We start from the raw sequence: 115,343 nt of genomic DNA, 5'->3' as shown, positions 1-115,343 counted from the left end.
ATCGTTGGGTCCGATAAGCGGATTGTCACCCAAGAGGTTTATATGATCTTTAATCAACATAATATCGCCGCGTCTGTAGTTGGAGTTCAGGCCGCCGCTTGCGTTGCTTACAAAAAGAGTATTGGCTCCGTTCTCTCTTAAAACACGAATTGGAAATACAATCTGCTGCATGGTGTATCCCTCGTAAAAGTGAAATCTACCCTGCATGGCAACCACTTCCTTACCACCAAGATGACCAAAGAGAAGTTTTCCTGCGTGACTTTCTACGGTAGAGACAGGAAAGTGAGGTATTTCGTCGTATGGAATCTCTGTTTCGATATCCATCTCGTCAGCCAGCTGACCCAATCCGGTACCTAAAATCAGCATATACTCCGGCTGCATTTTAGTAACAGATTGAATGTGCTGCAGTGCTTCGTTACGATTCTTACGAAATGTTTCTACTGATTCCATATTAACTTGATGATTTGGTATGCAATTTTTTAGGTAAAAAGATAAGAATAATACTCTGCTTCAACAGTATTAATGAGCCGGCAGTTTAGTTAAATAAGATGATACAGTTAATCCAGTTCATCCAGAATATCATCCAGAGATTGGGGTACTTTGGAAGCTGAATCACCTTCATCAGATTCGTCAAACTCAAATTTTTTCTTTTCGTTTGATGATTTTTTCCGGGCTTCCATCTCTTCCAGTTCCGGTTCTTTAGGAAGACGAAATAGCGATGCTTCATCTTTACTGAACTGACTGAGTGAATCTGAAGCAATATCTAAATAGGATTTTATTCCACTGATAATCTCTTCGCGTCTGTCTAGCAGTCTTAAGATGCTTTGTCGAATCTGTTGCCTCTGCTGATGAGCTTCCCGAACAATCGAATCGGCCTCCATCTCTGCTTTTTCTATAATATTGCGAGACTCTTTTTTGGCTCCTGTTAACTTTTGTTCAGCACTGTCTTTAGCTGTTTGAAGTGTTTCATGGAGAGCTTCTTCCACACGCTCATAGTGTTTCAGCTTGTCATCCATTTTATCAATCTGATTTTCAAGTTCCCGCATTTTTCCAACCATATGCTCCCACTCGCTCGCAATAAGATTCAAGTATGCGTGAACTTCGGCGGTGTCATAACCCCGTAGTGATTTTTCGAACTGCTGCTGTTTGATTTCCAGGGCGGTGAGCTTCATTGGTTTTGATCCCATAGTTTGGTTTGGATGTACAGGTTATAATTATCAGACTCAAGAGTATGCGAAACAGATATAATCAAAGAAAATAACGATTACTGATTTAACATGTTTTTCAGTTTACCGCTATCTGTTCGGTTTTCATTCTCATTTTTCTTTTCATCATCAATTTCTATCTCAATCGCACTTTTACGTTCCGCCTTTTTTTCTTCCTTATTATTGGATTTGGAAGGCAAAGGATCATCACCGGAAACGATGGCTTCCAGATTTTGAAGTCGCCTGTCGGTTTTCTCCTTAAACTCCCTGAGTGCAGCTAAAAATTCCTTGTTATCCGCTACGCTACCGCTGGATTTTCGCTTTATTGCAGCTTTAATAATACTGCCAAGGGTTGCTATGAAAACAATGGAAATTACACTCCCAAAAATAATACTTAAAATTACTACTTCTTCACCCATGTCTAATCACCTTTTTCTTTAGCTAAATTAGAAACTTTACGTTCGTTCTCTTTTTTGATCTGTTCATCCCTATCTATTTCAATCCGATCCAGAGGATCAGAAGTCTTTGATTTGAATTCGTTAGGGTCACTGGCGGCAATAGCCTCAAGATTTTCTATACGTTTTTTCATTTGATGAACTAACGTTCGAACCTCGTCCAAGTCTTCTGCTGTTTTTGACGATTTATCCTGCCACTTTAATTTATTTTTTTGATAGTCTACAATATACCCGCCGATAATTGCCGCAAGCGCAACTAAAATCCAACCAAAAGCTCCCATAATTAAATCAATTTTTTATTTAAAATAATAAATCCCTGACAGGAAGTGGTATTATAACGGAATGATTTTTTAATAGTTGCGTTCTCCAAAGATTGCCGTGCCAACACGAACCATGGTAGATCCCTCCTGAATTGCAACTTCCAGGTCGTTGGTCATACCCATCGACAGGTGTTTTAAATCTACTGATCCTTCACTGAGATGTATATGTTCGTCGCGTAGTTTCTTTAAAAGTTTGAATTCAGGCCGAACTATATCCAAATCATCCGTAAACGTAGCCATTCCCATCAGCCCTCTAACTTTCGTGTACTTTAGATTCTGAGCGTATTTAAGCATTCCTTCCAGTTGCTCCGGATCACATCCACTTTTCTGATCTTCATCACTGATATTTACCTGGATTAGTACATTAATTACACGATTAATTTCTGAAGCTCTTTTTTCTACTTCCTTAAGAGCTTTCATTTTGTGAATGGATTGGATCCAGTTCACTCTTTCAACCATGTACTTAATCTTGTTGGTTTGAAGATTGCCGATAAAATGCCAGACGGCCGCAGGATTTTTAACAGACTCCATTCTGTCCTGCAATGCTTTCGCCCTATTTTCGCCAAAGTGGTAATGACCTTGTTCTATCAGTTTAAGAACATCTTCATCCGGCTTGGTTTTACTTACGGCGACCAGCATAATTTCGTCAGGATCTCTACCTGAATCCTTGCAAGCTTTTCTAATTCTTTCCTGAACCTGATTGTAACGTGAATTAATATCGCTGCTCATAAATATCAGTTATTAATTATCTAAAAATTTTCCTCTTTATACTGATAAGTAAGATAAGCTTGAAAACATTTCAAAAAGTAATTGAAAACACAAATAAAACTGAATTTAGTTTTTTAATGGTTTAAAAATAATCGTATTTTGTAAGCCTGTGATAAAGATTATGATACATCAGCAAATATCTTACATAAAGGGTATAGCGGGTTCTTTCCTTCCGGTAGAGACAAAAGCACATCAAATAAACGGAGGCTCTAAGACTTGAACACTCAAGTTCGCCATATAACAGACTTTATGCATCAATGGGCTCCCCCCGGCATAAAGATGAGTTATGATAATGTTGGACTTTTAGTAGGTGATCCCTCCACATCTGTATCGAGAGTATTAGTTTGTCTTGATGTTACAGAAGATGTTGTTGATGAGGCACTGGAAAAAAAATGTGAACTTATTGTTTCGCACCATCCCCTCATTTTTAAAGAAATTTCGAGAATCAACCCTACAGATGAACAGGGCCGGATTATTTACAAGATGATTCGCAATAATATTGCCCTTATGTCAGCTCACACAAATCTGGACGCAGCACTTGATGGGGTTTCATTTGTACTAGCCAATAACCTGGGTCTCGACAATCTCCAGTTTCTGGACAAGAATTATAACATAAGCCGGAAAATATCGCTGGTAACCAGTACAGACGACACAAAAGCTGTATTGAAACTCCTTAACTATTTCTCAGCCGAAGAGGCTCACTTTTTTAGCGTGGATAACCGCAAAGAGGGGCAATACTGTTTTGAAGCAACGATAGATCAACAGAATGTAAGTCAGTTACGCGGGGCTTTGGAACAGGAAGGATTGCTTAAGAAAGGTAGCTTCCAGGAGATGGAGCTTACAACACCATCCAACAATTTTGGAATGGGAGTTATGGGCGATTATCCCGAAGAGGGAATTGCCATGGACGAATTTCTACACTTGATCTGCCGGGCACTTGATGTGCCATCCGTTCGATTTTCCGGTAAATCTGATCGAATTAAAAAAGTTGCTGTTTGTGGCGGAGCCGGAGTATTTCTGAAGAAAAAAGCGATAAAAGCCGGAGCAGACGCTTTTGTAACTGCAGATATTAAGTATCACGACTATTTTACTGAAAGGCAGGATTTCCTGCTTGTGGATGCCGGTCACTACGAAAGTGAATTTCCTGTAGTGGAAGCCATCCGAAAAGAACTTTCTGAAGCTTTTGAACACCTATCCGTAGATGCAACCGAAACGGTAACCAATCCCATGAAGGTCTACGTAACCGATTTTGAAAATAAAAACATCTAAACTTCTCTATATAAAGCCATGCAAGAGGTACTTCAACAATTAGCCAATTTACAGTACATCGACAGTCGAATCGACGAAATCAGACAACTTCGCGGCGATCTCCCTGAAGAAATTCTTGATATTGAAACGAATATTAATCGATACAATGCTCGTATCAATCAGCTTGAAGAGGAAGCCGACAGCCTTAAATCTGAAAAGAAAAAGCTGGAAGTAGGTATTGAAGAGTCTCTGGAAAAGACCAAGAAATATGAAGAGCAGCAGCTTTCCGTTCGTAACAATCGAGAGTATGATGCTTTAACCAAAGAGATTGAAGCACAGAAAACGTTTGTTGAAAATGCTGAATCGAGGCTGGAAGAGATCTCAAAAAGACAGGAAGAAGTAGAAGCTGAGCTCGAATCGAACAAAGAGAAGCTGGAAGAGACAGAAGAGCTCCATGCAGAAAAAAAAGTGAATCTGGACAAGGTTGTAGCAAGCACAAAAGAGGAAGAGGAAAAGCTTCTGGATAAACGCGACGAACTGGAAGAGGAATTGGATAGTCGCTATGTGAGAAGCTATAATCGCTTGAGAGACGGACTTGCAAACGGAATGGCCGTTGTTGCAATGGACAGGGGAGCCGCTCACGGAATGGCTTTACCACCGCAAACACAGGTTGAAGTTCGCAGAAAGAATAAAATTATCATTGACGAGAATAGCGGTCGCATTGTTGTAGACCCCTCCTTCTTTGAAGAAGCAAAAAAACAGCTTAAAGTTTAGATAAAAATTCGTTAAGCATCTTATTATTGATGGTTATACGTTTATAGCTACTCTAAACGTTACCAATACATCGATTTAAGTGAAGATTTCCGGACAATCGCTTCCCGACTTGTCGGGATGAGGAAAGTCCGAACACCAACGAGAACCGTGCTTCCTAACAGGAAGGTCTCTTTAACAGAGGACAGCCAGTGCCACAGAAAACAGACAGCCTCGATTCGTTGAGGTGATGGTGAAAAGGCGAGGTAAGAGCTCACCGCCCCCGACGGTAACGCCGGGGGGCAGGGTAAACCTCACGGGGTGCAAGTTCACGCAGGCTGTGCGCCTCTCGTCGCTATACAGCCGGGTAGAACGCTTGAGCTTTGGAGTGATTCAAAGCCTAGATAAATGATTGTCGTTCCGATTTATCGGGAAACAGAATTCGGCTTACAGGAAATCTTTACGAACTTTAAAGGCTATTGGAGTATTATCCGGTAGCCTTTTTTGTTATTGGAGTGAAAAAAGAAGATTTTGGAGCAGAAATCAATGGGTAATAAAATCCAGTATCTTAGGTTATAGACCTAGAATAATCAATACTAAATAATAAACATACTACATGAAATTTTTTAAAAGTATAAGTATCGCACTGATCGTAATCCTATTTGGAGCGGGTACACTGTTTGCGCAAGTGCAGCAACAGGAGCAACAACAACAGCAGCAGCAACAGATGCCTGACCTTCCATCAAATGATGATGTTAGTGATGATGAAATTGAAATGGTTGCAAGTGCAATTAATGAATTGGGCCCAATTCAAACTGAAGCTCAAGAGAAAATGCAGGAAGCCGTTGAAGGTGAAGACATCACGTTCGAACGTTTTCAGCAGATGATGATGGCCATGCAGAATCCACAAATGGCAGATCAGGTAAACGTTACTGACGAAGAGATGGCAACACTTCAAACACTGCAGCCAACTCTTATGGAAATTCAGTCAGAAGCTGACAAAAAAATGGTTGAAAAGATTGAGTCGAGTGGATTGACGGTTGAACGATATCAAAATATCGTGATGGCTGCTCAACAGGATGAAGAGCTTAGAGCTCGTGTTGAAGCTCTTCTTGAAGATGGAGAAGAAGGATAACTGATCTGAGTCATTTCAGAATTTAAACAGAAAAGGCTGTTGCTTATCGCAACAGCCTTTTTTTATGCTCAATTTCTAAAGATTCGTATTAAAGGTTTACGCTGTACGAACCTTTAATTTTACGATCCAGCTCACGGCGCACATCTTTCTGTTTGATATCTTCCCGCTTATCATATTGTTTTTTACCGCGAGCCAGACCCATTAAAACTTTTGCATAACCGCCTTTAAAGTAGAGCTTAAGGGGAACAAGAGTAAAGCCTTTCTGGTGCATACTCTTATCTATTTCTCTGATTTCCCTTTTCTTGAAGAGTAATTTTCTCTCCCGTCGCTCATCGTGATTGCTGTATGAACCGAACTTATACGGTTTTATATACATATTCTTCAGCCAAATCTCCCCATTCTTAAAATAGGCAAACGCTTCATTCAGGCTTGCCTTGCCATCCCGAATTGATTTTACTTCAGTCCCCTTTAAAACGATACCGGCTTCGTACGTTTCATCTACATGGTAGTCGTGACGGGCCTTACGATTCTCAATTTTTGGAGGAGCGTTTTTTTTGGATTCTTTTTTAGCCAAAGGTCTCTTCTGTTTTAAATATTAAAACGATCTCTTTACTGATAAAGGTATCAGCTAAACGGCTTGATACCAAAGATTATAGATTAAATCAGTAATCAAAACCGACTTCCCGAAGAGCCTCGAGCACCTCAGGTTCCGGTTCGCGGTTTGGTATGGTTGAATAGATATCCATAATCTGAATAATCTGATCGCGCGCCATTTGATTATCAGGATTGAGCTTGAGTACCTCCACAAACTGAAGCAGCGCGTTATTCATGCGAGTCCGCATTTCCGTTTGATCAAACGTACTCATACTGTGAAGCCCGTAATTAAGGTGTGTCTTCTCCAGCAAGAAACGGGTATCCGGATTCTGAGGATCTTCTTGTCGAAGCAGACTCAATGCATCTTCATATCTGTTTTGATCAATCAGCTGATCAACCTGTTCAGAAAGAGTTAAATCAGGATCGATTTCAATATTTTCTTCTTCGCTGCTGCATGAGAGAAGTGTTGCCAGAAGTAAAAGTGTAATTAATTTTTTTAGCATTGTATTGTATTGATAGGTTCTTTAGTTGACAAAATAAATGGGTGTAGGACTGATGCAAAGGAGAAAGATGACCATACTGATCCATCCCAGGCGTCTTCTGCCGGGTGAAAGCGGTTGCTCATAAATAACCGGCGGATGCTCGATCTTAACAAGATAAACGAGAAAGAAACTCCATACTACCCAGATTAATGAACCGGACTGCTCAAAGCTTCCGACCCAAAAATAGAGATACGCGATAGAACTTATGATGGATAATGCCCAAATCGGAGCAATCCAGTTATGTTCTTTATAAAACCCTTTTCGAAATAAAAATAGCAGAGCAGCTGCCCAAATGAGAAGCGAGGAATATCCATAACCGGGAAACCACTCATCAATGGTAAGGAACAGGAAAGGGATTGCCTCGATCCCTCCAAGAGCAGTGATAAATCCAAAACTTATACGCGCTACGGTCTGATGCTTTTTATACCCAATAAGTGAGTAGAGAATATGACCGCCGTCCAACTGACCAACTGGAGTCAGGTTCAAAGCAGTGAAAAAGAGTCCAAGCCAGCCGGCAAAGAGAAACGGGTAGTGGTACATCTCATACATTGGAGGCACATTGTCGAAGAATGAAGCCAGGAAAGTGAAGAGAATAGTATCACCTATTAAAATTGTAGCGGCTTCCTCAGACTGAGGCTCTGGCGCTTCATCCGGATAAGTACCGGTTTCCTGCACATGAGCAATGACCTCTTCATGGCCGGCAAAGTTTTCGACAAAAGTAGCGTCGGGTAACGTTGCAAATCCATAGATCAAGATAATCAGTGAAACAACAAAACCGGCAATAGGCCCGGAGATACCGATATCAAATAGTTTTTTGGTGTCTCGGATCTTCTCTTCGATTTTGATAACAGCCCCCATCGTGCCAATGCCCAGCGGTATTGGAATAAAATAGGGCAGTGTAACTTTTACGTTATGATAAACGGCTGCAAAGTAATGGCCAAATTCATGGGTGCCTAAAAAGGCCAGAAGAAGTGCTGCAAAAAGAGCGCCCTGCGGCCACATCTCCCAGTAGGATTCTACATTTGCCGTATGGCCAACCCAAAATATTCCCACAAACGTAACACACAGGAATGTTACCACAAATAGCAGAAAGTGCTTGGTCATTGTCCACGGAGAAGGATTATTCTTCTTAACCGGTTCAAAGTCTGAATTTTCTTCTTGAGAAAAGTTGTACTGGGGAAATGACAAATTATAGCCCTTTAAGTGATTTTGTTTCTTCTACGATTAAAGTTGAGAACGAAGTACCGGCATCGTCATACACCGAGCCCCTCCCCGTCCGCGACACAACTCATGCCCCTGGAAGCTAATCGCTATTTTACCTTCCTTTTTATAGTCAAATGGTTTATTGGTGAACTCATCGATAAAATCGTATTGATCCATCAGTTTATACCCGTTCTCAGCCATCATTTCAAATGTTTTGGTGTTCCGACCATATCCTACAATCACACCGGGCGCAAGCGCAAAAACGTTTGCACCGTCAGTCCATTGTTCGCGGTATTGGTTGATCTGTTCTTCCCCACCGCATCTGATGAAATTAAAATTCCGGCCGGTTAATTCCTCAAGTGCATCTTTTAGTGATTTGCACCTGCGGGTTTGCACGTGATCTCCCGAAGCATAGAGGTCTACCACATTCTCGGTTTGTCCTTCTATTGCGGGTGGAAAAACAATGCACTCATTTTTATCAGCAAATGTAAAGATTGTATCCAGGTGCATGGATGAGCGCTGTTTAGGAATATCAACGGCAAGTACGTGCTCCACGCCTGATTTTATCAGTTTTTCAGCAACACTCATCAAACCGCTGAATGAGGTTCGCTCACTCATTCCAATCAGAACAATCTTTTCCGATGCTACAAGTACGTCGCCGCCTTCAATAGATTGCTGGCCGGTAATGTTAATTGTTTTGTTTTTTATTTCACTGAAAAGCGGGTGATGTTTCACAATCATATTCATCAGCAGAAATTCCCGGGCGCGCGCTTTCTTAGCGGCTCGCGATAAAATAATATGATTTCCCACCACTGCTGATAGATCCCGCGTGAACAGAAGATTGGGTGCAGGGTTAAGATTGAATGCGCGATTTGGCGGTATCGAGCCCTCCACAACAAACTGAAGGAGTTTTTCAGCGGGGAGTTCTTTTAGATCAGACTGAACGGTATGAATATTTTCAAACGGAAGTTCTTTAATCATCAATTCGATAAACTCTTCCCGCACAGACTCATCCTGAAAACACTCTAGCGCCAGATCCAGTATTTCAATCACTTCGCCATCTTCAGGCATAGCTGCCTTGAAAATTTTGAGCATATCCAGATGCTCCTCTTTTGCATCACTCTCAAAGATGATATCGTCAAAAAGCAGTTCATCTTTATTTTCCGGATTGACGAGAGAAACTTCGTGTCCGGGTGTGTGAACGATTACTTTTTTTAGCGGATTGATTTCTGAAGGTATACCTACGTTCATGGTCTATGTTTAAGTCTAAAATTTAGTCGTGTAAGATATGAAAAATCACAGAGAGATCGTTCTGCCTCAATTTATATTTGGATGACTAAAAATTGAGTTTAAAGAACAGTATCTTTCCATGAATCATGATGCGGTTTTATCCGTTATTATGGGTGTTTTAAGAAAGTATAGCAGTTATTATGACAACAAAATCCGAAATAGAATCACTGATTTTCCTGTTGGATGATCCAGATCCGGAAGTGCAGAGCAGTGTCCACAGCAGATTTAGAGAGCTTGGCGAAGATGCCGTTCCGCTGCTGGATCAGCATAAAAGTGAGACGGTTGGGGAGTCTGACAAAGAGTTCATCAACAACATTATCTACAACATTACCATCGGTTCGCTGATGGAAGAGTTTTCGGATTTGATGGAAGAGGGGATTTATAACAGCCGCCAACTGGAAAAAGCTGTTATGAAACTGTCGAAGTTTGCTACTCCCACGCTGCGGGAAGGAGACTACTCCCGTAAGCTGGATAAACTGGCACAGCAGATCAGCTCGGATATTGCATATACGCCATCCCTGCGGGAAAAAATGCATATTATGTTGCAATATGTATTTCGTGAACTGAGGTTTCGGGGCGACGCGGCTAATTACCATATTCCTGAAAACTCTTTAATGGATCGTGTGATTGACAGGCGGAAAGGAATCCCTATTATGCTGGGACTGGTTGTGATCTTTCTGGCCAGGCGACTTAATCTTCCTTTTTATGGGGTGAATATGCCCATCCACTTTTTAATTCTTTATGAAACACCAAATGAAGGTGTTCTCATAGATCCGTTCGATGGCGGTACAATTGTGAGTTACGATCAGTGCTACTACTTCCTCAAAAAAAATGGTGTGGAACCGCGGCCCGATCATCTGAAAAAAGCAGATGAAATCCAGATTCTTGCACGATGTATCCGTAACCTGATTCACAGCTACAGCAAAGCCGGGCAGGAGAGAAAAGTGAAAGATTTACGCCAACTGCTCCAGCTGGTTGAGTTGAAAGGGTGAATTATTGGAAATTGAAGTAAGGAAGTTTTTTGTAGTGTCCCCCTTTGAAGGGGGATTGAGGGGGATGATTCTCTAAGCGTAAATTCGGGTTCAAATAATGAACTTTTGAGTCAAATTGATACTCAGTTGTACATCTCCTGCAATCCCTTCAAAGAGCTATAGTCTACAAATGGAACAGAGGCGATGTAATCATAGATTTTTTTGCAGCGGAGCTGCTTGCTTGTCGTCCCGGAGCAGAGCACCAAGACGAGGGGAAAATAGACTTTTGCCCCAAATGAGTTATCAATGGTTTTTGGGAGAACCCTAAGAGAGCTTGCCTGCCGAAGCTTTAGCAAAGGCAGGCGAAGCGAACGCATGGAGGAATCTGATTGAATGTTAAAAAGTATGTGTACACACAGAAGCCTTTTCAGAGTGCTAAAAACACCCCTCCTCCCGACAAAATGCCGTCGGGATACTCCCCTCGAGGGGAAAATTTCTCAGAGTCCTCGAACTTTAACGTCCCATCAAATAGATGCCGGTCTACAACGTAAACTCGATGGTATCTTCTTCTGAAGAGAACCGGTACGGATCCAGCCGGGCCGCCATTGTGCGGAAAGACTCTGCCTCCTCTTTATCACCGGTTTGTGAATAAAGTTCTCCGGCCAGATAGAAAAGGTCGGGACTGGCCGGGTAACGGTCCAGCATTTTGGTGAGTATTGGAGCTGCCTGCTCAGTCTCTTTATCGGCAACATGAATTTTTAAGCGGAACAGATCAAATATGGGATGTGAATTTCCGGCCTTGCTAAGATAGTGCTTACAGCGAGAGTAGATATTTTTTTCGAAATAGAAGTGTACAAATAAAATCAATAATGCCGGGGGCAGATCAAGCTCATCCAGTCTGTCTTCGAGCGTGCGGAGCAGTTCTCTTTCATCGGCAATAAGCAGTGCGGAAACAATGGTTAACAACTCTCTCTGATTCCATTCGGTACGTAAAATTTCGGTTTTTACTTCATCAGTCAGGTAATCCTGTACGATATGTATCCACTCAGATTCAGGTTCGAGTGGATTTTCCGGCATGCCAAGAAGCTCAAAACGATCGGGGTGCGGGCCTTGATTTGGCATCGAAAACTCAGGTTCTCCATCCCACTTCTCGAAGTATCGCTTTCTGTTTTGCCATTTAAGATGTGGAACGAGTTTCATTCCCATCATATCCATGGTCTTGCCATTTTGATGGGAGGCAGTAGCGCGATTGGCAACGTAAATTTTTTGATCCGAATCCAATATCTGAAAGCAGAAATCTTCCATATCGAAATGGCAGAGCCGGTACTCTTCATCAAACCGAATAGCGGACTGCTTTTTTACCATAAAGCAACAGCTTTCTACCACGTCGACATCAGAAATCTCCTCATCCGGAAGGTCTGAAGCGTGATCGCCGGTGTAACAAATGGGTGCCACGAGACCTGCGTCCTCATGATCTTCAAAAACCTTTATCAGTTTGGAAATACAATCTTCATCTGGAAGCAGATCATTGTGCACTACCAGGATATTTTCACCCTTTGCAGCTTCCAGTCCCTGATTAACAGACGCGCCAAATCCGCGATTATTTGGATTTGTGATCACATTAATGTTGAGAAAATTTTCTTTTTCAAGCTGATGGAGGTATTCAAATGTGTCGTCAATACTGGCATTGTCTATAACAATCAGCTCCGTTGATGCCGGGTCAGCTATCTGATCCAAATGAATCAACGTGTTTTCCAGGAGCCCCTTTCCCCTTCCGGTAGTCGGGATGATGATACTCAGCGATATATTCTTTGGTTTTTGGGGTTCACTTTTCTCGGTTTCTTCTTTGAAAAGTTCTGACTGAGGACGGGGACGCTTTTCCAGCTGATGAAGCGAGTGTTTTAATTCCGCTGCTTCAACGTGACGCCGAAGTTTTTCAAGAGATTGAATTTTAATTCGGAAAGCCTCGTAGTGATCCGGCTCCTTTTTCAGGAGTTTGTTTACGATATCCAGGGATTTATTGGCATCTCCCTGCATCAGAAGCTGACGCGCTTTTACTAAGAAATCATCATCAGTCTGAGCTATGCTTTCGTCTGATTTAATGTTCTTCAGAAGATCTATTAAAACCTGTTGCTCTTTTTTGCCGTCTGCAATGCGTAATGCTGAAAAAAGAAACTCGCGAAGGTCGGATGCTGAAGCATGAACTGGCTGATTTTCTGAGACAACAAAGAACGGATCGGTTTGATGCCATGCATTATGCTGATGTAATCTTAAGGCAAGTTCAGCGCCGTGCAGATTTTGAAGGTGCTGATTGAAGAAGAATTCAGAATTTTTCAACACACTGCGATTCCAGATCAGACAGCTGTCTAATGGCAAATCTCCTTCAGCGGCAGCTTTAATCCACTCTTCGGGAGTTTGCGGCAAAGAATAATCCAAAATCCAGATACCCGCAGGATCGGACTTAAACTTTCGGATAGCTTCCGAGAGAAGAGATTCATTTAAACGGTCGGCCTGCAGGGGTGCCCAGATCAGTGGTGCCGTGGACTCCAGAAGCCCTTCATTCAGAGAATTTCCGCGTCCGGTGAAAGATTCATGTTCAAAAAGATAAACCCTGTCGCTGTTAGCTGTATTTAGCGTCTGATGGATGAATTGAGAGGTCTCAATATCAGCGGCATCATTAATTATAATAACCTCAATACCGGGTATGCCAAATTCGGTCGTTTTGGTAAGAAGGTCTTTAAAATGCGCCTTCCGGGCATGTGTGGTAAGTATTACTGAAAGCTGAACCTTATCTTGCATCATGAATTTGTTTTAGACAATATACAAGATGATTGGGGCGGAAAAAAAGTGAGATTAAACTGTTTTAACAGAGGAACATAAATACCTCTTTAACGATCAAAATGTTGGCATTTGTAGGTGTTTTCAGTAACCTAAGAGCGAACAAAATTATACGGTGGTTTTCATGAAAAAATTAAGTTACCTGCTGATTATATCGTTTTTTCTCATCTCGTGTAACTCTTCACAAAAGATGCTGGAACGTGGTCAATACGACCGGGCAATTGATCGAGCCACAGAAAAATTGATGAAGAAACCTAACAACTCGAAAGAGCTGAGTGTTTTAAAGGAGGCTTATGAATTGGCCAATATGTTCGACAAGGAGCGAATTGAGTTCCTGGAACTGGAAGGCCGGGAAGAGAGCTGGGTTGAAATTTATGAGCTCTATGAGCAGCTGAACTGGAGGCAGAACAAAGTTCGCAGATTGCCATCGCAAATCCGGAATGAATTTACTTTCTACAATTATGACAATGAAATTGTAGAATCAAAAATGGCCGCTGCAGAGGTGTCATATGAACGAGGAGTCGACTACCTGGAGCGCGGAGACAAAATGAGCGCAAGGCAGGCTTACAACGAATTTGAAAGGGCCGCGCAGATCTATCCGGGTTACGAAGATGTAGATCAAAAACTGTATGAAAGTCATCAACTTGGGATGAACCATGCTCTCTACTTTATTGAAAATAATTCCGGTATGGTGCTGCCTGAGTTTTTCGATGTTGAGATGAAAAAGACCACACTCAAAGATCTGAACACACACTGGTTAAACTTTGATACCTACGAAAATGAAAATATTGAGTACGACTATTTTCTGGTGCTGAATATTACGGAGATCGCTTATTCACCCGAAACCGTTGAACGAAGAATCTACTCTGAAAGTCGTGAAATTCAGGACGGGTTGAGATATGAACTGGATGAAGACGGTAATGTGAAAAAGGATTCAACCGGGACAGATATCCGGGTGCCAAATATGGTTACGGTAACTGCCGAGATCACAGAGTCGGAGCAGAAAAAAACAGCATTCGTTGCCGGTTCTCTCGATATATATGATCTGAGATCGGATCAGCTTCTGCGTACAGAATCCGCTTCGGTGGAGGCCGTATTTCAACATCGATACGGCGAGTTTAGCGGGAACAGAAAGGCACTCTCTGAAGAGACAGAGGAAATTATTGGCGGACGCGCAGTGCCTTTTCCGGGGAATGAGCAGATGCTGATGGATGCGACCGAACTGCTAAAGAACAGATCTAAAACGGTGATATCCAGAAACCGGCGCCTGCTGGAGAATTGATTTAATCAATGGTGGTTTAAGTCCCCCTTCGAAGGGGGAGACTTCTTAATAAAAACATAGTTTATCAAGAAATTATGGATTTTAGATTGATACCCTGGCTTTGCTCCGAGGCAGTTTATCTCAGTTAACAAATGATAAAAGAATATTACACACTTTTGATTCGGTGAGGCAATTATGAAGTATCGATACTTTTTTGTGCTTCTTTTACTGTTATTCTCGCTTTTTATATCGTGTGAGGACGTGGCCGATAATAGCTGCTCCGGGGTAGTTTGTGACGCCCCGATGTATGCGATCGGTTTAGATTATATGGACGCAGAGTCAGGTGAAAGCCTGATTTTTGGTGAGGATCCACCCTATTCCATTGACGATCTATCTGCAGTAAGTTTGGAAACGGACCGGGAATATTTTGTTACTGCCGACAGTTCATTTACGGATAAAAAGATTGCTCTGATATATGGATCAGTATCAGATGTTATTAAGCTTACCTTGGGAGATCTTTCAACAGACACATTGCATATTAATACCCTCTTTCGTGATGTAGGATGTTGTGGAGAAATAGTGCTGACGGACGTTCAGTTCAACGATAAGACTGTCTGCACGGATTGCGAAGCGATTCCGGTTGTGGAAATCTTAAAATAGCGTAAGTTTGAGATATGAAATTGACGCCAAAAAGTCCATCTTCGACTTGTCTTCCATAGCTTTAGCGAAGGGAGAAGGGGGAAGAGCCCCGAAAGCTTTCAGGGCGAGGGGGATGATCTGATGGTCTCAGGTTTGTCTTGAAAATTCATTATGTATCTTTGAATCCACTACTTTTCATTCCCCAGAAAAAGGTAGACACTCTTTGCAAATTCTTATCTCGAACTCACGTTAAAATAAATTTACTGAATCAGGATTAGCAGAAGCTGTGTCGGGTTCAGAAATCTGAAGCAAAGAGTCCGGCAAATCTATATCGATCAGCTCCTTGTCTTCATTTATATTTTCCGCGTTACTGCTGTCTGAAGAAGCGGTGTCTGGTTTTTCTGATGTCAGATACATGTCCATATCAAATTCAGTTTCTAACAGTAAGGGATCAATATCATCAAATTCATCGGGAGTTTCTTCCGGTTCCTCCGGTTGATAGTAAGCGATACCGCTCAGCTGAGTCATTTGCCGCAGAATCCATAAGCTTCTTTCCTGTGCAAAGGGTGAAGGCGGCTCAACTCTCATCCGTTTTGGGCTGGGAAGTACGGCTGCAAGCCGGGAAGCCATTTCAGGTGTAAGTTCCGAGGCTTTAATCCCCCAGAAATGATCAGCGGCTTTTCCGATACCGAAAATCCCGGGACCAAATTCGGCTATGTTCAGGTAGACTTCTAAAATTCTCTCCTTCGGCCAAAATAGCTCAATAAGAACCGTAATTCCGGCTTCAATGCCTTTCCTTAGGAACGATTGAGCCGGCGACAGATAAAGATTTTTGGCAACCTGCTGAGAAATCGTGCTGGCTCCGCGTGTCCGCTCCCCGCTCTGCATCTCCTCCCATGCCTCACGAATAGACTCCATGTCAAAACCATGATGATCCCAAAACAGCTGATCTTCTGAAGCAATCACGGCCCACTTCATCTGTTCAGGAATTTCATCACTGTTTACCCAGTATTCCCTGAGGTTATAGCGCTCTGCCTCGAGTTCAGACCAATTTTCCTGTAAAGTAAAACTAGTTGCAGAAGGGTTCACCCAGCGAAGTGTTATCAGGGATAACAGAAACACAAAAAACAGAGTTGCCGCAATTCCCAGCAACAGATAGAGATAAAACCTCCATTTTTTATAGAGCGGTTTATGATCTTGATCTGAATTTAGGTCCATGGGCATAGATATCCTCAAGTGTTGTCATAAATATAGCGTTTACAGTAACGCAGACAACCGGAAATAATGAGAATCAAGATCCAAAATGGATGGTAAAGCTGGATCCTTTCCCCGGTTCACTGTCAACTTCAATCCTGCCACCAAGACTTTCCACCTGATTTTTGGTAATGTAGAGCCCAATTCCCTTGGAGTTTTTATTGGAATGAAAAGTCTTATACATACCAAAAAGTTCATCGCTATGCTTTTTTAGGTCGAGCCCTATTCCGTTGTCAGAAACTGTTAGAATGGTGTCTTCCCCATTTTGACTTGCTGAAATTTCAACTTCAGGCTTACGGTCGGGATGGCTGTATTTGATAGCGTTGGAAATCAAATTTAGCAGAATACTTTCCAGGTAGGCGGGATTGTACTCTATCTCTAAATCTTCAGGAATCGACTCTTTAAACTTTACATTGTGAATCATTATTTCTGATGAGAGAATATCCTTCACATTTTGGAGGTTTTTATAAAGGTTGAGCGGCTTGAACTCCAGATTCGTATTGTACTGAGCGTCTACAATGTTATTTAAATCCTGAATGGTTTCGTTTAAACGGTCTGAGGCAGTGGCCAGATATCCCATAAAATCCTCCAGCTCCTGGTCTGAGTCAGCTTCTTCAATCAGGGAAAGGATCATGGTTATGTTACCGGCATGATTCCGAAGATTGTGAGATACGATATGTGCAAAATTCTGAAACCGGCTGTTTTGATGGCTGATGATATCAATCGTCTCTCTCAGTTCGTCCTGCTGATTTTTATTTTCTGTGATATCTTTTGTGATTCCAAACGTCCCGATAATCTCCCCTTCAGAATTATACATCGGAAACTTTGAGGTAGATGTCCATCTTACGCTTTTATCGTCAGAAAAAACCTCTTTTTCCTCTTTGTCGATAATGGGCTCGCCGGTCTTTAAAATCTCTTTTTCATCATCAAGAGCTGACTGAGCATGTTCATCTTCAAAAATATCAAAATCGGTTTTACCGATTGCTTCTCCGGGATGGTTGAGTCCAAATTTTCCGGAGCATGTTTTATTAATTCGAAGAAACCGGCTTTGCTGATCCTTAAAAAAGATGCTGTGTGGTAGATGATCCATCAATAGCTTCATCAGATAAGAATCATCTTCGAACGGTTTTTGGCTATGAAGTTTGATCTCTCCTGCTATCCGTTTGGGATTATGCAACTCTCCCGATATCTCAGCACTGCTAAACTCCCCTGCCTGACATTTAAGGGCGGTCTGAATTGAGAATGAGGATTTGTCCGGGTTCCGTAAAAGATCTTTTATTTCTTTTAAAAAAAGAGTGTAATGCTCCGGATCTATAAGGCTTTCCCAAAAGTGAAGAGGCGTGAGAAATACACTTTCAGTAAGCTCAAATTGATTCAGAAAACTCTTATCACAACTGATCTCTTGATCTTCTACATCCCAGACCCAATATGTTTGATTTATTAAATTCAATACTGGATGATTTTATATGGTAAACGTTGATAAAGTTAAGAAATTCTAATCAAATATTTTAGTTAGACGTTAAACCCTGAAAGCCATAAATAATCCGGCCCATTGTGAGGATTCCCCGGGCTGGATTTGCAAAGGTTTTTTAGTTTTTAAAAGAGATTGGACAGACGTGAAGTCGTACTCTTAAAATGGTCCTAAAATGATCCTGAACGTCAATTTTTATTCGTGATGAGAAGCTTTGGAATATCACGAAACCTTGGTCAATAAAAATTAGTGGGTCAAGATTCAGAGCAGCACGTTCAGCGATTTATTTGTCAAACAAATATAAAAGAGTAAAAAAAGTGAATATATTTATCTGTAGTGCAAAAGTTGTTAAAAGGCTCAAACTTAGAATACGCATCTCTAAGTATATCTAACTGCAACAGGTAAGAAGTCGGACAAAAACAGCACTACAAAGGCTTCGAAATAATTTAGTCAACACCTACTAACTAACTTACCATGAAGTACACACTATTCATTTTAGGCATAATAACAGGCAGTATGTTAATCATTTCGTGCAGTTCAGATCCTGAGCAGGCAACCGGAGGTACAGGTTCTGCTGAAGTATCCGAAGCAAAACTCGATTCTTTAATTAATCTCATGACACTTGATGAAAAACTAGATCTAATTCATGCCAGTTCATCCTTTACTTCAGGAGGAGTTCCCCGGCTTGATATTCCCGAGCTTGTCTTTTCTGATGGTCCGCATGGTGTGCGTCATGAGCACGGCCGCGGGTGGTATGCACTGGAAGATGCCGACGACGAAGCCACCTATCTTCCTGTCGGGATTTGCCTCGCATCTACATGGAACAAAGATCTGGGATATGATTATGGAGAAGTATTGGGAAATGAAGCCAAAGAGAGGGGTAAAAATGTGCTGCTTGGGCCGGGAATCAATATTATTCGCAGCCCTTTAAACGGGAGAAATTTTGAGTACCTCAGTGAGGATCCTTTTCTAACCGGAGTTATGGGAGTGGGTTACGTGAAAGGTTTGCAGGCACAGGGTGTGGCCGCCTGTCCCAAGCACTATACTGCCAACAATCAGGAAACGGACAGGCACAATATTGATGCTCTTATCAGTAAAAGAGCGCTTCACGAAATTTATCTCCCCGCCTTCAAAGCTGTCGTTCAGGATGGCGGAGCATGGAGTATTATGGGAGCATATAATAAAGTAAATGGGCAGTATACAACGCATCATGAATACCTTAACAGTACTGTATTAAAAGGTGACTGGGAATTTGACGGGGTTGTGGTTAGTGACTGGGCGTCGGTAAAAAACACACGTGAAGCCCTGCTGTATGGAACCGATATTGAGATGGGCACGGAACTGCTCAGAGACTTCAATAATCCTGTTTATGAAGAATTTTACCTGGCGAATCCAGCCAAAGAGATGATTGAAAACGGTGATGTTGATGAAAGCTTCGTGGATGATAAAGTGAAGCGTGTTCTTCGACTGATGTATCGGACCACAGCCCTTACCGACCACGGACCGGGAAAAAGAAATGTGACCGAACACCAGCAAAAAGCACTCGAAGTGGCTCGTGAAGGAATTGTACTGCTCAAAAACGATGGACTGCTTCCACTGGAAAAATCAGAGATTAAAACCCTGGCCGTGATTGGTCACAATGCCAACAGACTTTTTGCCGGCAGAGGAGGCAGTTCGCAGGTAAACGCCTTCTACGAAATCACTCCGCTTGAGGGAATACGAAATCTTGTGGGCGATGATGTTGAAGTGGTGTTTGCAGAAGGTTACGAACCCTATTATGATGAGAGTCTATTCAGGGGAGAAGGTGGCGATGCGGCTTCTCAGTCCAGAGAAAATCGAGAGGATGTAGAGCTCGCCCGGACGGCTAATGAAGACCTGATACAGGAAGCGGTTGCCCTTGCGGAAGAGGCGGATGCCGTTATTTTTGTAGGCGGATGGATTCACGGCCACGAAGGAATGCCCTGGGGTCAGGGAACATACGATGCTGAGGCACGTGATAAACTGAATTTGAAACTGATTTTTGGTCAGGAGGAGCTCATCCGGCAAATCAACAGCGTGAATGACCGAACGGCCGTTGTGCTGATGGGCGGCAGCAATGTTGAAATGGAAAACTGGCTGCCGGACACGCCCGCTTACCTGCACGCATGGTATCCCGGGATGGAGGGCGGAACAGCTATAGCAGAAATACTTTTCGGTGAAGTAAATCCATCCGGAAAACTGCCTATGACGTTTGCCAATTCGCATGAGGATTATCCTTCGCACTCCATCGGTGAATTCCCCGGCGACGGAACCGTCGACTATGCAGAAGATATCTACGTGGGCTATAGATACTTTGATACACAAAATAAAGACGTATTCTTTCCTTTTGGTTTTGGACTGACTTATACAACCTTTGAATTTTCAGACCTTCAGGTTTCTAAACAAGACGATAAAGTGATGGTGGAGGCAACAGTCACCAATACCGGCGACCGGGAAGGTGCCGAGGTGGTTCAGATTTATGTTCATCATAAAGATCCTTCGGTTGACAGGCCCATCCGGGAATTAAAAGGTTTTGAAAAGGTAGATCTTGAGCCCGGCGCATCGGCTACCGTAAATATCGAATTGGATGAGTCGGCCTTTATGTACTACCATCCGGAAGATCTTAAATGGGTTCTTGAATCAGGCAGTTATGAAATACAGGTGGGCAACTCCTCACGTGATATTAAAATGAGGGAAGAGGTTATTTGGTGAGAAATTTGTTGAACTGGGTTATTTTAATTCAGATAACAAATGGGATCGTGGTTGCTATTGGCTAGTGATTTAATTCCAGGTCAATCTGTCTTCCTTCTTCAAGCGCCTTTTTATCCATTTCTGTGCCCACTGCTATACCGATAGCGATCCCAATAGGTAATCCCAATCCTAAATAGGCCATGCTCCCAAGACTAATTCCAAAAATGACGCCAAGTGGAATTCCGAATGCAGCCATACCAACTGCCAACCAAGTGTTTCGATAGTGATTTTTAGTCACGAGGTTATGTTTTTTCTCTATTAGCTTAATAATGTGAGATTGAGCTACTTTTATCTGTTTGCTCAACGCTTTGTTAGATTCCGAAACCGAATTAACCGGGTCAATTTCACTGTTAATAGATTCTACAGTTCCGGGGGGTAGTTCCCTGGCTCTTAATTCCATTAAAAGCTTGTTGAGTTGAGTAAAAGAAGCATACAGCTTTCCATGTTCGTTAATGCCCGGTCTATTTTTTAGTTCTTTAATATCCATCCGTCTTCACTATCTGTTTCGTATACATATCACTACTTGACTACTAAAAGTTGTACAAAACATTATCAAATTAGTATAAAAATCTACTGCGAATCTGAAAATTTTAAAAGAGATGCCTCATATTCTGTATTGCCAACCTTAATACGCGACTTCTACTGCCCCTCTCACACCAATCAGACTGTGCTATTTTTTTCGTAAGATATCAAACCAAACAGTCGATCCAGTCGAGCGCCATATGGATTAGCAGACCAAATCCGACTAAGTGTAGTACATACGCAAAGGGATGCCAACTCTGACCGTCAGCTTTTCTCCCCACAACCAGGGGAAGAATGAACAGTAAGGCGTAGATCACGATGGCGGGTATTGTATGCAACGGATGGAATCCGATTGAGCACCGAGTGGGATCGTAGATCGGGTCAGCCAGCAAGTGGTCTGCATCAACAATCATTGTAGCAATCATTATCAGTGTTGCATTGCGCCAGCGACTATAAAAGAAAACAAGGGCGACCAGCAGGGGTATAATAAAGTGCAATGCGATATGAATCATGCTTATCTAAAATGGTGAAGTTGGTGTAGTTATTTGACGCTTATACGGCCGGACTAATGACTTAGAACGATTACAGGCTGATTTTAAACATTATTATCAAGCAATTAAAAAAGGCGAGGTATGCCCACCTTCAAGCGTACCTTGAATTATTTGGGTACCGGTCTAATATTGGTTTACACAATCTTTAAAGTTTTGGATACTGGAATGCCGGATTTCAAAGTTTGATAAACTACACAACTTTTTAAAGCAGCTCTATATAGTGTATTTAAAATCTTTTTTCCTGCATTGTTTGAACCCAATTCAACCTCCATGTTCATTTTTTGAAATCCAACAGGGACCGATTTATCAAACATTAATGTACCGCGAACATCAACGCTGGCCTCGACCGACACTCTTGTATGCTCCAATTGAATTTCCAATTTATCAGCAATCATTCGTAATGTGCTTTCAAAACAGACGGCCAAAGCGGCACTTAAAATATCTCCGGGAGTTGAGTAATCGTGATCACCCCCTACAGCTCTGTGAAGTCCGGTTTTTAATGGTAGGTTTAACTCATCATTCATAAGAACTTTAGAGTGAAATGGATCGTCCAGGTTTTCACCTTCAACGACTGCTGAATCTATTATTGATGCTTTCTGTGGATCCTCCTCATATATTTCCTTTAGTTTTTTATGTCTTTTAGCAACTTCGGATTTTACATTTCGCAGGTTAAGCTTGTTGGCTAAATGTTTTGCCGAGAACTTTATATCATCTTTTTCCATAATAAATCTATTGATAGGTTAAATATGATTAGGAATTACATCCGTGCTTGATTTAAATATTATTCAGATAGGATTAACGCATATTTGTTTTGGCAGTGCAAGAACTCTTATTACTTATCAACTAACAAAAGACGATACTTAAAACCAAGAGGAACAATGAATTGGCGAAGTTTGTACAGTTAACGGGCTGGAAGCGGTACCGCGTGCCGGTTGATTTTGAAACCCAGCAACCAATGCGAATCCGTCTTCAGGAACTGCTGTTTAAATGGACGAATCTATGGAGCAAACATTTCTTGTAACAACTGGCGGCAACCATTTTCGTAAACATCCACTATTGTTAGCGTCGGGAATGATGGGGCATCAATTATTTACTAGAACCACCTGGCTGTTATCACTTTTCCAGATGCTGTTCATGGTGTCCCTGAAAATCTCAAATTTGTCGGGTGGAATTATTCCCGGAGTCATAACAATTTCACGGTAGTAGTGAAGTGTTCTCCCATCATCAGAAGGAGTGATTTTTGCGGAATAATTGCCAAATTCGAAGTCGAGAATTACGGAATCGGGGGCTGCCTCTATGGTAAAGCCCTCAGGAATATTAAAAGTGAGCTCATCAACGTCGTGGTACGCTTGCCTGATGTATACCGGCTGCTTACGGTCTTCATCTGCGGGAACATACGTTTGGCCTCTCTCCAGCAAGTTTGGATGAAACATAAGCCTGCTTCCCAATTTATTTGCAAAGGTTTCCACGTTTAAATTTAGTATCAACTCCGCAGACGGTTTTGCCGGATCGGCATTTGCACTGTACTCTTGCATCTCATAAAGGCTGAAAGGAAGTAAATTGCGTATATAACGGTCTTGCTGAATGGTGGACTCTCTCATGAGTTGTCGAATATGTTCATGCTGTTTTCCGCCATACTCCGTTTTGATGGAGAGCGATGCCGTGCCATCGCTATTCAGTTTAACGGAGGCATTCCGTTTTTGGTAGTTTTGAGAAGGGGTTTGTTCCGGTGTTTCAACAAGTTCACCACCCGTTTCACTGAAAAGAAGGGCGTGCCGGTTGGAGTTTGAGGAGCCCAGATATCCCAGTGGAAAAGAGCTGCTCGTGGCCTCGGCCCAGATTGTTTCGCCTTCAAACTGAATGGCGATTACTGCGTGATTGAAAGGGTTATGTACAAATTCAGGATCAAATGGGAATGAAAACCCGCCGTTTCGAATAAGGGCAGGCCGCGCATCAAATCCTGCATAGCGCAACATCGCCAGCATGTAGTTAGAGAGGGCTTTACAATCACCATAAAGATTGCTTGCCGTAAATGCAGCGGTTTCAGTTTGGTATCCACCAATTCCAAGCTGGATACTAACGTACCGGGTTTTACTCTGAAGATGTGAATAAATAGCTTCGATCAGTTCCTTTGTTACACCGTGTTCAGCAATCATCCGGTCCACCGTCTGTTTTACCGCATCAGGGAGTTCATCACGGCCCTGCCAAAGATTTCCAAACCAACTTCCCAATGCCGACCAGGACTCCATATTTCCGGGATTTCCCTCCATTTCGAAATGGTTGGTCCTCATTACAACGGCCGGGAAAAGCCGAAACCATGGCGGCCCCATGACCTCTCTTTTTACGGCCGGTAAATCCGATAATTCCCAACGGTACCCTGACTTATAGTTTTCACGAAAAATGGATTCGCTGTCGTCAGGTAAATTAAATTTTCTGTACTCAAAACCGAGGGAGGCAGGATAAGAAACAATCAGCTCGCCAAACTCAAGCGCAGTCTTTTCCCTTGATATCGGGATCCATGCCGGAAGCTGAATAAATCCTGAATAGTCGATGTGGTAGCTATATTGAATCGTAAATGGATACTCGGGGTGTCTAAAATCTCCCTTTATAATCCTGGAATCTTCGGCGAGTGAAAAGCTCGATATGAGTGACTCGTCATCAAAATCCCTGTTTTTGATGGATCGTACCTCCTTGCCATCGGCGTCGTAAAGCGATCCTTTAATTTTACTTACTTCGGTAAAACTGTTGTAGGGAACACGGATTGAAGCATGAGCTAAACCGTCGGAATTGAGAATGGTAACCATTTTTTCAACGTACATACGTCCCTTACCGGGGCCATCAAGCTCAACCTTTCTGTGGTGCAGCCGAATGACTGCATCAGCATCTTCCAGCAGTTCCGGGCTGATAGATGAGACGGCGGGGTCACTATTCTGATAATTGGAAGTCTGTGCATCCGAATGAACAGGAAAGAAAAGCAAAATTATTATAAAAGCACCTGGAATAAAATGGTGTCCGTGCATCATAAAAATTCCTCGGTGGTTTAATTTCCGGATTGACCGGTTTCAGTTTCCATGAGGACTTCAGCTGAGTCATCCGTCTTTCGAAATACGATCTGCTGATTAAAAAACTCAGTCAGGAAAGCATAATAGTTTCTAAGATCGTCGTAACGGTCAGTATCAACCTCAATCTCATTATTAACGGTTACCAGCAGCATTTGAATGGTATTGCCGGATACTTCATGCACAAATGAAAATCCTGTTTTATCGGAGAATTGAGCTGAACTGTTTTCGGGTATTTCAACTATCTCATACCCTTCGGGAATAGTAAGGGTAGTTCTGACCTGTTTGTTAGTTCCATAATTAAACTCCACGGGAAAGTTTCTGTTTGGATTACTGAACGGGTTTTTTGAGATTCTGTCTTTGAAAAAGGGATTGATATAGATCATGTCGCCTGCAACTGTGGCATATTGGTCATTTACTATATCAGCATTTATGATAAGGGGTTTTGAAGAATCGTCGAGATTAAGCAGTTCAAATTCTTCAATTTCTGAACCGGGGGCATTCTCCAGATGATTCTCCTCCAGATAAGTCTGCTGATCTTCCTCTTCTGCCAGGTATCGGTGAACGATGGCATCATATCCATAATAGTTCGACCGCAGCTGGACTGAAAGTTTTCCCGTGCTATCAAGGTTAAGCACCGATGCTGTCCGAATCGAACTAAGGTTATCGGGGAGGATGTCGACAATCTTAGCATTATCCTCGCTCATTAAAAGACCGCTTCCGTTTATTGAAGATGGATTTAAGATGCCGAAGGGAATAATTTCATCAATAGGGTCGAGAAGTAAAATGGTATCATCGATCTGAAGAAGCACAATTGTGTGATTAAAAGATCGAGGTGTTGGATAGTTCCAGTCTACCTTGCCGTTCGATCTTGTACTGATAATCACCGGATCGGCTTGCAGCCCGGCGCTTCGAAGCATGCTTATCAGCAAAATAGCTTTATCGGAGGAGTTACCACTCAGATCTTCCAGGATTTTGTCAGCACGATCCGTTGTAGAAAGTCGGTATTTATTATTCCACTGAACGTTTTCTGCTACATAATTATAGATGGTGCGGGCTTTTTCCATTTCATCCTCAATGCCATCGATAACCTGTTCTGTTGACCTGCGAAGACTGCGCCTTGTTGTAATCGATTTGCCATAACTATATGAGTCCATCAGCTCATCTGCTATCTCATCCCAGTTACTCATGTAGCTCCGGTACAAACCCTCATTGTTTGTGTAGCCGGCAAGCTGGTATTTAACCTGGTTTTTATAATTGTCGAGTGATGTAACATAAGGTTCATCCCGGATTGCAGGAGCATCCTTGAGCACCGTTCGGAAAAACGTATAACTTGAACGCGAAGGTGCCAGATTATAATACCTTCTCATTCTATTTAAATACTCATCATCGTCATCTGTTTTCTCAAATGGCAGGTAGCCATAGTTATATGCGCTGTAATTCAGATAGTCGGGCACCAGTACACGGTACTCACTGTGCAGAGTTGGCGAACTGTGCTGGAACGTCCAGCCCGGCAGAGCTGCAGGATTTGAGTAAATAATCTCATATTCGTACTCTATGATAGACCCGGGCTCCAGTGCCGGAAATGTAAAAGAGGTCGTCTCCCAATTGTCGCTGTTTTCAGTAAAAATGTTATCCTTCTCTACTTCTATTTTTACAGTTTCACCATCAGCACCCCTGTTTATGGTTTGAGCCGATATGTTCCTCAACTGCTGAACTGATCGGTCATCGTAAACAGAAATTTTAATCTCGGTATAGTCAGATTGATCGGGGTTCAGAATCTTTACCCGCTTATGCCGTTTGTGGATGATCTCGATATTTTTGTCGACATAGGATTCACCGAGATCGAAAAGAATGATTGAGTGAGCGTTTTCATCATTTTCAAATGAGTTGATCTCCCACTGTTCAAGTGATACATCTCCCCACTCCTGAACATATTGAGCCGAGGCCGGCCGATTTAAAAAGCACAGAATTAGTATTAGAAATAGTAGTTTTGCGCGCATGGTAACTCCCCCGTAAAATAGCTTTGATTTTCAAAGATTATATATATTTAAAATTAAAAATGCCAAGCCGGAGTGGTCGATACGCCGGTTACGGCGATATAAAGTATTGATATTTAATACCTTGAAAATGTTAAGTTGCTTGGACTGCAGGGCTTTCAACCTTGAATTCAAACAAAAAAAGCTTGCAGATTTGCAGGAAAGAATTTGTCTGACTTCCGGCGGATGTTTGGACGCCGGTAGTATCAGCTATGGATCAAAAACCGGCCGGCCAGTAGATTTCCATGGCACGGAATAATGAATCTAAAAGAGGAAGCGTATGAATTATTGACGGTGGGTGAAGTATAGGGCTCTTGACAAATTATTTTTTAAAAGAGGTTATACGGCGCTCTGGCTGGATGATTGAACGAACGACCGGAAGCCTCCATATACCATCCGCTCAGCATCAAAAATTAATCTTTTAGGATCGGTTAATGGGGCGACTAACTCAGCCATCCTTTGGTCGTTGGGAACATTTTTGTTTGCTAAATCACGTGTCTCTTTCGAAGGAAACAAAACCCATCCAAATATAATTACTTCATGTTCTTTCAAATCCACTACTTCAGCGAAAGAACGTGTGCCTTCCAATTTTAAATCTTCTCCGACATACTCGAAGTAAGCAAGCGCACCATATTCTTTCCAAATTTCAGCTACTTTTTCAGCCACACTTTTGTATTCGTTCAAGTGAATTCGTGGAACCGGAAGTATAAATCCGTCAATATATTGTGTCATGTAACACCTCAAATCTTGTTGCTGAAGTTTATCTTAAGCCGTATAACGGCTTGGCGGTTGTTCGCCGGGGCTGGAAAGACGACCTTTGCCAATCAGTTGCTTACCGATCGCACGAACCGCTGGTTATGCTTTCCTCACTCTACGAGTTCAACTCTGAGCTTTTTCCCAAATGCCTGGGCATACTTCTCCAAAGTCGAAAGCCGTATATCTTCAGCATGGTTCTCGATTCGTGAGATGGCTGTTTTTTTCGTGTTCAATTGCTTGGCGAGTTCATCCTGGGTCAGTCCTGCTTCCTCACGGGCTTGCTTTAAAAGCACACCAATTTTAAAACTTCGAAATCCTTCGTCGTACCCCTCAGCAAATTCAGGGTCTCGTTTCTTCCTGTCACTGATATATGCTTGTAGATCACTCATTGTTTACCTCCTTTTCGAGACAGATAATCAGCCTTTCGCTGCTCTGCCAGTTTAATTTCCTTTTTCGGTGTTTTCTGTGATTTTTTGGAAAATCCATTCGTCAGGATAATAATTTCATCACCATCAACGAATCCAAGAATTCTGAAACTGTTCGATCCGATTCTTGCTCGAACCTCCCAAATATCATCTGTGCTTTTTAGTTTCTTAAAGTATTGAACCGGAACCTGATCCAGTCTTTCAACCAATTCAAGAACCCAGGTAACTTTCTGGGCATGCTTAGAACTCAGCGAGTCCAAAAACTCTTTTACGGGAACTTTGCCTGATTGGGTTTTATAGAATTTGATTTCTTTCACAGGATAAATGTTAACAATAATGTTAACTTAATCAAGCACTATTTTATTGTAAGAAGAGGAAGCATAACGGTTTGGCGGCTAAACGGCGAGGCGACCAACTTCCCTAAAGCCCCGAACCGCAAACTCGTCCGTTTGAGCCGCTGGTTATTTGACGATTAGTTTACGATAAAGAGTCCAAAATTGCTTTGGGTCTCTTTTCTGCAATCTTCAAAAGCACTTTCGCCGGACCCTGAGGCTTACGTCTTCCTTGTTCCCAATTTCGAAGAGTGCCAACACTGATTCCAAGCAGGGTAGAAAACTCCTGCTGGGTCATGTTGTACTTTTCCCGGATTGCAACAACATCAGGTTCTTCAATTGTTGAATATCTGGATGGTTCACGTTTACCTTTCCGAATGTCTCCGGCTTGCTTCACGCTTTCAAGTAATTCATTAAACATTTCATCATTCATGACAGCTGGTCCTCAACTAGTTGTTTCAGTTGCTTCAATTGATCTGCAGTGAGATCGTCCTTTTTGCTTTTCGGATACGCATAAAGCATATAAATTTGTTCATCCTCAGTGAAATAGTAATAAATCACTCGGATACCACCTCGTTTTCCACGTCCTGATCCAGACCATCTTATCTTTCGGATTCCACCGCTTCCTTTAATAATGTCACCAGACTCTGGACGGACTGACAAATGCAATTGAAGCAGGTGATATTCTTTATCACTAATAAGTTTCTGAATCAGTTTTGTGAAAATGGATGTTTCAAAAAATTCCATTTGATAACGGTATGTTTTCTACAAAAGTACGTCAATGGCGTATAATCTGCAAATGAGGAATCAAATGTGGTTTTAAGAAGATACTGAAGAGGAGATTAGGCAATTAACGGTTTGGCAAATAAGCGGCGTGTCTAAGTAATTAAATGTAAGTAACTAACCGCAAACGTGTCCGCTTGATTTGCTTTGTTAACTGGCCGGTTTTAGTAATGTATCTGAATTTCTTCTTCGTTGATTTCTATCACTGAATTTTTTCATCAAAAAGCGATTTTAATGTTTCCAGATTTTTCTCAAATAATCTAATCAGGTCACGGTTATTGATGTTTCCGGTAGAAACAGTTAACAGTTTCTTGGGACTTTCATCCAAAATATAATTATCGAGAAAATCACTATCCTTTGAAATCACAATACGATCTTCGCCACCTGCAAATCTGATGATTTCAGTGTCAGGAGTTGCATTCATTCTGGGTAGATCCAACGTATGTTTTGACTCAATTTCATGAGCTAACAAGAACTCAGAAAGACGTTTGAGTAGATGAGCATCAACAAGAACTCTCACTGGACAACTTTTTGCGATTTCTTAGTTCGCGATAATTGAGCAGCATATTCAAGACAGGCCAACAGATCTTCTCTCTCCAAATCCGGATAATCAGCCAATAATTCATCAATACTCATATCCGAAGCTAATAAATCCAGCATGGTGTCAACCGGGTAACGTAATCCACGGATTGTCGGTTTGCCGTGACAAATATCCGGCTTTTTTGTAATTCTATTTAATAAATTTTGGCTCATAATTCATTTGATTGATTGTGAAAATGTACACAATCACTAAACGATCAACAACTATTGAAGGTATATCACTATTTTTTGTGGATTAGGACAATTAACGGTTTGGTAATTCTGTTGCGGGGCGATCAAATATAAAGTCGAGCAACCAACGTGAACCCGTTAGCAGGAATTGCTTGTGTGTGCCCGGCATGGGTGCCTTTGGCTTACAGGAATGTAAGTCAATAATCTTGAGGGTGAAAGTCCCTTATGGGCAGGGGTGACGCCTTGAACCATTAGTAAGTCGCAAGGGCGTTGCGGGTAACCGCAAGTCTGAAGGAAGCGAAACTGCAAACTCCGGTCCTGACGAACAGGAATCGTATAAGAGGCGTAGTGAGCTGGATGAGTCCCGAGCAGTCGGGATGATGTCCAGAACACCGAAAGGTGATAGCTCGCTGCGTAGATACGGCAGGCATCGGAGGAAAGAAGGCACTCTTACCCGGGGAGATCCTGGCTGCATGTAGAGCCAGGAAGTCAGCCAAGGCCATAGTATTCCGGCATTGCCGGAAGAAGGGCTGAACATCAATCTTCCTGAAATTGAGTCGGGAGTAGTTGCTACGTTACGGATAGTTTTCCAGTAGCACTATAGCCCGGTACGAAAGTAAGGGATAGTTTCAACCGGTGAAAAGAGCGGTTGAGGTGATGGTTGGTGAACCGCCGTATACGCGAATCCTCGGTACGTACGGTGGTGTGAGAGGCGCACCGTGGGCTTATTGCCTACGGCCGTCTACTCGATTATACTGCATGTATTAGTTTATAGAGCAAAATCTTCAGGATGGATAGCGATGCTAGGAAATTCACGGAGAATCTTTTTGTCAAATGTTACTAATGGCACATTTAAATCGTCAGCTAATGCTACAAATTCACAATCATACGCCGAACATGAAGAATCTGAAACAAGACTCATAACCTGTGTTGAGTTTACGTCGAATTCATTGGTATCCATTAGTTGTTCGGCTTCTTCTGTTGCTTGCAATACAACCGAGAATTCTAAAATATCCTTCCTTAGATATATCGATAATACATTTCTAAATTCAGATCGCCAGAGAAGAGGGGCAACCCAATCATCATCTTTCTTAAGTACCTTATAAACCCATTCATCCATATCGTTTGGCACCCACATGCTGGCAATTACATTAGTATCGACGACAATCATGGACGCCCTTGATCAATTGCTTGTTGAATTTCATCCATAGAGAGAGAGCCTTTTGCCTTTTGTTTAAGTTTTTTTGCACGAGTTATAACTTGATCAGGATCTCGACGATTACTTTGTACTAACTTTTTCAAATAAACAATCACTTCGCTGTTAATACTTCGGTGATGTAGATCGGCCTGTTTTTTAATTTTCGCATACACCTCATCGGGAATATCCCGGATTGTAATATTTGTAGCCATGACAAATGAATTTAATTTAGTTTCATAATGAAACTATGAAGAAAAGACGATTATTACAACTAAAAGCAGTATAACGCGTCTCGCAGCGTTTGGCTGCGTGGCGACCAGTGCAAGAATATAAGCAACTAATACGCCTACACGGTCAGTCAGTGAAACGCTTGTGTGTGCCCGGCATGGGTGCCTTTGGCTTACAGGAATGTAAGTCATTAATCTTGAGGGTGAAAGTCCCTTATGGGCAGGGGTGACGCCTTGAACCATTAGCAAGTCGCAAGGGCGTTGCGGGTAACCGCAAGTCTGAAGGAAGCGAAACTGCAAACTCTGGTCCTGACGAACAGGAACCGTATAAGAGGCGTAGTGAGCTGGATGAGCAAGCACATCATTGTGATGTCCAGAACACCGAAAGGTGATAGCTCGCTGCGTAGATACGGCAGGCATCGGAAGAAAGAAGGCACTCTTACCCGGGGAGATCCCACGCCTGTGGTGTGGGAAGTCAGCCGACGTCATAGTAGTCCCAACTGGCTGGTTGGGATGAAGGACTGAATGTTACCAGGCATCCGATGGAGGCCAGAGTTCGGGCTCGCCAAGGATAGATTTCCTTGAGTCCGGATAGCTGCCACTAAACGATGCCGCCTGAATAAACCAACGATGATAGAACACGTAATCCAACAGCGGAATCTGAACAAAGCCTACCAAAAGGTGTGCGCTAATAAAGGAGCAGGCGGGGTGGACGGGATGGAAATATCCCAGTTGAAAGCCCACCTGCAGACGAACGGCGAGGCCTTGGTAGAGCATATCCGCAATGGGAGTTATCAGCCCAGCCCAATCAAAGGCGTGGAAATACCCAAGTCCAACGGCAAGACACGGATGCTCGGCATCCCGACGCTGACTGACCGGGTTATCCAGCAAGCCCTGCATCAGGTGCTTGAGCCTGTATTTGAGCCGACCTTCCAACAGCACAGTTACGGATTCCGCCCCAATCGCAACGCCCATCAGGCCGTGCAACAAGCCCAACGGAACATCAACGAAGGCTATCAGCATGTGATAGACATTGATCTGAAGTCATTCTTCGATCAGGTTGACCATGCTATACTGCTGGAGTTGATCCACCGGAAGGTACACTGCCGGTTGACGATGAAGCTGTTGCGAAAGTTCCTGCGCGCCCCGATGCAAATCAAAGGAAGGCTGCACAAACGCAGAAAGGGAGTGCCGCAAGGCTCTCCTCTAAGTCCGCTGCTGTCCAACATCCTGCTCAATGAACTTGACAGGGAGCTGGAAAAGCGCGGACATCGCTATGTGCGGTATGCCGACGATTTCAGCATCTACGTGCGCAGCAAACAAGCCGCCCGACGGGTGGGTAACAGCATCTACCTGTTTCTCAGGGATGTGCTGCACCTGCCGATAAACCGGGAGAAAAGCGGGATTCGCCGCCCCTCAACATTCGACTTACTGGGCTACCATTTTGTCCCGGTATTCAAGAAAGGGGTCAGAGGTCAATATCAACTGGTGGTGAGTGCGAAGAGCAGGAAAGCCTTCAAGCGAAAGCTTAAAGAGCTGACCCGCAAAACCACTCCCATGAGTTTTGACCGAACGAATCCGACGGATCAACCGACTGGTACGAGGCTGGCTGAACTACTTCAAACTGGCCAACATCCACGGCAAATTACAAGCACTGGATAGTTGGCTGAGAAAACGGCTGAGGTACTGCATATGGCACCACTGGAAGAAACCTGAACGCAAACGGAAGAACCTGATGCGATTGGGTGTAAACCCGGAAGATGCCTATGCATGGAGTCGGACACGGATGGGAGGCTGGCGAGTAGCTCAAAGCCCCATCCTGAAAACGACCATCACCTTAGCCAGACTGAAGAAACGGGGCTATATCGCTATGTTGGAACTCTATCACCAGATCAGGTCAACGTAACAAACCGCCGTATACGCGACCCGTACGTACGGTGGTGTGAGAGGCGCACCGTGGGCATATTGCTCACGGCCGTCTACTCGATTATATGGCCTTTAATCGTTCATATTCGGCTTTTGGGAATTCATGATTTACCCAAGCTTCAAGATATTTTTCTTGCCATAATTTTGTTCTAAATGCTTGAGTATGTGAAGCACTTGTTTACGAAATTCTTCAATCGTAGTATGAAATTTGAATTATGGTTTTATACCGATTCTGCTTTTTAGTAGGCCAATTTTTGTACCATTGGACATCTGCCATTAATTTATCATCCTTTTCAATTTTAATTACAAGTCTGTGTTCACCTGGCTCATCGACAAAACTGACTTCCACTTGTTTTATGCCTTTACTGAGTTTTAGTGCTGCCTCAGTAAGTTCCCGTAAAGAATTATGAAGATACGATACAGATATTTCAATTAAATCATCAGAAGTCTGAAGTGTGAATTTCACCATCCATTTCCTAAAAGTAGATAATCAATTTTCATGTCTAAGTACTTTTGAGGCCACATAACGGTTCAGCGGCTAACGGCGAGGCGATGACAACTATCTCAAAGCCTTCAAAGCGCAAACTCGTCCGATTGAGCCGCTTGTTAACGTAACCCCACACTTGATTTAGGAGGATCTTGTCGAACATGCCACACGGTTTGAATATAAATCGTATTCTCGTCTTTACGTATCCTATAAATAACCCGATAGTTTCCGAATATCAGTTCACGAAGGTTCGGTTCATTATACTCAGGTACAATGCGGCCTGATTCCGGCTGTTCAATCAGTTGATCGGTTTTCTCAATCATTTTTAATGCCCACTTTTCAGCGGTGACAACATCATCCTGAGCAATGTAGTCGACAAACTTGTTGAGTTTGTGCAATGCCTGATTAGTCCAGACTATTTCCACTTGGCCAAATTCTCTTTAATTCGTTTTTTAGCTTCCTCATGCGAAACGACTTCACCTCTTGCAATTTGTCGTTCTGCTTCGATCAACTCTTCCATCAGATCAAGCTTATCAACCATTCGCTGATACTCCGATACATCCACTAAAACAGCTGCACTTTTGCCGTGCTGTGTTAAAACAATGGATCGTTTCTGTTTCTTGATCCGGTCTATGAAATCAGCCGCATGTTTTCGGAATTCGGAAAGTGGCTGGATATCCTGGTCTATTTCAATTCGGGCTGTGGCCATAATAATCAAGTGTTTTCTTTAAACGTATTTATAATGTACAAAATTAATACGTAATGAGATAACGAAAAGAATGAGCGGACTGTATTTGAGAAGGGTACGTTAACGGTTTGGCGGCTAACCGGCGTGCGGCCGAATGTAAATTTAGAAATAAAATGTACTACAGAAATTGACTAACCCAAAACAAGCAGTCAATGGCGAGGCACGTCCGAGTTAATGCGCTGGTTATATGGCGCACTTGATGATGTTATTAAGGATTATTTATTCGATTGTAATTCATATTTTCCTGCCACTGAGTTCCAATCATAGTATATTTCTTTGCCCATCATGCCCACATCCTTCCAAATAAAAAATCCATCTTCGGTATACTGTACATTGGTATAAATAATTGTCGAAACATTGCCCATAGCAAACTTAGAAGATTCAAAATCTATCGTTTGTATTAAATTTCCAGTCGGTTGATTAAAAATTTTCAGCTCTGACATTTTAACTCTTTCTGAACCATTCTCTTTTAGAATAAACTCCAACGAAATAATGATTTCTGTCAGAAAAAATCTGCAGGATTGGAATATTTTTAAACCTATTATTTTCTGAAGTATCGCTTAACGAAGAAATGAATTGAAGTTTCAAATCTAATTTCTCATCGGATTTTAGGGAAATCCACTTACCGTTTGTCAAATCATGAGTGAAATTAAATTCTAACTTCGCGATTGGATTTTCATAAGATCTTAAAGTAAAAATAGATCGTTCCTTTTTAACGTATTCAAATAATGTAATTCGATTAGATTCTTTGTGTAAAATTCCATCTAAGTAGATCGGATCATTTTCCTAGTATATTTATATACACCAATGACGTTATAATTTTTCTTGTCAGTTTCGCCAAAGTATCCATCCTCTATTTGTATGGACAATGTTATTGATTTATCATCAATCTTTCCTTTGAAATTATAGCATTCATACCATCCAACATTTGCCTGTTGAAAAAATAAGCTGGTAAGCCAGAAGAGAGTTATGAATACTTTCATTGATGACAGCTAAATTTTTAGTTTTAATTCAAGCCATATAACGGCCCAGCGCATAATGGGCGCTGGTGGTTCATTTCTTTGGAAGTAGCAGAAATACTGGCTTAACTGACAAGGAATCCATTCGGGCGTGAGGGCCAGCGTCCCATTGATGTCGCTTGTTCTGCCATTGAGAATTACAAACCTGACAAACAGCGGTGAATCGCTTCTCAAATGTCATCGACTCCTTTGCCCGTTTCACCTTGGCCTTCAGCAGACACAGCAACAAACGAGATTATTGGATTTGGCTGAGATTGACGCAATGCGCTCACTTCTAATGTATAACCGCCTGAAACCCACCAGCAACAGTTCTTTTGCCACTCTCACCATACTCGACCATGAGTGTTTTTTCTCTCATTTTCGGTTTTAACGGAATCTGTGCTAACCAATCCTCTCTTTAGCAATATCCCTTCAATAACTTGGCTTGGATTCATTTCTTTTGTCGTACTGCCACCACATCATAGACTCCGTATTGGTTTCCATAAACGCCACCAAGTTTCTAGGTCAGGCTATTTGTTTACGCATATTACAAATGGTAATTATCTATGTTTTAACACTTAGTAATTTCAGGTTCTTTTAGAATCACACAACTAGTAGCAATTACAAATAATAAAACTATAAAAATAAGATTTTCAAGTTTCATCAACAGTGTTGTATAACGGCTTAGCGTGTAAGCGGCGAGCCTTGAGGTTAAAACTCATTGGTTTTGAACCCTAACCGAGCTGCGCTTGACGCCTTGTTATGTGTACTTTATATTAATGACGTTTTCAAATTTACTTTGTATGTCATTGATAGTTTTTTCAAAACGTTTCTTGAAATCCACCATCATTACTACATCTAAACCAATATCCTCCTCGTATTTTCCAGGATAGAATTCCATAGATAATGTTTTCATACTTTTTATGTTTAGCATCATCAAAGTTATTGTGAAATTTGTGTCGTGAAAAAGCTTGATTGCCCTCCATAGTTCTGAGCATATTTCATCTAATTTATCCAACAAATGTCTCTGTTCTTGTCCAAATATTATTCTGCTTCTATTTTTAATGAATACCATTCATCAAGTTGTTTTTGCAGGTCTTTAAATCTATTCGAAAAAGCATAAAAAATCAGAAGCTCTTTCTTGATACTTGAGTTTGCGGCACCTTTTTTCTCTGCCTTTGAATTCATGAATTGAAACGAAAGGATTTCCGTACTTGATTAATACGATCTCGTAATTTGTAGGCTGTTGATATTATATTTTTAGAAAGCTCAAATTTTGTTTTCCCCTTTAGTTCAACTCCAGGTTCTAAATCCATAGATTGAAAGTACTGTTGCTAATATTAGTATAATAGTATTAAGAATATTCAGTAGAACATCTATTGTGTCTTTATTCTCAATCAAAAAGTTTACGGTATAGTGAAGGAATATGATCATAAGGTTTTGGTTGGACACATAACGACCCAGCGCATAACGGGCGCGGAGATTATAAGTTAATTAACGGCTAAAATTTCAAAACAATCAACACTGGATTTCGAAAAGCTGTCGTCTCCAACTTAAAGCGCATTGTTATGCAAAATTTCGGCTTTTCAAATTGATTTTTGCTTCAAACGCTTAATAGCGCCACCTCCCCATTTATACTCCATATCTGGATATTAAGGTAGGTTCCTTCCAAAACCACATCGACTTGATAGTAACAAATAGAGGTGATAACGACCGAGTCGTCATTTTTCATGATGATCTCTGCGAAATGAAAAAAATCCGGTACGAGTATGGCCATATGAAAGCGCGGATTATTAACCGACATATAAACATTGATTCTATCGATTTAACTGTACGGGTATTTTTTCCTTGCATTACCAGTATCTACCTGGATATAATCTGCTTGAAGTTCAAAAGTATGATCTTTGTTAAACCTATAGTATGACCAGGAATACCAAAGGACTGGAAAGCCCTCAACGGGAAAAAAATATAATAAACATGAACGATAGAAATGAATACCATTCTTCAATACCCACAAAGTAATTCAAACCAATAAATAATGTCAGCAATAAGACTAAAGCACGCTGGAATATTCCTTTAAAACCAAAAATGGGAGGCTGTAAAATCATCTTCAATATCGATTTACCAGTGCTTAAACCGAATGTAGAAATTTTTGAACCTTCTTATTTCCTCTTGTTAGGTGTGTGCAGGTAGATGCCGCTTGTCGTAGAGATAATGAGTTAGAAAGGAATGAAATTGTAATTTTCAGCATCATTGCTAAAGCTCTTTTTTTAAAAACTGCTTTGCATTATTTCCAATAACAAGCATAAACGCATTGCTTTATCGAACGCTGCTAAAATAAATTCGTGTTAATCTGCCAAATTTCATGTCGTATACAATATTAAAAATTACGCCATCAATTTTATTCATTAAAAAAAGTCTGGACTTCACCGTATTCTAAAAGTGTATATAAAATAGTAAAGAGACAGAGCGGATTCAAAGTACTAACTGCAATAAATTAAAGGATACTCTTCTTTTGGAAAAATTTTCCAAAACCCTGGTGCAATAATGAGAATATTTCTTTTCGTTACTAGCATGGCTACAATTTCAAAAATTACCAAAATTAATACTATCAAGTAAAGTTGTCTAGCGGTTGATAACTTATATTGATCTATTTCTTTATAAAGCATAACGGTTTGGCGGCTAAGCGGCGAGGCGATGAATTTCTAAAGTCCCGAACCGCAAAATCGACCGTTTGAGCCGCTTTGTTATGCGGTGTCTTTATTTTTTATGGGATACTTTTTTAAAAATATTTTTGCAACTTGCGATTATTGAAGATAAATAGGATTGATCTATATCTGTAAGTTGAACCAATGATCTTCATTCATTTCATCAGGAGTAACATAGATACTTAATGTTCCACGTCCTTTTCTAATTCAATTTTGAAAATTCAGATTTGGTTCAATGAAATTAGAATTCTGCTACTCCACTAAGTGTTTGATCAAGTTCCTTGACAGAGATTAAGCCAACTTTCTATTTTCAGAAAGATGTATTAAGGGACCATTTATGTAAACATCTGCTCCACTTTCGCTACACACAATGCAGATATACTAAGCCAGTTACTATCCCAAAAATCATCGGCATTTGGAAACTGCCTTCCATGAATCCATACGTCGCAATTGATTCATTTTCCAATATCTGGCTCACCGAACTTATCTATACCAAATTTTAGCATATGTATTAATTTGGGGTAGAACGCATAACGACCCACGTTTTAAACAGCACGGGGGTTATGATTTCTTTGAAATGACAAAAATTAATTCCTGACAAACAAGTATCCGATCGCAACCCGTCCCGCGTCCTGACTTAAAACGCATTGTTAGGTAAACCGGACATTTTTAAATTGGCACAATGTAATGCGGTCAAATTTGACCAGTGACCGAATAAAATAAAGTAGTAATAACAGAATTATACTCACTAAATATTTGAACTTTTTGTTCTCTTTATTCTTACTCATCAAATAAGATAATCGAGCCAAGATTGAATTAAAAGAACAAATAGATAATGTTCAAAAAGGAGTATTCGTAAATTTTAAACCGATCCCGTTTTAGAAAAATTGCAATAATATTTAAATATCGAAAGTAGCGATGAATGCAAGAATATTTTAGAAGTATAAAGGGAAGTGGTTTTGAAAATACCTCCATGTTTCGAATTTGAAAGGTTACCTAACATGTATTTATTCAGTTTAAGCTTAGCGCTTAAACTGGTTACATAATAGTTGAAAGCTTCTAATTCAGCAATTAGAAATACAATTTGGTTAAATAAATGTCTCGCCGGTTAAATAAAAGGGTTAAATAATGGGGTTAAATAATAATTTTTATCTTTTTTTGTAAGGGAAACAGATTTTTACACTCATACAAATAAAAGATATGGGTGAATATAAATTATTAGACAGGATTAAAAGAGAAGTCAGAAGACGAAATTATAGCTACAGCACGGAAAAATCATATTGCCAGTGGGTAGTTCGATATGTCCGATATCACAACCTTACTCATCCCCGCGATTTGGGAAACCGCGATATTGTCAGATATCTGAACTACCTTGCTAATGACTGCAATCTGGCCGCATCAACACAAAATCAGGCACTTTCAGCCCTTATCTTTCTCTATGAACATGTGCTGCAAATTCCCGTAGGAGAACTGAAAAATCTGAAGCGGGCAAAAAAACCGAAGAGACTTCCCGTGGTTCTTTCAAAGGAACAAGCCCTTGCCGTTATCAATGAACTGGACGGCGTAAACCAAATGGTTTTGGAGCTTATTTATGGAGCCGGTTTACGTGTATCTGAGGCACTTGGCCTTAGAATTCAGGATGTTGATTTTGACTATCGCCAAATCACCGTTTGGAATGGTAAAGGCAGGAAAGACCGTATTACGATGCTGCCTGATCGGGTGATCCCAAAACTGGAAAATCATATTGAAAAAGTGAGACTCCTTCACCGGACAGATTTGAACAAGGGATATGGAAAAACTATTCTTCCAAATGCACTGTCAAAGAAGTATCCCGGGGCTGAAAATAAATTTATATGGCAGTACCTTTTTCCGGCCAAATACAGAAGAAGAGATCCTCGCACGGGTGTTAGGCATCGATACCACATATCGGCAAGAAATATCCGTCGTGAGTTGAATCGCGTTTCAAAGAAGCTGGATATTCCCAAACGCGTAACCCCACATACATTTCGTCATTCATTTGCCACGCATCTACTCCAGGGTGGCTATGATATCCGAACTGTGCAAGATCTTTTAGGTCATAAAAGCCTCAAAACAACCTCAATATACCTGCACGTTTTGAATCGCGGAGGTCATGGGGTCAAAAGTCCGCTGGACGAAAACTGAGCAATATGTTATATAGTTCAGTTTTTTTGATGGGAAAATCAGGGTCAACCTATTTACTCAACCTTTTTTAAAAGAGCGAAAGATCCCTCCGGCCTTGATTGGTGGAGGATTCGCATGGTTTGCATCAAAGTGCGGGAGACATCACAATATCGGCTCCCCTGGGAGCAATCGATGTTGTGTAACCGCGCGGGCAAACCAGGCCCGGAAGCAATCACCGCCCGGGAGTTTTTGATTCCTTTTGGCGGCCCAAAAGGAATATGGGGAACAATTTAATCTGCGGATGTATTTTATATCATTTTTAATGATTCCAAGATTATATGGATAATGTCAGCCCCTTGCCCCTCCTTTTCTAAGGAGGGGAGGATTTTTTGCATTAATCACCATATCAATTCTTACGCCTCAATCACGCTTTGGAATCGGCGCATCCCAGTGCGGCATCTCTGCAGAGGCATCACCCGTCATCAGGTAGGTATCAAACCACTCGAGCATCCGATGATTATAATCGAACTTGGAGGAGGAACGGGAATTTCCGTGTCCCTCACCGGGATACCAAACCAGGCGGACAGGTACATCCGGCTTGCGCACTTTCAGGTGCCGATAGAGCTCCAGGGACTGTGCCGGATGCACGCGGGTATCATTGGCGCCGTGCATAATTAAAGTTGGAGTCTCCGCGCGATCCACCCAATAGATCGGGCTTCGTTTCAGGTAGTCCATCCATTTTGCATCAGATTCCCACATACGCTCGCGGGAGTGAACCAGGTAGAGTTCGTTCGGAATGTCGCTGGTTCCCCATTTTGAGAGGTTGTTGCTGATTCCCACAAACATCACGGATGCGGCAAAGCGATCGCTGTAGTAGGTACTCATCCACCCGGATGCATATCCGCCGTAGGATCCACCGGTTACACCGATCCGGTCTTCATCGGCAATACCCTGATCAATCAGGTAATCCACGCCGTCAACCACATCGTCAAACTCCTTGCCGGCTAAATCAGACTGACTGCTGTAAGCAAATTCAACGCCGCGTCCTGTACTTCCCCGATAGTTCGGGTAAAAAACGGCATATCCCTTGGCGGTGCCCATCTGTCCCGGGTTTGAGTAACCGGTCAGCCACCCGTTGCTGTAGTGTGCTTCAGGACCGCCGTGAACTACGGTGATAACGGGAACGCGGTTTCCATCTTCATAGCCGAGCGGATACATCAATATCCCCTCAATTTCAAACTCACCGTCGCGGGCAGTGTAGCGGATCACTTCCTGGTTGCCCAGCTCAATATCTTCGAGCCACGGATTGTGGTTGGTGGCTTTCTGAGGCTGTGCATTTCTCGCACGGCTCAACGTATACACTTCATTAGGGTGCGCAGGTGAACTGGCTACGAATGAGATCATCCCATTGGATGCTCGTGAAAATGATGAAATGGCGTGTGCATCAGCATTGAATAGTAACTGCTTGTTGGATCCGTTCGGACGAATGGTGCCTAACATGGTATTTGTACCCTGACTGGCCAGGAAGTGGATTTCGTTGTTGGATGTCCACTCAATCTGCTCATATTTTCCCTCAAAACCTTCATCGATGTTTTCAGGGGTTCCGCCTTCGGCAGATACAATTTTAAGACGGCCGTCGGTCGGGTCGTTGATATCGTATGCGGTACGCAAAGCCAGCTGTTCGCCGTTCGGACTCCAGTCGAACTCACCCAGCTTACCTTCGTTGTTTACCTCAGCTATGATATCACGGGTACGGTAGTCGACGATAAATACCTGCTGCTTCATATAGTAATCGTCCACTTCAGGTGTCGGTGCGGCAGATACCGCCAGTTTGCTTCCGTCCGGGCTCCACTCTACCATGTAAATGGATCCGTCTACATTCAGTTGATGCGGTTCATGATCTTCTACAGTTACATTGGTGATATATGCCTTTCGGTTGGTTTGATTCTCTTCGTACACATCGGCCGTGTATGGCAGCGGAGAGTCAGACTCTTCGGGAGCATTAAACGCGGTAAATGCCACGTGATTTCCATCGTGATGCCAGGTGTAGGAGACAATATTTCGTTCAAAATTGAACAGCTTAACCGCTTCTCCTCCATCCAGTGGCAGCTCATACAGTGCACGTCCGTTGTCTCCGTCACGGCTGGTCAGAAATGTGATACTGTTATGATTTGGCCTGAACTGAACCGAGGCTACAGAACCTGACGAATAGTATGGTTTGGTTGATCCGTCAGAAATATTCAGCACATAGAGGTGATTACTGTTGCCGGCGTTCTCCTCATAGGGATCGGCCGGTACGCTCACGGTATATGCAACGGTACTTCCGTCATCAGAAATTACGGTGCTTGTTACATTCTGAATTTTGGCAACATGCTCGGGCGTTAATCCCTGGGCGTGTAAAACAGAAAATGACAGTAGAAATGTAAACCCAATCAACAGGCTGAAAACTCTCGCCATTTTTGATCGACTGGGAGTGGGTAATGATACTCTCAACTTCATAGCTTTATTTTTTTTGTTATGGTTTAACGAATACATAATTAAAATATAACGAAAATGAGCAAGAGCTAAATACAGGGAATGAAAATGTGTTTTACTCATTTTTGGCAAAAGGGTTTTGTATTTTCAAAGTATCAGAAAACGTAATTCAATGTTTATCAAAACTACCTGAAAACCAGTTAACAACATGAAAAAAAGTACACTTGCAGTTCTATTCGTCGCGCTCTTTACGGCTTGTCAAACATCAAATCAAACCGTAGACTATTCAAACAACACTCTCTATTCAACACTCTGGATTCAGACAGCCGCGGAGTATGAGGCGCTAACCTATCAGGCGTATAATACGGCCGAATCAATACTGCCGGTTGCTGTTGAAGATTCATCCTGGACGGCCTCTCTGGAACAGGAAGACCCCTATTTCGATAAACCGCCGGCCATTATTCTGGACCTGGATGAGACCGCTCTCGACAACTCTTTTTACGAAGCGAGGGTCATACTCGATAAGTCGGGTTTTGACAATGTGACCTGGAACAACTGGGTTCGCGAAGCGGATGCCGAAGCGATAAAGGGAGCTGTGGAGCTTACGAATGGTGCACATGAAATGGGTATAGCCGTTTTTTATATCACCAACCGGGATGCGGAGGTTCAGGCCTACACGGAGCAAAATTTAGTTGAGTTGGGTTTTCCCGTGGATGAAGGCTCGGTGATGAGTAACGGCGGTCAGCCCGATTGGACCTCGGCGAAAATAAATCGTCGCAAAAAAATATCGGAAAACTACAGGGTCTTGATGCTTTTCGGAGATGACCTGAATGATTTTGTGCCGGCACGGGGAATTTCTATTGATGAGCGAAAAGCGCTGACTGAGCAATATTCGGACCACTGGGGGGTTAAGTGGTTTGTGCTGCCCAATCCAAATTACGGCTCCTGGGAGCGGGCTCTTGTATACGGGTGATGAACAGTCGGAAGAGGAGATGCAGCAAAGCCGGCTCAATCTTTTAAGGGATAAGCGCAACTAAAGCCTGACCGCTCTTCATGCAAGATTTAACAATTTGTTGATTAGCCTTTTAGCCGTGGAGTTCGTTTTTTAAGTGTTGAAAGATTTGGTAAGCCATTTTATTTATATCATTAACCAATAAATCCATCGATTCATGAGTAAGAAAGGACTTAGTCGTTTAGAATTTTTGAAAGCCGGAGCGCTATCAACAGCCGCGCTGGGAACAGGCGCACTCGGCCGGACATTTCAAAAACCGGATACCAAAAAGTCATCCTTCGGTGATGCAAAAAATGTAATCTTTCTGGTGGTTGATGGGATGAGTGCCGGAACCATGGCGCTTGCCGATCTGGTAAAACAGCGTCAATACGGAGAGAAAACGAACTGGATTAAGCTTTATGAGTCTGATCGTGAATACCATCGCGGATTGATGGACATGGCGTCGCTTAACTCGGTAGTGACCGGCTCGGCTGCCGCGGCATCCTCCTGGGGTTCGGGTCACCGCATCAATAACGGAGCTGTGAACGTGGGGCCAAATGGTGAGGAGTACAAAACGATTTGTGAGATTTTCCGGGACGCTGATAAAGCTACGGGCCTGGTTACCACTGCTCGAATTACCCATGCCACCCCATCCGGATTTGGAATTAATATGCCTTCGCGCGGTATGGAAGATGAAATTGCCGAGCAGTATGCGGAGCGGGGTTATGATCTGTTGATGGGTGGCGGAGCGCGTCACTTTTCTTCCGACAGTCGAGATGATGGAAAAGATCTCTATTCGGTTTTTGAACAAAACGGATATACCGTAGCCAGAAATAAGAGTGAGATGAATCGAGCCACCCGAAACAGTAAGTTGCTGGGGCTGTTTTACGATTCTCACCTGCCCTACATGGTGGATCACAACACGCTTGCCGGGTTGCAGGAGAAAGTCCCAACGGTTGCTGAGATGACGAAAATTGCGCTGGACAGGCTGAACAGAAATGAAAATGGGTTTATTCTGCAGATTGAGGGCGGCCGGGTGGATCATGCTGCACACGGTAATGATCCTGCGGGACTGATTTACGATCAGATCGCATTTGATGACGCCATCAAAGAGGTGATGGACTTTACCGATGGCCGTGATGATACGCTGGTTATTTTAACCACAGATCACGGAAACGCCAATCCGGGATTGAGCGGACTGGGCTCAGGCTACGGTGACTCCCCTGCCATGCTGGATACCATTCAGGATTATCGTCACAGTTTTGAGTGGATGTACAATGAGATGGGATATCACTGGTCTGACGATTCACTGGATGGAGTTACAGTAAAATCCATTATGGATCATGTGGAGTACGCAATGAATACAAAAATTTCCCGGGAAGAGGGACTGATGCTGAAGCAGTCATTCCAGGGGAATTTCCGGTCACCATTCAAAAATCGCCAGCAGCCGGCTGGAGTGCTATCCGGAGTCCTGGCTAACTACAATGGAATCAATTTTATTAGCACCAGTCACACGGCCGATTATGTTGAGATTGCCGCATGGGGTCCCGGAAGTGATCGAATTCCAACGTTTGTCAGAAACACCGCACTGTTTGATCTGATGGTGGATATGGCCGATGTGAGAGCCTACGCAGAAGGATAAGTTGAGCATTCTTGCCTCGTCCGACGGCTCCCCGCCGTCAGACGAATTTTTTCGGTTCGTGGTACATAGTTCGGGATACGGTTTACGTTATACCCCGGGTCGCTGACCCGGGGAGTTGGATAGAATTTAACACTGGTTAATTGCAGTTGAATTGGTGAGATTGAATAGTCTGAGCGGTTAAAAACGATTTTTTGAGTGTTTGATCAGGCGCTCTGTTGAACATTATGTCCGGTAGATTTTGATAAACATTTAACGTGAGCTCGAGATAAAATCTGAGCTAAAAGTCATTAAACATCAGTTGTTTATAGAAATTGGTTATATAGTATCTACTGAAACACGAAAAAACAGAGATTATTCAGTGCCTTCCGTGTTTCCGTGGCTATCTAGTACTTAAAAACTGGTATAAGTCTATTCTATGTAGAAGACATATCGAACTCACGTTAACATTCATCCCTCATTATCGGATCCACTCATTCACCAGAATTGACATCCCAATCCAATCCTGAGCAGCACCGCCTCATTTCTACCCTTCATTTCAAACCACGCTCTCTGTTCGGCGGTGGTTTTTGGGCTTCCTGTTACCCCGGGTTACGCTGCGCTTCACCCGGGGCTAAGATCTGGCGCTCTTTCAGAGCTGATAGGCAATTATAATAAATCCTATATCTTGCAGCGCTGAATATCAAAAACCTCCCCTCTTGAGAGGGGATTGAGGGGTGTGTTTAAATAGGAATTGGTATAAATCTCAAATTCAAAATTGATTACTCCAAGGCATTTTTTTCGGGCGAATTAATATCCTAAACCAACATTGAGTTTCACCGCCTCATGTCTACCCTTCATTTCAAACAACGCCCTCTATTCGGCGGTGATTTTTGTGCTGCCTTTACCCCGGGTTTCGCTATGCTTCACCCGAGGCTATGATCGGCCGCTCTTTCAGAGCTGATAAGCAATAATAACAAATCGTATATCTTATAGAGCTGTAAAAGAACACCTCCCCTCTTGAGAGGGGATTGAGGGGTGTGTTCAAATAGGAATTGGTATAAATCTCAAATTCAAAATTGATTACTCCAAGGCATTTTTTTCGGGCGAATTAATATCCTAAACCAACATTGAGTTTCACCGCCTCATATCTACCCTTCATTTCAAACAACGCCCTCTATTCGGCGGTGATTTTTGCGCTGCCTTTTACCCCGGGTTTCGCTATGCTTCACCCGAGGCTAGGATCTGGCGCTCTTTCAGAGCTGAGAGCCGAAACTGTCTAGTCTTCTGTTTTTTAGGGTGGTAGGAGTGTTTTCCATATTGAGACTGCCTGTTCCCAACAACATTCATGTTTCTATAGCCAAAGAGCTGAATCAATAATATTGAGCTCTGTAAGAGCGAGCAGATAGTAGCCCCAAGCGTCAGCTTGGGGTGTGAGTTAGGTTCCCAGTTCCGCCGAATAGAGTGCAGAATTTAGAACTCCAACCAGAGTAGAGGCGTTGCAACTACAGCAAATAAACACTGTCAGCCCCAAAAGGTCGCTGGCCTATTCAGATTTTAAATTTTTTAAACTCTGTTTAAAAATCAGATATCCCTGCCAGGCAAAAGCTGAAGAAAACAACTCTGTTAAAGCAGTAAATGTTGGTTAGAAATCAATCTCGATTGCCATGGTAGAAATGAACGGAAGAAAGCAACTCCAAAAATCATCAGTCAATTTATCTAGTTTCTCATCTCATCTTTAGTTAGAACCGGCATAATTCAGGGGTTCAGGCGGTTTCCAGTTCAGGAGTAATATCGGGCTCGGCCTCCTTATCCGCTTCCAAAAGATTCAGCAGTAACGTCATCGAACCTCTGATACCGTAGTACTCTTTAGTTGAAAAAATAGCACCGGTAAATGAAAGCAAGATATACGCATAACCCAGATGCACGTCAAAAGATCCAAATGATGATGTATTAAACAAATACAAATTAATTAGATACATAGAGCCGAGCATAAAGAACATCATCCCAAATGCCATAGAACCCAAGTAGGCTTTTTTTGCTCTCTGAAGGAGTTCTGTAGCAAAGTCGCCGAACCTCTCTTCATTCAAAAGTTTCTTGTCTCTGTATAGCAGCTCCATCAGCTTACCCTGGTTTTCTATTTCTTGCTCGAAGTACTCTTTGATTTTCTCTTTGGTTATCATAGCTGGCTCTTTTCAATTAATCTTGTTCTAATTTATTCACAAACTCTATTTCTTTACTATCGCACATTTCAGCCAAAGCAGTACTTAGCCGGTCTAAATTTTTGAAGCGTAATGTGAATGGAATTTTTAATGTGCCTGTGATTCCGGTTCGTAAATACTGTAGATTTATCCTTTTTTTGTCCAGCTCTATTTTTTTTATATGCGCCCACTTAAATGAACTTTCTAAAGGACTTTCAGAGCTGATTTTTTCATTATCTATAATTATTGCTGATAAAGGTTTCTTATTTCCAAATATTACGCTTGATCCTGCAGCCACCCCGTATATTCCTGCAAATATGTGCGTAAACCATTCAAAATCAACATCAACATACCCGCCTTTGTACCTGTAAATCGCTCCAACCAAAAGAAACAATCCGAGTAAGATCAAGAAGACATTGTAAATTTTTACATATTTATCATCACCGGTAAATCTCACGCTATCCATAATCTATTGTTCGAAGTTTACTTTTTCCATAAGGCTATATTTTTCAAAACTGAAGTGAATCACCAGCTGCATTATTCACGCATTTATCAGTTTTATATTCGGGGAAAGTTGTTCATTCTCATCCGCTTCCAAAAGATTCAGCAGTAACGTCATAGAACCCCTGATTTGATAATATTCTCTTGTTGAAATAACCATAAATGAGATACCAAGAAACATATAGGATAATCCAATCCACATAGGGGATCCGGGGACTACCAGATTTGATAGATAAAGAACGCCGATCAACACAAAACATAGAGCGACGGCAAACATAATACCGAACGATTTTTTACTGCGCTTCAAAAGAACTTGAGCAAAGTCATTAAACTTATCCTCGTTAAGCAACTGTTTATCCTTATAAAGGAAGTTTGAACTGAATCCATTTAACTCAGACTCAAAAAATCGAACTAATTTCGCTTTATCTATCATGGTATTCTTAATCTTTTTTTGTTTTCAGTCTCGACTCAAACTCTACACCTTTCATGCTGCAACGCTCCAATAACCCTCTTTCCAAAGTCCGCATCTTTTCCGAATTGTAACGAATCATCATTGGAATAATAATTTTATTCGTCAGTCCCGTCTTTAAATACTGAACTTCAATCCGGTCTTTCTGAAGCTCTACTTTCTTTAGCTTATCCCATTTCAGCGAACTGTCCCACAGTGACTTACTGGACTCTATTCCGTTTTCATTGATCATAATTTCAGAAATATTGGGATTAATATACCCTGACAAATACCCTGCACCGATAAAGAGTGCGAATGCTCCCATATAGAAACTGAAATACCAATCACCTGTCAATTGCCCCACGGCGTAATAGTAAGCATGCCCTCCAACTATAATTACACCGCAAAGAGCCATAAAAACCGAATACCAACGCAAATAAATTAAATTTGGCTGCACCCTAATTTCTGCCATAACACTCTATTTTTATTTCTTTTTGGTAAATGATGTGATAAAATTTTCACTCTTTCCATTAGAATTAAGAACCGTACCTGAATCAAATGATCCCTCCACGTGTTTCTCTTTTGAACTCTGTATCTTTCACTCAATCAAATTTTTTAAACTAAAACCGTTTGTTAAATGATACATCGTCATTCAACATTCGGTGTTCGATATTCAACATTCCCATGGCCCGTAAAGAGTTTGAAATTCCGGCGATGTTTAAATCGCCCATCATCCGCAAGGTAAAAGAAGCGAACAAAATCACCGATCCGCGCAAGAAAGACCTTGCCCCGACCAAACTGGATTTTGGGCCGGTCACATTTTTGATTCCGCGTCACTTCGGGTTTTGTTACGGAGTAGAGAACGCCATCGACATCGCCTACCGAACGGTGGAGGAGAATCCGGGCAAGAATATCTACCTGCTCAGTGAGATGATTCACAATCCAACCGTGAATGAAGATCTGCAGAAACGTGGGGTAAAGTTCCTTTTTGATACCGATGGATCAGTGAGAATTCCGATTGAGGATCTCTCAGAGGATGATGTGGTAATTGTGCCCGCTTTTGGCACTACGCTCGAAATCGGCAAAAAGTTAAAGGCAAAAGGCATCGATCCCTATCAGTATAACACCACCTGCCCGTTTGTGGAAAAGGTTTGGAAGCGGGGAAATCAGCTTGGAAAGAAAGGGTACAGCCTTGTGATACATGGAAAACATCGACATGAAGAAACCCGTGCCACATTTTCACACAGCGCCGATCACTCCCCAACGGTCGTTGTGCTGAATCCCGATGAAGCTCAGATTCTGGCCGATATCATGACTGAAAAGCGACCTATCGAAGATTTTGAAAAGTATTTTGGCCACAAGAGCACGGAGGGATTCGACCCGCTAAAAGATCTGGAGTTTTTTGGCGTGATCAATCAGACGACCATGCTCGCTACTGAAACGCAGCAGGTGATGGGGATTCTGAAGAAAGCCGCAAAAGCCCGATTCGGAGAGCAGAATGTGCTCGACCACTTTGCCGACACATCAGATACGCTCTGCTATGCCACCAACGAAAATCAGTCGGCAACGTACGCATTGGCTGATGCCAAACCGGATATCGCCATTGTGGTGGGTGGCTACAACTCATCCAATACCATGCACCTGGTGGAGATACTGGAACATCACTGCCCAACCTATCATATCCGGGATGCCGAGGAGTTTGATTCAGCCGGAGAAATACGCCACTTCAATCAGTGGGAAAAAGAGATGGTGAAGACAGCAGATTGGCTTCCAAAAGATCAAAAAGACCTGAAAATTGCGCTCACTTCCGGAGCTTCCTGTCCCGATGTGCTGGTGGATGAAGTGATGCTGAAAATTTTATCCTTGTTCGATGGTACGGAAGAAGTAGAAGATGTAATCCGCCCATTTGAAGAGAAGTTGATTACTGAACAGTAATCATTTTAACATTCGGTTTAGTCGGGAATGATGTTGAAGTAGGATACCCGCTGTGGCTGGAAACTTCTCAGCCGGATATCAAACTCATCTGTAATTTTTTCTACCCTGGGTGTTATGTATCCTGTATCATCGGCCTGCAGGTCGGCATAATCTACATATACCGCATATGGACGAATGCCCTGCACATCTGTGTATTGATGAATCGGAACATCATAACGGATCGTAATTGATGAGGGATTAAATGAAACAGCCTCACCTGATGGCAGATTACGCGTTCGAACCGGCACTCTTACCTCAGCTTCTGTAAATTCGGCCACGTCAATCTGATAATTTACTTCGTTCGTACTTAGAATAACTCCATCGGTCGGTGCCTTTAGATTAACTACTCTCTCCATACTTTTTGAAACTTCCTCAAAAGTAACCTCCTCTGTTTCCCATTGTGAAAGTTCCTGCAGTCTTGATTCAGCTCCCGTTAGTGTTATACTGTCGGGACTAATTTCGGGCTCGCCGATCAACCCATAACGATTTTGTAAATTAAGATTGATTTGCGAGACAATCGGAACTCTTTTCGTTGCTTTTTCTTCGGTTTCAATGGTTAGCATGATAGGATCAACCTGAGAAACATTAAGTTCTGAAAAAGACCCCGACATGTTCCGGATCTGTTCAAACAGATTTATCTGTCGCGACTCTGCATCTACACTTACTTTGGGAGGATTGCTGTATAGGGATATTAAATTCCATCCTTCGCCGCTAACATTTACGGATATATTTTCAGGAACATCACTGCGCAATGCCAGATTATCCGGCAGATTGGTTAATTCGACCGGAACCTGAACCGTTATATTAAATTCACGATTCATGTTTACCACAAACCAAAGACTCAGCGCCAAGACAAAAGAAACGCTGAATACAATAACCTTTTCCCGTGCAAAGAAATTATTTTCGTCAGATTCTTCCCCTTCAGCCTCTTTGGAAGTGAAGAACACTTTAAATCGGTTCGTTATGAAGTCCCGTAAATTCATAAGCTAAATATGCGGATTTAATTTAAGCTCGCACAACTATTTCTTTTACTACTTTTGATCCCACCTTGTCGTTCAGCCGTTTTACGATCGAATACCGGTTTGCATGAATTTCGTGTCGCCACACATCACTTTCAACGTTTACAAAAAGTTTATCGCCTTCAAACCTTAAGTTTTTAGTTACAGAGTTGATATTCTCACCGACTACTTCGGGCCAGAAGTGAAGCACCATACCTCTGCGAAGCTCCGTCTTCTGCGGAATTTTTTTCAAGAAATTCTTGAGTAAATGCTCTATCGATTCCGGTTTTTTTCCAAATGCCATAAGCGCCTAATATTTCGTTGAAACCTTCCCATCCTCAACAGTATACCATGCATTTTCGTCCTTATTCTCAAACATACTTACTGTAAAAGGGCGATCCGTGGCTGATGTAATAAACGTTTGTCCGCTATGTTTCGTCAGTGTCTCCGTAATCACGTCAATTTTCTGTTGATCCAGATTCCCAAACACATCATCAAGCAGCATGATCGGCAGGTCATCCAGCTGATCTGTATAGTAAAAAAGCTGAGCCATCTTCAGTGCCATAGAAAACAGGCGATGCTGCCCCTGCGATCCATACTTCCGAAGCTCACTGTCATCCAGATAAAATACAATTTCATCGCGATGCGGACCGGTAAGTGTCTGCTCACGCTCCGCCTCTTTTTCAAAATCATCTTCCAGAAGTTTTTGATATGTCTCGCGGATTACTTCAACGCTGCTCAAATCCTCACATATAGTTTGATATTCCAGGGTCGGTTCCAGCTTCAATTCCGATATCGTACGATACTGCAGAGCCAGGTATCTCTTAAACTGTTCAAGAACTTCAAATCGCTTAAATATAATGGATGCACCGGTTTCTGTCAGCTGCTCATCCCACGGTTCAAGATAGGTTTTCAGCATTGACAGTGATCCCCTAAACTCCTGAAGGAGTTTATTCCGCTGCTTTCTGATTTTTCTGAACTTCATCAGATCGCGCAAATATTTTGGCGATATCTGACTGATAAGCGAATCCAAAAAAGATCGGCGTTCGGCCGGGCCTTCGCTGGTCAGCTTCTTATCCTCAGGACTCAAAACAACAACCGGTACCATCCCGATCAGGTCCGAGAGCCGGTCAAGCGGGCTGTCGTTTACAAAAATCTTTTTACCATCGCCTTTCGAATAGCTGCAGCTCACTTTAAAGGATGCCCGGATCTCCCCTTCAAAATCACCGTTAATCATAAAATACTTCTCGTCGTGATGGGGAACATACATATCACTGGAAGCAACAAAGCTGCGACTCATGCAGAGATAGTGAATGGCATCAATCAGGTTGGTTTTACCGGACCCATTCTGTCCTGTTATCAGGTTGATGTGCGGAGCAAACCGAACTTCTGTATCTATATGATTTCTAAAATTTCGAAGCTTGAGGCGATTTATACGCATATTTTGTTCATCATCATCCATTTCATCAGATGAACAAAATACATGAAATAATGTTCACTCTCAGGGATATGTACTACTCTTTTCTCATTTCGTCGAGCGCGCTGTAAACACCATTTGTCCAGCCATATCCATCCTGATAGGCGTAATCTCCACCGGCATTCTCCCGATCCAAATCAATTACATTATATTTCTCAACCAGCTTTCCGTTTTGCTGGAACACCTGATCAACTAAACTCATCCAGCGTCCGGTTATCTCATCCGATAAGCGATTGAATCCGTAATTTTTCAGACCCACAACTGCCATCCAGTGCAGAGGTGCCCATCCGTATGGCGCATCCCATTGATGCCCGGACTCCTGCAGACTTGTCACCAAACCGCCTTTCTTTAAAAACCTTCTCTCCAGATGGGATGCGATTTTCGTTGCCTGATCTTTTGTAGCCAGCCCAAAATAGAGCGGATATACTGCGGCAAGCGTCCAGTGTTCGGTTCGTTTTTTTGTTCGAACGTTGTAATCAAAAAAGAATCCTTCCGATTTACCCCACATCAGCTCAATGATCGCCTTTTTCCGCTGATAGGCCCTTCGTTCAAATTCACGGGCTTTCTCATCTTTACCAACCTTAAAATTCCAATCCGATATTTTTTTCTCCGTGTACCACAAGAGTGTGTTTAAATCTACAGGGAGGATATCTGTTGTAGATATCGTTTTTTGGCCACTGTTTTGCGTCAGCCACCGGCTGCTGAAGCTCCAACCCGATTCACTTGCTGCGCGAATATTTCTGTAAAACTCCTTTTCGTTATTCCCATTATAGGTTTTGATTTCTGCTAAATCTCTATTCCAGGCCTCCTGCCGGGGTGTTGTCCGGTCCGACCAATAGCGATTAAGCCGGTAGTTACTTGTATGAATTTTGTCATCAGGGCCAACTCTTTTTTGAAGAGCAAACGAAACGGCATGCTTCTCCTGATTTTCATCTTTATCCATCCAGAAATTATACTCTTTTTCAGCGGCCGGAAGAACTTCACCCAGCAGATCATCCCCAAAAAGCTTTACTGCCATTTCCGCAATCGGAGTGTAAAATGGAGGCTGAGAGCGATCCGCCAGATAAACCCTGTTGCCACCGGGTATATATCCAAGCTTTTTAATGAGATGGCTGAAATTGTGCACCATATTCAGAATCATCTTTTCGTGGCCGTCAGCCCGAAGACCCTGAGCCATAAAATAGCTTTCCCAATAGTACACTTCCCTAAAATTCCCGCCGGCTACAACGTAAGGATGTGGCAATGGAATCAATGAATCAAACTCGGAAACAGCTTTATCCGGTTTTCTAAACAGTACATTCCAAAGAGAACTGATGTGCTCTCTACAGACTTTTTTCCTGTTAATATTGACAACTTGTGAATACTCTTCCGGTTTCTCAAAGTATGTGAGAACAAACGTTTTCAGATCAAAGATGGGCTCATCTTTCAGTTTTTCCCATAGCCGGAAAATTCTCTCAGGGTCATCTTTTGGTACCATATCCACAAACTGCTTGCAGTCGGAAAAAATCTTCTTTTTCTGGACAGCTTCAAATAGCTCACCCGCAAGCTGTATCTGTTTCGTCTGTGATGCCATATGTTTACCCGAATTCAATTAACGGCTCTTTGATTTGAGCTTTTACTTATCAGTGAGAAAAAGTACTGTTCAGAATTGGTTTTTTAAAGACGGACTTTCAAATTAGCAGATTTTAATCACCCACAGTGATTTACGAAAATCTTTCTCCAAATAAAAAAGGGACAGCGTTGACTGTCCCTTTTCAAATTCGATATATGAATTCAGGTTATAGCCCAAATACATCTCTTCCCAGGAAAAGTGCACTTTCGCCCAACTCCTCTTCTATTCTAAAGAGCTGATTGTATTTGGCAATCCGATCGGTTCTACTCATAGAGCCCGTCTTGATCTGGCCGGCATTGGTCGCCACTGCGATATCGGCAATGGTGGTATCCTCCGTTTCACCGGATCTGTGGGAAATCACGGCTGTATAACCGTTTTTATGAGCCATCTCAATCGCGTCGAGCGTTTCGGTTAACGTACCGATCTGATTCACCTTGACAAGAATTGAGTTTCCAATTCCTTTCTTTATTCCTTCGGCTAAACGATCTGTGTTGGTTACAAACAGGTCGTCGCCCACTAGCTGAATTTTATCACCCAAAGCATCCGTCATGGTTTTCCAGCCGTCCCAGTCATCCTCATACATTCCATCTTCGATAGAAATAATCGGGTATTTTTCGACCCACTCGGTCCAGTATTCAACCATGGCATCGGCATCACGCTTTGAACCGTCACTCCACTTAAATTCGTAGATACCTGTTTTGGTATTGTAAAATTCAGATGCGGCAGGATCAAGTGCGATTAATACATCATCTCCAGGTGTATATCCGGCTTTTTCTATGGCCTTCAGAATGACCTCTACAGCCTCTTCATTTGATTTGAGGTCAGGAGCAAAACCCCCTTCATCCCCAACGGCTGTGCTGTATCCTTTTGAAGAGAGAACCTTCTTAAGGTTATGAAATATCTCTGCTCCCATTTGAACTGCCTTGCTGTATGAGTCTGCTCCCGCCGGCATGATCATAAATTCCTGAGGATCTACATTATTATCAGCGTGTGATCCACCATTGATGATATTCATCATCGGGAGTGGCAATACTTTTGCATTTACACCGCCCAGATATCTCCAGAGAGGAAGACCGGTTGTTTCCGCTGCTGCTTTGGCCACGGCCATCGAAACTCCCAGAATAGCATTGGCTCCCAGTTTCGATTTATTCGGTGTGCCATCCAGCTGAATCATCATCTGATCAATTTCTGTCTGTAAATAGGCAGGGTACCCAATCAGTTCCTCAGCAATTTCACCATTCACATTTTCGACAGCTTTCTTCACGCTTTTACCCAGATAATAACTCTTGTCATCATCTCGCAATTCTACGGCTTCGTGCTCTCCTGTTGATGCACCTGACGGAACTGCTGCTCTTCCTATGGCTCCATTAGACAAAACCACGTCAACCTCAACTGTTGGGTTGCCACGTGAATCCAGAATTTGTCTCGCATGGATGTCTTCAATTAAACTCATAATCAATTATTTTGGTTAGTGTATAAGTACTCTAAAGTTAATGCTAAATCTCTTCATCAAGAAATATAACGATGAAACCCATCTTACTGTTCGATATTGACGGAACGTTACTACATGTAAAAAAGAATTTCCTGCATGAAATTATACATCAAATATTAACGGAGTTTGAACTCAGTGATATTTCACTAAAAAATCGCTCTTTTGCCGGCCGAACCGACAGGGATATTTTTACTGAGCTCATTGAGGAGTTCTCTCATACCCGGAATCTGTATGACTCTATTTCAGCCAGGTATATAAAATTAATGACAGAAAACCTCTCAGCGGAAGATGTGGACATGATTGAGGGAGTGCGCGACGCGATAGACTTTGCACGGCTCCACAATATCCCCGTTGGTTTATGTACGGGAAACTACCGGGAAGTAGCTTATGCAAAAGTTGGAGCGGTGGGCTTAAACGAGATCTTTGAATTTGGGGGTTTCGGCTGTGACCATCACGATAGAAACCACCTTCCCGGGCTGGCGAGTATGGAGTACAAGAAAAGATTTAATCAATCGGCTGAATCAAACCGGTTCATTGTAATAGGCGATACTCCAAATGATGTTCGCTGTGCGCGTCATTTCGGAGCAAAAGCCGTCGCAGTAACCACCGGTAGTTTCAATAAAATACAGCTCGAAAAGTATAAACCCGATCTGATTTTAGATTCTCTCCGGTCACCCAAAAATTGGCTTGATCAACTTACCAAAGCCAGCCAAATGTAAAGGTAATTTGCGGTGTGCCAAAAAATTTCTGTGGCTCAAAAAAGTCCTCCAGCACAAGTTGGCCATTCTGCCAAACATACGGGCTTTGGTTTGGACCTGTCTGTTGCTGAATAACAGGCTGCTTGGGTTGCATCATTTGTATTCCCTCTGTGAAGTAGTAGAAATAGTAGCCAAATTCAACACTGTTCAGGCGTGAAAAATTACTTCCGATATCTACACCCAGTTTAATTTCACCGGCACCGCCCCAATGCCAGTCACCTTCTCCCATTCTTGAAAAAACATCATTAACCCGTTCCGGTTGTGCAAATTGTATGAAAAGCTCCCCATTATCTTCAATAATCAGGTACTCATTACCCGTCTCCCGATAGTTGTTATCGTTCCTGTCATTAAAATATGGATATGTAAATGCCGCTACCGGACCGGCTTGTGCACTCACAAAAAATCTGTAGTTTTCCTGTACAGATTTGGGAAAAATACGTTGTCTGAAACCCGCCATTAAAGGAAAGGCTAATCCCCTTTGAAATTTATTGGGTATAATCTGCTGCCCAAAGAAAAAATCGGTAAACGTCTGTTCGCTTTCATCCCGCAAGCCTGTTATGCCCAAAGAGAACATAATTTCGGATTGTGGTCCCACCACTCTTCGATATTCGCCGCCAATACCAAATCCAAAATTGTTCATGTTGATATTTATTCCGAATCCCGACTCATACACATCGCTCAGGGTCGTAGCATCTCTTTGAGGCTTAATTACGTCCGGTTCCTCAATCTGAGCTTTTAGATCACTTGAGAGAAAAAATGAGAATAGTAGAGCAAGTAAGCCTGTTTGTAGAAGTTGTATTGATTTTTTCATATACCTGAATAGTTCTGAGTAACTTAGTTCTCTAACGCATTAATCGTTAAATCCATTGCATCTAACAACAGATTAAGGTCAATAATTTTATTGAAAGATGCTTCTTTTGTAAAACGGCATTTGATTATTGTTGTATTTAGGCTTTTATTCAGGCAGAAATTTCTCTTTTCATACTTCAATTCAATCATTTAGGTGATTATGAGCACAGTCACAAAATATTTGGCATACGGGCCAAACAAGACGCTTCGAAGAATTCCATCCAAGCTGTTTGAAGCTTTAGAACCGAAGTTTCTATACAATTATAAATCATCAGCAAACAACGATGAAATTTTTGTTGCTGTTTATGAGCAATATGAAAAACAGATCAACGCAACAACCACGTTAACCGCCATACTTGAGTGCAACGACGATCACACTCGAATTGAACTTAAAAAATCAGGCGGAAGAATGGGATTTCGTGGCAGCTCTCTCTCAGAAGAAAGAAGCATTGAGTCTGATGTGATTGATTTTATCATGGACTTTTCGAAACGATTTGGACTTTCACTGCAAGAAGAAGTTGCATCTCCCGCTTCCGAAGAAGAAGAGGAAGATTAACTATATATATAAATGAGCAGTAATTCCGAAAAAGTATGGACCGTTCTGTCCATGCTTGAATGGACCACGGATTTTTTTGAAGAGAAAGGTGTTCAAAATCCCAGGCTTAGTATTGAGTGGCTTTTAGCTGATGTACTCAATATTAACCGGCTGGATCTCTACCTGAAATTCGACCGTCCACTTTCCTCCACTGAGCTGGATCAGCTTCGTCCTTTAGTAAAGAGAAGAAGTTTACATGAACCTCTGCAGCATCTGACCGGTTCTACTGATTTTCTGAACTGTACAATTCATGTAAACAAAGATGTACTCATTCCAAGAACGGAAACGGAACAGCTGGTTGAACTGATACTCAATCAACATTCCAACGCTGACGCACTTAGTGTTCTTGATATAGGAACCGGCAGTGGATGCATTCCAATTGCCATTAAAAAAGCTCGTCCCAATTGGAACTGTACGGGAGTTGACATTTCGCCCGAGGCACTGAAATTATCATCTCACAACGCAGAGCTCAACGAAGTAGAAGTCGCATTCTTAGAAGCTGACCTGAACACGTTGGTTCAGAATAAAAAGATTATGGAACAGGAATGGGATATCATTATCTCCAATCCTCCTTATATCACCCCTCCCGAAAAAAGTGAGATGGATCCACAGGTTTTAAATTATGAACCTGAACTTGCGCTCTTCCACAATGATCCTTTGTCACTTTATCGAAAAATCTGTGAATTCGCATCGCTCTCCGGAGCCAAGCTTTTCCTGGAGTGCAATGACAAATTTGCTGTGAAAATAAAAGAGACGGCAGTCTCATTTTTTCATGATGTAGAGCTCATTCAGGACTACGATGAAAATGATCGGTTTCTAATTGCCCAAAATCCTGTTAAATAGCGCAGTATCAACTGCTTTTTTCCTTTCTTTAGACATTTTCAACTGTTAGTCACTTATATATCGCACACAATGTGGATAACTTGTGGAAAAGTTTTTATCGCCGGAAATCCAAAGTTTCCCCCAGACTAAATTTGCGTTAGGGAATTGTTAAGCGGTGTCAAGCGGAATTTGGTAATTTTTTTAAATAAACCCTAATTTATTGCGCACCAATAAATTAGGGTATTTATAAAAATGTGGATAACTTTGGGGTAACTGGGTAAATTTTTTTTGATTTCAGGGTAATAAATTCACATTTTCTGTTCAGCTATTACGGCAGTCCAATTGAACCGTGTGGATAACTGCTCAATATTTTAATACCACAAGTCCCCAGGAGGTTGTTTACGTTGAATACACTTACCGCTGAAAGTGCATGGAGTGAATGTTTAGAGATAATTCAGGATAATATCAGTTATCAGAAGTACAAATCCTGGTTTGAGCCGATCAAACCAGTCAAGCTCGAAAATGATACTCTTACAATACAGGTGCCCAGTCAATTCTGGTACGAGTGGCTGGAGGAGCACTATTATAATATGCTCCGTTCTACTATCGCAAAAATTTTAGGCGACCAAGGGAAACTGGAATATTCAGTGTTAGTGGAAAAATCTGATCGAATGGAAGACAATCGATCTGTGAGATTGCCGCAGCGGCCAAGCCCTCCAAACAATTCGCAGCAAGTCAATACTTTTTCTGACTATCATCCCGGTAAAATCGAAAACCCATTCGTTATACCTGGAATTAAAAAAGCGAATATTGAATCGAACCTAAACAGCAATTACGTTTTTGAGCGGTACATAGAGGGAGACTGCAACCGGCTGGCAAGATCCGCGGCCATGGCCATTTCCGAAAATCCAGGAAAAAATTCATTTAATCCGCTATTTGTTTATGGCGGAACCGGGCTGGGGAAAACACACCTGATTCAAAGTATCGGCAACAAGATAAAGCGGGATTTCGGAGATGAGTTTGCCGTGATGTATGTCTCTTCGGAAACATTCACCAATGAGTTTGTTCAGGCCATTCGAAACAACAGGGCGAGTGAATTCACCACGTATTACAGAAACATTGACGTACTTATTGTAGACGACATTCAGTTCTTCAGCGGAAAGGAAAAGACACAGGAGGAGTTTTTCCACATTTTTAACGCACTCCATCAGGATGGAAAACAGATTATTTTAAGCAGTGACCGAGCACCCAAAGACATCCCTGATATTGAAGACCGCCTGATTTCCCGTTTCAGCTGGGGACTAAGCGCAGATCTGCAAATTCCCGAATATGAAACCCGTTTTGCCATACTTGAGCGAAAGGCAAACGACAATGGCATTACGCTAGACCCTAACATTCTTGAATTTATCGCCCACAACTTTAAGTCCAATGTTCGCGACCTGGAAGGAGCCATCATTAAATTACTGGCCACGGCTTCGCTCAAGCATGTAGATGAAATTGATCTTACTCTGGCTAAAAATGTGCTGAAGGATATGGTGAAAAGTTCACACACGCAGATTTCCATTGAATCCATTCAGAATTATGTGTGTGAACACTTTGGTATTGACACAAACAAGGTGCGCGAGAAAACCCGAAAACAGGAAATTGTAGAAGCCCGGCAAATCGCCATGTTTCTTTCCAAGAAGTATACCAAATCGAGCCTTAAAACGATTGGATTACAGTTTGGCGGGCGAGACCATTCAACGGTGATTCACGCCATCTCTACGGTGGAAGAGCGGCTCTCTACAAGCCCGAAGCACAAGCGCATCCTCAGCGAACTGGAACAAAAAATCGAAGTGGCCAGCCTCTGATACCAAACCGCTCACTGATAATGCTCACCTGATTTTCTATTCTATATAGTTTATGCAAAACTCGCAGGACGCACCGGATGTCATCACTATTAAATCTATTCAGTTTCACGGGAAGCACGGGCATGCCGAAATCGAGAGAATCGAGGGCAATCAGTTTGAAGTGGACGTAACCGCGAAGGGTTTTTTTAAAGACTCGATCAAAAATGAGGAGTTGGACAAAACTTTCGACTACTCTCTTGCTGAAAAGACTGCTGCAGAAATTATTTACGGCCCATCCAAAAAACTAATTGAAACGCTTTGCTATCAAATCGGGGAAGAGCTATTCAAAAAAGCTGAGACTATCATTGAACTGATTGTAACCGTAAGAAAGTTAAATCCACCGGTTGATTCTCCTGCTAAGTACGCTCAAATAACCATGACATGGAAACGGTAATTGTTGCGATTGGTGCCAACCTCGGAGATAGGCTGAAAAGCTTCAAATTGGCTGCAGAGTTTTTAGCTTCACTCTCACTCAAACCAATTGTTAAGTCATCCATTTGGGAGTCGGAGCCCGTGGGACCTGCCAAATACACTTTTTATAATGGCGCTGCAAAAATCACCACCGATTTGTCTCCACCAGATCTTTTAGATGAGCTAAAAACATTTGAAAAAGAGGCCGGGCGAACTCAAACAGAACGGTGGGGCCCGAGAGTTCTGGACCTGGATATCATTCGCTATGGAAACTTGGTGATTGATAAGGATACCCTTATTATTCCACACCCGGAATATCGAAAGCGCCTTTTTGTGCTTAAGCCTATGCTGGAAATTGACCCGGATTGGGTAGACATCTCAACCGGAACTCCTATTCAGCAGATGGTAAAAAATGCACCGCGCATGGAAATTGAGAAAACAGATATTAGCTGGTAAATACCATTAGGATTTAGCAAACAACAATGCCCAATCAATTTGATTTTATCGCCATTGAAGGCGTAATAGGAGTCGGAAAAACGTCATTGGCAAAACTAATTGCCGAAAGCAGTAACGCCCGTCTGGTGCTGGAAGAGTTTGAAGAGAATCCCTTTCTTCCTCATTTTTACGAAAATCGAGAACGCTACGCATTCCAAACACAGCTTTCATTTTTGGCCAGTCGTTTCAAACAGCAGCAGCGAATGCTCAGCCGTGATCTTTTTGACGGCGGCATCGTATCTGACTACATGTTTGAAAAAGATCGCATTTTTGCGCGGCTGAATCTTGGCGAAGACGAAATGAACCTCTACGATAATATTTACAATATAATGACGGGGATTTCTGCCAGGCCGGATCTTGTTATATATCTTCAAAGCAACGTGGATCGGCTGATGAATAATATCGAGCAGCGTGGGAGGGATTACGAAAAACACATCACACCCGACTATTTACAGGAGCTCAGTGATGCGTACAATCAATTTTTTTACCACTACAATAAAGCTCCCTTGATGATTATTAACGCCTCAGAAATCGATTTTGTTAATAATCCAAGCCACTTGTCGTATATTAAAGAACAGATTTACAATCAACCGATTCGAAGCAATACACACATTCATATTATACCTGATTAATTAATGATCCGCTGGCTACTAATAGCCCTTTTTATCTACTTGATTTATAGATTGATCAAAGGGCCAAAATCAAAACAGAAAAGAAAATCATCATCTCCTTTTGATCAATTCAGACAGGGCCCATCAAAGCGAAAAGAGAGGCCCAACTTAGATCAGATCGAAGATGCGGAATTTGAAGACATAACCGAAAAAGAGAAAAAGACTGATAATTCATGAGTTTCGAAGAAAAACATAAACAAGGATATGAACTTTTACACGAAAGAGATCTTGATAAAAGCCTCGATACCGCGAGACAACTACAGAGGATGAATCCGGATGCGCCGGAAGGGTACACTCTTGAAGGCGAGGTAATGCAAAAGCTCAATCAATGGGAATCGAGCATTAAATCGTTAACGGATGCCATTGAAAGAGATGATGAAGATGGAAGGCTCTACAATCTGAGGGGATATTCATATCTCAACGATGACGATGCTGAAAATGCAAAAGAAGATTTTGAACGGGCCATCAAACTGGATAACCTGCCTGCCGCACACAGAAACATGGTTCTCTACATGGTTATGGCAGGGAAAGGAAATGAAGCTATTCCCTATCTTTTGGATAGAATCCGTAAAGAGCCCCGGGACGTGGAAAACTGGATTTTAATGGGCGACCTGATGAAAAAAGGCGGTCACGACGAGAAAGCAAAAACATACTATCAGCAGGCGTTGAAAATGGACCCTGAAAATGAGTATGTAAAAAATCTGCTTGAAGAAGAGTAGTAGAGATATCTGCTTTGCAGTTTTTTTAAAGCACCCGGTAAATCATGCAGAGTTAATAACTAAATAACTAACCGAAAAGTATTTTAAACATGAGTACTGATAAAGCCAAGATCTTTTATACAATTACTGACGAGGGACCTTTCCTTGCTACCCACTCTTTTCTGCCAATTTTAGAAGCTTTTACTAAAGCTGCCGGAGTAAACGTGGAAACCAAAGACATATCACTTGCGGGCAGAATACTTGCCAAATTTCCGGATTATTTGAAGGATGATCAAAAAGTATCGGATGCACTTGCCGAGCTTGGCGAACTGGCTAAAAAGCCGGAAGCAAATATCATCAAGCTTCCAAACATCAGTGCTTCTGTCCCTCAGCTGACTGCTGCAATCAAAGAGCTGCAAGGTAAAGGGTACGACCTTCCCGACTATCCTGAGGAGCCTAAAAACGATAAAGAAAAGAAAATTCAGGAACGCTACAACGCGGTTAAGGGAAGTGCTGTAAATCCGGTTCTGCGAGAGGGTAATTCAGACAGAAGAGCTCCAAAGCCGGTAAAAGAGTATGCCAGAAATAACCCGCACTCTATGGGTGAATGGAGCTCCGATTCTAAAACTCATGTTTCAGCCATGAGTGACAACGACTTTGCACATTCCGAAAAATCACTCACACTGGGTAGCGAAGATGAAGTGAAAATTGAGTTTGTGGATGAAAACGGAGACGTAACCGTTCTAAAAGATGGCCTATCGCTTCTTCCCGGCGAAGTGATTGACGCAGCCGCGATGAGCAAAAGTGAACTGCTGGAGTTTTTAGAAAATCAGGTTCAGGATGCCAAGGAAAAGGGCGTTCTTTTCTCACTCCATATGAAGGCAACCATGATGAAGGTTTCAGATCCTATCATCTTTGGCCATGCCGTGAGAGTCTATTTCAAGGATGTGTTTGAAAAGCATGGTAAAACACTGGACGAACTGGGTGTTGATCCCAATAACGGTTTTGGCGACCTGGAAGAAAAAATCAAGGAACTTCCTGAAGATAAACAGGCTGAGATTAAAGCTGATATTCAGAAATGTTACGAAAACGGGCCGGACCTGGCGATGGTTAATTCACACAAGGGAATAACCAATCTGCATGTACCGAGCGATGTAATTATAGATGCTTCCATGCCGGCCATGATCCGCACCTCAGGACAGATGTGGAACAAAAACGATGAAACTCAGGATACAAAAGCCGTCATTCCTGAAAGCAGCTATGCAGGAATTTATCAGGAAGTCATCGATTTCTGCAAGGAGAACGGTGCTTTTGATCCAACCACAATGGGAAGTGTACCTAATGTGGGACTGATGGCTAAAAAAGCTGAAGAATATGGATCGCATGACAAAACCTTTGAAATTTCCGGCAAAGGAAATGTTCGCGTTGTTAATAAAAACGGCAACACACTGTTAGAGCACGATGTTGAGGAAGGCGATATCTGGAGAATGTGCCAGACCAAAGACGCCGCTATTAAAGACTGGGTTGGACTTGCGGTACGAAGAGCCAGCGAAACCGGCGATCCGACAATCTTCTGGCTTGATGAAGATCGTGCTCACGACACAGAGCTGATCAAAAAAGTAAAACAGTATCTTCCCGAGTTCGATACAGACGGATTGGATATTCAAATTATGTCGCCCGTTAAGGCAATGCGATACACCCTGAAAAGAACAAAAGACGGAAAAGACACAATCTCCGTTACAGGTAACGTTCTTCGCGACTATCTTACCGATCTATTCCCGATTCTTGAGGTTGGAACCAGTGCAAAAATGCTCTCCATTGTTCCATTGATGAACGGCGGCGGACTTTTTGAAACCGGAGCAGGTGGATCCGCGCCAAAGCATATTCAGCAGTTTTTAGATGAAGGCCACTTGCGCTGGGACTCTTTGGGTGAATTTTTGGCTCTTGCAGTATCCCTGGAACATTTATCAAAAACGTTTGATAATGAGCGCGCCCTGATACTCTCTGAGGCTTTGGATGAAGCAAATACGACCTATTTGCAAAATGATAAGTCTCCATCCAGAAAAGTGAACGAACACGACAATAGAGGCAGTCACTTCTATCTGGCCACCTACTGGGCTCGTGCATTGGCTAAACAGACAAAAGACACAGATCTGGCTAATCATTTCAAATCTGTGGCCGAAAAGCTTGAAGAGAATGAGGAACAGATCAATAAAGAGTTGATTGATGCCCAGGGGCAACCTGAAGATATTGAAGGTTACTACTGGCCAAACCGGGAGATCGTTTTTGACCGAATGAGACCGAGTAAAACCTTGAATTCCATTATTGAATCTGTCTAAGGTTCTCTAAATATCATTTATTTAAAACCCGAATCACCCGATTCGGGTTTTTTTATACCTGCCAAAAAAGTGAAGTACCTCGAAGTAAATTCCTGCCTTTTTACGAAAGGCTCCTTAAATAACGTCAGTTCGAGATAAAGATGCCTCAAATGATGCAACACGTCACATTGAGCGCAATTTCGAGGGTGCTTTTTCCTCGAAATGAAGTCGAAATGTGTTTTCGACTCCGTTCCGACCAAAAAACGGTCGAAACTGCGCTCAAACTGACGATTATCGATAAAATTATATCAAACTCACGTTAAATAAGAAAAGCGCATAAAAAAAGCCGTGACTTGATGTGCTCAAATCACGGCTTAAAAATTTTTAGAACTTGAAGAGTTTATTCTTCAATATCCAAGTCTTCCTGTTCAGGAACAGCGGACTGCGTCTGAGAAGGTGCTGTAAATTCTGATGGATCAACATTCTCCATTGCAGATTGCTGAATAGTGCTTTGACCGCTATCGCCACGATCGATCGCAAAGTTTGCTAAAACACTCAAAGACAGAAACAGCGCTGCTAAGATTGATGTGGTTTTAGAAAGCAAATCTGCTGTTCTGCGGGCACCCATAGATGCGCCACCGGCCATACCGGCTGCCAGGCCACCGGACAAACCTTCTTTTTGTCCCGGCTGAAGAAGAATAACGACGATTAATAAAAAACTGATCAGTGTAATGACTGCAACAATAATTCCGTATAACATACTATGTAAAAAATTTTCTTGGTTTATAGAATCCTTAAGATAAAACTATTTACCCTTATTAAAAAGGTATTTGTAATAACGAACCACTCGAATATTATTGCCGGATAAAAGTAAAGACAAACCTATTTTGGAATGGGTTGAATAAGTTTTTCATCGTTATTTGAAGGGTCGTTAACTTTTTCACTTACACGAACAACAGACAAGTCGGTTAACAAAAATAGCTTTTTGGCTTTCTCAATAATATCAGCCGTTTCATTCTTTTCTTCTGCCTCAAGCCACTTAAAAGACAGCTCTCTATCCAGCAAAACGGGCATCGTTTCAGACATTGGATTAATCAGAACATTTGAGGGCATTGTGATAAGCTTGAAATAATCGGCTTTTTTGTTATAAATACCCGCCGCTACCATCAGTGGGTCATTTATCATACGCACAAAAAACGGGCTGCCTTTCTCCTTGTCATCTTTCCAGATATAAAAACCGCTTAATGGCACAGCACAGCTTACAAACTCTTTTTTCTGAAGTAGCTCGATTGCCTTTTCAGTATCAACCGTTGTTTCATGGGTTTGTTCATCACTCCATCGAACTCTGTTTATCGAAGGTTTAGCACCCATCTTGTGCACAATGAGGATGTGATGACCTGCAGATAAATTGTAATGCGGCTCAAATATGTTATCCCTGTTCGATTCCAGATTAAAATAATTTTCAACGGACTCCTTACCGGCAAAAAATGCGACACGTTTAGCCATAATTACACTATAAAATTTTGTATTGTTTGCTTGTCAGATTCTATTATTATAAAACAGACTAACATATAATAAGCGTTCAATCGTGAAAATCCTCTTTTTTAGCTCTTACGAAAACAGGCTGCGCTCTTTTTGGAGAATTTTAATCGTGACCGCCATTTTGCTCACCTCTATCGCAGCTATTGGGCTTTGGGGATTCAGAGGTTATGGATTTACCATCGTGTTGGCAATAGTTATGATCGGGATTCTCTGGCTTGGTTCCCGGAAAATAGATCGTCGGCCAATTTCTGAATATGGCATTAAGTTTAGTTCAGGCTGGCTGAAAGATTTTTTAGCTGGAAATGTGCTGGCCGCTTTGGCTATGGGAGGAATTGTATTGATTCATATCGCCATGGGGTGGGTTAATATCAGTTTTGAACAATTTAAAAACCCCGGAGAGGGCTTCTATTTAGGTTTGACTGTCACCCTTATTTTCATGGCAGCCGTAAGTTTTTGGGAAGAAACTTACTTTAGAGGTTACTTGATTCGTAATATTCAGGAAGGCCTTCATTTTAAAAAAACCGGAAAATCACTGGCCGTAATCGGTGCCGTCATTTTGTCCTCTTTACTCTTTGGCTTAACCCATCTCGGAAACCCGAACGCCACCTGGATATCAACTTTAAACATATCTATTGCTGGAATGGTGTTCGCTTATCCTTATATTATAACTAAGAGTTTAGCCATTCCGCTTGGAATGCACCTCTCCTGGAATTATTTTCAGGGCGCGGTTTTTGGATTACCGGTAAGCGGCAGCCAATTTGAACACATGCTGATGGTTGCTGAGACTACCGGACCCGAAACTTTTACTGGAGGAAATTTCGGCCCGGAGGCAGGAGCTGCCGGACTTTTAGGCTTGATGATTCTGCTTACGCTGAATGAAATCTACTTAACCGTGTTTTATAGTAATTAAAGTAAATGGCTGCCTGTACTATTCAAGGCTGAGCCATAAGCCGGATAAAAATTACCGGTATTTTTGAATTGAAATTTTGACTAAATAAGTGAGGATATAACGTTGTCGTTTAATCAGTTTCGACTAAGTTCCGATATTTTGAAGGGGTTGAAAGATGTTAAGATTGAAAGCCCCTCTACACTACAAAAGAAAATTTTTAAAGCAGTTCAGGAAGGCTCTGATTTAGTAATTAACACAAAAACGGATGACAGGCCCGAAGTGGGTTACCTGATCAATCTGTTAAATGAGATTGCCAAATCGGATCGCCGCCAAGGCACCAAGGGTATTATTTTAGCACCTGACAGTGAGCGTGCCAAATTTCTGGACGAATGGATCTGGGCTATCGGCTATCATGCATCCATTGAGAGTGCTTGCATTACATCTGACGGAGACCCCAAAAAACAACTCAACGCCCTTTCTGCAGGTCCCGTAGTTGTGGTTGCCACCCCCGTAGAGTTCAGTAATTTACTGGAGGAGGGAAAAATAATATTCAGAGAAGTCCAACAGCTTATTGTTGATCAGGCTGAAAAAGTTGAAAACTGGGATGCCGTCGACAATGTATCTACCCGTATCATTGGTAAGTGTCAGCGAATTTTTACGGCAGCCAAAGACAGTAAAGAGTTGAGGGAAGCAGAAAACAAACTTCTCACAGAACCTGAGTTGGTCACTCTTGCTAAAAAATCTCCTGAAAAAGAAAAAGATAAAGAGCCGGAAATCACCAAAGACCTTACACAGTACTACATCAATGTGCCGCCAAGATCCAAGATCTCTACATTGATGGCTCATCTGGATAATAATAAATCAGATACTGTTGTTATCTTCACCGCTTCGAGAAGAACTGCCGACCGTCTATACAAGATTTTAAGAAAGAGCAATCGAAGGGCTGTGAGCGTGCATCAGCAGTTGAATAAGGAAACGTTTGATGAACGGTTCAACCGATTTACTACCAATGACGTACAGCACTTGATTATTGGCGACATGACCGCCAAAGACCTTCCTTTAGAGCATGCATCACAAGTTATCAATTATGATGTGCCAGAAGATGTAAATGAGTATAAACTGCGTGCTGAACTTGTTGGAGATGGAAAAGCAACCCGTATTCTCTCACTTGTTTCAAAACAAGACAGAGGCGACATACAGGCTATTTGCAAATCGCTTGGATATGCACCAGAAGAAGTTCCGCTTCCGAAAAGTGTGAAAGACAAAATTTCCTCTGACAAAAAAGGGAAAAAGAAAAGCAGTAAACAATCCAAGCCTCGGAACGACAAACGCGCGAAGAGTAAAAAGCGCGGCAAGAGTCAAAAAGAGAGCAAGAAACATCATGGTTTACCTCGCCCTACTTTTGATCAGCTTGAAGGAGGAAGGGCCGGCAAGAAAAAAGAGGAGAAAGGTCTTGTGGGATTTTTTAAAAAGCTATTCTCCTAGTTAACTAACTCTTATGATAATTTAGAAGGTGATCAGGCTCTGCTTTGATCACCTTTTTTATTCGTCAAACATATCTTCAAAAGCTTTTTTACTGTCCGGTGCTGGTTCTGTAAAAAGGCTTACGATCCATGTTGCCAGTAATGACGCAAAAAAACCTGGAATCAGTTCATACATGAGCGCCTTAAGTTCCGGAATGAGATACCAACCAATGGTGACCAGTGTACCGGTTATTAATCCGGCAAATATTCCGGCACGAGTTGTTCCCTTCCAGTAAAGTGCTAGAATAGATGTAGGTCCAATAGAAGCCCCAAGACCGGCCCAGGCAAATAGAACAAGCCAAAAAACCAGATCCTCAGCGTAAAATCCAAAAATCAGTGCAAAAATTACTATAAAGAAGACTACAATTCTGCTGTAGAGTACCAGCTTATCTTGAGGCACTTCAACACCTCTTTTGAAGATCTTTTCATAGAGATCCCTGACCACGCTGGATGCCGCAACCAGCAGCTGCGAATCGGCTGTAGACATAATAGCGGCAAATATTGAGGCTAAAACAACCCCAAATAAAATAGGATGCAGATGAAGCTGCGCAAGCATCGGAAAAAGATTCTCTGTGTCGGCTCCGGGCAGCATTTCTACCTCGGGAAAGTATGCCCGGCCAGCAAGCCCTACAAAAACTGCTCCCCAGGCCATCAATACATTCCACGTAGTTCCAACCACGGCTACGTACTTAAACTGCTTAGGGTCATCAATAGACATGTATCGGGCCAGAATATGCGGATTACCGGGCGACCCAAGCCCAATACCCAGGAAGCCGATGGCCGCTCCAACAGACACCGCGAATGGATCCACATACATCACATCCATTAATGCCAGCGAGCTCAACAGTTCCTGAAGCCCACCAAAGTTCATGATTGCTATTACAGGTAACATCACAAGTGCAAGCATCATAAAGATTGCCTGAAACATATCCGTGAGACTGACTGCCAAAAATCCACCAACTATTGTATATACAAGAACAATACCTGCGGTTAATAAAACACCTGTATTTGTTTCAAGCCCAAACCCCGACGCGAAAGCTTTACCTCCCGCTACAAACTGAGAGGAGATATACCCGATCATAAAAACCAGGAAAATGACTACAATCGTAATTCTGAGTTTTCCGTCATGGTCGTTAAATCGCTCTGCAAAAAAGTCCGGGATGGTAATACAATTCCGGTTTTCCGTAAAATTTCTAAGCCTTCGGCCATAATAGAGAAAGAGAAAAATTTCAACGATGATATATCCGAGCACAGCCCAAATGGCTGATGGTCCCTGAGCATAGGCCATCCCAGTTACACCCAAAAGCAGCCAGGCACTTCTCCCTGATACAACAGCCGAAAGGGCTACCACAAAACGATTCATCTTACGCCCGCCAATAAAGTATTCCGAAATTCCGCGGGATGAGAATCTGGAAGCGTAAATACCAACACCGATTATCAGGATAAGATAGGCCACAAAAGCGATAACGGCACTCGAATCAAATGAAACGGAGACTAGCTGTGTTTCATCCATGTTTTTTAGATTTTCGAGTCGCCAAAAAAATGGTTCCGGTTATAATTAATACCGGCAGAATAAACATGATGACATAGAAAGAAATCACGACAGAAAAGATTAAAAATGCAATTTTAAAAAATATTTTCTGTTAGAGTGTAACATTATTTTAAGACTTCCGTAGCAGTGTGAAGATGATGTTTTGGTTAATGACAGAAAACGACTGTCTCAAAATAAAAACCCGACACTGTGATAAGTGTCGGGTTTATTTTTTTGATCAAGGGAAAATGCCCATTCCTTTATACATAAAGCCAACCTTGTTTATTGCACTAATTAACGCCGCCGTTCTCAGATCAACGTCGTGACGCTTTCGCAATTCGTTGATTTCATTATAGGCATTGACCATTGTCTCTTCCAGGCCCGAATCAACCAATTCCCGTTCACCGCCACCCTGAGCAAGTACAGCCAGTTCATCTTCCGTAAACTTTCTATCTGAGATCGTTTCAATTACGGAGAGAATTTTCTTATAGCTGTTTTCTTCAAATCTCTTGCCCATTCGGCCAAATCGAACGTGCTGAATATTTTTCAACCACTCAAAGTACGACACCGTTACACCACCGGCATTCAAATAGCTATCTGGAATGATCAGTGTATTGCGCCTTTTAATGATTTCATGAGCCTTATCAGTTGTAGGACCGTTTGCAGCCTCACCAATAATTTTTGCTTTAATATTTGGCGCATTGGATTCCGTAATCTGATTTTCGAGCGCAGCAGGAATTAGAATATCACACTCTTCTTCCAAGACGGCAATATTCGATTTTAGTTGAGATGCCTTATCATATCCGGAGATACCGCCATTATTCTCATTCTTATACGCCATGAGATCTTCAAGGTCAATCCCATTTTCGTTGTAGATGGAGGCATCATACTCAGCCACACCAATCATTTTCGCACCGGCGTCAATCATATACAATGCAGCGTGGTAACCCACATTACCTAAACCTTGAATTACAAACGTTTTCCCGTCGATACCTTTTGTTAGGCCCAATTCTTTCATGTCTTCCGCGTTACTGCAAGCCTCTTTAATACCAAAATAGACTCCTCGACCGGTTGCTTCTGTTCGCCCGCGAATACCACCCTGACCTATGGGTTTACCGGTAACACAGGCTTCCGCATTTATATCATCGCTTAACTGACGGTAGGTATCAAAAATCCAGCCCATTTCGCGCGCTCCGGATCCCAAATCAGGAGCGGGAACATCATTGCCGGCACCAATAAAGTTTTTCTTGTAGAGTTCAAATGTATATCGGCGTGTAATTCTTTCCAGCTCTGTAACTGAAAACTTTTTAGGATCAATTTTAATACCTCCTTTTGCACCACCGAACGGCACGTCTACTACCGCACATTTGTAGGTCATCAATGCAGCCAGCGCCATGGTTTCATCTTCACTTACCATAGTACTGTAACGTATACCGCCTTTGGTAGGCATTTTATGATGACTGTGCTCCACGCGGTATCCATCAATCACCCGGATTGAACCATCATCCATCTCAACCGGAAATTGGATATGAAGAATATCATTGCAGGCCTTCATCTGGTCAAGCAATCCTTTTTCGATTTTTGTGTAAGCGGCAGCCCGATCAAAAGCCTTGTTAACTTGGTCGTAAAATTTATATTCACTCATTATTTCTAATTAATCTTGTTATGGTAGTTATTTATTAACCTGTTTGAATTGTCGCAAATAAGATCTTCTCTTCCAAATCAAAGAGAGATATTGATTTAAAGACTCCGCTCAAATATAATCTTCCATTTGTCCGGTGTAAAGTTAAGATCTGCGACAGCTATTTTTTGTATATGCAATTTTTTTATGTTCGGCAGATCACTCTGAATCTTACTCAAATCAATTTCCTCACACTTTTGATTTCCGTAGAGAAGAGATAGATGGAAATCACTCTCTTTGCAAAATTCACCGCCTAAAGCTTTGTTCACTTTATTGCAAAAGGCACGAACCATCACTTCGTCATCAATTGGCAGAATAACTTTACGATACGGTTGGGGCCGACATTCAACATCATACAGATCGACCTGTAACTGACTTAGCTGTTCTGAAAGTAGATCCATCCGTTCAGCGATTTTTTCTGACGGAATAGCCGGAACGGATGATAAAGTGACGTGCGGAACAAAAGAGAGGGTTTTATACTGTTCCGATAAATTTGAAATAAATTCCGTGAAAAGGCTGGACTGTTCAGGTGCCGGCAGTAACCAAACTACCAGACCTGAAGTTTTATGTAATTGCAATTAATGTATATACAATAATTAGTTAAGCTTTTGCTTCGATATTGTTTTCCGGATGGAAACTGAACACATTGACCAAGAACAGAAATGCGATTGCTCCAATTGAAGCATATACCAGTGGAGCAAAAATCCCGATCGAAATTAAAGAAACACCAATAATAACCGCTCCAAGAATTCCTCCAACTAAATTACCAATCAAACCAATGCCGCGTTTGATCATAACCAGATCCATTACATATCCAATGAGCAGACCAATTGAAATCAACCAATAGATTGTTACACCGTTTAACTCTTCCATTCTATCAATACTTATATTTGTATTACCTTTCAGTGGCACTTAAGGTAACAAATTCTATTTTTTTTACCCATACCGGATGCACAAAAGTTTAAGCATTAAAAATGACCTCCCTGTCCGTAAAATTATCCATGTGGATATGGACGCTTTTTATGCATCTGTGGAACAGAGAGATCACCCTAATTATAAAAATAAGCCGCTGGTTGTAGGTGGATCACCACAGGGGCGTGGAGTAGTTGCAGCGGCAAGTTATGAAGCCCGAAAGTTTGGAATTCACTCAGCAATGCCGGCCTCAAGGGCCGTTAAACTCTGCCCAAACGCGATATTTGTAAAGCCAAGGTTTGATGTCTATAAAGAGGTCTCCCAACAAATCCGGGAGATATTTTTTGAGTACACCGATCTCGTTGAGCCTCTTTCCCTGGATGAAGCATATCTCGATGTAACCGAAAACTTCAAACAAAACCCTTCCGCAACGCTCATTGCGCGCGAGATCAAAAAAAGAGTGAAGCTCGAAACCGGACTGACAGCCTCGGCCGGTGTGGCCTCGAATAAGTTTCTGGCAAAAATAGCCTCCGACCTGGACAAGCCCGATGGTCTTAGCATTATCACACCTGAAGAAGCCGAGGAGTTTATCGAAAAACTGCCCATCGGTGATTTTTATGGAGTGGGTAAAGCAACGCAGAAGAAGATGTTAACCCTGGGTATCAAAACCGGTGCGGACCTGAAAACATGGGATGAGATAGAGTTGGTAAAACAGTTTGGTAAATCGGGGCACCACTACTATCGAATTGCACGCGGAATAGACAATCGGCAGGTTAAGCCCAATCGAATACGCAAATCGATCGGGAAAGAGCGTACGTTTTCAGAGGATATTTCCGATCTTGAGTGGATCGAAAATTTTCTGGATGAGCTCTCTGTTAAAATTGCGGATTCCATGAAAAAGCTCGATGCTACCGGCAAAACAATTACTCTGAAAGCCCGGTATAAAAATTTTGAAACCGTAACCCGCAGCAGCACATTGCACCACTTTACGAACGATCCTAAAGAGATCGCGAAAATATCAAAAATACTTCTACAGGAAACGGAAACCGGAGTGCGGGAAGTTCGCCTGCTGGGAATTTCTGTATCCTCGCTGAACCTGACCGAAGGCGGTGTTATTGGCGAGCAGCTGGAAATTCCATTCAGGGAGGTTCTTTAAATGGATCCTCTAACACAAGGTCTGGTCGGCGCAACCGCGGCTCAGTCCGGAGCAAAAAAAGACCAGCTCAGACCCGCGACTTTTACCGGTGCCGTATCCGCCATGATTGCTGATCTGGATTACTACATTCACATTCCTTCCGACCCGCTTTTCAATATCGAAATTCACAGGCAGTTTAGTCACTCCTTCATTTTTATTCCTGTTGGAGCCCTTATCGCATCCTTTGTTCTCTGGTGGTTTTTAAAGAGGTATCTCAGTTTCAAAGAGCTCTATTTCTACTCCATTTTAGGCTATGCAACGGCAGGTCTGCTCGACACTTTTACGAGTTACGGTACGCAACTCCTCTGGCCTTTTCTGGATACGCGTTTTGCCTGGAACCTGATCTCCGTTATTGACCCGGTCGTGACTGTCGGATTACTCTTACTTATTGGATTGGGTATTTATAAAAAAGAGAAACAGTATGCGTGGTTTGCGGGAGGCTGGCTTATCTTCTTTTTACTTTTCGGATGGTTTCAACATCAGCGGGCAACGGCATCTGTAAAAAACCTTGCCGAGTCCCGTGGACACCAGATTGAAGAGCTGGTGGTAAAACCGACGATTGCCAATCAAAGAGTCTGGCGAGCCAATTATATAGCAAACGACATCATCTATGCGGATGCGATTCGTACAGGACTGATTTCAGGAATTAAAATTTATGAAGGGCAATCAGCACCGCAAATCAATATTGAAGAGGATTTTTCTGATTTTGAAGGCACGTTGATGTACAATGATCTGCTTCGTTTCAAGAGACTCTCAGAAAACTTCCTGGTTCGTCACCCCGATTACCCTGAAGTTATTGGCGATGCCCGGTACTCCATGCTTCCAACCCGGCTCACTCCACTCTGGGGTGTTAAGACGGATACCACAAAAACAAATACACATCTTCCCTTTCTCTATTTCCGGGACGCAAGCGATGAGGTGCGAAAGGAGTTTTTAAGAATGCTGCTTGGAAGGTAAGGTAGTCCAACCACTCAGAATCCAGAGCATTAGGAAGTTTCCTCGTCACGGTGCTCTGCTCCGAGACGACAAGCAAGCAGCTCCGCTGCGAAAAAAATCTATGCATGTACCGCCTCTGATCCACTTGTAATCTGTCATTCCGACCGGAAATCCATTGATTTAATGTGGGTATTATTTCTTAGACAAATTTGCGTACACACAGTAGATTGCAAGGGGAGACTTTATACAGCTATTTAAAAAGTCACAAATCTAAAACTATTTCCCGATTTGTCTCGTCTTTAAAGTGTAACAGGAACTGAAACCGGATTCGGGGTTTGGAAAAAAAGGATCATTCACATTTATCAGAGTTTGTGCAAAACGGGCGCGAAGAGTCCTTTCAGGTGATTGCTGACCGATGGTATCCCGCAATCTACCGCTTTGCCTACAGCTATTTCGGAAACAGGGACGATGCTTCTGAAATCGCCCAAAAAACCTTGATCAAGGTTCATCAAAATATCCGGTCGCTCAAAAAGGTGGACTCTTTCAAATCCTGGATTTACCGAATTGCCAACAATCTTTGTCTGGATGAAATGAAGCGCGCCGGCAGGAGAAAGTCAGAGCCCTTAAGCCTGATTCCGAAACAGCATCAACTTTCTAAATCAACACCGGCATCAGACCTTGAAAAGAAAGAGTTGAATTTACTGATTCGGCAAGCACTGAATCAGTTACAGGAAGAAATTCGCGCCGTTGTCATCTTAAAGCAGTTTGAAGAGATGACCTTCAGCGAAATTGGTGAAGTGCTTCAGATTCCTGAAGGAACCGCCAAAACAAGAATGTATAAAGGGTTGAACCAACTCGGCTCAATCTTAAATCAATGGAATATTGAAACCGATTACCTGAACAATGATTAACGAAACTACACAACAGCAGCTGATGGATTATCTCTTTGATGAGATGAATCCAGATGAGAAAAAGGAGTTTGAGCAAAAGCTTCAAAACAGTGAAGAGCTCCGGCAGAAACTGGATGAACTGAAGGCTACACAGTCTGTCATTGGAAAATATTCTCCTGAGGTGCCTGAGCAGCACGGTTTCCAGTACCGGGATAAATCAGGTAAAAAAGAAACACCGGAAAAACCTCGTCGGACTGTCTACGTGGTTTTAGCGGCCGCCGCGGTATTACTCGTCTCAATTTTTATCGGACTTTTCAGCTCGGTTCAGTTTGGTGAGACAGAGCAGGGATATTATCTGACTCTTGGAAATCCCCCGGTTCAGGTTGAACAGGATGGTATTTCTGAGCAGGAGCTGAATCAAATCATAGCTGAGATCAGAGCTGAAAATTCACTGATGTTAAACTCTATGATGGAGCAGGTGCAACGAGAGCAGAATGAGCGATTTAACGAGTCTTTGACAACTTTGGCCGAATACTACGAAGAGCGGCGGAACAGAGATCTGATGCTTTTTACCGAAGGCCTTCTGCAGCTTGAAGAATCTACTTCAAACGAAATTGACCGGACCAACCGGGCACTAAACGGAATTATCTACGCGCTGAGTACTGAATAACCGAAATTAAACTTTATCGACATGAAACAACTCAAAACTACTTTTTTAACACTCGCATGCCTGCTAATGACCGTTGTATCGGTACAGGCACAAAATGATGCCCTGCAGAGAGAAATCAATATCGCTGAAAGCATTTTGAATGAAATATTCACTTCTGATGATCAGCCGGACTTCCCACTTTTTGGAGATCGGTTGGGACATATCACCACAGATTATATTCCCGGATATGGCGTTCATTTCAGCGTTGGCGAAAATATTTCGGCGAGTTCTATAAGAGTATCCGGAACCATTCGCGTTGAAAGCAACTCGGCCAGGGATCAAAATGGAGAAGACCGCTCTGTAACAGCGGATGCCGTGGAAGAAAAAATCCTTGAGTACATCACCGACTACGCATCTGCCATACAAAACCTGCCCGATGATGAATCTGTGAGAATTTCCTACGGACTCAGAAGCGGAGCAAACCGTGTAATCTCTGTACTCACAAATCTGGAAGAGTATACGGCAGATATCCCAAAAATGACGTTCGTTGTAAATGGAGATGATTTAAAGCGGCATCGCGAGGGACGGATTTCAGATGATCAGCTCATATCCAGGGTTCAGAAAACGGATCTTTCTGATATAGAGGAGAAAAGGGATTTAAACATTTTTGCCTCGGTTCTGGAATCGTCTCTGAACAGCGCCGGCACGGAACACCTGCGGGTAAACCAAAAGCCTCACTATGAATACCTTCCCGGGCTAGGGGTTCACTATCAGGTAAATGTCTCGATGAAGTCTTCATTTAATTTTTCCGGTCTGATGGATTGGGCAAGAGAGATTGACTCACTGGATTTTGACGATGTTGATATTCAGATTGATTTTGGAGATTTAAGTTCAGAGAGGAATAGTGATGGTACTTTTATCTTTAATATGCCCGATAGCGGCCGATTTGAATTTAATATGGACTCCCTCAACTTCAACTCTGAGCAGTTCAATGAGCGAATCGATGAAATACGGCAGCACAGTGATGAAATGAGGAAGCGGGGTGAACAGGTTCGGAGTGAAATTGAGATCCGGATGAATCAGCAAAACAGCGTTGATCTAACTGAGGATGTAGATAAAATAAAATCTGTGATTGCAGAATCCATTCGCGACTATGGCAGTACACTGAAATCCCTGCAAAATGGAGAACTGCTTCGAATTACTTTAAACTGGCGCGGACAGAATGACACAATGCCCGAGCAGACAAAAATCAGAATTTCAAAATCGGATTTGATGAATGGAAATGATCCGGTTATGGAAGATCTCAGCCGCAGATGATACGTGAGATGACCTCTCACAAAAAAGAAAGCCTCACTCGGATCAAACCGGGTGAGGCTTTTATATTCGTACCCTAGATAGTATATCCGGGTTTTCAGGCACCATCCCCCGGTCAGGCTGACCGGGATACATGGTTTTTACCCATTCAGCTTATAATCCAAAGTAATTTCACAATCCAACACTTTTGAGACCGGGCAACCTTCTTTGGCGCCGTTCGCTATTTCAGCAAATTTCTCTTCAGAAATCTCCGGGACAGAAGCATTGAGTTTCAGGTTAATTTTATTGATCGCCCAACCCCCATCTTCTTGATCTAGTGAAAGTTTTGCATCCACATTAATCTCATCAGCTGTAAAACCTGCCTTTCCAAGCTCTACACTCAAAGCCATTGCAAAACATCCCGCATGTGCCGTGGCAATCATCTCTTCGGGATTCGTGCCTTTTTTCCCGTCTTCGTTTTCAAATCTCAATTTCACAGAATAGGGCTGTTCATCAAAAGCACCGCTCTGTGTAGTTAGTGTTCCTGAACCTTCTAATCCTGATCCTTTCCAAACTGCTTTTCCCGTTCTTTTCATAGTCGTTTTATTTTTGTGAGTTGTTGTTATTCATTAGTAAAAAAATATTACCTAAAAATTCGTTCAAAAGTGAGACTAATCATATTCCAGGAAATTGTTACGAACTTATTTTGCCATTATTTATTCCTCTATTAATCATTGATTTTACACGCTTTAATGGGTTACATACTGCATATTTAATTAAATGAATTCAATTCAAATAGTAACTTTTAACCGGCCAAATCCGTAAAGCTGATTAAATCAAAATCAATTTGACGCACTATTATGGCAAAACGGAAAACAAAAAAACGAATCTGGATTACACTGGCAGTGATCACAATTTTTGGCGGAGGCTATTTCTTCTATTTGAACGCTCAGTCATCCGATAATGAGATTCAAGAAGAGCCGCACGTCATTGCAGAAATAGGAACGGTTGTTGAGAAAGCCCTGGCCGTGGGCACCATCGAGCCGGATAATGAAATTGAGGTTAAATCGAAGATCTCCGGTGTAGTAAACCAAATTTATGCTGAACCGGGTGACTTTGTGCGCAAAGGCGACCCATTGATCGAAGTACGCCCCGATCCTACACCTCTTGAGCTGGCAGAAGCTAAGCGAAGCCTGGAGCGAACAGAAATTGAAAAAGATAATCTTGCCAAAGAATTGGAGAGAATGGAAACGCTCCTTGACAGAAACCTGGTAGCTCAGCAGGAGTATGACAGAATTGCTCAGCAGTTCGAAGATGTAAAGGTTCGGGAGCAGATCAACAAAGAGCGATTGGAGCTGTTGGAGAGCGGGCGAATCATGATGGGAGATACATTGATTGAGTCTGTAATACGGGCCCCTATTGACGGTTACATTCTGGAAAAAATGGTGGATGTTGGAGAACCGGTTGTGCCGCTAACATCGTATCAGGCCGGTACAGCCCTCATGAGTATTGCCGGAATGGAGCAACTTCTTTTCAAAGGAACCGTGGATGAAATTGACGTCGGTAAAATGAAAGAGGGAATGACTGCCGAAATCAAGATTGGAGCACTGCCCGGACAAATCGTAATTGGAGAAGTTTCCCGCATTTCATTGAAGGCAAAACAGCAGGATAATGCCACTGTATTCCCAGTCGAAATTCGGATCACCGATACACAGGGTGCTGTTTTAAGAGCGGGATATTCTGCCAACGCGGACATTATCATAGAACGAGTGGAAAATGTTGTGACTATCCCGGAGCGAGTTGTGATAATGAGAGACGGAAAAACTTTTGTTGAAGTGCCCGGCGATCAGCCCGGCAGCCGGGAAGAGAAAGAGGTTGAACTTGGGTTGAGTGACGCCATTACCGTAGCCGTTCTGAATGGAATGGATGAAGGTGAAAAAGTTCTGGAGCGCCCCACAAAAACATTATCTGTCAGGTAATTAACTGTACATAACATAATTTTTGCACGGTAATCCTCAAAATAAGCTCTTAATCCCTCATGACACTTTTAAACCATATCACCGAGCTTTTTCGTAATCTGAATCAACAGAGACTGCGAAGTTTCCTGACGATTTTCGGGATTATGTGGGGTACAGCCACGCTGATTCTGCTGCTCGCTTTCGGGATGGGGTTTCGGGATCAAACCGTGCTGAATATGCGGGGCATGGGCGATCAGCTTGCAATCATGTTTCCGGGTCAGACCACGAAAGCGTTTGAAGGGTATGGCATTGGCCGGCCAATTCGCTACCGGGAAGCAGATGCAAAGCTGCTTCAGAATCAGATCTCAGACATCGACGTTGCCACTCCGGAGTATATGAGCGGGATTGAAATTTCAAACGGAGATAAACGCCGGAATTCCCAGGTTGGCGGTGTCTACCCGGTCTATCAGGATTTGAGAAATATGTTTGAAGAACCGGGCGGACGGTGGCTAAATGATCGTGATTTAGAGGAGCGAAGGCGCGTTATTTTTCTGGGAAACCGGCTGGCTGAAAATCTTTTCGGTGATGATGATCCGGTCGGTAAACAGGTTTTTGTTCGCGATACACCATTTACGGTTATTGGAGTTCTGCAGGATAAAATTCAGAACAACTCCTATTCACAAAGGGATATGGACCGTTCATTCATACCGGCCACAACCTTCTCTGCAATGATGGGAACCGATCTGATCAACAACATTCTGTATGTGCCCAAAGACCCGGCTTTTGCTAAGCAGATACAGGATCAGGTGTATGAAGTGATGGGTAGAAAACACCGGTTTGATCCCACAGACCGGGATGCACTCGGAATCTGGGATACCAACGAATTCTGGGAGTTTATTAACGTGATGTTTTTAGGCATCAATGGATTTCTGGGACTTATCGGATTTTTTACCCTTGCCGTGGGCGGTATCGGAGTTGCCAATATCATGTTTGTGGTAGTTCAGGAGCGGATGAAAGAGATAGGTATTCGTCGATCTGTGGGTGCAAAACGTCATCACATCATGGGACAGTTTTTTGTGGAAACCTTTATGATTATCGGGATGGGTGCTGCTGCCGGATATGGAATTGGCTGGCTGCTGGTTGAGGCTACACAAAACATCCCGATCAAAGAGTTTGTGGGTGCCCCCTACTTTTCACCCGAAGTTGGCCTTATCGCTTTTGCCGTACTGGGATTTGTCGGTTTTGCAGCAGGTTTGTTACCGGCCTGGCGCGCTTCCAGGCTCGATATTGTTGAATGTTTAAGGAGATAAAACCATGTGGATCGCACTTTTCAGAGAGTTTTTTAACGATTTAGGAAAACAGAAACTTCGTTCATTTCTGACAATTCTTGCCATAGCCTGGGGTACGCTTTCTGTTGTGTTGCTTTTGGCATTTGGACGCGGTTTAGGCAACAGCTTAACAGAGGGTTTGCTGGGAGCCGGAAATCAGGTAATCGTTATCTACGGTGGACAGACCAGCATGAATTATGAAGGGCTTGGAGTTGGAAGGGCAATTCGGTTTACGGAAGATGATATCGATTTAATCAATAAGGCGGTGCCGGGTATCGCTTATTCAAGTCCACAATATGGCCGGTGGGGTGCCCGTCTGCAGCATGGCGAGGAGATCACAAATACATTTATGGAGGGCGTGAACCCCGACTTTGAGATTATGCGAACGATGTATCCCGCAGCGGGCGGACGCTTCATCAATGAACGGGATGTGGATGATCAGCGCCGGGTTCTATTTTTGGGTGATGAGATCGCAAAACAGCTTTTTAAGGATGAAGACCCTATCGGCAAACAGGTAAAACTGGACAACATGCCATTTACCGTCGTGGGCGTTATGAAACCCAAAATGCAGACATCCATGAGTAACGGTCCGGATGCCAATCGGGCTATCATTCCCTACACAACATTCAGAAATGTTTATGGGAACCGAAACGTAGGATCCATTTTGGTACGCCCGGAAGATCCTTCCCTTCAAGAATCGATAAAAACTGATATTGTTTCTCTGCTGTCTTCCAAATACAAGTTTGATCCGGCTGACGAACAGGCCATTCCGATGTGGGATTTTATCGAACAGGAGGAGATGAATCAAAAAGTGGCAACCGGATTGGAGATCTTTCTTTTTACAGTCGGATTTTTCACACTGATGATTGCCGGCGTAGGCGTGGCAAATATCATGTTTGTGGTGGTGAAAGAGCGAACCAAAGAGATTGGGATAAAATTGGCTGTGGGTGCTCGTAAAATACATATCATCATCCAGTTTATCTTTGAATCGCTTTTTATCTCATTCCTGGGAGGCGGTATCGGCTTGGCCGTCTCATCAGCAATCGTTTTTGGAGTATTGGCGATGGATATGACCACCGGAGCCGGGGAGTTTCTCGGAAAACCTCAGATTTCTGAAATGGCAGTAATTATTACAGTCGGTGTTCTTGCCATCATCGGTCTGCTTGCCGGAATATTCCCTGCACTGAAAGCCTCCAAAGTAGATCCTGTTGAATCGCTTCGATATGAGTAAAATTAAGGGAGCAATGGATTTGATGTTAACATTGGCTTAACATTTATAAAACAATTTGGTTATATATTCCTGTGCAAAAGTTCACTGTCTAAAGCCGTTAATTAAACCGTTATTTGATCCCAATGAGCTCAATTTCAAAACTAATTGGAGTCTTTACGCTATTTCTGTTTCTGCCTATCACCATTTCTGCGCAATCAACAATAAACGACCTCGGCTTTAGCGGCCAGTTCTTTTTCTCGTATCAAAAAACATTCGAGAATGTTGACGTGGATAATGAGTTTTTACTAAAACGCGGTTACATAACCTTCCGCAGAGATATTTCTGATCGGGTAAAAATACGTTTTACACAAGACGTTTCAGTTGACAAGGATGGGGATGGTGAAGGAAATATTGAGCTCCGTATTAAGTATGCCCTGGTAAATATCGCCATGAATGACATGCGCCTTATTAAAAACTCCAGTATAGATCTTGGAGTTGTTGGTCGGCCCTGGATTAATTTTGAGCAGGATATTAACGATTTCAGGAGTCAGAGCTCCATGTTTCTGGACGACAACAATATTTTGAGTTCAGCGGATTATGGAGTGACTTATTCCGGACAGCTTGGAGAAGATCTTCCTGAATCGGCACAGAGCGGAATTCGATCCGAACCGGGTCGATATGGCAGTTTCAGTATCGGAATTTACAACGGAGGAGGTTATTCCGCCATTGAAAGAAATAATAACAAACTGATTGAAGGACGTCTTTCGCTTCGTCCTATGGCAGAATTATTACCCGGTTTCCAAACAAGCTTAATTGGATCAATTGGAAAAGGAAACATCCCCGAAAGTCCGGATTTTAGCATGGGTGCACTGGCTCTTTCATACGAAACCCAAAAATGGATCGGTGTTCTTCAGGGCTTTACAGGAAACAGTGATGCTGCTGGTGATTTTGTGAATCAAAATTTTGAACCTATTGACCTGAACGGATGGAGCGCCTTCAGTGAATTCAAACCATTTGATGTCCCAATAAGTGTAACCCTTCGATATGATCAGCTGAATAACCGGGAGCTTTCAGAATGGCATAACAGAAAGTTTGTGACAGGTTTGGCCTACGTCTTCTCAAACAGATCAAAAATTATTCTGGACTATGATCGCAGTTGGTACAATGAGATTGACGGATCCAGGGCCGTCGACACGTTAGAGATCATCACAGAGATTCGGTTTTAAATCGCTCAAAGTTTATCTCAGTCAAAAATTCCGCGCGCTATCTCTACTACCTATCCAGCAGCCAGGTACGCAAAATGCCTGCCCTTATAGCCATCATTTCTGATTCGATTGGATTTCTTACCGCATATAAGAATTCAGAAAATCTTCCTTGTAGGTCTTGCCAATTGGTATCGTGTGATCTCCAATTTTAATCTGATTGCCTTCCAGGTATTCTATTGCCGAAAGCCGGACTAAATATGATTTATGAACTCTTGAAAAAAGAGGAGCCGAAAGCATCTCCATTAAGCTTTTCATGGTTTGATAATATGTGATTTTCTTTTCGTGTGTATAAATGGTTACATAATCACCCATGCTTTCAGCAAAAAGAATGTCATCATACGAAAGCTGATAAATTCTTCCGTCTGCTTTAACTTTAAGCCAATTATCCTGTCCTCTATTCTTCTCCAATTTTTGTTCTGCCTTGTCAATCGCCTTCAGAAACCGCTCCATGGATATCGGTTTTAACAGGTAATCAATAACGCTCAGTTCGTAACCTTCAAGGGCATAATCAGAATATGCTGTTGTAAAAATAACTTCCGGTGGATTTGATAAACTTTTTAAGAGTTCAATACCGGTAAGATGTGGCATTTCAATATCAAGAAGCAGAAGATCTGCACTGTTTTGTTTCAGATATTCGCGGGCAGTTAAAGAAGAAGAGAAGGTCTCCGTAAGTTCAAGAGAAGATACTTTATTGACGTACGATGTAAGTATTTCTCTGGCCGCAGGTTCATCATCTATGATAACACATCGAATCATTTAGGTAAGCTCTATTTTTAATTGCACAAAGTAACGACCATCGGAATCTTTAATCTGTAAAGAGTATTTATCCGGATAGGTTAAATCAAGACGCCTTTTACTGTTTTGAATTCCAAGTCCTACACCGTTCTTCTTTGGGCTTAATTGGTCTCTTTTCTTATTTGAACACGTAAAATCTAATATCCCATTTTCAATCGAAATTTCTATTTGTATTTCAGGCCTATCCGATAAATCACTGTGAACAAATGAGTTTTCAACAAAATTGAGTAACAGCAAAGGTGCAATTTCGTAGTCATCAAAATTACCTGTTGTATGAAAAACTACATGAGCCGGATTATTCATACGAGCGGTTTGCAAATCGATATAATCCGCAATGTAATTAACCTCATCCTGCAAGTTAACTCTTTCCTTTTCTGCTTTTTCCAACGCATATCTAAGCATATCCGAAAGTTTTAGAATTAAAACAGGCGACTGGTCTGATTTCTTTATTGCTTCGCTATAAATTAGATTTAAGGAATTAAATAAGAAGTGAGGATTGATTTGTGAACGAAGTGCTTTTAATTCCGCTTTTTTTGCTTCCTCTTCAAGCTGTGCCAATTTTATCAGTTCACTTTGCTGATCTCTCCACTGTTCGGCAATAAATAGGAGCGAGGAGATCACAATGTAGATCAACCCGATACCACCCATTTCTGTCCAATCGTATGAAGCAATCAAAAAATAGTCCGGAAATAGCCATGCTCCTATTAGTTTAAAAGAAATAGGATATAGGGCTAAAATAATTATGAGTGAAAAAAAGGCAGATAAAACAGCATACTGAATCCCTCTTTTTCTAAAAAATTTCAACCCTATCCAATAGATTGTAATACCGACAATCAAAGGTATATGAAATAAAAATGTATATACAATATCGATCTTTTTGACATCTCCCTCACGTGTGAAAAAAAGAAGCAAAAGTGTGAAGGAGATCATCCAGAATAGTGAATGCTTCGCAAATTGGGATCGAAATTTTCTGAAAAATGAGATCATTTAATCTGTTTTTTGAAGAGAAATTGGATCTTCAAAAGCTTCTTCAGTTTCTCCATAACGTTCAACGAAACGTTGCAGCTCATTGGTTGAAGCCGTGATCAGCACACCATCTTCAATTTTCTCATGTTTGATCCGAACCCGATTATCCTCAATCTGTTCTTTGATCCAGCTGCTTTTAAAAAGCCTGATATTCATTTCACCATTTTGAAGCTCAATTTTTGAAAATGTGTGAACAGGAAAGTAATGATTTTCCAGTAATCCGGTAGCCCATGTGTTCAATGGAAAAAGGTCAAAATAAAGCTGTTCATTAAGTTCTATAAAGTGACCAATAAAAGCACTGATTGCATTGTCCTCTTTATCTTCATGTACAACAAGGTAGCCGTACTCCAGTTCTTGTTTTTCCTCATCAGAAATCTCTTCGTTAATGTCCTCGAAACCTTCTATTTGATTTAGTGTTTCGGGTACACTTTCCGGGCGGGCAAAAATCCATCGCTGGTCTTCATCTTCCCAGGTGCCTATAACTCCCTCCACAAATTGAGAGTTTTCAGGTTTTACAAGTGGATGGACAGATTGTAAAAAACAACCTGTGAATAGAAATAAGAATACAATAGTCAGTACCGAAAGTTTGATAGTTGTTTTCATAGCAATTGAATTTATGGATTTGAGTATGTTTCAATTACTAATTATTTGAAGAGAGCTAAAACTTATTTCGATGAACAGGTACTTTTACTCGACAAACGACTTTTATATCAATAGATCACCAGTTTTTATAAAATATTCTCTTTCAGCTATTGCTATCGATTTCGGTCGTTTCCAAACCGGCGATTTTTAGAATTTCCGATAGGGCAGGATTGAGATAGATATTATCATATTGCGTACCTAAGGCACGCTGAATGTGAGATAGATCACCTAGTCATCTACCCATATTATGTCCCTAACGGGACATTTGAGCTTAATCATTGGAATCACTTCAGTCCTTCATTTGAAGAATGTTGGAAAGTAAAATTATCCTCTTCCTTCTATTGGATTGGAATCAAATTCAGGTTCGTAGATTTGGGAAAATTCTCAAATCCAATAATGACAAAGGACAATTAAGTTGTATTGGCGATAAAAAATGTCCCGTCAGGAAAATAATTTGAGTAGAAATCAAATCGCCCTTTTCCGTATTTATTGTAAATCTAACCACATAAGGCTTTAACAAACTCAACTGGTTTAACCAACCATGTCCCGTTAGGGATATAATATGGGTAGAAATGAGAACACCCTATTAAGAGAGCGTGCCGTCAGGTACGCAACATAATTTGTAGGCCGGACTATATTACATTTCTCCGGTAATATTAGCCACACCAATTTTTCTATGCTTTGGACGTCAAAACAGACGGAATAAATTTTCTCATATTGCGTACCTACGGCACGCTGAGTTTGTGAATTGATCTTTTGTCCTACCCATGTTTTGATCCTGACGGGACAACTTCACCTCTTTAATCGATCTTGCTTGTAGTTCTATAGCTTTAAAACCGATATTGTCAAATAAGTAATTTTGGTTGACAAGGATGTCCCGTCAGGGACATAACATGGGTAGAAATACGATAGCCCTAATATCTACAGCGTGCCGTAGGTACGCAATGTAAATGCAAACAGATCGAGAATATGTTCTGTATGTCAGATCGCAATTATCTTATCATGATACGGGTAAAAAAGAAATCAGGCCTGATCACTCAAAAAGATCGGAACTCAGGTACCGATCTCCGCGATCGCAGGTAATGCAGACAATCACGCCCTCATTCAGGTTTTCGGCAACTTTCAGGGCCGCCGTCAACGCTCCGCCGCTGCTCATCCCGGCAAAAATTCCCTCCTCCTTGGCCATACGCCTTGCCATTTTGGTAGCTTCAGCCTGGCTCACATCCACGGTTTGATCTACTCTCTCAGCTTCAAATATTTTAGGTAAATACTCCGGTGACCACCGTCGAATTCCCGGGATTGAAGAACCCTCCGTAGGCTGAGTCCCCACAATCTGTATGTCGGGATTCTGAGATTTCAGATATCGCGATACTCCCATGATGGTTCCGGTGGTTCCCATGGACGAGACAAAATGTGTGATTTTCCCATCCGTATCCCGCCAGATTTCCGGACCCGTTGTCTTTTCGTGCATCCGGTAATTATCAGGATTGGCAAACTGGTTCAACTGAAAGTATCCGTGCTTTTCGGCCATCTCTTCAGCAAGTTGTCGGGAATATTCGATTGTTTTTTCAGCCGGCGTGAGAATTACCTCAGCTCCGTAGGCTTTCATCGACTTAACGCGTTCTTCGGTGGCGTTTTCCGGCATCAGGAGTTTAATTTCCAATCCCTTCATCGCGGCAATCATGGCGAGAGCAATTCCTGTGTTTCCACTGGTTGCTTCCACAAGCGTGTCTCCCGGTTTGATATCACCTCTCTCCAATGCTCCGTTTATCATTCCCAGGGCTGCGCGATCCTTCACGCTTCCGCCCGGATTCTGTCCCTCAAGCTTGCAGTAGATCTTAACATTTTTATTAACGGGAATTTGTTCCAGTTCAATTAGCGGTGTGTTGCCGATGAGTTGCTCGAGTTTCATTGTATGTACAATTGGTTTAATTATGTTTTAAAAAATCCATGATCTTGACATTTCGATAAAATCAGTCACTTTCGTTTTTCAGACCCACCCCATCCCCTCCCTCCGGCGCAAATGAACGCCGCAAGGAGGGGAGATTCAACAGTCTACATTAATCAGTATAACTAAACTTTCATCTGTCTCTCTTCAGAGAGTAATATCCGACCATAAATGAATGATCATATGTTGCTCCTAAAAGAGCCTTTATAATTTGTGATGTGAACTGCACTTCCGAACCCATTCATGGGTTCAACATACGAGCGCGGGATTTATCCCGGCGGAAATATGCAACTTTATGTAAACAAATTTACTGTCAATTCAATGAACTTACACCCCTCTTTCTCTCCCCTTTTTAGGGGAGAATACCTGAGATAGTCATTCAGCTTTTCTCAAACCAATTCTGATCACTTAAACGTAATCGTATCCGTCTCGCCTTCGGCGTTGGTCATTTTGGCCTGATAGTAAATTTTTGAATTTGAAGGCACGCTTTTGGTCAGCCATACATTTCCGCCTATAATACTGTTCTTGCCAATCACCGTATCGCCGCCCAATATGGTAGCCCCGGCGTAGATCACCACATTGTCTTCAATGGTCGGGTGACGTTTTTTCCTGGCGTCCTCTTTTTTTACACTCAATCCGCCCAGAGTCACACCCTGGTATATTTTCACTTTAGATCCGATGACCGTGGTTTCACCGATTACAATTCCGGTACCGTGATCGATGCAAAAATAGTCCCCAATTTCTGCTCCGGGATGAATGTCGATACCGGCCTGGCGATGAGCATGTTCTGATATGATCCGGGGAATCAAATTCACCCCAAGCTTTAGAAGCTGATGAGCAATTCTGTGTGCTGCAATCGCGTAAAATCCCGGGTAGGTTCGTATAACCTCACCTCTTGTTTGCGCGGCGGGATCACCCATATAGATCGCATCAATATCGAGCATTAGCTTTGAGCGAATCTCCGGCAAAGTATCAAAAAACTCATTCTCTAAACCCTTTATACCACTTTTGACACAATCTTTGTTATGATCAAAAATCTGCCTGAGTTTAGCACGCAGTTCTTCCATCCGATGTTCAATAGATTCCGTATCTGAAAACCGTTCACTGGCAAATTCTGGAAAAAGCACACCGAGAAGCTCATCAAAAAATTGAATCACCATCTCCGGAGGCGGACACTTCGAGGCCTCCTCGTGTGATTTTAACAGCTCTTCAAAAAACTCTTTTTCCATCCTCAATTACCTTGAATTAAATATTGTGATCTAAACATATGAATTTCAGCAACAACCATTTTACGATTCCCGTTTGAGAACCGCCGCCCAAGTTTTGTTAAAAAACATTGCATTACAGCACAATCAATTCATAAAGTGAGAAATTTTATGTAGAATCGTGCTTCAGGTTCTCATTAATCAATAAATTTTCAAGCTCATGAAATCAAAAGTTCTCTCCTCAATTTTCGTAATACCGTTCCTCATTGGAATGATGATCTTTAGTTCTCCTAATGATGGAATTTCGCAACACAGCTGGAACACCTCAACAGAAAAAGAGGAGCGTCCGTTATTTACAGAGCACTTCTCGCCCGAAGAATTTGCCGAGCGCCGGAATCAGGTTTATGAAGAAATTGGCAGTGATGCATTTGCCGTTATACAGGGTGCGCCAATGCCGATGGGATTTCAGTTTTTCCGACAGAACAATGAATTCTACTATTTATCCGGTATAGAATCACCTTTCGCATATTTGATCCTGGATGGCAGATCCAACACTGCCACTGTTTATTTACAGGATCGAAATGAGCGCCGGGAGTACAATGAGGGAAAAGTGCTCTCCTATCAGGATGCAGAATTGGTCAAAGAGCTATCCGGAATTGACGAAGTGAAACATATTACCGAACTAAAAGGTGATATTGAGCAGCTAAATGAAGGATCAGAATATTCAATTGTATATACACATTTTAGCCCATATGAAAATTTAGGGATCACCCGATCAATGGCAAACCGGACTTTAGCAGACAGAGAGAGCGATCCGTTTGATGAGCGTCCCGGCCGTCACGTCGAGTTTATCAATCATCTTGAAGAGCTAACCGGAAATTTAGAAATGCAGAATCTGGATCCGATTACGGATGAGATGAGAAAAATAAAGAGTCCTGCAGAAATTGAACTGATTACCATTTCAAGCGACCTGCAGGCGGAGGCAATCATGGAGTCGATACGATCCACAAAAGTTGGGATTAAGGCATATGAGATGGAGGCTATTGCCCGCTACATCTATTGGAAAAACGGAATTGAAGGCGAGGGATACTATGCCTTGACACACATAGGTCCCGATGCCTATATGAACCACTACCATATGAGCGAACGTCCGGGAAGAGACGGAGATATGATATTGATGGATTACGGGCCGGTCTACAACTACTACACCAGCGACATGGCGCGGATGTGGCCTGCAAACGGCACATTCAATCCGGTTCAGCGGGAGCTCTATGGCTTCTATTTAGAGTGGTATGAGGCGATTCTATACAACATTGAGATTGGCCTCACTCCCCGTGAAATTATGCAAAACGCATTGAATCAGTTTGATCCGGTATTCGCCGATATGGAGTTCTCAAAAGAGATCTACCGGCAGGCGGCTGAGGATTTTATTGAATCTTACCGCCAGCGGTTGGATAATCCGCGTATGGGACTTGGCCACGGAGTAGGCCTTGCCGTACACGATGTGGGTGACTACTCAACACCTGTTGAACCGGGTATGGTGTTTGTTATTGAACCACAGTTCAGAGTACCGGAAGAGAATATTTATGTTCGTCTTGAGGATATGATTGTGGTTACCGAAGATGGAGTGGAAGTGATCACCGACTTTGTACCACGTGATATAGAAGGCATTGAAGCTTTGATGCGCGAAGAGGGAATGCTGCAGAAGGTTGATATTAAATTGGATTAACAGCGAAGCTGAACCGCAGAATATCGAATATTGAATGATGAATGTAGAAGTGGCTCACTTCGAAATTCATCGGTTCGAAATTGCTTTCTTATTCTTCTTAATCCAAAAAAGAGAAGTAAATCTATTAAAGAAATTAATTACAGCTACTTATTTTTCGTTTTCAGTTCACTGCACTTCGGTGCTATGTTGTTCAGCTTTTAGTAATGTTGGTGAGTAAATCGTAAGCCGGATAAGAGAGTTTATTGTAAATTGGGATTGACAAAATTTAGATCTAAATGTTGGTTAGGTCTTACAATACTGTTTTAATTTTGTTGGTTTAAATCAACAATTACGGTTGTTTTATTCAGATTCTACAACCGGTCGGTAGATCAGATTTTGGAATCATTTTACCGGTTTAATGATCTCTGCATGTTTTTAGATGATTAAGGAATGAAAAAATTCAGGAAATGTGGTTATGTGATTATTTTCTGATACCTCTTAAATTTGACGAAGTATGAAAAAGCCGATCTATACCGCCACATTTATAATCAAGCCGAAAGATTATAATGATGAATTTCATACCCTTAATGATCAGATTGATGAAATAGCACGGAAAAGCCCGGGGTATTTATATAAAGAGAAATGGTTAAGCGAGGATGGTAAAACAGAGAATATTGTCTACTACTGGGACAGCCTGGATGCAATAAACGAGTTCGCAAAAAACCCGGTTCACAAAGTAGCCAAATCCCGGTTCAATGAGTGGTATCACGGATATAAAGTACTGATATCAGAAGTGCTTCAAACCAGCACCAAGGGAGATTTGGATTAAGATCTATTCCCGCATACAAAAATAGAATCTCTGACCCTGATTGTATTTTCAAAAATAATCAAATATAATTGCGAGTATACTTGTTTTTGTTTTATAAACGTTGATTCAGTAAAGGAAAAATATTATGCCACAGATTTCATTATATATCGATAAAAACACGCTTGAAAAGATTGAAAAAGCTGCCGAATATGAAAAGCTGTCGATCTCAGGTTGGGTTGGAAAACAGCTGAAGAAATCATTGCACTCAAACTATCCGGATTCATTTCAAAACCTTTTTGGCTCTGTAAATGATGAAACATTTACGATTCCGGAGAGGGAGCCATTTGCTGTGGACGCTGACAGAGAATCTTTTTCATGATATTTTTGGATACCAATATCTGCATTCATTTTCTGAAAGGAGAATTCCCTTCTATTCGTAAAAACCTGATGAACACTTCGCCACTTCTTGTCAAAATTCCGGTAATTGTTCATTCGGAGCTGCTTTATGGAGTCGAAAAAAGCAGTCGTAAGCGTGAAAATTATCAAAAGCTGCAGGAGTTTCTTATGCCGTTTGAAATCGTCCCATATAACAGCAGTATGTCGGAAACGTATGCGGAAATACGGACTGCATGTGAGAGAAAGGGGGCGGGAGTTGGTCCGAATGATCTGTTGATAGCAACAATTGTAATTGCAAACAACGGCACACTGGTAACCCGAAATTTAAAGGAGTTTGGCAGGATTCCCGGCTTGAAACTGACGGAATGGTAAGGTGTGCTTACCTCTTATTAATCTTTAAACTCTGATAGTATCTCCATTTCCAATTCATGTGTCGGCATATGCACCCGAACCTAATCGAACCAGATCATATCCATTTGTATAAAAAGGGAGATATGAACCGCAGAATATCGAATGTTAAATAATGAATGTAGAAGTAGGCTACTTCGAAATTCTACATTCATTATTCTGCGGTTCGAAATTTATTTTTCACTTACCAATACAAAACCGCGAGAAAATCGAGTCTAACACGTGTTCATTGGTAATCTCCCCGGTAATCGTGCCGAGCTCTTTCAGGGCCGAGCGCAGGTCGATGGAGAGGAAGTCGCCGGTCATTCCCTGATCGAGTGCCTGAATGGCCCGCTGCATATTTTCCCGGGCTTTCTGCAGGGCATCGCGATGGCGCGAGGATGTGACCAGCAGGCTGGAGGTGTCGTAGTCCTTGTTTTCGAGCGCCCGCTGTTTCATTAATTTTTTCAGCTCATCGATGTTTTGCTCTTCGATAGCGGAGATTTTGAGATCGTAGTGGATGCGTTCTTCTTTCCCATCTGCGCCGGACAGGCCCCGATTTGAAAAGCGGTCGGGATGGCTTCGCTCACTGTCCGGCGTACTTTGGTTTAGATCCAGTTTAGTGCCAACAAGCAGGAAGGGTGTCTGAGCTGCGCGTTTTTGAAATCCGGCAATCTCTTCGCGCTCTTCCGGTAACATGGGGATCGAGAGATCCTTCAAATAAACCACCAGGTCGGCCTGTTCGAAAGCTTTTTGGGAGCGTTTAACCCCTTCAGCCTCAATGATATCTTCCGTATCGCGCAGCCCCGCGGTGTCGATCAGTTTAAACAGGAGTCCTTCGTAGCTCCAGTCGGCATCGATCGTATCTCGCGTTGTTCCGGCGATTTCCGTTACGATGGCCCGCTCACTTCCAACAAGCGTATTTAGAAGCGTGGATTTTCCGGCGTTGGGCCGCCCGATAAATACCGTTTTTACTCCATCTTTTACGAGCCGACCGGTTTCATAGGTGTCGAGCAGACGACCAATCTCTTCATCCACGTCAGACAGTAATTTCCGAAGCTGCTCTTTGTTTGCAAACTCCACATCTTCTTCAATGAAGTCGAGCTCCAGTTCCACCATTGCCGTGGCGTCAATAATCTGCTGGCGGAATTTTTTGATATGCTTCCCAAGCCTACCCTCGAGCTGCTGGTGTGCGGCATCCACCGCCTTGATACTTTTGGCGTGAATCAAATCGGCCACCGCTTCTGCCTGATCCAGATCCAGTTTCCCGTTCAGAAATGCACGCTGGGTAAACTCGCCGGGTTCTGCAGAACGCACGCCCTGTTCGAGAATCGTTTCCAGGACGGCTTGTGTGACCAACACCCCGCCGTGACAGGAGATCTCCACCGTATCTTCACCCGTATACGATTTTGGTGACCGGAAGATTGTGGCCAGCACTTCATCCACCACTCGTCCGTCTTTTTTGATGATCTTGCCAAAATGGACGGTATGGGTTTCAGCAGTGGTAAGATCTTTTCCTTTAAAGCAGCCCTTTACCTTATCCATTGCCCCTTTTCCGGAGACACGGATAACCGCAATTCCTCCTTCACCTACAGGAGTGGCAATGGCGGCAATGGGTGGTTGTTGATTGATTTCTGTCAAAGTCTGAGATTGTAATTAGATTGTTAATCTACAATGTAGAGAACTGAATTGAGAAGTTCCTGATCAGAGAATATCGCTTTAAATCAGATTCTTCTCACCGGTTATTTCTTAAACTAAGATTAATTGAATTAAGCGTAAAACATTAGAAATTTGATACTTGAAGAAATTTTTTTCACAAAATTATTTATTCTCTGATTGAACAAAATCAAGAATATATAGGAGAATTAAATGGATCTGTTTGTAGATGTCCTGTTATTGTCGTCGGTAGCCCTTTTTATTGTTGGTATAGGAGCTCTGTTTATTAAACCGATCCGAATCAATCAAAAAGTAAGGCACTATTTCGTTACTTCTTTATTACTGTTTTGTCTCTCTTTTGCTTTTGGTTGGGAATCTGCGGTGAAAGCTTTCAATGAGGGATACGAGGCGGGAAGAAATGAGTGCTGTAATGAAAATGTTACAGTTGTTGATTCAGTTGAAACAGAAGAGCAGAAATTTGATAATGAATAAAAACTACTCAGGGCGCCAGCCTTAAAATTTTCCACTGATTATCTTCTCGCTGATAACAAATCCTGTCGTGCAGCCTGTTCAATCGTCCCTGCCAGAACTCCATCCGGTTCGGTTTTACGCAAAATCCCCCCCAATTTTCCGGTCTTGGAATTGTTCCACCTCCATGCTTCTTTTCCATCGCTTTTAGCTGCTGTTCCAACGCTTCCCTGGATTCAACAACGTGACTTTGAGATGACGCCAAAGCACTAAGCTGACTTGCAGAAGGCCGCTTGCTAAAGTATGCATCCGATTGTGCTTCGGATACCTTTTCAGCAATTCCTTCAATGTGAATCTGACGCATCAGCTCCGGCCAGTAAAACGTGAGAGAGACATTCGGGTTCGCCAGGATCTGCTTTCCTTTCCGGCTGCCATAATTGGTATAAAAGATAAATCCGTTTTCATCATATCCTTTCAGCAAAACCGTCCGGCTCGACGGTATACCGTCCGAATTGGCAGTGGCTAAAATCATGGCGTTGGGATCAGTTTTGATCTTCGCCACAGCTTCATCAAACCAAACCGAAAACTGTTCGATCGGATCTTTGCTGACGTGTTTTTCCAAAAAAGGCTCTCCAGCATATTCGCGGCGAAGCATCTCAACCGCCTGCCGAGCGGCGGTTTTTGGCTTGGATATCTCATCCTTTGCGGGTAACCATCTTCTGAAAAAGCTAAACATAATTTAAGCGGATTATTCTGCGGGTTCTGCCATCGCCTCTGAAGCTTCAACTACTTCATCGAGACGGCTATCCAGGTTCTCAATCACGTCGATAATGGTTTCCACAACCTCTAGATAAAACTCAGGATTGGTATTTTCGTAAGTATCCGTGGGGGCGTGGTAGTGCGGATGATCCTCAACACCGAAATAGATAAATGGAATGCCTTTTTCGTGAAACGGCCCGTGATCTGAAGCCATCGTCCAGTCTTGCGGCCACTCATCCGAATCGTAGCCAAACAGAACGTTCACCGGTCCATCGGCTGTGGTTTGCTCAATCAAAGGTTTTAAAAACGGATAGTGATAGGTTCCAACTGCGTAGAGTTCATTATCAAAATTATTGCTGATCATATCCATATTTACATTCATCACAATCTGACCGAGCGGAACCACGGGATTCTCAACAAAATGGCGCGCACCGCCAAGACCCTGCTCTTCTGCATCCAAAGCGATGAAGATAATGCTGTTTTCCGGCTGAACATTTGTGAAATAACGCGCTGCAGCCATCAACCCTCCTGTGCCGGAGGCGTTATCGTCCGCACCGTTGTAAATTTCATCCTCTCTTACTCCGAGGTGATCGTAATGGGCCGTCACTACAATATATCGATCGGGGTTCACACTCCCTTCCACGTAACCAATCAGATTGACAGCATCTACAAACTCTTCTTCAGATCTTGGGCTTGAATGATCAAAAAGATGTCGATAGCTGCCGCCAAACATCTTCAAACCAAGGTTTTGAAATCTTTTTTCAATATACTCTTGAGCCATGCGATTTCCCTCAGTATTGGTTTTTCGACCTTCGAGTTCATCCGACGCCAGGTATTCCAGATCTGACAAAATCTGTTCTGAATCAATTGTACTGAACGTTTCAGGCTGCTCATCTATTTGATTACATGAAACGAAAAATACCAGCATTAAAACCGGAAGTAAATAGCGTAAAGTTTGGTATGATCTATTCATATTTTTGATTGTTTTTAGAAAATATTGATATATGAAAATAGCGTATTTTGACTAATATTAAGAAGGAGATTGGTTTTGTAACCAAAAATTACTCCCACCGTACATTTAATTGTCTTTAGAGCAATCATTGATGATTTTTATATTTACGGTCGCCCACTTCATGAATTACAACCGGTATGAGCAGAGATAGAAATAACCTTAAAAACAATCTGAGAAATTCGAATCCGGACCCTCTGGATGAATATCTGAATCGGGCTGAAGAGCGTTCGTCAATAAAAGAGGAAGAGCCGGAGTTGCCCAAACCCAAAAGAAATTATTTAGCCATTGCAGTCTTTTTGATCGTAGGATTTTTTCTGGTTAGAGGTGTATCCAACTTTTCCTTCAACCCTTTTTCTTCCTTTTTCCAAACCGTTTCCATCAATCAGCCAAGTGATGATCTGTTAAATCGAATGAACAACAGAATGGTGGAAATGGGATACACCGGATTGAGTCAAGATGATCTGCGCGACCTGCGCAATAAAGGAGTTACGGCCACTTATATTTCAAACATCCGGGCACTTGGGTTTACCGACTTAACCCTGGATGAAGCCGTAAGTCTGGCTCAGGCAGATGCATCGTCAGCGTTTATTGCTATGATGCTGGAACTGGGTTACGAACCCACGGTTGAAGATCTGGTTAATCTCAGGGGCGCCGGCGTAACCGCATTTTATACCAGCAACATTCATGATTTGGGCTATAGAGATGTTTCTATGGAACAGCTCATTCGAATGCAGCGGATCGGTGTAACAACTACACTCATTGAAACTCTTCAAGCAGAGAATGGAGCTGATATTCCCCTGGAAGAGATTATCCGGTACAGGATTAGTAATCAGTAGTGTAAATCAGATTCCAAAATGTCGCAGGATAATCACAAAAAGTGTATTTGGTCTGCCAAAGAAAGTGATCGTTTAAAATCGGTCACCATGGAAACATTGAATCGGTTTGCCCGGCCCGCTACTAAAACGTATCACGTACTACCGGAACACGAAGAGGAGCTTAGACAGTTCAATCGCTTTTTTGTTCAAAACGCACGAAGATTTTTGGGACTAATAATTTTTATAATCCTCTTTTTGCTTCTCACTCCATTGATTATACTACTCGCACCTCTCTCAGATCATGTTGCTCTACATTTAGTTGGTTTCTCTATGATGGCATTAGGCTTTGTAATCTATATCTATCCGTTTGCAACCCCGGAAACCCTTCAGGTTTTGGGGATAAAAAAATCAATTATTGCCTGCAGAATTTCGGGTGTATTGATTTGTTTAATTGGAACCGGGTTCATTTTCAGGGCTTTTTTAATGGCTTGAGATCTATTTGTAATAAGTCAATTTAGGTGATTAAAATCTCCACTTACCAAAGCTTGATTCATAGGGATAGTCATCTGAAATAATAATCCGGCAGCCATGTCACTCATAGCTGCCGGTTAAAAGAGTATCCGGTTCTATTTACTCAAGTGCAGCCTGAGCCGCCGCAAGCCTGGCCACCGGAACCCTGAATGGAGAACAGGAAACATAATTCAATCCCTGTTTATAGCAGAAAGCCACGCTTTTCGGTTCACCGCCATGCTCGCCGCAGATTCCCACTTTCAGGTTTTTATTCTGCTCGCGACCTTTTTTCGTAGCAAGCTCTACCAGCTGGCCTACACCTTCAATATCCAAGACCTGGAATGGATCATATTGTAGAATACCCTCATCCAAATAGACCTTCAGAAACTTCCCGGCATCGTCCCGGCTGTAGCCGAACGTCATCTGAGTGAGGTCATTGGTACCGAATGAGAAGAATTCAGCTTCCTTGGCAATCTTTTCAGCGACCAGTGTAGCTCTCGGTATTTCAATCATGGTACCCACCTTATACTCCACTGATTCTCCCATTTCGTCAAATACCTCTTCAGCTACTTCATCAATTACCAGTTTCTGGCTGTGAAATTCCTGAGCTGTCCCAATCAGCGGAACCATAATTTCCGGAAAAATTTCTATGCCCTCAGATTTAAGCTCTACAGCGGCCTCAATAATCGCCCTTGTCTGCATTTCTGTAATTGCAGGATAAGTAATTCCCAACCGGCAACCGCGATGGCCCAGCATCGGGTTAAACTCACTGAGCGACCTTACGATCTCTGCAAATTTCTGATGTTTAATTCCCAGCTCATCTGCTACCTTGGCTATTTCCTCTTTCTCATCAGGCAAAAATTCGTGTAAAGGAGGATCGAGCAGGCGAATGGTTACCGGCAGACCGTTCATCACTTCAAAAATTTCCCTGAAATCTTTTTTCTGATATGGAAGCAGAGTCATTAAAGCATCCCTGCGCTGATCATCCGTTTCGGAAACAATCATGCGCCTCATTGCTTTAATTCGCTCTTCACCGAAAAACATGTGCTCTGTACGACAAAGTCCAATTCCTTCAGCTCCAAATTCGCGGGCACGGGATGCATCTTCGGGACTGTCCGCATTTGTTCTCACTCCCATATCCCGGTACTCGTCTACCCAGTTCATAAATGTGAAATAGTCGTCATCCATTTCGGGCTTCACGACCTCTTTTTTCCCTTCAATCACAGTTCCCTGAGTTCCGTCTATAGATATCCAGTCGCCCTCTTTTATTGTTTTAGTACCATTTGTGAACTGCTTTTTCTTGTAGTTGATTACAATATCACCGCAACCGGCTACACATGGTTTTCCCCATCCTCTTGCCACAACGGCTGCGTGACTCGTCATGCCTCCGCGAGAGGTTAAAATACCTTCGGCGGCTGACATCCCTCCCACGTCTTCGGGACTGGTTTCTATTCTTACTAAAATAACCGGATTTTCTTCAGAGGCTGTCTCTTCTGCTTTTTCTGAACTGAATACCACGCGGCCAACTGCTGCTCCCGGGGATGCGGGAAGTCCGGTTCCCAGAATTGTACTTTTGTCTACAGAATCAACATCTATCTGTGGATGAAGAAGCTGATCGAGGTGAGTAGGTTCAACCAGCGATTTAACAGCTACCCGGTTATCAATTTTACCTTCATCAACCATATCAACAGCAATTTTAACGGCCGCTTTGCCGGTACGTTTCCCGTTTCGGGTTTGAAGGATGTAGAGTGTTCCTTTCTGTATGGTAAACTCAATATCCTGCATATTCCCATAATGCATTTCCAGTTTTTTCGAATAGCCAAGAAGTTCACCATAAGCTTCCGGCATTACATTTTTCAGCTCATTAATGTCTTTAGGTGTTCGAATTCCCGCAACCACATCTTCGCCCTGTGCGTTAATCAAAAACTCTCCGTACAGTTTATTCTCTCCGGTTGAAGGATTTCGGGTAAAGCAAACGCCGGTTGCGCAGTCGTTGCCCATGTTACCGAAAACCATAGCCTGTACGTTGACAGCTGTTCCCAGCAAACCTTCTATTTGATTTATCTTGCGATACTTTACGGCCCTGTCACTATCCCATGAACTGAATACTGCATTGATGGAAAACTCAAGCTGTTCGTACGGATCATTAGGGAACATATGGCCTGTTGCTTTTCGGTAGACAGCCTTGTATCGCTCAACAAGATCTTTCAAGTCGTTGGCATCCAGATCTGTATCCTCTTCAACTCCTTTCTCATCTTTCAATTTCTCGATAGCACGCTCAAACTTTTCATGAGGTATTCCCATCACAACACCACCAAACATATCGATAAATCTCCGATAACTATCGTAAGCAAATCGCTCGTTGTTCGTATGATTGGAAAGCGCTTCCACACTTTTATCATTTAAACCCAAATTAAGCACAGTATCCATCATTCCCGGCATGGAAATCGCTGCCCCTGAGCGAACCGATAACAGCAGTGGATGCTCTGAATCCCCAAGATTTGCCCCCATAATCTCTTCGATAAATTTAACGCCTTCCTTCATCTGCTTTTTTAAACCTTTGGGCCATTTCCCATCGTGGGTTGAATAGTAGTGGCAAGATTCAGTAGATATTGTAAATCCTGCGGGTACCGGTAGTCCTATGCTCGACATTTCGGCCAAATTGGCGCCTTTCCCGCCAAGCAACTGCTTCATGGATCGATCACCGTCTGATTCCCCTGCTCCAAATGTGTAAATTTGTGCTCCTTTTGTCTCCTTCTTCATAAAAATCTCCAATTAGTTATAAAATAGAAATGCTGCTCTTCTCTTTAGATGATAGATGATTAAATACCCAACTATCTATCAACATATTATATAATTATGTGGATTTTGTGAAACTTCTTGTTATATGAACAAATTGAAAATTTCAACTCTTTTTGGTTTGATCTCTATGCCTGACTATTTTGGATTCCCAAATACCACTAATCTGAATATCGCTAGATTTTGAAATTTAAAATGCCACATACGCTAACGCTGCTTTTTTTCCTGATGGCAGCGGCTTTAGTGGCAACTTGGATCATTCCACAGGGACAGTTTGATACTCGAATTGTAAATGATCGCGAGGTTGTGGTACCGGGCACATTTCAAACCGTCGAAGATGGTGAGTTTTTGGGCCCAATAACCCTGTTTACCGCAATTCCAAGAGCATTTGGCGCTGCACAAGACATTATCTTTTTCCTGTTTATTATCGGTGGTGTACTGGCCGTTATTCGTAAGACCGGAGCGATCGACGCCCTTTTGGGTAGATTACTGGAAAAATTGGGCGGCAGGCCCGGGACTCTCATATTTATAACCGTTTTTGTTTTTGCATTGGCATCCAGCGCGATGGGAGCCTCTGCCGAATATATTCCTTTTGTTCTGATCCTTGCCGCGCTCTGCCGAACGATGAAAATGGATACCATGACGGCCGTTGGGATTATCGTAGCCGGATATGGAATTGGTTACGGCACTGCAGCTTTTAATCAATACACCGTGGTGGTTGCACAGGGCGTTGCAGATCTGCCTACATACTCCGGCTGGCAGGTGAGAATGGGAATACTGATTCCATTTGTAATGATAGGCGCCCATCACGTTTACAGCTACGCCAGAAAAGTTCAAAAAGATCCCTCCGTCAGTTTAATGAGCGGCATTACTCCACCGGAATCAGGTGCCTCACCTAAGAAATATCCAAAACTTACAACTGTACATATAACCATTCTATTCTCATTTATTCTAACATTGGGAATAGCCGTTTGGGGAATCGCAACCCGCGGTTGGTACTTGAATGAGATGGGAGCTGCATTCGTTATTCTTGGTTTAGTTACGGCGGTTATTGGTAAAATTGGGCCAAGTATGACGGCTAAGGAATTTGTAAAAGGAGCCAAAGAGCTAACTGAAACCGCACTGCTAGTAGGAGTTGCCCGCGGAATTGCACTCATTATGGAAGACGGCGAAATACTTCACACGATTGTTAATGCGCTCTCTGTACCGCTTTCCAGCGTGGGACCTGAGCTCTCTGCCGTTGGGATGATGATTATGCAGACAATCTTGAACCTCTTCGTTCCGTCAGGAAGCGGGCAGGCTTTTGTAACCATGCCTTTGATGGCACCGCTGAGCGATCTACTCGGAATTTCCCGACAGATTGCGGTTCAGGCGTTTCTGTTTGGAGATGGTTTTGCCAACATGATTGTTCCAACCAATGCCGTGTTGATGGGAATTCTTGGTATGGCCGGAGTGCCTTACGATCGATGGTTCCGCTTTTGCCTTCCCCTCCTTGCCAAGTTGCTGGCATTTGCCGCTATTTGTATGGTGGCAATGGTCATGTTTGGCTATTCGTAGCAGGGTGCACGTTCAGTACTCTGAGTGCCTAAAATAGGTTAAGTATCAAATCTCTCCATGATTGGAGTGCTGAAGCAAAGCGAAGGCGAGGAGTTTTTTGTTTGGCTAACAGGCAGAATATCGAACACTACTCCCTCAATTTATGAGTAGGAGAGAATTTTCTTTCAAAATCTTAAAGTAGAACTCCGTTGAATCCGGTAGTTGCCTTCAAAGCCCAACCACTCTGTTTCTCGCAAAGACTCATCAATCTGCCACCGTTACGCGAATACCTTTTGTCTCAAGATCTTTGATAACCGATTGCGGGGTCTGTTCATCAGTGATGATGTGCTGAATTCTGTCAATCGTACAGATTCTGCCAAATCCACGCTTTCCAAACTTGGTGTGATCGGCAAGCACAACGGTATATTGCGCTATTTCGATAAACTTCTGATTCAGGCTGGCCTCCATTAGGTTGGTTGTCGTTAATCCATACTCCAAATCAATTCCGTCTACTCCAAGAAATAGAATTCCACATGTGATATTTTTTAGAAACTCCTCTGCATAAGGACCAACTACAGAATTGGAACTTGGTCTCAACTGCCCGCCAAGCTGAGTTATTTCTATGTTTTCACGTCCCGAAAGTGTCAGTGAAACATCCAGGGACGATGTAATAACGGTTAGCCGGTTTTTCGAATAGACTTCACGCGCCAGGGCAGAAACGGTCGTTCCCGATGCCAGAATGATCGAATCTTTGTCACCGATTAATTTTGCCGCTTCTTTAGCAATCGCCTCTTTCTCTTGAGCCTGAACTTTAGCTTTTTCCGATACCGGACGATCGCTGGTGTAAGGATTCGAAAGCGTTGCCCCACCGTGAGTTCTGAATAGCAAGTTCTTGTCTTCCAAGAGACGTAAATCCTTTCTGATAGTCACCTCGGAAACCGAAAGTTCGTCACTCAACTCCTGGACATTTACTTTCCCGGTCTCTTTCAGTTTATTTAATATTATTTCGTGCCGCTCTGAAATCGTCATATATAAGTTTCATTTTTGTTTTAAAGTACAAAACGACGATTACCTTAACAATAAATTAGCATAATCGAAACAATATGAAATAAATATTACTCAGCTATTTTTTAAATCTCTAATCTACGCCTAATAAAGCCATAATAATATATTTTATAGTTTCATTTGTATTTCATTTACTTTTACTTTATAATTAATGCAGAACATAATGAAACATAAAGGTCACTAAATCACACGGCCATGATCAGAGCAGAAAGAATAAATCAACTGGAAAAGAATCCTGAGAAAGTTTGGGATGTAATTATTATTGGGGGAGGAGCCACCGGTTTGGGCGTGGCGCTGGACTCAGCATCAAGAGGGCTTAAAACCCTACTGCTGGAGCAGTCCGACTTTTCGAAAGGAACCTCAAGCAGAAGCACTAAGCTTGTGCATGGCGGGGTTCGATACCTGGCTCAGGGAAATATTGATTTGGTAAGGGAAGCGCTTCGCGAAAGAGGTTTACTTGAAAAAAATGCACCTCATCTGGTACAAAACGAAGTTTTTGTCATTCCCAACTATACACGCTTCAACAAACTTTTCTACACCGTTGGCTTAAAAATGTACGATGTGCTGTCAGGCAAGCTAAGTCTCGGCAAGTCGAAAGGGATTTCCAAAAAAGAGACGGTTACCCGAATTCCCACTATCAAACAGAAAGGCTTAAAAGGAGGAGTTGTCTATCACGACGGGCAGTTCGATGATTCCCGTCTTGCGGTTAATATTGCGCAGACAGCAATAGAGCACGGCGCGGATGTATTCAACTACTTTGAAGTAAACGGACTTCTGAAAAACGGCGAAAGTGTAACCGGTGTGAAAGCCATTGACAGCGAGAGTGGCAAAGAGTATACCTTCAAAGGTAAAGCCATCATAAATGCCACCGGAGTATTTGTGGATGAAATTATGTCGATGGATCAGCCCGATCATAAAAAGACAATTCGCCCAAGCCAGGGAGTTCATCTGGTATTGGATAAAGAATTTATGCCGGGTAAAGACGCAATTATGATTCCGAAAACGGATGACGGCCGGGTTCTCTTTGCCGTTCCATGGCACGACAAAGTAGTTGTTGGAACAACCGACACACCTTTGGATGAGCACAGTCTGGAGCCGACAGCTCTTGATGAAGAGATTGAATTTATTCTCACAACCGCAAAAAAATATCTCTCCAAAGCTCCAACCCGAAAAGATGTAAAAAGTGTCTTTGCCGGATTACGTCCGCTTGCAGCTCCCAAAGGAGATCAAGATAAAACAAAAGAGATCTCCAGAAGCCACAAAATTATCGTTTCTGATTCAGGTTTGATTACGATTACAGGTGGAAAGTGGACGACCTACAGAAAAATGGGTGAGGACACCGTAGATAAAGCTGTGAAAGTTCACCAATTGAAAGGAAATGAAAGCGGTACAGAAGAGATGAAAATTCACGGATATATGGAAAATGTTGATTTTCAGGATCCGCTCTATTTTTACGGATCAGATAAAGAGGGTATTGAATTACTTTTTGAAGAAAATGCGGAATGGAATGAGCCAATTCATGAAAATTATCCATATTTAAAAGCTCAGGTGATCTGGGCTGTACGGCACGAAATGGCACGAACTGTGGAAGATTTTCTTGCCCGAAGAGTACGGGTCCTGTTTCTGGATGCCAGAGCCGCCATTGATATGGCAGAAACGGTTGCCGAATTAATGCAGCAAGAGCTCGGCAAAGATAAATCGTGGGCTTCAAAACAGACCGAGAATTTCATAGAACTTGCCAACCGTTATTTATTGGAAGAGTATCAACCTGCAAACACAATTTAACTCGTAATCAAAACTACATAACCCATGGAAAAATACATCTTATCACTGGATCAGGGGACAACAAGCTCTCGGGCAATTGTCTTCAACAAACAAGGAGCTATTGTCTCAACCGCTCAAAAAGAGTTCAGACAAATTTATCCCAAGCCGGGCTGGGTGGAGCACGACGCTCAGGAAATCTGGTCAACGCAGGCCGGTACCGCAGCCGAGGCTGTAGCTTCTGCAGGAATCAACGGAAAAGCGCTTTCAGGTATAGGAATTACCAATCAGCGGGAAACAACCGTGGTATGGGACAGGGAATCGGGCCAGCCTGTTTACAACGCTATTGTTTGGCAGGATCGACGGACATCTGACTATTGCGATCAGCTAAAAAAGGATGGGCATGCCGAAAAAATTCAGGAAAAAACCGGCCTGGTTGTGGATTCCTATTTCTCCGGCACAAAAGTGAAATGGATTTTAGATAACGTGGATGGAGCTCGCGAAAGAGCTGAAAAAGGAGAGCTTGCATTTGGAACGATCGACTCCTGGCTGATCTGGAATTTTACTCAGGGTGAACTGCATATCACAGATGTGACCAACGCGTCACGGACCATGCTTTTCAATATCAACACCATGGATTGGGATGATGAGATTCTGGAACTGATGGATATACCGAAAAGTATGCTTCCGGAGGTACGACAGTCGAGTGAAGTGTACGGAAATACAAAAACCACGCTCTTTGCCAGTAAAGTACCGATTGCGGGGATTGCGGGAGATCAGCAGTCTGCACTGTTCGGGCAGATGTGTACCGAAAAGGGCATGGTTAAAAACACATACGGCACGGGTTGCTTTATGCTGATGAATATTGGTGATAAGCCGATCAAATCAGAGAACAACCTGCTTACCACGGTTGCCTGGAAAGTGAACGGCAAAACCACCTATGCGCTGGAAGGGTCCGTATTTATTGCCGGAGCTGTTGTGCAGTGGCTGCGTGATGAAATGAGCATCATCCAGGAGAGTAAGGATATCGAATATTTTGCCGGCAAGGTTGAAGATTCTGACGGTGTTTACCTGGTTCCCGCCTTTGCAGGACTCGGTGCTCCATACTGGAATCAGCACGCGAGAGGCACTATGGTTGGAATTACAAGAGGAACAAACCGGGCTCATATTGCACGGGCTGCTCAAGACTCCATCGCCTATCAGGTAACCGATCTGCTTACTGCCATGAATGCCGACTCCGGAATTGATATCAAAGAGTTGCGGGTGGATGGAGGTGCTACTGTAAATGATACACTGATGCAGTTCCAAAGTGACCTGCTGGAAGTTCCTGTCATTCGTCCAAAAATCACCGAAACCACAGCATTGGGCGCCGCATACCTCGCCGGACTTGCCGTAGGGTATTGGGATGGTATTGAGGAGATTAGAAAGCAGTGGATGGTTGATGAAAAGTTCGAACCAAAAATGGATAGGTCCAAAGTTAAAGAGCTGACCAGCGGCTGGAAACGAGCCGTAAAAGCGGCCATCGCGTGGGCTGATAACAAATAATAACCTCATATAGTAAATAATAACCATATTATTAATCTAAAATCTTACAATGATGTCACCTATTATCGCAGAAATTATCGGAACAGCCATCCTCATCCTCTTTGGGGGCGGTGTAGTTGCGAATGTTGTTCTTAACAAAACGAAAGGAAATGACAGCGGCTGGATTGTTATCTCATGGGGCTGGGCGATGGGAGTTTTTGTTGCCGTATATGCCATGGGTCAATTTAGCGGCGCACATATTAATCCGGCTGTCACCTTTGGGCTTGCAGTGGCCGGACTCTTTGAGTGGGGAATGGTTTTTCCATATATCATTGCCCAGACCCTGGGCGGTTTTATTGGAGGAGTTTTAGTTTGGCTTGCCTATAAAGACCACTTTGCAGCGACAGAAAATGAAGCCGTTAAGCTGGCTATTTTCTCAACCGGTCCCGAAATCAGAAACTATCCCTCAAATGTAATGACAGAGGTGATCGGTACTTTCATTCTGGTATTTGGTGTGCTCTATCTAAGTTCACCCGGTTTTATCGGCATGAATGGGGAAATGCTTTCCACGATTACGATTGACGGAAAAGAGGTAGGCTTTGGCCTGGGTGCACTTTCTGCACTCCCGGTGGGATTACTGGTATTGGGAATCGGCCTTTCACTCGGTGGCCCTACCGGCTATGCTATCAACCCTGCTCGTGATTTGGGGCCAAGAATCGCACATGCTCTACTTCCGTTTCCTCACAAAGGAAGCAGCGACTGGGCCTACTCATGGGTGCCAATCGTTGGACCGCTTATCGGGGCAGCCCTGGCAGCAGGACTTTACCAGATTCTTTAACCAGGGGTGGGTAAAAAAAGTGTGGATGAGAGGCCTTGCTCGCCAATCACCCACACCAACACCCCATTAATCACTTTCAACCATCGTGCGCTCATCCACTTTGAACCGGTAAGCGCCTGATGAAATTGCAATTAACAGGATAGTTATATCATGAAACTTAAGAAACTTTACCTCACCGCACTACTTTCCATTGGGCTTCTCGCAGCCTTTTTGGCAATACCCTCTTCACTCCATGCGCAAAATGTTGTTTATGAAACCAACGATAACTGGCAATTTGAAGTAACAGGTCAGCTTCCGGTCTTCATCAACATGTCGAATCACGAATCGTATAACAGCGACGGCAGTGATCAGTTTTCTACGCGCATCATGTCGGGCTTTAACCCGGGGAATATCACCTTTAATATCTCCGCGCCGGAGATGGACGGGGTTTCTGTAAAAGCGATATTTCAGATCAACCATCATCTACAGGGTGCAAGCATTCAGAACGACGGACTTTTTGAAGGACGTATTGCCGACATCGAAATCTCCGGTGACTTTGGTACGATAAATATGGGGAAAGGGTTTGGTATTTTTAATAGCAGCTCCATCGGTGATGCCGGCAGCGGAATGGGTATCGGACGCTTTGGCGGACCGGATGCTGCAAACGCCACACTTGGCCGTATTGGAACCGGTTACACCTACGCTAACTTCAATCCGCGGATCACATATACAACTCCTGATCTTGGCGGTATCACCTTAAAGGCCGGTTTGATCAATCCCGAAAAGCCGGACGGACTATCCAATCAAATTACAACCACCACACCACGTCTTGAAGTTCAAGCCAACTACCTGATCTCTTTTGATTCCGGTTCGATTGATTTATGGGCCGGCGGTATGACTCAAAATGTGGACGTCAACAGTCAGGATTTCGACTACAACATTTCAGGATGGGATTTGGGTACAAGAATTAACGCCGGTGGCCTGACGTTGACCGGTACCTATTCCGAGACGAAAGGCGTTGGAGCCGACGGTTTGATCGGGTTGAATTTAACAGGATCCGGACTGGATCAGGCAGATGTGGATGCATCTCAATGGTACACCGAAGCTACATACACGGCCGGGGATTTTACACTGGGCGCCAGTTATGGTGAAGGCGCGCAGGATGCCAACAGCACCGTACTTGGCAGCTCTCCCGATGTGACCAACCAATTGTTGATGGTATTTACCCGGTATAAACTGACTGAGCAGCTGACACTGATTGGTGAAGTGCAAAACTTCGAATCAGATGCCCAGGCCAACTATCAGGCGTTTATTGCAGGGATGCAGTTCAATTTCTGATTCCTGAATTTTTATACTCCTCTAAATGTCCTGAGTGCATAACCGTGACGGCTTTCACACCCTCAATTGATGAAAATAATGCCACGGAATCACGGAAGAACACTGAATTTTCCGTGATTCCGTGGCAATAAAAAATCAACCCATTTTTAAAGAATTGAAGTCACCCGAAGATAATTCTGCGAAAATCCGCGACATCATCTGCGCAACTCTGCGAGAAAAATCGCTCTTTCAGAGCTTTAAACCGATATTAAGAATTCATATATCTTGTGCCGCAGTAAATCAAAGTCAGATAAATAGATCAGACCGGCAGGTGAATTCCACAATGATATTCTCTACTTACGTCAGAGTGAATTTCTCGATAGACATCACCCTTAACAAACCATACTGATGTAAAGTCCATCTTCTTCTTTATCTTGCCCTTCTGATGGGAATCTCCGTTTATAAAAGCCGCCCGCTGCCGGTGAACTTTACTCTTCAAAAATCAATGCTTCCGGATCGGCTCCCAGCTCTTTCAGATTTTTCATCATCGCATCAATGAACGGTCCCGGCCCACAAACGTAAAACTCTTGGTCAAAATCATTGATCTGAGACTTGAGGAAATCCTTGTCGATATACCCGTCCAGAAAAATATGATCATCTGTAGGCTCGTCTGTAATAGCGTTCACAAAATGATCTCCCAATATCTCCTGAAACTCCTTTTTCAGGATAATGTCCTTATCGGATTTATTGGAAAAAATGAGTTTATTACTACCAATTTCACCTTTCTTGTGAAGATCCCTGAAAATCGCGATAAAAGGTGTTACACCGGCACCGCCCGCCAGAAAAACGCCTTCACCTTTATATTCAATGGTTCCCCAGGCGTCCCCGATAATCAAAGAGTCGCCGACTTTGAGCTTTCCGATCTGTTCTGTTACACCATCGTGATCCGGATAGATTTTTATGACAAATTCGAGATAGGGATCTGAGTTGAGCGAAGTAAATGTAAACGGACGTTTTTCATCTCTCCAGCCCTCTTTATCGATCGAAGCCTCCGTAGCCTGACCGGGAGTAAACGAATAATTGTCCGGTTTTTCGAAACGTATCTGCCGTACGTCGTGAGTTACGCTTTGAATGTCTGTAATTTCGAGTGTATGTCCCATGAGATAGATTCTTTTAGTTTTATTTACTCATAGTACAATTTGGAAGGGGAGTTCATTCGAAAATCTCAGTTAAACCGCATTGAAATTGTTTAATAAGTGGATAGGTAATCTTTAGATCAGTTTTAAAAATTACGTGTTTTTATTGTACTCACTTGATTGAATTGAATCATGTGAACTATTTCAATTTCCAAATTCATAAAGCAACCGAACGTTATCAGCTTGCCGGACGGAAAGAAGAGTTTTATGCTGAAATAACCGATCGATATTCGAACCTTCGCGGGGCATTGCAATGTTTAATTGATGATTGTAATGTATCTTTGAAGGAGAATCCTCAAACAAGCCTTGAGCTAAAATAGATTTTGGAAACAACTGAATACATAGCAACTGAATTTAAAGCAAAGGTATCAGAAGCCGTTCGACTTCATGAAGAAGGAGTGAATCGGTACCGCTTATTTACTCCGTTTACCTTTGATGACGGTGACGGCTTTTCTATTGTGCTTCGAAAGAATGGAGATGGCTGGTTGCTTAGTGATGAAGGCCACACCTTCATGCATATGAGCTACGAAATGGATATGGCCGCCCTTGAGAAAGGGAACCGGGCAGAACTTCTGGATTCTGTTTTAAATAACTTTGGAATCTCTGAATCCGATGGTTCACTTGAATTGCGCTTTAATCCTGAAGATGCCGGTAATGCTCTTTATACCTACCTGCAGGCACTAACTAAAATCACGGATCTCAGTTACCTGAACCGGGAAATTGTAAAGTCCACTTTCATTGAAGACTTTAAACAGACTCTGGAAACTGACCTTCCTGACGGGCGCTACAAATTCGATTTCCATTTCGAAGAATATGATCCGCAGAAAAGCTATCCGGTAGATTGTTTTGTAAATGGGATGGACCTTCCGCTCCTTATTTTTGCTATCCAAAATGATGACAAATGCCGGGACGTAACCATCAGCCTACATCAATTTGAAAAATGGGGAATTCCATTCCGGTCTTTAGCCATTTTTGAAAACCAAACGGATATAAACCGGAAAGTACTGGCGCGGTTCAGTGATGTTTCAGATAAGCAGTTTTCGAGCTTGATTTCTAACCGGGAGAGGATTGGCAAGTATTTGAAAACGGCTTTGAAATAAAAAGGAGTCCTGAAGTAAGCGTTATCTTAGAACAATAATTGCTGATTTGCCTTTGGATCTTTCGGTGGATAAAACACACCGATGATCACAAACGGATTATTCATTCTGCGACGGTGATATTGTAAGGTAGTGCCAAGAAATAAGTGGATATCATTCTTATTGGTGAACGTATCAAAATACTTTTCTTTTCACTTTTTGAAGGGCAATTTCTTCATTCCCTTCTGCTTGTTTTAAACAGTTCCAGTACAACGCACCAATTTCCCAATCTTCGATCATCATTCGAGATGATTTCCCGTTTTCATCTACCAGTTTGTAATAAAATTTGTATGGAAGCTTTTGAACGATATCCTTGTCTCCCTTTCCCCCGCGCTCATCAAACAGATCACGTTGTTGGAGGTTTTTTTGCAACCCTTCACTCCATTGCCGTTCCTCTTCAAACTCGAAGCCGGTTATTTTTGCAGGTTTGAAGGTAGCTAAAGATACATTCTTTGGGTCTTTGGAATTGTCAATCAATTCTGTCATGGAGGTATAAACCTTAGGGCCCTGTTCCAATACCAACTGCATTCTTTTCCGCCATTTTTTGGAGGTGTCTACCGTTTCTATGATGTCCATTTCTTCTAAACTGGTATCAGCTGGTGAGTAGCTTTCGGGGCGGAAATCTTTTTTTGCTTTCTTCAGGTTGATATCGACCCATTGATATTTTTTATATTGACCTTCATCTTTTAGAAATCGAAAAGGGACCGGATATATCCGGATCCATTCTCTCTCGTCAGTAATACCGGCCGTACATACCAATTCATCATACGACCTTGATGGCAGCGGGTATGCTTTTACCGTAATTAATACTCTCTTTCTCTCGTGATTCTGATATGCAGTCATTGTACCCTGTGATTTGTTGTGGTTAAATATGTTCTATCGGTACCTCGTATTCCGCGTGAAGATAATCGGATATTTTGTGTCGATGACAGCTTAAATGCTCTTTTTCAAAACAAGTGATCGCCACCCGTTCGTACTTTTCGAATAATTCTATCAGTTGATTTAATTGATTTTTTCTTTGAGAGAGAATCTCTTGCTCATATTCTTTAAATAAGAGTTCGTAATCTTTTGAAGTATCAAGATTTTGGCGTTTGTTAGACTCAATTCCTAACTCCGGAATATGCATAAACTCAATTCCCATCTTCTGGCACATGTTCTTAAGCTGACTCTTGGAAAAACCGTACTTCATGCTCATGGAATTTTTACGTACATCAACAAGCAGGTTTACTCTCTTACTATACAGGCGATTCATATACTCTTCTGCAGAGATGCCTTCATACCCAATGGTGTATAATTTTTTTGACTGATTTTGCGGGCGGGAAAACTCTACTCGTTTCAGCTCATCATCGGTTAGCAGTTCTTTAGCTATTTCGCTTCGGGTGGCATAAAACGGATATTCCCGATACGTATATTTAACCAGTTCTTCTGTAGAAATATGTCTGAACTGTTTCCATAAATCATCAAGTATCTTTTGGTCAGTTTTGTTTAGTTCTCCTAAGTAGCTTTGCTTTGCAGAAAACACCCACTGCTTGGCATCTTTAAGCTGGCCATACTTGATCATCGTGCCTTTATCGGCCCTCGCCTGGAAAGAAAACGCCCCGTATTTATACGGCACAAACTCATACGCCGGCTTTCGCTGCCGGCGGGTAAACAACAGCAGCAGCTTTTGAAAATGGGTGGGTTTTAGTTCTCCACCAAACTTTTCAAGCAAGGCCAGAATGACTTTTCTGCGGTAGTACATGTGTGATTTTTAAACAAAAATTAAATCTGACAAAGAGTTAAAGGTACCAAATTTAAACCGAATTTTGAGTCTGTAATTATTACTATGGCGGAGTTCGCTTGTGGGGTTTTACAAGTACTGTTCTTCTGGCACGGTTTTAGGATCAGCTTTTGAAGCAGATTTATAATACATACATTACACATGTATTCAAAGTTTCAGTAGCATTGATGCTAAACTTTACATTTAACTTAAAAGAAAGAAAACAATGGCTGTAAAACACATTCCAACCGGCGAAGTACATAGCGGAAATAAAGGTGGCAAAACAGGTTGCGGAGTTAACACTAAAGAACATCCATCCCATTGGAAAAACTCACACGAAAAAATTACTTGTGCCAAAAATGGGTGTAAGAACTAAACAGGACAATAAACTTAGCTCAATGAAACATTCTTTCCCATATTGCGGATCGGATGGAAAGGAGTAGTGTTCAAGAAAAATGCCCAAAAACCCTGCTCCATCAGAGCAGCATGTTTGTAAACCACCGTGCCCCGGAATAATACGACCGCACCGTAGGTGCGATATGTTGGGTAAGTTACCCCCGGAAGCTTGAATCTAACTCAACATAACGTCCCATGATGGGACGTGGCTTTGGGAGCTGGCATTCTTACAAACATGTTGTCCCTAACGGGACAGGGTTAAGGTTCTTTTAGAAGTGGAAAACAACTTAACGCGAAGATCTGGTCTTAAGTATGAACTCCATTTGACGGATTACCCCTCTGATGGATGGAAACGGCTTCGGTGTTGGAATCTACCAAACGGTCAGACAGGCTTGGAGGGTAAAATTGGTATTCGGAGGTTGGGCAACCGTGCCATTTCAGGTTTAGTTTGAGGCGGAGCTTCTATTCAAAATCCATAATTCCTAATTCCCGGAATTCTCCACAACCCCAACCTCCTCCTCACTCAACCCATACAGCTCATACACCATCGCATCAATCTCTTTATCGGTTTGGGCGATTTGGGTTTTTAGGGCGTCGGCTTGGGATTTTTGTTGGGTGAAGTAGTCGAGCCATTCGGCTAATTCATTGAGCGAACTGCATACACCCTTTAAGTATTTATGCAACGCCTCGCTTTTTAATAAAGCCATATAACGTAATTTTTATTGGTCTTCACTTAAATCCAACAGGATTATAGTGAAAGGCAGCCTGAGTGGAAAGAAAAAATTCAAATTACGGGCGAACCGGAAATAGACACAAACTCCTGCTATTCCAACTCATACTCAAAAACATATTCATGCTTTCCATCCTCAATATTAATAGACATTGTGCCTGACAGTCCCTCCAATTTGCCGGTTCCGGAGTCGGGCACAACTTCCAGGATGAGCCGCTCCGCACCTCTCTCCATCGTGCCAAAATGCTGCAGCACAAAACTGCCGGTTTTGCCATTTAAACTTCCAATAACTTGCTCAATCGCCACATACCCGGCCGATTTAGCCGTTGGAGTCATGGCGCTCAGCATCTCTCCCTTACTGGTGGCATCCAGCTTGCCGTGAAACGTCTTATCTAAAGACATCCGGTTCAGCTGAACTCCCTGTTGCCCTTTTGCATATCCCTCTATTGGATTCAATTTCACATCAAAACTTCCACTGATCTTCATTGTCTTATTGGTTTATTTACGTTGGATTTTGCTGCATATCTTCAATTCAACTGCTCACTACGATTTGATGATACCCAATATCATCCTGATTTTGAAGTGGATCCAAAAACACTTCTAGAGATTTTACGATAAAAAGCGTAAGCAATGCGTATCCGGCTGCTTCATAATTAACAGTCGTTTGCCAGTCAACGGACATCTCCCCAACT

The 115,343-nt window shown here is 42.5% G+C and carries 110 protein-coding genes, 1 other RNA gene and 1 pseudogene (1 of these 112 running past the window's edge); 47 read left to right on the top strand and 65 right to left on the bottom strand.

Annotated features, from left to right (window positions below):
- From U5K35_RS00565 to U5K35_RS00545, 5 genes are all read right to left on the bottom strand, one after another.
- Positions 1–450, bottom strand: partial view of a purine-nucleoside phosphorylase gene (locus tag U5K35_RS00565; protein WP_322569524.1) — the 5' portion only. 381 nt of this gene lie to the left of the window's left edge; the window shows 450 of its 831 coding nt (coding positions 1–450); it begins with the start codon at positions 448–450; the stop codon falls past the left edge of the window.
- A 107-nt stretch (positions 451–557) separates the two neighbouring features.
- Positions 558–1,187 (bottom strand): DivIVA domain-containing protein, encoded by a 630-nt coding sequence (locus U5K35_RS00560; RefSeq protein WP_322569523.1) that lies wholly within the window; start codon positions 1,185–1,187, stop codon positions 558–560.
- Between the two features lie 77 nt (positions 1,188–1,264).
- The gene (locus U5K35_RS00555; RefSeq protein WP_322569522.1) at positions 1,265–1,624 is read right to left on the bottom strand and encodes a hypothetical protein; all 360 of its coding nucleotides are present in this window, start codon (positions 1,622–1,624) and stop codon (positions 1,265–1,267) included.
- Positions 1,625–1,626: 2 nt separating this feature from the next.
- Positions 1,627–1,941 (bottom strand): hypothetical protein, encoded by a 315-nt coding sequence (locus U5K35_RS00550; RefSeq protein ID WP_322569521.1) that lies wholly within the window; start codon positions 1,939–1,941, stop codon positions 1,627–1,629.
- 69 nt (positions 1,942–2,010) lie between these two features.
- Positions 2,011–2,709: a YggS family pyridoxal phosphate-dependent enzyme gene (locus U5K35_RS00545; RefSeq protein WP_322569520.1), complete on the bottom strand. Its 699-nt coding sequence runs from the start codon at positions 2,707–2,709 to the stop codon at positions 2,011–2,013.
- Positions 2,710–2,964: 255 nt separating this feature from the next.
- Between U5K35_RS00545 and U5K35_RS00540 the strand changes: the two genes are divergently transcribed.
- The 4 genes from U5K35_RS00540 to U5K35_RS00525 all read left to right on the top strand — a co-directional run bounded on the left by U5K35_RS00540 (position 2,965) and on the right by U5K35_RS00525 (position 5,881).
- A complete protein-coding gene (locus U5K35_RS00540; protein WP_322569519.1) occupies positions 2,965–4,017 on the top strand; it encodes a Nif3-like dinuclear metal center hexameric protein in 1,053 nt (350 codons plus the stop codon).
- An 18-nt stretch (positions 4,018–4,035) separates the two neighbouring features.
- Positions 4,036–4,770 carry a hypothetical protein gene (locus tag U5K35_RS00535; protein WP_322569518.1) on the top strand — a complete coding sequence of 245 codons (735 nt, stop codon included), beginning with the start codon at positions 4,036–4,038 and terminating at the stop codon, positions 4,768–4,770.
- An 81-nt stretch (positions 4,771–4,851) separates the two neighbouring features.
- Positions 4,852–5,212, top strand: an RNA gene (gene rnpB / locus U5K35_RS00530) — RNase P RNA component class A.
- A gap of 150 nt (positions 5,213–5,362) precedes the next feature.
- Entirely contained in the window at positions 5,363–5,881 is a 519-nt protein-coding gene (locus tag U5K35_RS00525) for a DUF4168 domain-containing protein (protein ID WP_322569517.1), read from the top strand.
- Between the two features lie 88 nt (positions 5,882–5,969).
- On the opposite strand, the gene smpB is transcribed toward U5K35_RS00525, so the two are convergent.
- From smpB to U5K35_RS00505, 4 genes are all read right to left on the bottom strand, one after another.
- Positions 5,970–6,455 (bottom strand): SsrA-binding protein SmpB, encoded by a 486-nt coding sequence (gene smpB, locus U5K35_RS00520; protein ID WP_322569516.1) that lies wholly within the window; start codon positions 6,453–6,455, stop codon positions 5,970–5,972.
- Between the two features lie 88 nt (positions 6,456–6,543).
- Positions 6,544–6,978 (bottom strand): hypothetical protein, encoded by a 435-nt coding sequence (locus tag U5K35_RS00515; protein WP_322569515.1) that lies wholly within the window; start codon positions 6,976–6,978, stop codon positions 6,544–6,546.
- A 21-nt stretch (positions 6,979–6,999) separates the two neighbouring features.
- A complete protein-coding gene (locus U5K35_RS00510) occupies positions 7,000–8,205 on the bottom strand; it encodes a site-2 protease family protein (protein WP_322569514.1) in 1,206 nt (401 codons plus the stop codon).
- Positions 8,206–8,241: 36 nt separating this feature from the next.
- Entirely contained in the window at positions 8,242–9,471 is a 1,230-nt protein-coding gene (locus tag U5K35_RS00505; RefSeq protein WP_322569513.1) for an arginine deiminase family protein, read from the bottom strand.
- Between the two features lie 179 nt (positions 9,472–9,650).
- Here U5K35_RS00505 and U5K35_RS00500 point away from each other — a divergent pair, with 179 nt between their 5' ends.
- On the top strand, positions 9,651–10,502 hold the full coding sequence (locus U5K35_RS00500) for a transglutaminase-like domain-containing protein (RefSeq protein WP_322569512.1): 852 nt from the start codon (positions 9,651–9,653) through the stop codon (positions 10,500–10,502).
- Positions 10,503–11,021: 519 nt separating this feature from the next.
- Here U5K35_RS00500 and U5K35_RS00495 read toward each other — a convergent pair.
- Positions 11,022–13,283 (bottom strand): glycosyltransferase, encoded by a 2,262-nt coding sequence (locus tag U5K35_RS00495; protein ID WP_322569511.1) that lies wholly within the window; start codon positions 13,281–13,283, stop codon positions 11,022–11,024.
- 160 nt (positions 13,284–13,443) lie between these two features.
- Here U5K35_RS00495 and U5K35_RS00490 point away from each other — a divergent pair, with 160 nt between their 5' ends.
- Together U5K35_RS00490 and U5K35_RS00485 are read left to right on the top strand one after the other, a co-directional pair.
- A complete protein-coding gene (locus tag U5K35_RS00490) occupies positions 13,444–14,601 on the top strand; it encodes a hypothetical protein (protein WP_322569510.1) in 1,158 nt (385 codons plus the stop codon).
- Positions 14,602–14,775: 174 nt separating this feature from the next.
- Positions 14,776–15,240 carry a hypothetical protein gene (locus U5K35_RS00485; protein WP_322569509.1) on the top strand — a complete coding sequence of 155 codons (465 nt, stop codon included), beginning with the start codon at positions 14,776–14,778 and terminating at the stop codon, positions 15,238–15,240.
- Between the two features lie 228 nt (positions 15,241–15,468).
- Here U5K35_RS00485 and mtgA read toward each other — a convergent pair whose 3' ends face one another.
- Together mtgA and U5K35_RS00475 are read right to left on the bottom strand one after the other, a co-directional pair.
- The gene (gene mtgA / locus U5K35_RS00480) at positions 15,469–16,437 is read right to left on the bottom strand and encodes a monofunctional biosynthetic peptidoglycan transglycosylase (protein WP_322569508.1); all 969 of its coding nucleotides are present in this window, start codon (positions 16,435–16,437) and stop codon (positions 15,469–15,471) included.
- A 73-nt stretch (positions 16,438–16,510) separates the two neighbouring features.
- Positions 16,511–17,923 carry a PAS domain-containing sensor histidine kinase gene (locus tag U5K35_RS00475; RefSeq protein ID WP_322569507.1) on the bottom strand — a complete coding sequence of 471 codons (1,413 nt, stop codon included), beginning with the start codon at positions 17,921–17,923 and terminating at the stop codon, positions 16,511–16,513.
- A 495-nt stretch (positions 17,924–18,418) separates the two neighbouring features.
- Here U5K35_RS00475 and U5K35_RS00470 point away from each other — a divergent pair, with 495 nt between their 5' ends.
- Positions 18,419–20,674: a beta-glucosidase family protein gene (locus tag U5K35_RS00470; protein ID WP_322569506.1), complete on the top strand. Its 2,256-nt coding sequence runs from the start codon at positions 18,419–18,421 to the stop codon at positions 20,672–20,674.
- A 61-nt stretch (positions 20,675–20,735) separates the two neighbouring features.
- Here the strand turns inward: U5K35_RS00470 and U5K35_RS00465 are convergent, their stop codons facing one another.
- The 14 genes from U5K35_RS00465 to U5K35_RS00400 all read right to left on the bottom strand — a co-directional run bounded on the left by U5K35_RS00465 (position 20,736) and on the right by U5K35_RS00400 (position 31,361).
- Entirely contained in the window at positions 20,736–21,200 is a 465-nt protein-coding gene (locus tag U5K35_RS00465) for a hypothetical protein (protein WP_322569505.1), read from the bottom strand.
- A 202-nt stretch (positions 21,201–21,402) separates the two neighbouring features.
- Positions 21,403–21,747: a DUF6122 family protein gene (locus U5K35_RS00460; RefSeq protein ID WP_322569504.1), complete on the bottom strand. Its 345-nt coding sequence runs from the start codon at positions 21,745–21,747 to the stop codon at positions 21,403–21,405.
- Between the two features lie 173 nt (positions 21,748–21,920).
- Positions 21,921–22,508: an OsmC family protein gene (locus U5K35_RS00455; RefSeq protein ID WP_322569503.1), complete on the bottom strand. Its 588-nt coding sequence runs from the start codon at positions 22,506–22,508 to the stop codon at positions 21,921–21,923.
- 360 nt (positions 22,509–22,868) lie between these two features.
- Positions 22,869–24,809: a DUF3857 domain-containing protein gene (locus U5K35_RS00450; RefSeq protein ID WP_322569502.1), complete on the bottom strand. Its 1,941-nt coding sequence runs from the start codon at positions 24,807–24,809 to the stop codon at positions 22,869–22,871.
- A 17-nt stretch (positions 24,810–24,826) separates the two neighbouring features.
- Positions 24,827–26,848: a DUF3857 domain-containing protein gene (locus tag U5K35_RS00445; protein ID WP_322569501.1), complete on the bottom strand. Its 2,022-nt coding sequence runs from the start codon at positions 26,846–26,848 to the stop codon at positions 24,827–24,829.
- A 375-nt stretch (positions 26,849–27,223) separates the two neighbouring features.
- Complete coding sequence (locus U5K35_RS00440) at positions 27,224–27,616, bottom strand: DUF1428 domain-containing protein (protein WP_322569500.1); 393 nt, start codon at positions 27,614–27,616, stop codon at positions 27,224–27,226.
- 134 nt (positions 27,617–27,750) lie between these two features.
- On the bottom strand, positions 27,751–28,029 hold the full coding sequence (locus U5K35_RS00435) for a helix-turn-helix domain-containing protein (protein ID WP_101073841.1): 279 nt from the start codon (positions 28,027–28,029) through the stop codon (positions 27,751–27,753).
- Entirely contained in the window at positions 28,026–28,382 is a 357-nt protein-coding gene (locus U5K35_RS00430; RefSeq protein WP_322569499.1) for a type II toxin-antitoxin system RelE/ParE family toxin, read from the bottom strand. The genes U5K35_RS00435 and U5K35_RS00430 overlap by 4 nt, the downstream gene beginning before the upstream one ends.
- Positions 28,383–28,542: 160 nt before the next feature.
- Positions 28,543–28,830 (bottom strand): NadS family protein, encoded by a 288-nt coding sequence (gene nadS, locus U5K35_RS00425; RefSeq protein ID WP_322569498.1) that lies wholly within the window; start codon positions 28,828–28,830, stop codon positions 28,543–28,545.
- Positions 28,827–29,144: a type II toxin-antitoxin system RelE/ParE family toxin gene (locus U5K35_RS00420; protein WP_322569497.1), complete on the bottom strand. Its 318-nt coding sequence runs from the start codon at positions 29,142–29,144 to the stop codon at positions 28,827–28,829. The genes nadS and U5K35_RS00420 overlap by 4 nt, the downstream gene beginning before the upstream one ends.
- A 238-nt stretch (positions 29,145–29,382) precedes the next feature.
- Positions 29,383–29,700, bottom strand: a complete 318-nt coding sequence (locus U5K35_RS00415; RefSeq protein ID WP_322569496.1) for a DUF5615 family PIN-like protein — start codon at positions 29,698–29,700, stop codon at positions 29,383–29,385.
- A complete protein-coding gene (locus U5K35_RS00410) occupies positions 29,697–29,933 on the bottom strand; it encodes a DUF433 domain-containing protein (RefSeq protein ID WP_322569495.1) in 237 nt (78 codons plus the stop codon). Before U5K35_RS00410 ends, U5K35_RS00415 begins: the two co-directional genes overlap by 4 nt.
- Positions 29,934–30,720: 787 nt before the next feature.
- A complete protein-coding gene (locus U5K35_RS00405) occupies positions 30,721–31,122 on the bottom strand; it encodes a type II toxin-antitoxin system VapC family toxin (protein WP_322569494.1) in 402 nt (133 codons plus the stop codon).
- Positions 31,119–31,361, bottom strand: coding sequence for a FitA-like ribbon-helix-helix domain-containing protein (locus U5K35_RS00400; RefSeq protein ID WP_322569493.1), 243 nt, complete (start codon positions 31,359–31,361; stop codon positions 31,119–31,121). Before U5K35_RS00400 ends, U5K35_RS00405 begins: the two co-directional genes overlap by 4 nt.
- 363 nt (positions 31,362–31,724) lie before the next feature.
- On the opposite strand from U5K35_RS00400, the gene U5K35_RS00395 reads away from it, so the two are divergent.
- The gene (locus U5K35_RS00395) at positions 31,725–31,901 is read left to right on the top strand and encodes a hypothetical protein (RefSeq protein ID WP_322569492.1); all 177 of its coding nucleotides are present in this window, start codon (positions 31,725–31,727) and stop codon (positions 31,899–31,901) included.
- A 105-nt stretch (positions 31,902–32,006) separates the two neighbouring features.
- Positions 32,007–33,282, top strand: a pseudogene (gene ltrA, locus U5K35_RS00390) (group II intron reverse transcriptase/maturase).
- Positions 33,283–33,492: 210 nt separating this feature from the next.
- On the opposite strand, the gene U5K35_RS00380 reads toward ltrA, so the two are convergent.
- The 6 genes from U5K35_RS00380 to U5K35_RS00355 all read right to left on the bottom strand — a co-directional run bounded on the left by U5K35_RS00380 (position 33,493) and on the right by U5K35_RS00355 (position 36,723).
- The gene (locus U5K35_RS00380; protein WP_322569489.1) at positions 33,493–33,771 is read right to left on the bottom strand and encodes a hypothetical protein; all 279 of its coding nucleotides are present in this window, start codon (positions 33,769–33,771) and stop codon (positions 33,493–33,495) included.
- A 137-nt stretch (positions 33,772–33,908) separates the two neighbouring features.
- Positions 33,909–34,214, bottom strand: coding sequence for a type II toxin-antitoxin system RelE/ParE family toxin (locus tag U5K35_RS00375; RefSeq protein WP_322569488.1), 306 nt, complete (start codon positions 34,212–34,214; stop codon positions 33,909–33,911).
- A complete protein-coding gene (locus U5K35_RS00370; RefSeq protein ID WP_322569487.1) occupies positions 34,205–34,498 on the bottom strand; it encodes a type II toxin-antitoxin system Phd/YefM family antitoxin in 294 nt (97 codons plus the stop codon). Before U5K35_RS00370 ends, U5K35_RS00375 begins: the two co-directional genes overlap by 10 nt.
- 254 nt (positions 34,499–34,752) lie before the next feature.
- Positions 34,753–35,022, bottom strand: coding sequence for a hypothetical protein (locus U5K35_RS00365; RefSeq protein WP_322569486.1), 270 nt, complete (start codon positions 35,020–35,022; stop codon positions 34,753–34,755).
- A gap of 1,273 nt (positions 35,023–36,295) precedes the next feature.
- Entirely contained in the window at positions 36,296–36,610 is a 315-nt protein-coding gene (locus U5K35_RS00360; RefSeq protein WP_322569485.1) for a hypothetical protein, read from the bottom strand.
- Complete coding sequence (locus U5K35_RS00355; protein ID WP_322569484.1) at positions 36,580–36,723, bottom strand: hypothetical protein; 144 nt, start codon at positions 36,721–36,723, stop codon at positions 36,580–36,582. The genes U5K35_RS00360 and U5K35_RS00355 overlap by 31 nt, the downstream gene beginning before the upstream one ends.
- 2,720 nt (positions 36,724–39,443) lie before the next feature.
- On the opposite strand from U5K35_RS00355, the gene U5K35_RS00350 reads away from it, so the two are divergent.
- On the top strand, positions 39,444–40,406 hold the full coding sequence (locus U5K35_RS00350; protein WP_322569483.1) for an integron integrase: 963 nt from the start codon (positions 39,444–39,446) through the stop codon (positions 40,404–40,406).
- A 399-nt stretch (positions 40,407–40,805) separates the two neighbouring features.
- On the opposite strand, the gene U5K35_RS00345 is transcribed toward U5K35_RS00350, so the two are convergent.
- A complete protein-coding gene (locus U5K35_RS00345) occupies positions 40,806–42,884 on the bottom strand; it encodes a S9 family peptidase (protein WP_322569482.1) in 2,079 nt (692 codons plus the stop codon).
- Between the two features lie 184 nt (positions 42,885–43,068).
- Here U5K35_RS00345 and U5K35_RS00340 point away from each other — a divergent pair, with 184 nt between their 5' ends.
- Positions 43,069–43,833 (top strand): 5'-nucleotidase, lipoprotein e(P4) family, encoded by a 765-nt coding sequence (locus U5K35_RS00340; protein WP_322569481.1) that lies wholly within the window; start codon positions 43,069–43,071, stop codon positions 43,831–43,833.
- Positions 43,834–44,029: 196 nt separating this feature from the next.
- A complete protein-coding gene (locus U5K35_RS00335) occupies positions 44,030–45,493 on the top strand; it encodes an alkaline phosphatase (protein WP_322569480.1) in 1,464 nt (487 codons plus the stop codon).
- A gap of 1,742 nt (positions 45,494–47,235) precedes the next feature.
- Here U5K35_RS00335 and U5K35_RS00330 read toward each other — a convergent pair.
- The 4 genes from U5K35_RS00330 to U5K35_RS00315 all read right to left on the bottom strand — a co-directional run bounded on the left by U5K35_RS00330 (position 47,236) and on the right by U5K35_RS00315 (position 49,091).
- Positions 47,236–47,652: a hypothetical protein gene (locus U5K35_RS00330; RefSeq protein WP_322569479.1), complete on the bottom strand. Its 417-nt coding sequence runs from the start codon at positions 47,650–47,652 to the stop codon at positions 47,236–47,238.
- Between the two features lie 16 nt (positions 47,653–47,668).
- On the bottom strand, positions 47,669–48,136 hold the full coding sequence (locus U5K35_RS00325; protein ID WP_322569478.1) for a hypothetical protein: 468 nt from the start codon (positions 48,134–48,136) through the stop codon (positions 47,669–47,671).
- Between the two features lie 75 nt (positions 48,137–48,211).
- A complete protein-coding gene (locus U5K35_RS00320) occupies positions 48,212–48,604 on the bottom strand; it encodes a hypothetical protein (RefSeq protein WP_322569477.1) in 393 nt (130 codons plus the stop codon).
- Between the two features lie 7 nt (positions 48,605–48,611).
- The gene (locus U5K35_RS00315; protein WP_322569476.1) at positions 48,612–49,091 is read right to left on the bottom strand and encodes a hypothetical protein; all 480 of its coding nucleotides are present in this window, start codon (positions 49,089–49,091) and stop codon (positions 48,612–48,614) included.
- 212 nt (positions 49,092–49,303) lie between these two features.
- On the opposite strand from U5K35_RS00315, the gene U5K35_RS00310 reads away from it, so the two are divergent.
- Complete coding sequence (locus tag U5K35_RS00310; RefSeq protein WP_322569475.1) at positions 49,304–50,554, top strand: 4-hydroxy-3-methylbut-2-enyl diphosphate reductase; 1,251 nt, start codon at positions 49,304–49,306, stop codon at positions 50,552–50,554.
- A gap of 17 nt (positions 50,555–50,571) precedes the next feature.
- Here the strand turns inward: U5K35_RS00310 and U5K35_RS00305 are convergent, their stop codons facing one another.
- The 5 genes from U5K35_RS00305 to eno form a co-directional block, all read right to left on the bottom strand.
- On the bottom strand, positions 50,572–51,576 hold the full coding sequence (locus U5K35_RS00305; protein WP_322569474.1) for a YbbR-like domain-containing protein: 1,005 nt from the start codon (positions 51,574–51,576) through the stop codon (positions 50,572–50,574).
- A 22-nt stretch (positions 51,577–51,598) separates the two neighbouring features.
- A complete protein-coding gene (locus U5K35_RS00300; RefSeq protein WP_322569473.1) occupies positions 51,599–51,895 on the bottom strand; it encodes a DUF721 domain-containing protein in 297 nt (98 codons plus the stop codon).
- A gap of 6 nt (positions 51,896–51,901) precedes the next feature.
- Entirely contained in the window at positions 51,902–53,053 is a 1,152-nt protein-coding gene (gene recF, locus U5K35_RS00295; RefSeq protein ID WP_322569472.1) for a DNA replication/repair protein RecF, read from the bottom strand.
- 52 nt (positions 53,054–53,105) lie between these two features.
- Entirely contained in the window at positions 53,106–54,641 is a 1,536-nt protein-coding gene (locus U5K35_RS00290; protein WP_322569471.1) for a trehalase family glycosidase, read from the bottom strand.
- 205 nt (positions 54,642–54,846) lie between these two features.
- A complete protein-coding gene (gene eno / locus U5K35_RS00285; RefSeq protein ID WP_322569470.1) occupies positions 54,847–56,133 on the bottom strand; it encodes a phosphopyruvate hydratase in 1,287 nt (428 codons plus the stop codon).
- Positions 56,134–56,204: 71 nt separating this feature from the next.
- On the opposite strand from eno, the gene U5K35_RS00280 reads away from it, so the two are divergent.
- Positions 56,205–56,891, top strand: a complete 687-nt coding sequence (locus U5K35_RS00280) for an HAD family hydrolase (protein WP_322569469.1) — start codon at positions 56,205–56,207, stop codon at positions 56,889–56,891.
- Here the strand turns inward: U5K35_RS00280 and U5K35_RS00275 are convergent.
- On the bottom strand, positions 56,869–57,741 hold the full coding sequence (locus tag U5K35_RS00275; RefSeq protein WP_322569468.1) for a hypothetical protein: 873 nt from the start codon (positions 57,739–57,741) through the stop codon (positions 56,869–56,871). The genes U5K35_RS00280 and U5K35_RS00275 overlap by 23 nt on opposite strands.
- Before the next feature lie 198 nt (positions 57,742–57,939).
- On the opposite strand from U5K35_RS00275, the gene U5K35_RS00270 reads away from it, so the two are divergent.
- The 8 genes from U5K35_RS00270 to U5K35_RS00235 all read left to right on the top strand — a co-directional run bounded on the left by U5K35_RS00270 (position 57,940) and on the right by U5K35_RS00235 (position 65,699).
- Positions 57,940–58,335, top strand: a complete 396-nt coding sequence (locus tag U5K35_RS00270; RefSeq protein ID WP_322569467.1) for a hypothetical protein — start codon at positions 57,940–57,942, stop codon at positions 58,333–58,335.
- 12 nt (positions 58,336–58,347) lie between these two features.
- Positions 58,348–59,217, top strand: a complete 870-nt coding sequence (gene prmC / locus U5K35_RS00265) for a peptide chain release factor N(5)-glutamine methyltransferase (RefSeq protein ID WP_322569466.1) — start codon at positions 58,348–58,350, stop codon at positions 59,215–59,217.
- A 383-nt stretch (positions 59,218–59,600) separates the two neighbouring features.
- Entirely contained in the window at positions 59,601–61,046 is a 1,446-nt protein-coding gene (gene dnaA, locus U5K35_RS00260) for a chromosomal replication initiator protein DnaA (protein ID WP_322569465.1), read from the top strand.
- Between the two features lie 52 nt (positions 61,047–61,098).
- Positions 61,099–61,479: a dihydroneopterin aldolase gene (locus U5K35_RS00255; protein WP_322569464.1), complete on the top strand. Its 381-nt coding sequence runs from the start codon at positions 61,099–61,101 to the stop codon at positions 61,477–61,479.
- On the top strand, positions 61,467–61,952 hold the full coding sequence (gene folK, locus U5K35_RS00250; protein ID WP_322569463.1) for a 2-amino-4-hydroxy-6-hydroxymethyldihydropteridine diphosphokinase: 486 nt from the start codon (positions 61,467–61,469) through the stop codon (positions 61,950–61,952). Before U5K35_RS00255 ends, folK begins: the two co-directional genes overlap by 13 nt.
- A gap of 26 nt (positions 61,953–61,978) precedes the next feature.
- Positions 61,979–62,623, top strand: a complete 645-nt coding sequence (locus U5K35_RS00245) for a deoxynucleoside kinase (protein WP_322569462.1) — start codon at positions 61,979–61,981, stop codon at positions 62,621–62,623.
- Between the two features lie 212 nt (positions 62,624–62,835).
- A complete protein-coding gene (locus U5K35_RS00240) occupies positions 62,836–63,381 on the top strand; it encodes a tetratricopeptide repeat protein (protein ID WP_322569461.1) in 546 nt (181 codons plus the stop codon).
- A gap of 89 nt (positions 63,382–63,470) precedes the next feature.
- On the top strand, positions 63,471–65,699 hold the full coding sequence (locus tag U5K35_RS00235) for an NADP-dependent isocitrate dehydrogenase (protein ID WP_322569460.1): 2,229 nt from the start codon (positions 63,471–63,473) through the stop codon (positions 65,697–65,699).
- Positions 65,700–66,078: 379 nt separating this feature from the next.
- Here the strand turns inward: U5K35_RS00235 and secG are convergent, their stop codons facing one another.
- Positions 66,079–66,438 (bottom strand): preprotein translocase subunit SecG, encoded by a 360-nt coding sequence (gene secG, locus U5K35_RS00230; RefSeq protein WP_322569459.1) that lies wholly within the window; start codon positions 66,436–66,438, stop codon positions 66,079–66,081.
- Between the two features lie 122 nt (positions 66,439–66,560).
- Positions 66,561–67,184: an SOS response-associated peptidase family protein gene (locus U5K35_RS00225; protein WP_322569458.1), complete on the bottom strand. Its 624-nt coding sequence runs from the start codon at positions 67,182–67,184 to the stop codon at positions 66,561–66,563.
- Between the two features lie 82 nt (positions 67,185–67,266).
- Between U5K35_RS00225 and U5K35_RS00220 the strand changes: the two genes are divergently transcribed.
- A complete protein-coding gene (locus tag U5K35_RS00220; protein WP_322569457.1) occupies positions 67,267–68,130 on the top strand; it encodes a type II CAAX endopeptidase family protein in 864 nt (287 codons plus the stop codon).
- A gap of 138 nt (positions 68,131–68,268) precedes the next feature.
- The gene (locus U5K35_RS00215) at positions 68,269–69,594 is read left to right on the top strand and encodes a DEAD/DEAH box helicase (RefSeq protein ID WP_322569456.1); all 1,326 of its coding nucleotides are present in this window, start codon (positions 68,269–68,271) and stop codon (positions 69,592–69,594) included.
- A 57-nt stretch (positions 69,595–69,651) separates the two neighbouring features.
- Here the strand turns inward: U5K35_RS00215 and U5K35_RS00210 are convergent, their stop codons facing one another.
- The 4 genes from U5K35_RS00210 to U5K35_RS00195 form a co-directional block, all read right to left on the bottom strand.
- Complete coding sequence (locus U5K35_RS00210; protein WP_322569455.1) at positions 69,652–71,145, bottom strand: sodium/proline symporter; 1,494 nt, start codon at positions 71,143–71,145, stop codon at positions 69,652–69,654.
- A gap of 256 nt (positions 71,146–71,401) precedes the next feature.
- Entirely contained in the window at positions 71,402–72,808 is a 1,407-nt protein-coding gene (locus U5K35_RS00205) for a Glu/Leu/Phe/Val dehydrogenase (RefSeq protein WP_322569454.1), read from the bottom strand.
- Between the two features lie 95 nt (positions 72,809–72,903).
- Positions 72,904–73,422, bottom strand: coding sequence for a hypothetical protein (locus tag U5K35_RS00200; RefSeq protein ID WP_322569453.1), 519 nt, complete (start codon positions 73,420–73,422; stop codon positions 72,904–72,906).
- A 22-nt stretch (positions 73,423–73,444) separates the two neighbouring features.
- Positions 73,445–73,717, bottom strand: a complete 273-nt coding sequence (locus tag U5K35_RS00195; RefSeq protein ID WP_322569452.1) for a hypothetical protein — start codon at positions 73,715–73,717, stop codon at positions 73,445–73,447.
- Between the two features lie 76 nt (positions 73,718–73,793).
- Here U5K35_RS00195 and dinB point away from each other — a divergent pair, with 76 nt between their 5' ends.
- The 5 genes from dinB (at position 73,794) to U5K35_RS00170 (ending at position 78,743) form a co-directional block, all read left to right on the top strand.
- The gene (gene dinB, locus U5K35_RS00190; protein WP_322569451.1) at positions 73,794–74,912 is read left to right on the top strand and encodes a DNA polymerase IV; all 1,119 of its coding nucleotides are present in this window, start codon (positions 73,794–73,796) and stop codon (positions 74,910–74,912) included.
- Complete coding sequence (locus tag U5K35_RS00185; protein ID WP_322569450.1) at positions 74,913–75,908, top strand: metal-dependent hydrolase; 996 nt, start codon at positions 74,913–74,915, stop codon at positions 75,906–75,908.
- 314 nt (positions 75,909–76,222) lie between these two features.
- A complete protein-coding gene (locus U5K35_RS00180) occupies positions 76,223–76,798 on the top strand; it encodes an RNA polymerase sigma factor (RefSeq protein WP_322569449.1) in 576 nt (191 codons plus the stop codon).
- Complete coding sequence (locus tag U5K35_RS00175; protein ID WP_322569448.1) at positions 76,791–77,447, top strand: hypothetical protein; 657 nt, start codon at positions 76,791–76,793, stop codon at positions 77,445–77,447. The genes U5K35_RS00180 and U5K35_RS00175 overlap by 8 nt, the downstream gene beginning before the upstream one ends.
- A 21-nt stretch (positions 77,448–77,468) precedes the next feature.
- Entirely contained in the window at positions 77,469–78,743 is a 1,275-nt protein-coding gene (locus U5K35_RS00170; RefSeq protein WP_322569447.1) for a hypothetical protein, read from the top strand.
- A 137-nt stretch (positions 78,744–78,880) separates the two neighbouring features.
- On the opposite strand, the gene U5K35_RS00165 is transcribed toward U5K35_RS00170, so the two are convergent.
- Entirely contained in the window at positions 78,881–79,315 is a 435-nt protein-coding gene (locus U5K35_RS00165) for an OsmC family protein (RefSeq protein ID WP_322569446.1), read from the bottom strand.
- A gap of 264 nt (positions 79,316–79,579) precedes the next feature.
- Between U5K35_RS00165 and U5K35_RS00160 the strand changes: the two genes are divergently transcribed.
- The 4 genes from U5K35_RS00160 to U5K35_RS00145 all read left to right on the top strand — a co-directional run bounded on the left by U5K35_RS00160 (position 79,580) and on the right by U5K35_RS00145 (position 84,441).
- Entirely contained in the window at positions 79,580–80,698 is a 1,119-nt protein-coding gene (locus tag U5K35_RS00160; RefSeq protein WP_322569445.1) for an efflux RND transporter periplasmic adaptor subunit, read from the top strand.
- Positions 80,699–80,757: 59 nt separating this feature from the next.
- Positions 80,758–81,987 carry an ABC transporter permease gene (locus tag U5K35_RS00155; protein WP_322569444.1) on the top strand — a complete coding sequence of 410 codons (1,230 nt, stop codon included), beginning with the start codon at positions 80,758–80,760 and terminating at the stop codon, positions 81,985–81,987.
- A gap of 4 nt (positions 81,988–81,991) precedes the next feature.
- Positions 81,992–83,236: an ABC transporter permease gene (locus U5K35_RS00150; protein ID WP_322569443.1), complete on the top strand. Its 1,245-nt coding sequence runs from the start codon at positions 81,992–81,994 to the stop codon at positions 83,234–83,236.
- 122 nt (positions 83,237–83,358) lie between these two features.
- Positions 83,359–84,441: a hypothetical protein gene (locus tag U5K35_RS00145; protein ID WP_322569442.1), complete on the top strand. Its 1,083-nt coding sequence runs from the start codon at positions 83,359–83,361 to the stop codon at positions 84,439–84,441.
- Between the two features lie 117 nt (positions 84,442–84,558).
- Here the strand turns inward: U5K35_RS00145 and U5K35_RS00140 are convergent, their stop codons facing one another.
- The 5 genes from U5K35_RS00140 to U5K35_RS00120 form a co-directional block, all read right to left on the bottom strand.
- Positions 84,559–85,236, bottom strand: a complete 678-nt coding sequence (locus U5K35_RS00140; RefSeq protein ID WP_322569441.1) for a LytTR family DNA-binding domain-containing protein — start codon at positions 85,234–85,236, stop codon at positions 84,559–84,561.
- Complete coding sequence (locus tag U5K35_RS00135) at positions 85,237–86,205, bottom strand: sensor histidine kinase (protein WP_322569440.1); 969 nt, start codon at positions 86,203–86,205, stop codon at positions 85,237–85,239.
- Positions 86,206–86,262: 57 nt separating this feature from the next.
- The gene (locus U5K35_RS00130) at positions 86,263–86,904 is read right to left on the bottom strand and encodes a hypothetical protein (protein WP_322569439.1); all 642 of its coding nucleotides are present in this window, start codon (positions 86,902–86,904) and stop codon (positions 86,263–86,265) included.
- Between the two features lie 1,072 nt (positions 86,905–87,976).
- On the bottom strand, positions 87,977–88,855 hold the full coding sequence (gene cysM / locus U5K35_RS00125) for a cysteine synthase CysM (protein WP_322569438.1): 879 nt from the start codon (positions 88,853–88,855) through the stop codon (positions 87,977–87,979).
- A gap of 440 nt (positions 88,856–89,295) precedes the next feature.
- Positions 89,296–90,120, bottom strand: a complete 825-nt coding sequence (locus tag U5K35_RS00120) for a serine acetyltransferase (RefSeq protein ID WP_322569437.1) — start codon at positions 90,118–90,120, stop codon at positions 89,296–89,298.
- 196 nt (positions 90,121–90,316) lie between these two features.
- On the opposite strand from U5K35_RS00120, the gene U5K35_RS00115 reads away from it, so the two are divergent.
- The 4 genes from U5K35_RS00115 (at position 90,317) to U5K35_RS00100 (ending at position 93,380) form a co-directional block, all read left to right on the top strand.
- Positions 90,317–91,825, top strand: coding sequence for a Xaa-Pro peptidase family protein (locus U5K35_RS00115; RefSeq protein WP_322569436.1), 1,509 nt, complete (start codon positions 90,317–90,319; stop codon positions 91,823–91,825).
- 493 nt (positions 91,826–92,318) lie between these two features.
- Positions 92,319–92,633 (top strand): antibiotic biosynthesis monooxygenase family protein, encoded by a 315-nt coding sequence (locus U5K35_RS00110; protein ID WP_322569435.1) that lies wholly within the window; start codon positions 92,319–92,321, stop codon positions 92,631–92,633.
- Between the two features lie 124 nt (positions 92,634–92,757).
- Positions 92,758–92,991, top strand: a complete 234-nt coding sequence (locus U5K35_RS00105) for a hypothetical protein (RefSeq protein ID WP_322569434.1) — start codon at positions 92,758–92,760, stop codon at positions 92,989–92,991.
- Positions 92,988–93,380 (top strand): type II toxin-antitoxin system VapC family toxin, encoded by a 393-nt coding sequence (locus U5K35_RS00100; protein ID WP_322569433.1) that lies wholly within the window; start codon positions 92,988–92,990, stop codon positions 93,378–93,380. Before U5K35_RS00105 ends, U5K35_RS00100 begins: the two co-directional genes overlap by 4 nt.
- 216 nt (positions 93,381–93,596) lie before the next feature.
- Here the strand turns inward: U5K35_RS00100 and mnmE are convergent, their stop codons facing one another.
- On the bottom strand, positions 93,597–95,036 hold the full coding sequence (gene mnmE, locus U5K35_RS00095; protein WP_322569432.1) for a tRNA uridine-5-carboxymethylaminomethyl(34) synthesis GTPase MnmE: 1,440 nt from the start codon (positions 95,034–95,036) through the stop codon (positions 93,597–93,599).
- A gap of 228 nt (positions 95,037–95,264) precedes the next feature.
- Here mnmE and U5K35_RS00090 point away from each other — a divergent pair, with 228 nt between their 5' ends.
- Positions 95,265–95,543: a hypothetical protein gene (locus U5K35_RS00090; protein ID WP_322569431.1), complete on the top strand. Its 279-nt coding sequence runs from the start codon at positions 95,265–95,267 to the stop codon at positions 95,541–95,543.
- A 7-nt stretch (positions 95,544–95,550) separates the two neighbouring features.
- On the opposite strand, the gene pdxH is transcribed toward U5K35_RS00090, so the two are convergent.
- Positions 95,551–96,255, bottom strand: coding sequence for a pyridoxamine 5'-phosphate oxidase (pdxH, locus tag U5K35_RS00085; RefSeq protein WP_322569430.1), 705 nt, complete (start codon positions 96,253–96,255; stop codon positions 95,551–95,553).
- A gap of 12 nt (positions 96,256–96,267) precedes the next feature.
- On the bottom strand, positions 96,268–97,251 hold the full coding sequence (locus tag U5K35_RS00080; RefSeq protein WP_322569429.1) for a M28 family peptidase: 984 nt from the start codon (positions 97,249–97,251) through the stop codon (positions 96,268–96,270).
- A gap of 176 nt (positions 97,252–97,427) precedes the next feature.
- On the opposite strand from U5K35_RS00080, the gene U5K35_RS00075 reads away from it, so the two are divergent.
- Positions 97,428–98,126, top strand: a complete 699-nt coding sequence (locus tag U5K35_RS00075; protein WP_322569428.1) for a hypothetical protein — start codon at positions 97,428–97,430, stop codon at positions 98,124–98,126.
- Between the two features lie 18 nt (positions 98,127–98,144).
- A complete protein-coding gene (locus U5K35_RS00070) occupies positions 98,145–98,597 on the top strand; it encodes a hypothetical protein (protein ID WP_322569427.1) in 453 nt (150 codons plus the stop codon).
- Positions 98,598–98,735: 138 nt separating this feature from the next.
- Here the strand turns inward: U5K35_RS00070 and ppdK are convergent, their stop codons facing one another.
- Positions 98,736–101,378 (bottom strand): pyruvate, phosphate dikinase, encoded by a 2,643-nt coding sequence (ppdK, locus tag U5K35_RS00065; protein WP_322569426.1) that lies wholly within the window; start codon positions 101,376–101,378, stop codon positions 98,736–98,738.
- 231 nt (positions 101,379–101,609) lie between these two features.
- On the opposite strand from ppdK, the gene U5K35_RS00060 reads away from it, so the two are divergent.
- Positions 101,610–102,971: a YfcC family protein gene (locus U5K35_RS00060; protein ID WP_322569425.1), complete on the top strand. Its 1,362-nt coding sequence runs from the start codon at positions 101,610–101,612 to the stop codon at positions 102,969–102,971.
- A gap of 243 nt (positions 102,972–103,214) precedes the next feature.
- Here U5K35_RS00060 and U5K35_RS00055 read toward each other — a convergent pair whose 3' ends face one another.
- Positions 103,215–103,979: a DeoR/GlpR family DNA-binding transcription regulator gene (locus U5K35_RS00055; protein ID WP_322569424.1), complete on the bottom strand. Its 765-nt coding sequence runs from the start codon at positions 103,977–103,979 to the stop codon at positions 103,215–103,217.
- Positions 103,980–104,210: 231 nt separating this feature from the next.
- On the opposite strand from U5K35_RS00055, the gene U5K35_RS00050 reads away from it, so the two are divergent.
- The 4 genes from U5K35_RS00050 to U5K35_RS00035 all read left to right on the top strand — a co-directional run bounded on the left by U5K35_RS00050 (position 104,211) and on the right by U5K35_RS00035 (position 109,455).
- The gene (locus U5K35_RS00050; RefSeq protein WP_322569423.1) at positions 104,211–105,800 is read left to right on the top strand and encodes a glycerol-3-phosphate dehydrogenase/oxidase; all 1,590 of its coding nucleotides are present in this window, start codon (positions 104,211–104,213) and stop codon (positions 105,798–105,800) included.
- A 24-nt stretch (positions 105,801–105,824) separates the two neighbouring features.
- On the top strand, positions 105,825–107,321 hold the full coding sequence (gene glpK, locus U5K35_RS00045; protein ID WP_322569422.1) for a glycerol kinase GlpK: 1,497 nt from the start codon (positions 105,825–105,827) through the stop codon (positions 107,319–107,321).
- Positions 107,322–107,373: 52 nt separating this feature from the next.
- Complete coding sequence (locus U5K35_RS00040; RefSeq protein ID WP_416221571.1) at positions 107,374–108,138, top strand: MIP/aquaporin family protein; 765 nt, start codon at positions 107,374–107,376, stop codon at positions 108,136–108,138.
- A 150-nt stretch (positions 108,139–108,288) separates the two neighbouring features.
- A complete protein-coding gene (locus tag U5K35_RS00035; protein WP_322569420.1) occupies positions 108,289–109,455 on the top strand; it encodes a porin in 1,167 nt (388 codons plus the stop codon).
- A 467-nt stretch (positions 109,456–109,922) separates the two neighbouring features.
- Here the strand turns inward: U5K35_RS00035 and U5K35_RS00030 are convergent, their stop codons facing one another.
- Entirely contained in the window at positions 109,923–110,594 is a 672-nt protein-coding gene (locus U5K35_RS00030) for an FAD-binding oxidoreductase (protein ID WP_322569419.1), read from the bottom strand.
- Between the two features lie 359 nt (positions 110,595–110,953).
- On the opposite strand from U5K35_RS00030, the gene U5K35_RS00025 reads away from it, so the two are divergent.
- On the top strand, positions 110,954–111,730 hold the full coding sequence (locus U5K35_RS00025; RefSeq protein ID WP_322569418.1) for a DUF1828 domain-containing protein: 777 nt from the start codon (positions 110,954–110,956) through the stop codon (positions 111,728–111,730).
- 171 nt (positions 111,731–111,901) lie between these two features.
- Here the strand turns inward: U5K35_RS00025 and U5K35_RS00020 are convergent, their stop codons facing one another.
- From U5K35_RS00020 to U5K35_RS00005, 4 genes are all read right to left on the bottom strand, one after another.
- The gene (locus U5K35_RS00020; protein ID WP_322569417.1) at positions 111,902–112,609 is read right to left on the bottom strand and encodes a hypothetical protein; all 708 of its coding nucleotides are present in this window, start codon (positions 112,607–112,609) and stop codon (positions 111,902–111,904) included.
- A gap of 22 nt (positions 112,610–112,631) precedes the next feature.
- Entirely contained in the window at positions 112,632–113,507 is an 876-nt protein-coding gene (locus U5K35_RS00015; protein WP_322569416.1) for a DUF488 domain-containing protein, read from the bottom strand.
- An 896-nt stretch (positions 113,508–114,403) separates the two neighbouring features.
- Entirely contained in the window at positions 114,404–114,628 is a 225-nt protein-coding gene (locus U5K35_RS00010) for a hypothetical protein (RefSeq protein ID WP_322569415.1), read from the bottom strand.
- 116 nt (positions 114,629–114,744) lie between these two features.
- Positions 114,745–115,137, bottom strand: a complete 393-nt coding sequence (locus tag U5K35_RS00005) for a DUF3224 domain-containing protein (RefSeq protein ID WP_322569414.1) — start codon at positions 115,135–115,137, stop codon at positions 114,745–114,747.
- Positions 115,138–115,343 lie beyond the last annotated feature (206 nt).

Origin of the sequence: Rhodohalobacter sp. (assembly GCF_034521535.1) — a bacterium.
Classification (GTDB): Bacteria; Bacteroidota; Rhodothermia; order Balneolales; family Balneolaceae; genus Rhodohalobacter.
The sequence above is the reverse complement of the archived record's forward strand: the minus strand, read 5'-3'. Positions and strand labels throughout refer to the sequence as shown.

Excerpts from the sequence above, each read along its gene's own strand:
- U5K35_RS00560 (WP_322569523.1), bottom strand. The coding sequence starts at position 1,187 with ATGGGATCAAAACCAATGAAGCTCACCGCCCTGGAAATCAAACAGCAG.
- U5K35_RS00555 (WP_322569522.1), bottom strand. The coding sequence starts at position 1,624 with ATGGGTGAAGAAGTAGTAATTTTAAGTATTATTTTTGGGAGTGTAATT.
- U5K35_RS00550 (WP_322569521.1), bottom strand. The coding sequence starts at position 1,941 with ATGGGAGCTTTTGGTTGGATTTTAGTTGCGCTTGCGGCAATTATCGGC.
- U5K35_RS00545 (WP_322569520.1), bottom strand. The coding sequence starts at position 2,709 with ATGAGCAGCGATATTAATTCACGTTACAATCAGGTTCAGGAAAGAATT.
- U5K35_RS00535 (WP_322569518.1), top strand. The coding sequence starts at position 4,036 with ATGCAAGAGGTACTTCAACAATTAGCCAATTTACAGTACATCGACAGT.
- U5K35_RS00525 (WP_322569517.1), top strand. The coding sequence starts at position 5,363 with ATGAAATTTTTTAAAAGTATAAGTATCGCACTGATCGTAATCCTATTT.
- U5K35_RS00515 (WP_322569515.1), bottom strand. The coding sequence starts at position 6,978 with ATGCTAAAAAAATTAATTACACTTTTACTTCTGGCAACACTTCTCTCA.
- U5K35_RS00505 (WP_322569513.1), bottom strand. The coding sequence starts at position 9,471 with ATGAACGTAGGTATACCTTCAGAAATCAATCCGCTAAAAAAAGTAATC.
- U5K35_RS00500 (WP_322569512.1), top strand. The coding sequence starts at position 9,651 with ATGACAACAAAATCCGAAATAGAATCACTGATTTTCCTGTTGGATGAT.
- U5K35_RS00495 (WP_322569511.1), bottom strand. The coding sequence starts at position 13,283 with ATGATGCAAGATAAGGTTCAGCTTTCAGTAATACTTACCACACATGCC.
- U5K35_RS00490 (WP_322569510.1), top strand. The coding sequence starts at position 13,444 with ATGAAAAAATTAAGTTACCTGCTGATTATATCGTTTTTTCTCATCTCG.
- U5K35_RS00485 (WP_322569509.1), top strand. The coding sequence starts at position 14,776 with ATGAAGTATCGATACTTTTTTGTGCTTCTTTTACTGTTATTCTCGCTT.
- mtgA (WP_322569508.1), bottom strand. The coding sequence starts at position 16,437 with ATGGACCTAAATTCAGATCAAGATCATAAACCGCTCTATAAAAAATGG.
- U5K35_RS00470 (WP_322569506.1), top strand. The coding sequence starts at position 18,419 with ATGAAGTACACACTATTCATTTTAGGCATAATAACAGGCAGTATGTTA.
- U5K35_RS00465 (WP_322569505.1), bottom strand. The coding sequence starts at position 21,200 with ATGGATATTAAAGAACTAAAAAATAGACCGGGCATTAACGAACATGGA.
- U5K35_RS00460 (WP_322569504.1), bottom strand. The coding sequence starts at position 21,747 with ATGATTCATATCGCATTGCACTTTATTATACCCCTGCTGGTCGCCCTT.
- U5K35_RS00455 (WP_322569503.1), bottom strand. The coding sequence starts at position 22,508 with ATGGAAAAAGATGATATAAAGTTCTCGGCAAAACATTTAGCCAACAAG.
- U5K35_RS00450 (WP_322569502.1), bottom strand. The coding sequence starts at position 24,809 with ATGATGCACGGACACCATTTTATTCCAGGTGCTTTTATAATAATTTTG.
- U5K35_RS00445 (WP_322569501.1), bottom strand. The coding sequence starts at position 26,848 with ATGCGCGCAAAACTACTATTTCTAATACTAATTCTGTGCTTTTTAAAT.
- U5K35_RS00440 (WP_322569500.1), bottom strand. The coding sequence starts at position 27,616 with ATGACACAATATATTGACGGATTTATACTTCCGGTTCCACGAATTCAC.
- U5K35_RS00435 (WP_101073841.1), bottom strand. The coding sequence starts at position 28,029 with ATGAGTGATCTACAAGCATATATCAGTGACAGGAAGAAACGAGACCCT.
- nadS (WP_322569498.1), bottom strand. The coding sequence starts at position 28,830 with ATGAATGATGAAATGTTTAATGAATTACTTGAAAGCGTGAAGCAAGCC.
- U5K35_RS00420 (WP_322569497.1), bottom strand. The coding sequence starts at position 29,144 with ATGGAATTTTTTGAAACATCCATTTTCACAAAACTGATTCAGAAACTT.
- U5K35_RS00410 (WP_322569495.1), bottom strand. The coding sequence starts at position 29,933 with ATGAGCCAAAATTTATTAAATAGAATTACAAAAAAGCCGGATATTTGT.
- U5K35_RS00405 (WP_322569494.1), bottom strand. The coding sequence starts at position 31,122 with ATGATTGTCGTCGATACTAATGTAATTGCCAGCATGTGGGTGCCAAAC.
- U5K35_RS00400 (WP_322569493.1), bottom strand. The coding sequence starts at position 31,361 with ATGGCTACAAATATTACAATCCGGGATATTCCCGATGAGGTGTATGCG.
- U5K35_RS00395 (WP_322569492.1), top strand. The coding sequence starts at position 31,725 with ATGAGCAAGCACATCATTGTGATGTCCAGAACACCGAAAGGTGATAGC.
- U5K35_RS00380 (WP_322569489.1), bottom strand. The coding sequence starts at position 33,771 with ATGGTGAAATTCACACTTCAGACTTCTGATGATTTAATTGAAATATCT.
- U5K35_RS00370 (WP_322569487.1), bottom strand. The coding sequence starts at position 34,498 with ATGGCCACAGCCCGAATTGAAATAGACCAGGATATCCAGCCACTTTCC.
- U5K35_RS00360 (WP_322569485.1), bottom strand. The coding sequence starts at position 36,610 with ATGGTATTCATTAAAAATAGAAGCAGAATAATATTTGGACAAGAACAG.
- U5K35_RS00355 (WP_322569484.1), bottom strand. The coding sequence starts at position 36,723 with ATGAATTCAAAGGCAGAGAAAAAAGGTGCCGCAAACTCAAGTATCAAG.
- U5K35_RS00350 (WP_322569483.1), top strand. The coding sequence starts at position 39,444 with ATGGGTGAATATAAATTATTAGACAGGATTAAAAGAGAAGTCAGAAGA.
- U5K35_RS00345 (WP_322569482.1), bottom strand. The coding sequence starts at position 42,884 with ATGAAGTTGAGAGTATCATTACCCACTCCCAGTCGATCAAAAATGGCG.
- U5K35_RS00340 (WP_322569481.1), top strand. The coding sequence starts at position 43,069 with ATGAAAAAAAGTACACTTGCAGTTCTATTCGTCGCGCTCTTTACGGCT.
- U5K35_RS00335 (WP_322569480.1), top strand. The coding sequence starts at position 44,030 with ATGAGTAAGAAAGGACTTAGTCGTTTAGAATTTTTGAAAGCCGGAGCG.
- U5K35_RS00330 (WP_322569479.1), bottom strand. The coding sequence starts at position 47,652 with ATGATAACCAAAGAGAAAATCAAAGAGTACTTCGAGCAAGAAATAGAA.
- U5K35_RS00325 (WP_322569478.1), bottom strand. The coding sequence starts at position 48,136 with ATGGATAGCGTGAGATTTACCGGTGATGATAAATATGTAAAAATTTAC.
- U5K35_RS00320 (WP_322569477.1), bottom strand. The coding sequence starts at position 48,604 with ATGATAGATAAAGCGAAATTAGTTCGATTTTTTGAGTCTGAGTTAAAT.
- U5K35_RS00315 (WP_322569476.1), bottom strand. The coding sequence starts at position 49,091 with ATGGCAGAAATTAGGGTGCAGCCAAATTTAATTTATTTGCGTTGGTAT.
- U5K35_RS00310 (WP_322569475.1), top strand. The coding sequence starts at position 49,304 with ATGGCCCGTAAAGAGTTTGAAATTCCGGCGATGTTTAAATCGCCCATC.
- U5K35_RS00305 (WP_322569474.1), bottom strand. The coding sequence starts at position 51,576 with ATGAATTTACGGGACTTCATAACGAACCGATTTAAAGTGTTCTTCACT.
- U5K35_RS00300 (WP_322569473.1), bottom strand. The coding sequence starts at position 51,895 with ATGGCATTTGGAAAAAAACCGGAATCGATAGAGCATTTACTCAAGAAT.
- recF (WP_322569472.1), bottom strand. The coding sequence starts at position 53,053 with ATGGATGATGATGAACAAAATATGCGTATAAATCGCCTCAAGCTTCGA.
- U5K35_RS00290 (WP_322569471.1), bottom strand. The coding sequence starts at position 54,641 with ATGGCATCACAGACGAAACAGATACAGCTTGCGGGTGAGCTATTTGAA.
- eno (WP_322569470.1), bottom strand. The coding sequence starts at position 56,133 with ATGAGTTTAATTGAAGACATCCATGCGAGACAAATTCTGGATTCACGT.
- U5K35_RS00280 (WP_322569469.1), top strand. The coding sequence starts at position 56,205 with ATGAAACCCATCTTACTGTTCGATATTGACGGAACGTTACTACATGTA.
- U5K35_RS00275 (WP_322569468.1), bottom strand. The coding sequence starts at position 57,741 with ATGAAAAAATCAATACAACTTCTACAAACAGGCTTACTTGCTCTACTA.
- U5K35_RS00270 (WP_322569467.1), top strand. The coding sequence starts at position 57,940 with ATGAGCACAGTCACAAAATATTTGGCATACGGGCCAAACAAGACGCTT.
- prmC (WP_322569466.1), top strand. The coding sequence starts at position 58,348 with ATGAGCAGTAATTCCGAAAAAGTATGGACCGTTCTGTCCATGCTTGAA.
- U5K35_RS00255 (WP_322569464.1), top strand. The coding sequence starts at position 61,099 with ATGCAAAACTCGCAGGACGCACCGGATGTCATCACTATTAAATCTATT.
- folK (WP_322569463.1), top strand. The coding sequence starts at position 61,467 with ATGGAAACGGTAATTGTTGCGATTGGTGCCAACCTCGGAGATAGGCTG.
- U5K35_RS00245 (WP_322569462.1), top strand. The coding sequence starts at position 61,979 with ATGCCCAATCAATTTGATTTTATCGCCATTGAAGGCGTAATAGGAGTC.
- U5K35_RS00240 (WP_322569461.1), top strand. The coding sequence starts at position 62,836 with ATGAGTTTCGAAGAAAAACATAAACAAGGATATGAACTTTTACACGAA.
- U5K35_RS00235 (WP_322569460.1), top strand. The coding sequence starts at position 63,471 with ATGAGTACTGATAAAGCCAAGATCTTTTATACAATTACTGACGAGGGA.
- secG (WP_322569459.1), bottom strand. The coding sequence starts at position 66,438 with ATGTTATACGGAATTATTGTTGCAGTCATTACACTGATCAGTTTTTTA.
- U5K35_RS00225 (WP_322569458.1), bottom strand. The coding sequence starts at position 67,184 with ATGGCTAAACGTGTCGCATTTTTTGCCGGTAAGGAGTCCGTTGAAAAT.
- U5K35_RS00210 (WP_322569455.1), bottom strand. The coding sequence starts at position 71,145 with ATGGATGAAACACAGCTAGTCTCCGTTTCATTTGATTCGAGTGCCGTT.
- U5K35_RS00205 (WP_322569454.1), bottom strand. The coding sequence starts at position 72,808 with ATGAGTGAATATAAATTTTACGACCAAGTTAACAAGGCTTTTGATCGG.
- U5K35_RS00195 (WP_322569452.1), bottom strand. The coding sequence starts at position 73,717 with ATGGAAGAGTTAAACGGTGTAACAATCTATTGGTTGATTTCAATTGGT.
- dinB (WP_322569451.1), top strand. The coding sequence starts at position 73,794 with ATGCACAAAAGTTTAAGCATTAAAAATGACCTCCCTGTCCGTAAAATT.
- U5K35_RS00185 (WP_322569450.1), top strand. The coding sequence starts at position 74,913 with ATGGATCCTCTAACACAAGGTCTGGTCGGCGCAACCGCGGCTCAGTCC.
- U5K35_RS00175 (WP_322569448.1), top strand. The coding sequence starts at position 76,791 with ATGATTAACGAAACTACACAACAGCAGCTGATGGATTATCTCTTTGAT.
- U5K35_RS00170 (WP_322569447.1), top strand. The coding sequence starts at position 77,469 with ATGAAACAACTCAAAACTACTTTTTTAACACTCGCATGCCTGCTAATG.
- U5K35_RS00165 (WP_322569446.1), bottom strand. The coding sequence starts at position 79,315 with ATGAAAAGAACGGGAAAAGCAGTTTGGAAAGGATCAGGATTAGAAGGT.
- U5K35_RS00160 (WP_322569445.1), top strand. The coding sequence starts at position 79,580 with ATGGCAAAACGGAAAACAAAAAAACGAATCTGGATTACACTGGCAGTG.
- U5K35_RS00155 (WP_322569444.1), top strand. The coding sequence starts at position 80,758 with ATGACACTTTTAAACCATATCACCGAGCTTTTTCGTAATCTGAATCAA.
- U5K35_RS00150 (WP_322569443.1), top strand. The coding sequence starts at position 81,992 with ATGTGGATCGCACTTTTCAGAGAGTTTTTTAACGATTTAGGAAAACAG.
- U5K35_RS00145 (WP_322569442.1), top strand. The coding sequence starts at position 83,359 with ATGAGCTCAATTTCAAAACTAATTGGAGTCTTTACGCTATTTCTGTTT.
- U5K35_RS00140 (WP_322569441.1), bottom strand. The coding sequence starts at position 85,236 with ATGATTCGATGTGTTATCATAGATGATGAACCTGCGGCCAGAGAAATA.
- U5K35_RS00135 (WP_322569440.1), bottom strand. The coding sequence starts at position 86,205 with ATGATCTCCTTCACACTTTTGCTTCTTTTTTTCACACGTGAGGGAGAT.
- U5K35_RS00130 (WP_322569439.1), bottom strand. The coding sequence starts at position 86,904 with ATGAAAACAACTATCAAACTTTCGGTACTGACTATTGTATTCTTATTT.
- cysM (WP_322569438.1), bottom strand. The coding sequence starts at position 88,855 with ATGAAACTCGAGCAACTCATCGGCAACACACCGCTAATTGAACTGGAA.
- U5K35_RS00120 (WP_322569437.1), bottom strand. The coding sequence starts at position 90,120 with ATGGAAAAAGAGTTTTTTGAAGAGCTGTTAAAATCACACGAGGAGGCC.
- U5K35_RS00115 (WP_322569436.1), top strand. The coding sequence starts at position 90,317 with ATGAAATCAAAAGTTCTCTCCTCAATTTTCGTAATACCGTTCCTCATT.
- U5K35_RS00110 (WP_322569435.1), top strand. The coding sequence starts at position 92,319 with ATGAAAAAGCCGATCTATACCGCCACATTTATAATCAAGCCGAAAGAT.
- U5K35_RS00105 (WP_322569434.1), top strand. The coding sequence starts at position 92,758 with ATGCCACAGATTTCATTATATATCGATAAAAACACGCTTGAAAAGATT.
- U5K35_RS00100 (WP_322569433.1), top strand. The coding sequence starts at position 92,988 with ATGATATTTTTGGATACCAATATCTGCATTCATTTTCTGAAAGGAGAA.
- U5K35_RS00090 (WP_322569431.1), top strand. The coding sequence starts at position 95,265 with ATGGATCTGTTTGTAGATGTCCTGTTATTGTCGTCGGTAGCCCTTTTT.
- pdxH (WP_322569430.1), bottom strand. The coding sequence starts at position 96,255 with ATGTTTAGCTTTTTCAGAAGATGGTTACCCGCAAAGGATGAGATATCC.
- U5K35_RS00080 (WP_322569429.1), bottom strand. The coding sequence starts at position 97,251 with ATGAATAGATCATACCAAACTTTACGCTATTTACTTCCGGTTTTAATG.
- U5K35_RS00075 (WP_322569428.1), top strand. The coding sequence starts at position 97,428 with ATGAGCAGAGATAGAAATAACCTTAAAAACAATCTGAGAAATTCGAAT.
- U5K35_RS00070 (WP_322569427.1), top strand. The coding sequence starts at position 98,145 with ATGTCGCAGGATAATCACAAAAAGTGTATTTGGTCTGCCAAAGAAAGT.
- ppdK (WP_322569426.1), bottom strand. The coding sequence starts at position 101,378 with ATGAAGAAGGAGACAAAAGGAGCACAAATTTACACATTTGGAGCAGGG.
- U5K35_RS00060 (WP_322569425.1), top strand. The coding sequence starts at position 101,610 with ATGCCACATACGCTAACGCTGCTTTTTTTCCTGATGGCAGCGGCTTTA.
- U5K35_RS00055 (WP_322569424.1), bottom strand. The coding sequence starts at position 103,979 with ATGACGATTTCAGAGCGGCACGAAATAATATTAAATAAACTGAAAGAG.
- U5K35_RS00050 (WP_322569423.1), top strand. The coding sequence starts at position 104,211 with ATGATCAGAGCAGAAAGAATAAATCAACTGGAAAAGAATCCTGAGAAA.
- glpK (WP_322569422.1), top strand. The coding sequence starts at position 105,825 with ATGGAAAAATACATCTTATCACTGGATCAGGGGACAACAAGCTCTCGG.
- U5K35_RS00040 (WP_416221571.1), top strand. The coding sequence starts at position 107,374 with ATGTCACCTATTATCGCAGAAATTATCGGAACAGCCATCCTCATCCTC.
- U5K35_RS00035 (WP_322569420.1), top strand. The coding sequence starts at position 108,289 with ATGAAACTTAAGAAACTTTACCTCACCGCACTACTTTCCATTGGGCTT.
- U5K35_RS00030 (WP_322569419.1), bottom strand. The coding sequence starts at position 110,594 with ATGGGACATACACTCGAAATTACAGACATTCAAAGCGTAACTCACGAC.
- U5K35_RS00020 (WP_322569417.1), bottom strand. The coding sequence starts at position 112,609 with ATGACTGCATATCAGAATCACGAGAGAAAGAGAGTATTAATTACGGTA.
- U5K35_RS00015 (WP_322569416.1), bottom strand. The coding sequence starts at position 113,507 with ATGTACTACCGCAGAAAAGTCATTCTGGCCTTGCTTGAAAAGTTTGGT.
- U5K35_RS00010 (WP_322569415.1), bottom strand. The coding sequence starts at position 114,628 with ATGGCTTTATTAAAAAGCGAGGCGTTGCATAAATACTTAAAGGGTGTA.
- U5K35_RS00005 (WP_322569414.1), bottom strand. The coding sequence starts at position 115,137 with ATGAAGATCAGTGGAAGTTTTGATGTGAAATTGAATCCAATAGAGGGA.